General features: G+C 50.9%; 77 protein-coding genes and 2 tRNA genes. 29 read left to right on the top strand and 50 right to left on the bottom strand.

Going from position 1 to position 90,899, the window contains the following annotated elements; translation table 11 throughout:
* Positions 1-340 precede the first annotated feature (340 nt).
* Both ACYQ8U_RS17020 and ACYQ8U_RS17025 read left to right on the top strand, forming a co-directional pair.
* Positions 341-592, top strand: a complete 252-nt coding sequence (locus ACYQ8U_RS17020; RefSeq protein WP_459946759.1) for an AbrB/MazE/SpoVT family DNA-binding domain-containing protein — start codon at positions 341-343, stop codon at positions 590-592.
* Positions 589-990, top strand: coding sequence for a type II toxin-antitoxin system VapC family toxin (locus ACYQ8U_RS17025; protein WP_459946760.1), 402 nt, complete (start codon positions 589-591; stop codon positions 988-990). The genes ACYQ8U_RS17020 and ACYQ8U_RS17025 overlap by 4 nt, the downstream gene beginning before the upstream one ends.
* A 31-nt stretch (positions 991-1,021) precedes the next feature.
* Here ACYQ8U_RS17025 and ACYQ8U_RS17030 read toward each other — a convergent pair whose 3' ends face one another.
* The 9 genes from ACYQ8U_RS17030 to ACYQ8U_RS17070 form a co-directional block, all read right to left on the bottom strand.
* Positions 1,022-4,345: a type I restriction endonuclease subunit R gene (locus ACYQ8U_RS17030; RefSeq protein ID WP_459946761.1), complete on the bottom strand. Its 3,324-nt coding sequence runs from the start codon at positions 4,343-4,345 to the stop codon at positions 1,022-1,024.
* Between the two features lie 19 nt (positions 4,346-4,364).
* Entirely contained in the window at positions 4,365-5,588 is a 1,224-nt protein-coding gene (locus tag ACYQ8U_RS17035; RefSeq protein ID WP_459946762.1) for a restriction endonuclease subunit S, read from the bottom strand.
* On the bottom strand, positions 5,585-7,726 hold the full coding sequence (locus tag ACYQ8U_RS17040; protein ID WP_459946763.1) for a type I restriction-modification system subunit M: 2,142 nt from the start codon (positions 7,724-7,726) through the stop codon (positions 5,585-5,587). Before ACYQ8U_RS17040 ends, ACYQ8U_RS17035 begins: the two co-directional genes overlap by 4 nt.
* Before the next feature lie 248 nt (positions 7,727-7,974).
* A complete protein-coding gene (locus ACYQ8U_RS17045) occupies positions 7,975-8,805 on the bottom strand; it encodes a nitroreductase family protein (RefSeq protein ID WP_459946764.1) in 831 nt (276 codons plus the stop codon).
* Positions 8,806-8,841: 36 nt separating this feature from the next.
* On the bottom strand, positions 8,842-9,657 hold the full coding sequence (locus ACYQ8U_RS17050) for an enoyl-ACP reductase FabI (RefSeq protein WP_459946765.1): 816 nt from the start codon (positions 9,655-9,657) through the stop codon (positions 8,842-8,844).
* A 66-nt stretch (positions 9,658-9,723) separates the two neighbouring features.
* The gene (locus tag ACYQ8U_RS17055; protein WP_459946766.1) at positions 9,724-10,614 is read right to left on the bottom strand and encodes a 1,4-dihydroxy-2-naphthoate polyprenyltransferase; all 891 of its coding nucleotides are present in this window, start codon (positions 10,612-10,614) and stop codon (positions 9,724-9,726) included.
* Between the two features lie 81 nt (positions 10,615-10,695).
* A complete protein-coding gene (locus ACYQ8U_RS17060) occupies positions 10,696-11,448 on the bottom strand; it encodes an ABC transporter permease (RefSeq protein WP_459946767.1) in 753 nt (250 codons plus the stop codon).
* Between the two features lie 17 nt (positions 11,449-11,465).
* Positions 11,466-12,257 (bottom strand): ABC transporter ATP-binding protein, encoded by a 792-nt coding sequence (locus ACYQ8U_RS17065; RefSeq protein WP_459946768.1) that lies wholly within the window; start codon positions 12,255-12,257, stop codon positions 11,466-11,468.
* A gap of 13 nt (positions 12,258-12,270) precedes the next feature.
* Positions 12,271-13,227, bottom strand: a complete 957-nt coding sequence (locus ACYQ8U_RS17070) for an ABC transporter substrate-binding protein (protein ID WP_459946769.1) — start codon at positions 13,225-13,227, stop codon at positions 12,271-12,273.
* Between the two features lie 215 nt (positions 13,228-13,442).
* Between ACYQ8U_RS17070 and ACYQ8U_RS17075 the strand changes: the two genes are divergently transcribed.
* Genes ACYQ8U_RS17075 through ACYQ8U_RS17085 form a run of 3 tightly spaced genes read left to right on the top strand, consistent with a single transcriptional unit; the run spans position 13,443 to position 16,835 of the window.
* A complete protein-coding gene (locus ACYQ8U_RS17075; protein WP_459946770.1) occupies positions 13,443-15,104 on the top strand; it encodes a hydantoinase/oxoprolinase N-terminal domain-containing protein in 1,662 nt (553 codons plus the stop codon).
* Positions 15,105-15,145: 41 nt separating this feature from the next.
* Positions 15,146-15,739, top strand: coding sequence for a metallophosphoesterase family protein (locus ACYQ8U_RS17080; protein WP_459946771.1), 594 nt, complete (start codon positions 15,146-15,148; stop codon positions 15,737-15,739).
* Complete coding sequence (locus ACYQ8U_RS17085) at positions 15,714-16,835, top strand: Lrp/AsnC ligand binding domain-containing protein (RefSeq protein WP_459946772.1); 1,122 nt, start codon at positions 15,714-15,716, stop codon at positions 16,833-16,835. Before ACYQ8U_RS17080 ends, ACYQ8U_RS17085 begins: the two co-directional genes overlap by 26 nt.
* Before the next feature lie 14 nt (positions 16,836-16,849).
* On the opposite strand, the gene ACYQ8U_RS17090 is transcribed toward ACYQ8U_RS17085, so the two are convergent.
* Positions 16,850-18,775 (bottom strand): CehA/McbA family metallohydrolase domain-containing protein, encoded by a 1,926-nt coding sequence (locus ACYQ8U_RS17090; RefSeq protein ID WP_459946773.1) that lies wholly within the window; start codon positions 18,773-18,775, stop codon positions 16,850-16,852.
* A gap of 264 nt (positions 18,776-19,039) precedes the next feature.
* Between ACYQ8U_RS17090 and ACYQ8U_RS17095 the strand changes: the two genes are divergently transcribed.
* Positions 19,040-20,815 (top strand): SLC13 family permease, encoded by a 1,776-nt coding sequence (locus tag ACYQ8U_RS17095; RefSeq protein ID WP_459946774.1) that lies wholly within the window; start codon positions 19,040-19,042, stop codon positions 20,813-20,815.
* 32 nt (positions 20,816-20,847) lie between these two features.
* Here the strand turns inward: ACYQ8U_RS17095 and ACYQ8U_RS17100 are convergent, their stop codons facing one another.
* A complete protein-coding gene (locus ACYQ8U_RS17100; RefSeq protein ID WP_459946775.1) occupies positions 20,848-21,510 on the bottom strand; it encodes a DUF2959 domain-containing protein in 663 nt (220 codons plus the stop codon).
* 161 nt (positions 21,511-21,671) lie between these two features.
* Here ACYQ8U_RS17100 and ybaK point away from each other — a divergent pair, with 161 nt between their 5' ends.
* Positions 21,672-22,139, top strand: a complete 468-nt coding sequence (gene ybaK, locus ACYQ8U_RS17105) for a Cys-tRNA(Pro) deacylase (protein ID WP_459946776.1) — start codon at positions 21,672-21,674, stop codon at positions 22,137-22,139.
* Positions 22,140-22,330: 191 nt separating this feature from the next.
* Here ybaK and ACYQ8U_RS17110 read toward each other — a convergent pair whose 3' ends face one another.
* The 18 genes from ACYQ8U_RS17110 to ACYQ8U_RS17195 form a co-directional block, all read right to left on the bottom strand.
* Positions 22,331-24,364, bottom strand: coding sequence for a hypothetical protein (locus ACYQ8U_RS17110; RefSeq protein ID WP_459946777.1), 2,034 nt, complete (start codon positions 24,362-24,364; stop codon positions 22,331-22,333).
* Positions 24,365-24,933: 569 nt separating this feature from the next.
* Positions 24,934-26,706, bottom strand: a complete 1,773-nt coding sequence (locus ACYQ8U_RS17115; protein ID WP_459946778.1) for a S8 family serine peptidase — start codon at positions 26,704-26,706, stop codon at positions 24,934-24,936.
* A 29-nt stretch (positions 26,707-26,735) separates the two neighbouring features.
* Positions 26,736-27,236 (bottom strand): hypothetical protein, encoded by a 501-nt coding sequence (locus tag ACYQ8U_RS17120; RefSeq protein WP_459946779.1) that lies wholly within the window; start codon positions 27,234-27,236, stop codon positions 26,736-26,738.
* 80 nt (positions 27,237-27,316) lie between these two features.
* Positions 27,317-29,152 (bottom strand): cadherin-like domain-containing protein, encoded by a 1,836-nt coding sequence (locus tag ACYQ8U_RS17125; RefSeq protein ID WP_459946780.1) that lies wholly within the window; start codon positions 29,150-29,152, stop codon positions 27,317-27,319.
* A gap of 18 nt (positions 29,153-29,170) precedes the next feature.
* Entirely contained in the window at positions 29,171-30,517 is a 1,347-nt protein-coding gene (locus ACYQ8U_RS17130) for a multicopper oxidase domain-containing protein (protein ID WP_459946781.1), read from the bottom strand.
* 21 nt (positions 30,518-30,538) lie between these two features.
* Positions 30,539-31,768, bottom strand: a complete 1,230-nt coding sequence (locus ACYQ8U_RS17135; RefSeq protein ID WP_459946782.1) for a multicopper oxidase domain-containing protein — start codon at positions 31,766-31,768, stop codon at positions 30,539-30,541.
* Positions 31,769-31,839: 71 nt separating this feature from the next.
* Complete coding sequence (locus ACYQ8U_RS17140; RefSeq protein WP_459946783.1) at positions 31,840-37,077, bottom strand: right-handed parallel beta-helix repeat-containing protein; 5,238 nt, start codon at positions 37,075-37,077, stop codon at positions 31,840-31,842.
* The gene (locus tag ACYQ8U_RS17145; RefSeq protein WP_459946784.1) at positions 37,074-37,241 is read right to left on the bottom strand and encodes a hypothetical protein; all 168 of its coding nucleotides are present in this window, start codon (positions 37,239-37,241) and stop codon (positions 37,074-37,076) included. The genes ACYQ8U_RS17140 and ACYQ8U_RS17145 overlap by 4 nt, the downstream gene beginning before the upstream one ends.
* A gap of 35 nt (positions 37,242-37,276) precedes the next feature.
* Entirely contained in the window at positions 37,277-37,642 is a 366-nt protein-coding gene (locus ACYQ8U_RS17150) for a putative quinol monooxygenase (RefSeq protein WP_459946785.1), read from the bottom strand.
* 286 nt (positions 37,643-37,928) lie between these two features.
* Positions 37,929-39,791 carry a sigma 54-interacting transcriptional regulator gene (locus ACYQ8U_RS17155; RefSeq protein WP_459946786.1) on the bottom strand — a complete coding sequence of 621 codons (1,863 nt, stop codon included), beginning with the start codon at positions 39,789-39,791 and terminating at the stop codon, positions 37,929-37,931.
* A gap of 40 nt (positions 39,792-39,831) precedes the next feature.
* Positions 39,832-40,836 (bottom strand): hypothetical protein, encoded by a 1,005-nt coding sequence (locus ACYQ8U_RS17160; RefSeq protein WP_459946787.1) that lies wholly within the window; start codon positions 40,834-40,836, stop codon positions 39,832-39,834.
* Positions 40,833-41,522: an ABC transporter ATP-binding protein gene (locus ACYQ8U_RS17165; RefSeq protein ID WP_459946788.1), complete on the bottom strand. Its 690-nt coding sequence runs from the start codon at positions 41,520-41,522 to the stop codon at positions 40,833-40,835. Before ACYQ8U_RS17165 ends, ACYQ8U_RS17160 begins: the two co-directional genes overlap by 4 nt.
* 4 nt (positions 41,523-41,526) lie before the next feature.
* Positions 41,527-42,684, bottom strand: coding sequence for an ABC transporter permease (locus ACYQ8U_RS17170; protein ID WP_459946789.1), 1,158 nt, complete (start codon positions 42,682-42,684; stop codon positions 41,527-41,529).
* Positions 42,681-42,986: a hypothetical protein gene (locus tag ACYQ8U_RS17175; RefSeq protein ID WP_459946790.1), complete on the bottom strand. Its 306-nt coding sequence runs from the start codon at positions 42,984-42,986 to the stop codon at positions 42,681-42,683. Before ACYQ8U_RS17175 ends, ACYQ8U_RS17170 begins: the two co-directional genes overlap by 4 nt.
* Positions 42,986-44,707 (bottom strand): ABC transporter substrate-binding protein, encoded by a 1,722-nt coding sequence (locus ACYQ8U_RS17180; protein WP_459946791.1) that lies wholly within the window; start codon positions 44,705-44,707, stop codon positions 42,986-42,988. Before ACYQ8U_RS17180 ends, ACYQ8U_RS17175 begins: the two co-directional genes overlap by 1 nt.
* A 68-nt stretch (positions 44,708-44,775) precedes the next feature.
* On the bottom strand, positions 44,776-45,360 hold the full coding sequence (locus ACYQ8U_RS17185) for an SCO family protein (protein ID WP_459946792.1): 585 nt from the start codon (positions 45,358-45,360) through the stop codon (positions 44,776-44,778).
* Positions 45,361-45,514: 154 nt separating this feature from the next.
* Entirely contained in the window at positions 45,515-46,867 is a 1,353-nt protein-coding gene (locus ACYQ8U_RS17190) for a nitrous oxide reductase accessory protein NosL (RefSeq protein WP_459946793.1), read from the bottom strand.
* A 187-nt stretch (positions 46,868-47,054) separates the two neighbouring features.
* Positions 47,055-48,263, bottom strand: coding sequence for a lytic murein transglycosylase (locus tag ACYQ8U_RS17195; RefSeq protein WP_459946794.1), 1,209 nt, complete (start codon positions 48,261-48,263; stop codon positions 47,055-47,057).
* Here ACYQ8U_RS17195 and ACYQ8U_RS17200 point away from each other — a divergent pair.
* Both ACYQ8U_RS17200 and ACYQ8U_RS17205 read left to right on the top strand, forming a co-directional pair.
* Positions 48,181-48,846 carry a YqaA family protein gene (locus ACYQ8U_RS17200; RefSeq protein WP_459946795.1) on the top strand — a complete coding sequence of 222 codons (666 nt, stop codon included), beginning with the start codon at positions 48,181-48,183 and terminating at the stop codon, positions 48,844-48,846. The two genes, ACYQ8U_RS17195 and ACYQ8U_RS17200, sit on opposite strands and share 83 nt — an antisense overlap.
* Positions 48,847-48,852: 6 nt before the next feature.
* Positions 48,853-49,566, top strand: a complete 714-nt coding sequence (locus tag ACYQ8U_RS17205) for a YkgJ family cysteine cluster protein (RefSeq protein WP_459946796.1) — start codon at positions 48,853-48,855, stop codon at positions 49,564-49,566.
* Between the two features lie 27 nt (positions 49,567-49,593).
* Here ACYQ8U_RS17205 and msrB read toward each other — a convergent pair whose 3' ends face one another.
* Positions 49,594-50,646, bottom strand: a complete 1,053-nt coding sequence (gene msrB, locus ACYQ8U_RS17210) for a peptide-methionine (R)-S-oxide reductase MsrB (RefSeq protein ID WP_459946797.1) — start codon at positions 50,644-50,646, stop codon at positions 49,594-49,596.
* 211 nt (positions 50,647-50,857) lie between these two features.
* On the opposite strand from msrB, the gene pyrG reads away from it, so the two are divergent.
* From pyrG to lptC, 4 genes are read left to right on the top strand one after another with little or no spacing between them, the layout of a single operon-like run.
* On the top strand, positions 50,858-52,531 hold the full coding sequence (gene pyrG / locus ACYQ8U_RS17215) for a CTP synthase (RefSeq protein ID WP_459946798.1): 1,674 nt from the start codon (positions 50,858-50,860) through the stop codon (positions 52,529-52,531).
* Positions 52,524-53,360 (top strand): 3-deoxy-8-phosphooctulonate synthase, encoded by an 837-nt coding sequence (kdsA, locus tag ACYQ8U_RS17220; protein WP_459946799.1) that lies wholly within the window; start codon positions 52,524-52,526, stop codon positions 53,358-53,360. Before pyrG ends, kdsA begins: the two co-directional genes overlap by 8 nt.
* A 2-nt stretch (positions 53,361-53,362) precedes the next feature.
* On the top strand, positions 53,363-54,001 hold the full coding sequence (locus ACYQ8U_RS17225) for a KdsC family phosphatase (protein ID WP_459946800.1): 639 nt from the start codon (positions 53,363-53,365) through the stop codon (positions 53,999-54,001).
* The gene (gene lptC / locus ACYQ8U_RS17230; RefSeq protein ID WP_459946801.1) at positions 53,998-54,576 is read left to right on the top strand and encodes an LPS export ABC transporter periplasmic protein LptC; all 579 of its coding nucleotides are present in this window, start codon (positions 53,998-54,000) and stop codon (positions 54,574-54,576) included. The genes ACYQ8U_RS17225 and lptC overlap by 4 nt, the downstream gene beginning before the upstream one ends.
* Here the strand turns inward: lptC and tsaA are convergent.
* Positions 54,566-55,282, bottom strand: coding sequence for a tRNA (N6-threonylcarbamoyladenosine(37)-N6)-methyltransferase TrmO (gene tsaA, locus ACYQ8U_RS17235; protein WP_459946802.1), 717 nt, complete (start codon positions 55,280-55,282; stop codon positions 54,566-54,568). The genes lptC and tsaA overlap by 11 nt on opposite strands.
* Before the next feature lie 178 nt (positions 55,283-55,460).
* Between tsaA and ychF the strand changes: the two genes are divergently transcribed.
* On the top strand, positions 55,461-56,531 hold the full coding sequence (gene ychF / locus ACYQ8U_RS17240) for a redox-regulated ATPase YchF (protein ID WP_459946803.1): 1,071 nt from the start codon (positions 55,461-55,463) through the stop codon (positions 56,529-56,531).
* A 58-nt stretch (positions 56,532-56,589) separates the two neighbouring features.
* On the opposite strand, the gene ACYQ8U_RS17245 is transcribed toward ychF, so the two are convergent.
* From ACYQ8U_RS17245 to rlmKL, 6 genes are all read right to left on the bottom strand, one after another.
* Entirely contained in the window at positions 56,590-57,096 is a 507-nt protein-coding gene (locus tag ACYQ8U_RS17245) for a PaaI family thioesterase (RefSeq protein WP_459946804.1), read from the bottom strand.
* A gap of 32 nt (positions 57,097-57,128) precedes the next feature.
* On the bottom strand, positions 57,129-57,773 hold the full coding sequence (locus tag ACYQ8U_RS17250; protein ID WP_459946805.1) for a hypothetical protein: 645 nt from the start codon (positions 57,771-57,773) through the stop codon (positions 57,129-57,131).
* Positions 57,770-58,339 (bottom strand): AmmeMemoRadiSam system protein A, encoded by a 570-nt coding sequence (gene amrA, locus ACYQ8U_RS17255; protein WP_459946806.1) that lies wholly within the window; start codon positions 58,337-58,339, stop codon positions 57,770-57,772. Before amrA ends, ACYQ8U_RS17250 begins: the two co-directional genes overlap by 4 nt.
* Positions 58,340-58,341: 2 nt before the next feature.
* Positions 58,342-59,379 carry a 3-oxoacyl-ACP synthase III gene (locus ACYQ8U_RS17260; protein ID WP_459946807.1) on the bottom strand — a complete coding sequence of 346 codons (1,038 nt, stop codon included), beginning with the start codon at positions 59,377-59,379 and terminating at the stop codon, positions 58,342-58,344.
* 99 nt (positions 59,380-59,478) lie between these two features.
* The gene (locus ACYQ8U_RS17265) at positions 59,479-61,179 is read right to left on the bottom strand and encodes a response regulator (protein ID WP_459946808.1); all 1,701 of its coding nucleotides are present in this window, start codon (positions 61,177-61,179) and stop codon (positions 59,479-59,481) included.
* Between the two features lie 138 nt (positions 61,180-61,317).
* Positions 61,318-63,492 carry a bifunctional 23S rRNA (guanine(2069)-N(7))-methyltransferase RlmK/23S rRNA (guanine(2445)-N(2))-methyltransferase RlmL gene (rlmKL, locus tag ACYQ8U_RS17270; protein WP_459946809.1) on the bottom strand — a complete coding sequence of 725 codons (2,175 nt, stop codon included), beginning with the start codon at positions 63,490-63,492 and terminating at the stop codon, positions 61,318-61,320.
* A gap of 299 nt (positions 63,493-63,791) precedes the next feature.
* On the opposite strand from rlmKL, the gene ACYQ8U_RS17275 reads away from it, so the two are divergent.
* Positions 63,792-64,403, top strand: coding sequence for an OmpA family protein (locus ACYQ8U_RS17275; protein ID WP_459946810.1), 612 nt, complete (start codon positions 63,792-63,794; stop codon positions 64,401-64,403).
* A 45-nt stretch (positions 64,404-64,448) separates the two neighbouring features.
* Here the strand turns inward: ACYQ8U_RS17275 and cmk are convergent, their stop codons facing one another.
* From cmk to ACYQ8U_RS17305, 6 genes are all read right to left on the bottom strand, one after another.
* Positions 64,449-65,144: a (d)CMP kinase gene (cmk, locus tag ACYQ8U_RS17280; protein ID WP_459946811.1), complete on the bottom strand. Its 696-nt coding sequence runs from the start codon at positions 65,142-65,144 to the stop codon at positions 64,449-64,451.
* Positions 65,137-66,249: a histidinol-phosphate transaminase gene (gene hisC, locus ACYQ8U_RS17285; protein WP_459946812.1), complete on the bottom strand. Its 1,113-nt coding sequence runs from the start codon at positions 66,247-66,249 to the stop codon at positions 65,137-65,139. The genes cmk and hisC overlap by 8 nt, the downstream gene beginning before the upstream one ends.
* Positions 66,250-66,301: 52 nt before the next feature.
* The gene (gene gatA / locus ACYQ8U_RS17290; protein WP_459946813.1) at positions 66,302-67,759 is read right to left on the bottom strand and encodes an Asp-tRNA(Asn)/Glu-tRNA(Gln) amidotransferase subunit GatA; all 1,458 of its coding nucleotides are present in this window, start codon (positions 67,757-67,759) and stop codon (positions 66,302-66,304) included.
* A 12-nt stretch (positions 67,760-67,771) separates the two neighbouring features.
* Positions 67,772-68,056 carry an Asp-tRNA(Asn)/Glu-tRNA(Gln) amidotransferase subunit GatC gene (gene gatC / locus ACYQ8U_RS17295; protein WP_459946814.1) on the bottom strand — a complete coding sequence of 95 codons (285 nt, stop codon included), beginning with the start codon at positions 68,054-68,056 and terminating at the stop codon, positions 67,772-67,774.
* A 25-nt stretch (positions 68,057-68,081) separates the two neighbouring features.
* Positions 68,082-69,203 carry an HD domain-containing phosphohydrolase gene (locus ACYQ8U_RS17300; RefSeq protein ID WP_459946815.1) on the bottom strand — a complete coding sequence of 374 codons (1,122 nt, stop codon included), beginning with the start codon at positions 69,201-69,203 and terminating at the stop codon, positions 68,082-68,084.
* A 325-nt stretch (positions 69,204-69,528) separates the two neighbouring features.
* Positions 69,529-70,773, bottom strand: coding sequence for a YeeE/YedE thiosulfate transporter family protein (locus tag ACYQ8U_RS17305; RefSeq protein ID WP_459946816.1), 1,245 nt, complete (start codon positions 70,771-70,773; stop codon positions 69,529-69,531).
* Positions 70,774-71,078: 305 nt separating this feature from the next.
* Here ACYQ8U_RS17305 and ACYQ8U_RS17310 point away from each other — a divergent pair, with 305 nt between their 5' ends.
* The 4 genes from ACYQ8U_RS17310 to ACYQ8U_RS17325 all read left to right on the top strand — a co-directional run bounded on the left by ACYQ8U_RS17310 (position 71,079) and on the right by ACYQ8U_RS17325 (position 72,317).
* A complete protein-coding gene (locus ACYQ8U_RS17310) occupies positions 71,079-71,336 on the top strand; it encodes a sulfurtransferase TusA family protein (protein WP_459946817.1) in 258 nt (85 codons plus the stop codon).
* 157 nt (positions 71,337-71,493) lie between these two features.
* Positions 71,494-71,808 carry a peroxiredoxin gene (locus ACYQ8U_RS17315; protein ID WP_459946818.1) on the top strand — a complete coding sequence of 105 codons (315 nt, stop codon included), beginning with the start codon at positions 71,494-71,496 and terminating at the stop codon, positions 71,806-71,808.
* A gap of 12 nt (positions 71,809-71,820) precedes the next feature.
* Positions 71,821-72,123 (top strand): hypothetical protein, encoded by a 303-nt coding sequence (locus ACYQ8U_RS17320; protein ID WP_459946819.1) that lies wholly within the window; start codon positions 71,821-71,823, stop codon positions 72,121-72,123.
* 20 nt (positions 72,124-72,143) lie between these two features.
* Positions 72,144-72,317: a hypothetical protein gene (locus ACYQ8U_RS17325; protein WP_459946820.1), complete on the top strand. Its 174-nt coding sequence runs from the start codon at positions 72,144-72,146 to the stop codon at positions 72,315-72,317.
* Positions 72,318-72,366: 49 nt separating this feature from the next.
* Here the strand turns inward: ACYQ8U_RS17325 and ACYQ8U_RS17330 are convergent, their stop codons facing one another.
* Positions 72,367-73,488: a serine hydrolase domain-containing protein gene (locus ACYQ8U_RS17330; protein ID WP_459946821.1), complete on the bottom strand. Its 1,122-nt coding sequence runs from the start codon at positions 73,486-73,488 to the stop codon at positions 72,367-72,369.
* 361 nt (positions 73,489-73,849) lie between these two features.
* Between ACYQ8U_RS17330 and dnaN the strand changes: the two genes are divergently transcribed.
* From dnaN to ACYQ8U_RS17350, 4 genes are all read left to right on the top strand, one after another.
* On the top strand, positions 73,850-74,980 hold the full coding sequence (gene dnaN / locus ACYQ8U_RS17335; protein ID WP_459946822.1) for a DNA polymerase III subunit beta: 1,131 nt from the start codon (positions 73,850-73,852) through the stop codon (positions 74,978-74,980).
* Between the two features lie 39 nt (positions 74,981-75,019).
* Positions 75,020-77,434: a DNA topoisomerase (ATP-hydrolyzing) subunit B gene (gene gyrB, locus ACYQ8U_RS17340; RefSeq protein WP_459946823.1), complete on the top strand. Its 2,415-nt coding sequence runs from the start codon at positions 75,020-75,022 to the stop codon at positions 77,432-77,434.
* 63 nt (positions 77,435-77,497) lie between these two features.
* Positions 77,498-80,041: a DNA gyrase subunit A gene (gyrA, locus tag ACYQ8U_RS17345; protein ID WP_459946824.1), complete on the top strand. Its 2,544-nt coding sequence runs from the start codon at positions 77,498-77,500 to the stop codon at positions 80,039-80,041.
* On the top strand, positions 80,031-81,050 hold the full coding sequence (locus ACYQ8U_RS17350) for an NAD(P)H-dependent glycerol-3-phosphate dehydrogenase (protein ID WP_459946825.1): 1,020 nt from the start codon (positions 80,031-80,033) through the stop codon (positions 81,048-81,050). The genes gyrA and ACYQ8U_RS17350 overlap by 11 nt, the downstream gene beginning before the upstream one ends.
* A gap of 22 nt (positions 81,051-81,072) precedes the next feature.
* Here the strand turns inward: ACYQ8U_RS17350 and ACYQ8U_RS17355 are convergent, their stop codons facing one another.
* From ACYQ8U_RS17355 to ACYQ8U_RS17365, 3 genes are read right to left on the bottom strand one after another with little or no spacing between them, the layout of a single operon-like run.
* A complete protein-coding gene (locus ACYQ8U_RS17355; RefSeq protein WP_459946826.1) occupies positions 81,073-81,750 on the bottom strand; it encodes an XTP/dITP diphosphatase in 678 nt (225 codons plus the stop codon).
* Positions 81,751-81,780: 30 nt separating this feature from the next.
* Positions 81,781-82,323: an epoxyqueuosine reductase QueH gene (locus ACYQ8U_RS17360; RefSeq protein ID WP_459946827.1), complete on the bottom strand. Its 543-nt coding sequence runs from the start codon at positions 82,321-82,323 to the stop codon at positions 81,781-81,783.
* 5 nt (positions 82,324-82,328) lie between these two features.
* Entirely contained in the window at positions 82,329-83,882 is a 1,554-nt protein-coding gene (locus tag ACYQ8U_RS17365) for a sigma 54-interacting transcriptional regulator (RefSeq protein WP_459946833.1), read from the bottom strand.
* Positions 83,883-84,059: 177 nt separating this feature from the next.
* On the opposite strand from ACYQ8U_RS17365, the gene ACYQ8U_RS17370 reads away from it, so the two are divergent.
* Together ACYQ8U_RS17370 and ACYQ8U_RS17375 are read left to right on the top strand one after the other, a co-directional pair.
* A tRNA-Ser gene (locus ACYQ8U_RS17370) sits at positions 84,060-84,145 on the top strand.
* Between the two features lie 18 nt (positions 84,146-84,163).
* Positions 84,164-84,255: transfer RNA gene (locus ACYQ8U_RS17375), tRNA-Ser, on the top strand.
* A 121-nt stretch (positions 84,256-84,376) separates the two neighbouring features.
* On the opposite strand, the gene ACYQ8U_RS17380 is transcribed toward ACYQ8U_RS17375, so the two are convergent.
* The gene (locus ACYQ8U_RS17380) at positions 84,377-85,240 is read right to left on the bottom strand and encodes a ParB/RepB/Spo0J family partition protein (RefSeq protein WP_459946828.1); all 864 of its coding nucleotides are present in this window, start codon (positions 85,238-85,240) and stop codon (positions 84,377-84,379) included.
* A 4-nt stretch (positions 85,241-85,244) separates the two neighbouring features.
* Positions 85,245-86,021: a ParA family protein gene (locus ACYQ8U_RS17385; protein WP_459946829.1), complete on the bottom strand. Its 777-nt coding sequence runs from the start codon at positions 86,019-86,021 to the stop codon at positions 85,245-85,247.
* 210 nt (positions 86,022-86,231) lie between these two features.
* Here ACYQ8U_RS17385 and nadB point away from each other — a divergent pair, with 210 nt between their 5' ends.
* A complete protein-coding gene (gene nadB / locus ACYQ8U_RS17390; protein WP_459946830.1) occupies positions 86,232-87,797 on the top strand; it encodes an L-aspartate oxidase in 1,566 nt (521 codons plus the stop codon).
* 500 nt (positions 87,798-88,297) lie between these two features.
* Positions 88,298-88,555, top strand: a complete 258-nt coding sequence (locus ACYQ8U_RS17395) for an ATP-binding protein (RefSeq protein ID WP_459946834.1) — start codon at positions 88,298-88,300, stop codon at positions 88,553-88,555.
* Between the two features lie 308 nt (positions 88,556-88,863).
* Here ACYQ8U_RS17395 and ACYQ8U_RS17400 read toward each other — a convergent pair whose 3' ends face one another.
* Complete coding sequence (locus tag ACYQ8U_RS17400; protein ID WP_459946831.1) at positions 88,864-89,187, bottom strand: hypothetical protein; 324 nt, start codon at positions 89,185-89,187, stop codon at positions 88,864-88,866.
* A 647-nt stretch (positions 89,188-89,834) separates the two neighbouring features.
* On the opposite strand from ACYQ8U_RS17400, the gene ACYQ8U_RS17405 reads away from it, so the two are divergent.
* Entirely contained in the window at positions 89,835-90,140 is a 306-nt protein-coding gene (locus tag ACYQ8U_RS17405) for a DUF4258 domain-containing protein (protein ID WP_459946835.1), read from the top strand.
* Positions 90,141-90,153: 13 nt separating this feature from the next.
* Positions 90,154-90,693, top strand: coding sequence for a type II TA system antitoxin MqsA family protein (locus ACYQ8U_RS17410; RefSeq protein WP_459946832.1), 540 nt, complete (start codon positions 90,154-90,156; stop codon positions 90,691-90,693).
* Positions 90,694-90,899: the final 206 nt, after the last annotated feature.

Genomic DNA, 90,899 nt, shown 5'->3' on the forward strand with positions numbered 1-90,899 from the left:
TGCCAATGTTTCCGGGGTTATCGGCTCAGCCGTCGCCGCCGGTGTGCTTCTCGCGCTGCTGAAATAACAACATATCTTCTGTAAGAAAAAGGGGCGAGCCACTGGTGTGGTTCGCCCCTTTTTTTATTTTATGCTGCCGGACAAGCTCCTGATATGGCAATCCAATGCGCGGCGCGCATTGACGATAATGTAAATATGCATTACGTTAAACAATACTTTAAGACTTGAAGATTTCGCCCAAATGCAAGGCGCGGGGGAAATTTCACAGCGCAGCAGTTGGGGCAAAATCCGCATTTAAAGAGGCGAACCTTCATCTTCGCCAGATCACGAGGACATTATCATGACCACATTGACAGTGACCGCACGGGGTCAAGTGACATTCCGAAAAGAGGTACTGCAACATCTCGGCATCAAGCCGGGTGACAAGATCGAACTCGATTTACTGCCCGACGGGCGGGGGCTGCTCAAAGCCGCCAAGCCTCCTGACTCGATTGACGGTTTTGTCGGATTGCTTGCCGGTCGAACCCGTAAAGTCGCCACCCTTGAAGAAATCAACGAGGCCAGTGCACAAGCCTGGTCGGGGAAGAAATGAAAATCACTGTTGACACCAATGTTCTTGTGCGCGCTGTTGTTCAAGACGATCCCGTACAAGCAAGCGTCGCCGCCAAGGTCTTGATCGATGCTGATTTGATCGCCGTCGCGACGCCTACTCTGTGTGAGTTTGTATGGGTTTTGCTCAGGGTTTACGGTTTCCATGCCGGCGATGCCGCGGCCGCGATACGCGCGCTGCTTGCCGCTGCAAATGTGCAAGTGAATAGACCGGCGGTAGAGGCGGGCCTGTTGGTCCTCGAGGCGGGCGGCGATTTTGCCGACGGCATCATTGCTTTCGAGGGCAATTGGCTCGGCGGGGAAACTTTTGTTTCCTTTGATAAAAAGGCGGTGACACTTCTGGCCAAGCAAGGTCTGCGCACACGGCTTTTGCATCAATAATCCGGAAGAAATACTCAATGTGTCGCGCCTCTCAAGCTTGCGCGCCCACCCCTCGCTCTGCTTGATTATAGAGATGTTGGAAAATAATATTTATCTTCTCGTCAAACAGATCCTGATCATATGACTCAGGCAGAGTGTTGCTGAGAACAACCTGAATTTCTCGTCTTACCCGCGCCTGACTTTGCAGTTCCTTATACCATTTCTCTATTAAAACAGTGTCTTTTGCATTTTTCAATTTCTTAAGCAGAGATTGCGCGGCAAGCTTTACCTGTTTTTTTTCCTTCTTTGTAAGGGTATCTTTTTTAAGCAGATCGAAGATCTCAAGTTCCTCTTCCGTCATGCCATTTCTGGCAGCACGCCGTTCCTCTTCACTCAAGTTCTCCGCCTGCTCGGTGAGGTCCTCATAGGCTTCTTCTATAGAAATACTCCCCGAATTGTATTCTTCGATGATTTTCTCAAAGCGCGCAAACAAGCTGCCCCTGGTCTTGTTCTCTTTCGTCATTTGCCGCAACTTAATCTGCAAATATTGGCTGAGATCTTCAAACTCGATATTTTTATGTTTTTTCTCTTTAAACTCCTGACGTAACTGCTCAAAATTTAGCCGGCCCAAATCAATCAGACTGCCATTGCTCAAGGTGTATTTTCTATAATTTGGCGATTTCTCCGTGGTTTTCAGCAAATCCCCCTTGCCAAGCACGGAACTGTCCAAAAGCGCATCCAATTGTTCTTTTGCGCGCTCTACCTGCTCATCCTGATCGCCACTGCGGTCTACTATTTTTCGTAAATATTCGAAGACATCACGAGCTTTTTTGATTTCTGGATTTTCATATATTTCCGGTTTTGCCGAGTCATACAAAGAGGAGATGGTGTTCACATACAAGCCCAGCTGATTTTTGTATTCCTTCCTTTCTAAAAGAGTGTTGGCATAATCTTCAAAGAGTTCAATCTCTTTGAATCCTTTTTCACCAATCCCCAAAATAGTGTCAATATCAGCACCCAGCTCCCGACAGAACGCCTTGGCCTCCACTATTGCCTCTTCCAGTAGCTTCAACAATACGGCAAACTCTTTCACCGGGAACTCATCCAGCCCCTCACCGTCTTTTTGCTTCCCTTTGGAGCCTTCGGCATAGGCCGACAAGGCTTTCTTCAGGTTCCGGAAGACACCGAAATAATCAATAACGATGCCATTTTTCTTACCCTCAAAAACCCGGTTTGCCCTGGCAATAGTCTGCATCAGGGTATGGTTCTGCATTGGTTTATCCAGATACAGGGTTGAAACCGTCGGGGCATCAAAGCCGGTAAGCCACATCGCCGTGACAAAGACAATTCTATATAAATTGTTCGGGTCTTTGAAATAATCTTCAATGTTACGCCCATCCTCATCGGGATACTCCATCAACTTTCGATGCGGCGCAATATCAATTCCCTGCCGGGCAAATTTCTTCTTTTCCTGTTTTTCACTGCCTTCCAGACTGATAACTACTGCCATTTTGGTTTCTTCCATAAAGGCAATGGCTCGCAAATACCTCTTCTTCTGCTCGGCATCCGATTCTTTGGCAACCAGACGACGCAGTTCTTTGATCTCTTCTTTCAAATGATACTGCGTCTTCTCATACATTTTGACAGCAGTAAACTTATCGATGGAGATGACCATCGCCTTCATCGGCTTTCTCTTACCTTCATCATCGTCAACATCCAGCCGATATGGAAAATGCTGCACAATATGTTTGGCGATCTCTTCCAGCCGATCATCACGGCGAACGACCTGCAGCAGGGTGGAATACTCCCGATCAAGTTTTTCCTGTTGCTCTTCACTTAAATTTTCATTTTCCAGAATCTGTGCGGCATCGCCAAGCAGATTCTCATTTACCTGCTCCACCCTCGGCACACTCTTTTTATAGAAAAGCGGCACAGTGGCCCCATCCTCGATACTCTGGGCAAAATTATATTCCGAGACATAGGCGCCGAACCAATCCCTGGTCAATTCACTGCTCAGGAGGGGCGTGCCGGTAAAGGCTATATACTGGGCATTCGGCAGGGCGATGCGCATGTTCTCTCCCAACGCCTTATATTGACTGCGGTGCGCTTCATCGACAATAACGACCCAGTTATCCCGGGCACTTATCTGGCAATAGGTCAAACCTTTCTTAATGCCGAAATTAAAGATGGTGGAAAAATAGTAGGACTTGTTGGCTTGCAGCGCATCCTGAAGCTGTTTGCGACTCCTGTTCCCCTTGGCGCGAAACGGGTTTTTATCGATCTTCTCACCCTTTTGCAGACTCAGGGTTTCCGTCTCCAGAAAATTGCGAAATATCTGATCATCCAGATCATTGCGATCGGTGACAATCAGAAATGACCAGTCCCCGGCTATTTTCCTATTCACCTTGCGGGTGAAAAAAATCATCGAATAGGATTTACCGGACCCCTGCGTATGCCAGAAGATACCAAGTTTTCCCTGGTTGCCTTCACGCTCTTCCAGAGCCTTAACCGCGTTGTTTGCGCCAAGAAACTGATGGTTCTTGGCAATAATTTTTACCTTGTTCAGGTGGTACAAAACAAAATTTTCAAAATAGTCGAGCAAATTTATTTTATTACAAAGACCTTCACAAAAGAGCTGCAGGCTCAAACGATTGCCGTTTTTTCGACTGGTTGATTCTATGGCGGGTAATCCTGGCTGCTCCGCATTGACACTGCTGTCTTCAAGCTTTACCCAGGAAAAGAAATGTTCCCATGGCGCGTTATAACTGCCGACACGGGTCTGAATACCGTTGGAGATGGCGACGAAGAGGTTATAGCAAAAGAGTTGCGGGATATTTTCCTTATAGCTTTGCAGGTTATCATCATAACCGCTCTTGACCTTTTCCGTGGCGTTTTTCAGCTCGACCATGACCAAGGGCAAACCGTTGACATAGAGCAGCACATCAGGTCGGCGGGTAATGCCGGTTATATCTTGATATTCAATGGAGAGCTGGGAGACCACCAGAAAGTCATTTTTTTCAGGATATTGAAAGTCAATGATCCGCACATAGTCGCTTACTTCCCTCATTTCCTCATCACCATAGGTGACGGGAACCCCGCCCCGGATAAGCTCGTATACCTGTTTATTGGCCATCAAAGGAGACATGCCGGCCCTGCTGCGGGACAGTTCAAGGACCGCATGTTCCAGACACATGGGTGGGAGGTCTGGATTGAGTTTTTCCAGAACATTATAAAGGCGATCTTTCAGGACAACATCTTGTAACGACTCTCTGCCGAGCAGCTTTTTCTGCCAGCCATCAAGATATTCATATTTCAGGGAGGAGGTAAAAAAGGCAATATCTGCTTCTTCGATATGTGATTCGTTCAGAAATGCCATAAGAGGTATCGCCTTTCTTTTATTGGTCGTCGAGTAAATGCTCGACACTCAGTTTGCCGCTGATCAGTCTTGGGAGCAGGAGGTCACGGGTTTGTTTGAGAATTTTATTTTTCTTTCTTAACAAGAGAATCTCGTCAAAAAATGGCCCCACAATTCTTTCAAATTCCTCAATAATTATCTCGTCAGGCGTACATAAAAAAACTCTATCGAGTTCCGATCTTTTTATATGTTGCATAGTTGCCCCATTTGATAAGCTTCTAAATGATGGCATATTCGAACGTAAAGAGAGAAACAAAAAATGTTTGAAACTCTCTTTTTTGGGAACAACTTTAAACAAATGCTGGTTGAGCAATGCATGACCTTCGGCCCAGAGATAGGTGTTTAAGTCGGCAGACCAGGAAAAAAGTATATCCCCATCATTAATGTGTAATTTCTTTGGAATGGATGCGCCGTCATTTCTTGGAGTTTTCTCGGACACACCATTCTTCAATTCCGCTATTTTTACAATAGGATAGCCTTCAGTTTCCCAATCTTCGGGTTTGAATGCATAGCCGTTTATATAGTCAGCTACATCCGCAAATGATTTTTTTTTCCATCCATCGGGCATATCAATAGAAATTCGAGATTTTTCATAACGTTGAAAACGTAATCGAACAAACCACTCTTTGTAAATTTCCTCGGCCATCTGCTCCAGCAAGTTAACACGCTGATTATTGTTATCTATAAGATTTTCGTAAGCCGAAATTATATTTGCAATTTTGCATTGAATATCAAGGCTCAAAGGCAGCTTAACCTTGACCTTATAGACACGCTCTGGAGATGTGTGTCTGACCTTTGCTCCATTTGCATTTGCAACAACCTGATTTCTAACAATATTTGTGTTTAACAGGTAGTAAAGAAATTGTTTATCGACTTGACTGGAATTAATATTTTTGATAAGCCCTATTCGCTGGTTGTGTAGATAATAATTGTCGACAGGAATAGAAGCTGTGCTACCCAATAATCCTTCACCTTGTTCTGTTAGAGCCATAACTAGGGAACCGGCGTCTAAAATAAAATCCTTCTTAACCTCACCGACATAGTATTTTTCTTTCCCTTGCCTGTCTCTAAAACCACCTTCTTCATGAAAATGCCCTGGGGTGGTAACGACATAATCACCAGTATCAGAAAAATATTCCCCTTTCAGTGCATATCCATGTTTTAGTGTGAATAATTCTCCAAGAGACTTATTATTCCACTTCATAATAGCCTACGAATGTTTTTTTCAATTACGTCCTCAATTTCTCTCGCCTCTACAGAAAATCTGTTAAATTTTTCATGCAATTTTCTCAAGTTTGCTTCAAATTCCTTATAGCTAATAACATCATCGTCATTTTTAATTCCAACATAGCGCCCAGCATTTAAAGAATAATCCTGCTCGTCAACATATTCGTCGCGCTCTGCCACCTTACATAGCCCAACCACATCAGCAAAAACAGCATCGGGAAAACGACTCTGCAACCAGTGCATTGTCTCATACCAATAGATAGGCCAATGCAGGACACCACGAACCTCTTTCACCTCATCCTCAAAAACAATCTTGGCAAAATTGCTCTCCAGGACCTTGTCCACACCAACAAGCTCCAGTTGCCCCCATTGTTTATCCTGCTTAACACGCAGAAGTTTACCTGCCTGCTTGTAGATCTCCAGCAACTCGGCATGCTCCTTTTTCAAGGTTTCTGCAATCTGCCGGTAGCCATCGACTACTTTATTCAGACCAGCAGCAAACTCAAGCTGAGCCGTATTGGCATGACGTTTCACATCAAAGCCAAGCAGAATAGCCGTATCCGGAAGATCTATCTGGTCCTTTATGACAAGTTTCTCCAGACGCTCAAGCAGGCCGGAGGCGACAAGATTTTTCTTCTCGGCCGGTTTGTGTTTGTCCTTACTTTCCTTGACATATGATTGGAGATTTGTAACCAGCTGATTGTACTGCAGCCGGTATACTTCAATACGCTCCGGCACCTTTTTAAGAGCAGCAACCGCATTTTCAATATATCTGGCTATAAGCTCCAGGTACCGCGCTGTTTCCCCACGATACATGCGCACAATAGCCGCCAGGTTCTGGATCTGCTCTTCGGTCCAATCCCGATGTGCCCTATCAATTTGCCGAAAAGTGTTTCTCGCATCAATAAAAAGAATCTTCTTTTCGCGATCCGTGCCACGCTTTCCTTTATCAAAGAACCAGAGGGTTGCCGGCAGGGTCACGGTATAAAACATGTTTGACGGTATCGTCACCATGCAGTCAACAATGCCGCTATCGACTATCTTTTTGCGAATCTCATATTCTGCATTTCGGGCATCGGAAGCTGAGTTGGCCATAACAAAACCCGCCCGCCCTTTATCATTCAAGGAGGTGGCAAAAAGCGAAATCCACAGATAATTGGCATCGGTGATTTTGTCCTCTTTCTTCCCCTTGGGCTTGGGCAAACCGTAGGTCGTAAACCGTTTATCGTTTTTAACGGTAGTTTCCTGAATGCCTTTGACATTAAAAGGGGGATTGGCCATGACATAGTCATATTTACCCAGGCTGCCGAACTGATCGGTTTCGTAGGAATTGACCTCGGCAATTTCCCCACGCAGGTTATTGACCATCAGATTCATCTTCGCCAGGCGAACCGTCTCTCCCATGAACTCCTGGCCTTCGACATAGATCTTGGAGCGGTCCTGCTGTACTTCACTCAAAAAATTGGCCGACTGGACAAACATTCCCCCCGAGCCACAGGCGGGATCAAAAATATTTCCCTGAAAAGGCTCAATGGTTTCAACGATAAACCGAACGACGGAGGTGGGCGTAAAGAATTCGCCGCCTTTCTGACCTTCACTCAAGGCAAACTTGCCAAGGAAGTATTCGTAAATCTTGCCGAAAACATCACCGGAAGCGTCTTTAGGGATGTCTGAAAAAGCCTTTAACAGCTGAGGCAGGATGTCCTCTTTTTTCTTCTCAATCTCAAAGTAAGGGTCTTTGGGCAGAACTCCTTTGAAGCCTGGGTTCTGATACTTTTCAATGGCTTCCATTGCCTCTTTTATCGCCTGGCCGGTTTTAATTGCACCTGGCAGATTAAGCAGGTATTCATACCTGGCTTCCGGCGGAAGATAGAATCCACACTTTTCTATCGCTATATTCTCTATTGCCCTTTCCAGCCTTGTACCTTTATCATTCTCAAACTCTTTAATGATCTCAGATTCAACCTGAGAATACTTATTTTCAGCAAAACGAAGGAAAATCAGACCAAGAACCGGTACTGCATAATCAGAGGCTTTGATGCCGCCATAGGCTCTCAGGGAGTTTGCGGCATCCCAGAGATCATCTTCAAGTTTTTTTAATTCACCGTTATTCACTCTATCTCTATCATATTGTATTGAAGTTAGTGTCGTAAACTACTCTCGCTCAAGCTGTAATATCCAGCCGGATTGGCCTCTTTTTCCAGTCGCCTGGAAATCCCATCGCTGTGCTGTTTATTTCCGGATGAATGGTAAAAGCATTGCCGGCTTCCCCCAAAAAAGTAACCTCCCTGGGTGCGCAGATCTGACGAGATGCGTGGGAGGTGTTGTTCAACTTTCCAATGCACGGCAAGCAGGCAATTTTTTTATGAACTGACCCTATTCACCAACGGTTTTCCTCTGTTGATCGTCCTCTCATAGCGTATCGCCGGATAGCCAAAGCCCATGACATAGCCGATGCGGTGGTCATCGGGGATGCCCAGCCTCTTTTGCAGCGACGGGACCAGCTCGGTGATGGTCAGGGTCGCCAGACCGTTCCACAGGGTGCCGATGCCCCGGCTGGCGGCGTAGAGTTCAAAGGTGGATAAAGCGATGATGCAGTCGTGCAGCGGCGAGGCGCTCTCCTTATGGGCGGAAACGATGAGAAGATGCGGGGCACCGCGAAAGAGGATATCCCTGCCGGAACTCTTCCACGCCTTGATAACATCCTCGAACATCTCCATTCCTTCCGGGAGCTTTTTCTCTTTGATCAACTGCTCCAGCCCGGCAAGAGCCTCTTCCCGCAGATCATAAAGAGTGCCCTTGTCATCAACCAGCGTATAAAGCAGTTCCCGGTCATTATGGCCGCTGGGGGCATGGCCGGCGACCTCGAGGAGTTTGTCGATAACGGCCGCATCGATATTTTTGTCCTGATAGTTTCTGATCGACCGGCGGCCTTTGATGAGCATTTCCACCTGCTCGGCTTGCGGCATTTTTTCGGCAGAGAAGGCTCTGCCCTCCTCGGGACCATAGCCAAGCAGAGAGACCGACCCCTCACTGCAGACAGCGACACAATGCAGGCAGCGGATACAAAATGATTCGAGATCCTCGGCAATAGTCGGCAGACCAGTCTCCATGCCGATAATCATTGCCGGACAGTCGGAGGCGCATTGTCCGCAACCAATACAGGTTTCCACATCAATGGTAAAATCTAGCATAGGGTTCCTTGTAAGAGTTTTATGCAACTGAAATTTTTACGCAACGGTTCTGGTGACAATTTCTTTATCAAAATAATTGACCGACATGCCGGCATCGACCACGATGGTCTGACAGTTGATGCCGGAACTTCTCTCGGAAAGCAGGAAGGCCGCCGTATCGGCAACCTCCCGGGTGGCCAGGGCGCTTTTCCTGAGAGTCGCTTTTTCGGCAAAGAGATAACTGTCGATATAGCCGGGAATGCCGGCGGAGGCGGAGGTCTTCAACAAGCCTGGTGCCACTGCGTTAAAGCGCACCCTGGAAAACTCCGAAAAACTCTTGGCCAGAAAGCAGAGCGATGAGTCAAGGGCCGCCTTGATCGGCGCCATATAGCCATAGTTTTCCGCAGCCATACGGGTGGTGGAAATGGATATTGTCACCACCGAACCATGCTCTGCCAGCAGCTGCTTAAAATGGTTGGCAATGCTGATAAAGGAAAAACAGGAGACGTTCATTGCCTGCAGGAAATCCTCTTTCCTGGTCTCGTGAAAGGGTTTCATGCCGTCCGAGTAGTTGGCAAAGGCGATGGAATGGACGATACCGTCTATTTTTTTGCCGCCTGGTGCGGCAAGGAGTGTTTCCTCGATCTCCTGCCGCACCCGGATGATGTTTCTTTCGTCTTCCACGTCACAGATAAAAACCGGCGATTCCGGAAAAAGCTTTCGGGCATTTTCCGCCCGCTCCGGTGATCTGACGACATGCATGACCAGGGCGCCCGCGGCAACAAGAGTCCGGCCGATCGCGCAGGCCACCGATTTTTTATTGGCCAGGCCAAAAATTACAAAGGTCTTTTTTTCAACTCCAAGAAAACTCATAGGCTGTCTAACTCTGTCATTGTTAAATTATATATGTATCGGATACTGCGCTGCCCCGCCGCATGGTTACAGCGCCAGGCCGACGGCAAAGAGCAGGCTGTAGAGCAGGGACAACTTGGCTGTCACGGCAAGCAAATCATTGAGCGAGGCGCCTTTCTCGTCGCTTATTCTTTTTGTCGACACCCAGGCCAGCGGCAGGGTGAGCAGCGGCAATACAATCATTATTGTCGCCATGCCGGCAGATATCATGGCCAAGGGCACAAGATAACTGAGGATAAGGAGCAGCTTATACTCGGCAATGGTCCGGCTGCGGCCGAGGATGACCGCCAGGGTCTTTTTACCTGCCTTACGGTCCGTATCGATATCCCGTAGATTATTGACGACCATGATGGAGGTAATGAGCAGGCCGGGCGGTACGGCGGCGAGCATCACCATCCAGGTCAACTGTCCAGCCTGAACGAGATAGGTCCCGCCCACCGCGACCAGGCCAAAAAAAATAAACACAAAAAGCTCGCCCAGTCCATGGGAAGCAAGAGGATAGGGTCCGCCGCTGTAGGCAAGGGCCCCAAGCACCGAGGCAGCACCGATAAGCACGATCGGCCAGCCGCCGACCAGGGCCAGATAGAGAAAAACCATTGCCGCCAGCACCAGGCAAACAATCATGCCCCTTTTCACTGCACATGGCGAAATCAAACCGCTCTGGGTGACACGTACCGGGCCCAGCCGCTCTTTAGAGTCAATGTTATTTTTATAATCAAAATAGTCATTGGCCAGATTGACGCCGATCTGCAGGAGCACCGCACCAAGCAGGCAGCAAAAGGCCGGCAGAAGGCTGAATTTCCCATCGGCAAAGGCCACTGCCGAACCGACAGCCACCGGCCCGACGGCGGCCGGAAGAGTCTTGGGACGAATGGCCAGCAGCCACAGGCCGATTTTTGAAGAAACAGTTTCCTGCATGATATTTATTTCTCTACTTTTCTCGAATTCTCATCAGCAACGATGAAAATTTTCACGTTTGCCGATCATTACCGGACGGACTTATGTAACAAACAGATGTTTACTCACCTTCAGCTCGATGGCATAGATGGCAAAATACAGCAGCACGCCCAGCAGTCCCATGCCCATGATACCGGTATACATTTCCGCATAGAGCAGGACCTGATAGGTCTCAATCACGATATAATAGCCCAGACCATAACTGGTCAAGGATTGTTCGGCAATAAAGAGCACCGCCACGGCGGTGCCCACCGATACCCGCAGAGCGGTCAGTACCGCCGGCAGGGATGCCGGCAGATAGACATAACGAAACAGTGCCCTCCGTCCGGCGCCAAGGGATTTCACCGAGAGAATCAGTTCTTTTTTCAAACCGGCGGCCTCATCGCGGACCACCACGAGAATCTGGAAAAAGATAATTATGGCAATCAGGGTGATTTTAGAGACATCGCTGATACCCATCAGCACATAGATGACCGGCAAAAAAATGATCTTCGGAATCGGATAGATGATGGCGATCAACGGACTGATCACCCGATCCAGTTTCGGCATCTGCCCCAGCGCCAGACCCAGAGGCGCGGCAAAGAGGGTGGCCAGAAAAACCGCCGCCAGCACCCGCCCGGCGGAGGCCAGGAAATGGAGACCCAGCTCACCGGTGATATTATGACAAAAGAGCGGCACCACCTCGATCGGTCCGGGCAGGATCGGACGGTTGATGAGCAAGGCCGCCAGCTGCCACAGGCAGAAAAACATCACCACGCCGACGAGGGTGCTGAGAAAGGTCGCTTTTTTCTTCATTGTCTTGGCCAGCTCCCTCAGCTTTCTCGAGTATTTCCGGCCGCCAGAAGATCACGTAATTCAGCGCAGCGCCGCAGAAACCCGGCACCGCCCCTGCCAGCGGTCTCGCCGAACACATCATTGTCAATGACCCGGGGGATACGGTTGCAGCTGTTGCCGAGAACGAGTATTTTTTCGCCGAGCACCACCGCCTCTTCGATATCATGGGTGACGGTAAGCGAGGTCAGGCCGGACTCCGCATGAAAATTGTTCATCACCTTCTGCAGCTCTTCCCTGATCGGCGCGTCAAGGGCCGAAAAGGGTTCATCCATCAGCAGCAGATCCGGTTCAAGCACCAGGGTTCTGGCGATTGCCGCCCGCTGGCGCTGGCCTCTGGACAACTGGGCCGGATACATATCCCGCAGCTGATCAATCCCCAGCCAGTTCAGCCAGTACTGTACTCGACGTTCATCTTTTTCGCTGTCGACCTGGACATCGGCCGGGCTGTGTTTTCCATCCGGACCGTAGAATTTTCGGATCTTCAAACCGAGGCGACTGTTCTCCAGTATGGTCGCCCAGGGCAGCAGGCCATGGTCCTGAAGCACCAGACCGGTAGATGGCCTGGCCCGGACAATTTTCTCCCCATTGATGCTGATTTCCCCGCCATGGGGGGTGTGCAGGCCGGCGATAAGGTAGAGAAGCGTTGTCTTACCGCAGCCGGAGGGGCCGATGACCGTCCACGACTCACCGCGCTGGATGGTTAAGCTAAAATCGTCAAAGAGAACGATGCCGCCGCCATAGCCAAACCGCAGCTTTTTCACCTCTATCATGGTCGACAGCCTTTCATTTTGCCAAAAACTCCGAGGTGACCGAGTCCGCATAGGCCAGCGGCTTGACGAGAAGCTTTTTCTCCACCATCCAGGCCATGACATCATCCCACTGGGCCTTGGTCGGTACCTCTTTTCGCGGCATGGGCGGTACCCGGAACTCCTCCTGGACGTTTTTCGGCACGCGTATTTTTTTCAGCATCAGTTGCTGAAAAGCGGCAGGGTCCTCGTTCAGGTCGGCGCAGGCCCTATCCCAGGCGACCATAAATTTTTTCACCGCCTCCTCTTTGTCCGTCAGGGCGTCGACAGTAAAGGTGACCACACTGGCGCTGACACTTCTCAGCGCCGTATCATTGACGATTTCGATGGCGCCGCCCTTTATGGCGCTTGCCCCGAGGGGATCGGGCAGCACCACCGCCGCCAGTTGCCCGGCAAGGAGCAGCTGCAGCCGCTCCGGCAGTACCGGCACCGACTGATAGCGAATCGCCTCAGAGGGCACGCCGCCTGCTTCGAGCAGCCTGGTGGTTATATACTCAATAACCGTATTCTTTGAAATGCCGATGGGAATATCGGCCAGATCGGCCACCGTCTTCAACGTGCTGCCGGGTGCAACCAGGAGTCTGAACAGCGGCGCCTGCCCTATCGGTGCGCGGGCAATGGCGACAATTTTCGCCCGATTCTCTTCCCGGTTGAAAATGGCCGCACCGGATATCTCATTGATCATGCCGTCCACTCGTCCGGCCTGCATCAGCTGATCCCGCTCCACCGCGCTGCCTACCGGCAGAGACTCCACCGAGATATCCAGCTCCGTAAAATAGCCTTTTTCCAGGGCAACATAGACCGGCAGCACATCGGGAACCGGCAAAAGCGCCAGCCGGAGAGTGCTGTTCTCCTCCCCGGCAAACAACAGTTGCGGCAGCAGCAGGCTCAACAGCAGGAGAGTTTGACAAAACACTGAAAATTTTCTCTTCATAGGACCCATTTCCACTCATTGGTATGAAACTTCCGGCGGAGAAGTACCGCCTTCTGTGCTATAATATCCGTCCACTCGTTTGACCATGGTATTTCCATTCTGTTTGCGCTAAGGTCAATGCACTGTAGTCACAAAAACCGATATCCATTCATAATGGGAAACAGAACAGTCTTGCAACTATAAAAAACATTCAGAACATGCAGAACATGCACAACATGCAAAAATATATAATAGGCATCGATACCGGCGGGACATATACCGACGCGGTACTCCTTGACAAGGAATCCGGAAAAGTTGTCGCGACCGCCAAAAAGCCGACCAGCCACTATCAGCTGGCGACGGGAACCGGAGAGGCGCTGGCCGAGCTTTTCGCCAAGTTCAATATCGGCACTATCGACACCCCCGGCACGCTTTCCGCCGAACAGATCGACGCGGTGGCCGTATCGTCAACCCTTGCCACCAACAGCGTTGTGGAAAACAAAGGTGCCCGGGTGGCCATTATCGTCATCGGCTATGTCAAACACTTCAAACTGCCGGTCAAGGCGGTGGTCTTTGTCAAAGGCGGCCATACCATTCAGGGCGACGAAGAGGAACCGCTGGAACTCGACTATCTGGTGCAGCTGATCAGCGGCTTAAAAAATGAAGTCGATGCCTATGGTATCTGTTCGGCGATGTCCATGAAAAACCCGACCCACGAGCTGGTAACGGAAAAGGCTATCGCGCTGCTCGACCCGAAGCCGGTCTTTTGTTCGCATCGCATCAGCAACCTGGTGGGCATGGAAGAAAGAGCCGCCACCGCCGGACTGCACGCCAAACTGATGCCGGTCATGGAGGAATTTGTCGAAGGGGTGCAAAAGGCCATGGCTGTCCACCGGCTGGACTGCCCGTTAATGGTCGTCAGCGGCAACGGCCAGGCCATGGCGGCCGGCAAGGCCGTCAACGAAGCGGGACTGACCGTGGCCAGCGGCCCAGCCTGCACCGCCTCTTTCGGCGCTTGCCAAAGCGACAAGGACTGCCTGGTTATCGATGTCGGCGGAACAACCACCGATATCGCCATGATCGAAAACGGTCACCCGTGTCTGACCTCCGATGGCTGCCGGATAGGTCGCTGGAAAACCCATGTCGAGGCAATCGATATGCATACGGCCGGCATCGGCGGTGACAGTCATGTGTATGTTGACAGGAAGGGACGGCTGACCATCGGACCGGCTCGAGTCACCCCCCTGGCCATGGCCAGGGAGATGGTGCCGGTGGACGAGTGGCTGGGCGCGGAAGACCAGGCCAAGCTGATCGTCCTGCGCCCCGAGGCACGGGATGATGTGGCCGATAACGAACTGACCAGGCTGCTGCTGAAAGAGGGGCAACTGACGCCGGCCACCATTCGCGCGCATACCGGCCTCGGCGGTATTCCGCTGAATGTACAGCTGGAACACCTGACGAGAAAACAGCAGATCTTTGAGTGCGGCTTCACCCCGACCGACGCCCTGCATGTTCTTGGCCAAATCGACATCGGTGATACAAAGAGCGCTGCGGCCGGGGCGGAACTGCTCGGCAGGGCCATGAACCTGAGCGGAGAGGCCTTTGCCCGGCTGGTTGTGACCAACACCGAGGAGCTTATTGAAAACCTCATTATTGACTATATCGTGCAGCGCTACTGGCCGAATTCACTGACCAACTTCATTGCCAGCCGCAAAGATAACCCGGTCCTGGGGGTTGATTTTTCCATTAAACTGCCGCTGATCGGCATCGGGGCGGCAGCGCACTATTTTCTTCCCGGGGTAGCAGAAAAGCTGCGCACCACCGTCAGTTTTCCACAACATTGCGAGGTCGGCAATGCCATTGGCGCGGCACTCATCGGCCTGTCCAGCACGCGCTAACCGCCGATGCGCACCGTACCGTCAGTGCCTCCGCTAAGCGTATGAAAATCCTCAGTGTCGCGGATACGGTCAGCAAAGACCTGCTGGAGACGGTGGACGGCGGTCCGGCCATCAACAACATCGAGCTGATCCTTGCCTGCGGCGACCTTCCTCCTGAGTATCTTTCCGCCCTTCGACATCGCTATGATACGCCGCTCCTCTACGTCCTCGGCAACCATGACCTGCGCTATGCGGAATCTCCCCCGATGGGCTGCCTGAATATCCATCGGCGCATTGTCAGATTCGCCAGTCTCAGGATAGCCGGTTTTTCCGGTTCAAGATGGTATAACGGCAATATCAATCAGTATACCGAAAAACAGATGGCCAGGTTTATCCGGAACATGCGCTTTGCCCTGTGGCGCAGCCGGGGCGTCGATGTCATTATCACCCATGCCCCGCCGAGATTTATCCATGATGCGGAAGACCCCTGCCATCGGGGTTTCCGGGTTTTTGTCGAATTCATCGAAAAATATCAGCCCGGTTATTTTATTCATGGTCATATCCACACCCTTTTTGCCAACGAGGCAGATAGAGTAACCAGGGTCAAATCAACTGCGGTAATAAATAGTTATGGCTACCATGTTCTCGAAACTTAATCCCTTTAAAGCACGGAAAAAAACCCTTGTCGCCCAGGACAGTCAGAGAGCGGACGATAACCCGAGCAACTTCAATATCCGCCAGGAGAAAGAAGAGGCCTACGAGGCGATCGAACGGGGAACCCTGATGGTCCCTCTGACAAAAATTATCGGCAGCGTCGGCAGATACCACGACTTCGACAATCAATTCAAGACCCACTCGCCGAAGGTCGATGAGCGGTTGAAGGGCATTATGGCTGCCATGCGCGAGGGCAAGAACATGCCGCCCATTGCCCTGTATCAGATCAAGGAGGACTTTTTTATTCTCGATGGCCACCACCGCTTCCGGGCCGCCGTGGAATTGGGCAGGACCGATATCCGCTCACGCATCGTCGAACTTCTGCCATCGAAGAACACCCTGGAAAATAACCTCTATATCGAAAAGATACACTTTCGCGACAAGGCCGGCTTACCAGACGGCATCGACCTGACCGAACCCGGCCAGCTCGACCATCTGGAGTGGCAGGTCAGAGAGCACCGCAAGTTTCTCTCGGCCCAGAAAAATCAGGCTGTCTCTTTCAAGCAGGCTGCCGCCGACTGGTACCGCACCATTTACCGGCCGCTGACGACCCTCATCGCGAACAGCAAACTGGTTACATCTTTTCCGGGACGAACTGTTGACGACCTGTATCTGTATATCTCCGTCCATCAGTGGGAAATAGGCAGTAAACGGACCTACGGCATCGGCGTCGACAAACTCATTCCGACAGACATGGAGGCCTTTCGGCAGAAAATGGCAGAACACAAGGAACAGGAATATCCGGAGATGAAACGGGAAATTACCGTCTTCATCCTCCTCAATGTAGAGGGGAAATACGAGCAGCAGATTTTCGACAAGCTGCTGGCCCTCGACGAAGTGCGTGAAGTGCACAGCGTGCACGGCTCCATCGACATGATTGCCAAAATCACCCTGATGCGCGACCTGCTCTCCTCCGATGCGGAAATCCTCTCCCATTTTATCCAGTTCACCATCAGGCAATGGAAAGGAGTGGTGTCCACGCAAACCCTGATTCCCGGCATGTCGCGGACTAAGGACCAGGATCGGTGTCATATCTGATGGATAGGTAAAAATTATTTCTTTGCAACCTTCCCTGGTAACTTCGGATCTTTTCCTTCCTCTACCACTTCGATAAAGATGGGGTTGCTGTAAAACCACAGGTCGGCATAGGCCTCGGCGACCTCATCGAGCTTGCTGTTGCTGCTGACGGCGACATCATCAAACAGCATCTCTTCCAGTTCCATGGCATCCATGGGGGCATAGATGTTGTCACTGGCCAGAGAATCGGCAAGTGGATTGCCGGCCGCATCGGTTTCAAAGGGAACTCCGGCCGGAAGATTGGTGCCGCGGAGACGAAAATACATCGATTTTTCCGCCGTGAAGTTCGTCACATAGGTCATGTAACCGTCTTTATCCACTGCCCCTTGGCGCGTAAAAGTCGCTGCAACGGCGGCATTGGTACCATAGTCGGTGGCAACCACGTCACCTGCGTTGGTCGTCGGCACATTGCCGGTAATATCGGCGGCGATCAGGTCGATATGGTCAAGTACCGGCATGTTCAGCAGTTGAGCGATACCGATTTGTTCCAGGGAAGGATTATACATATCCAGCGGGCAGAAATTGGCCTCGACCGGATCATGGACCTTGATTTTTATCTTGATCTGCTCGCCGGCCCGTACCTTCAGGGTCTGACCCATCATCGCCGAATGGTTTTTGCTCGACGCGGTGAATTCCAGTTCGTCGATCAGGTCTCCCTGCACGTTCCAGGAGTTTCCAGAGCGGACGCCATCGAAAACCGCCTGGATCTCATGCCCACCGCGCTTATCGATGTAAGTGTAATTTTTTTGGTATTCGCCGGGCCAGAAATCACTGCCGCCCACCGACCAATGGTTGTGGAAATCGGAACTGGCCAAATTAAACAACCGGCGACCTTCGGCGAGCATACCATCCCATAAACCACCTACGGTCGCTACATAGAGACCGGTACCGCCATAGGTTCCCCCGCCCAGTGAGCCTCGGCTGAAGCCCCGGTCTCCCGAGGTCTGATGACCGGGGGCGCCTTCAAAACCGATCGCCACGTCCGGGCCGGCATCCATCCAGTTACGGAAATCCTCGATATAATACCTCTTGCCACGCTCGACATGGGCCGGAACCATCCAGGCATCACCGATTCCCTGATCCTTTAAGGCCTGCATCCACCGCACCGCGAGGATGGCATCCTCTTTGGTGACATTGGTTTTTGACAGAGGACCAAAGCCGTCAAGAAGGCTGGTTTGACCATTCCGGCTGGTGTCTTTATCCAATTTATCAAAGCGGTATTCAAATTCGCTCAGAGCGGTTGCCGTGTTATCGTACTGATAAATGGCGGTGGAACTGTGCTCGTGTCCGGGCACATTCTGTTCCAGGCCGCTGATAACCATCTTATCCGGGTAGTTTGCCCGGGTGGACTGGATGTCAGGATAGACAAAGTCGCGCAGGCTCTGCCAGCGCCACATGGCCTGATGGCCGCCTGAAGACGCTGCATCACCCAGGATCGGAGTAACCGGATACACCGTCGTGTCGTCCCAAAATTTACCATTACCATTCCTGTTTCTTGAACCGCCATGCTCACTGTTGGCCCACCAGCCAAGGCCGTAATTGGCATTGTTCCCCATGACCTGCATGAAAGGAAAACTGCCGTCGGTATAGAGGGAATGTTGATGAAAATCCCCGGGGAGATATTCCCCTTTCGCAAAAGTGGTGCCGGTTCCGGCAAGGACCAGACAGCTTGATAGCAATGATATAATTGCTTTTTTCTGCGAATATTTTTTTAGTGCATAATTCATTTTTCTGTCCCCGTAGATGTAGATATTGTGCAACGATTGAAATTTTTTGAAAAACAGCTCCAAAAGCGTCCCCTTCTCCCATGTGGTGTACATGCTCCGATTTATATAACGATCCCCCCCTTGATATGATTGATGCAGAATAATCACCTTGGCCACATATGCATCAAGCTGCATGTTTATCAGCTGTACAAAAGCTACTCGGCAAATATCAGGAAAAGGTTATTATTCGGCTAATCTGCTATGAGATTGGTGGTAGTTGTACAGAAATAAGCTGGGTGATGGCGAACCGTTCAGGAGAGGGTACAGCAAAATTGACGTGGACAGCGCGGCTCACTGGACAAAACGACCAATGACCACTAAGATGGGAGAAAGTCTTTTTTGGTATTTCTGACAATCCACCCGGACAGAGAGATTCCCAGAGCAAGGCCCTGCATAAAAATGGATATCTGGATAATTTCCGCGATACTTTTTCTTACTCTCTATCTGCTGATCACCGAGAAAATCTCCGTTGATCTTACGGCCATCGGCATCATAGTCCTGCTCGTCGTCAGTCGCATCCTCACTCCCAAAGAGGCGATCGGTGGTTTTGCCAACCCGGCGGTGATCACCGTCGGGGCCCTGTTCGTTGTGTCAAAGGGGATGATGCGTACCGGCGGCGTCGAATTCCTCGGAAGAAAAATCCTTAAGGTGGCCAATGGTAATTATAAACTGGCCCTGATCATCATTTTGCTTACCGTGGGCATTACCTCGGCCTTTATCAATAACACCCCAATGGTCATCCTGTTCATTCCGGTGGTTATGACCATGTGCTGCGAATTCGGCCTCAGTCCGTCAAAATTTCTCATCCCGGTGTCCTATGCCTCGATTCTCGCCGGAACATGCACCCTCATCGGCACCTCAACGAACATCATCATCAGTGATCTCAGTGTCAGCTTCGGCTACAACGGCCTGACCATGTTCGAACTCAGCACCCTTGGCGTACCGCTTGCCGTCGCGGGAATTGTCTTCCTCTTTTTTGCCGCGCCGAAAATACTCCCCGACCAGACCAGTCCGATCTGCCGGCTGCAGGACAGTGCCCATCGCCAATATCTGGCCGAATTGAAAATTCCGGCAAAAAGCAGCTTGATCGGCAAGAGTCCGGACCAAATCTTCGGTGAAAATTACCCCAGTATCAATATTATTGAATTGATAAAAAAATCCTTTATCTATCATCCAGGCCGGGTGAAAATGACCATCGCCGAGGAAGATATCCTGCTCGTCAAGGGTTCTCTCAATGACCTGGTGGCCATTCTGCACAATGAGGAGCTTGAACTGCCGACAACGGAAACAAATCTGTTCCTCGGGGCGCAAAAAAATGCGCCTATTGTGGTCGAATTGATCATCTCGCCACATTCAGGCGTACGCGGCCAGCAACTGCAGCATACCAGCCTGGCCAGGGACCCCGAGGTGAACATTATCGCCGTCAAACGAACCAACCTGCATCTGACGGAGAGGCAGATCCATGATGTCCGTCTGCAGACCGGGGATATTCTGCTTATCTGGTGCCTTGAAAGCAAGCTGGAAGAGATCCGTTCCAGCACGGAATATATCGTCATAGAAGATGTCTATGAAGAACTGGTTCATAAGCGCAAGGCCTGGTGGGCGATCATCAACTTTATCTGCATGATCACCACCGCCGCTCTGGGGCTCGCCGACATTATGACCTGCGCCCTGACGGCGGCCTTTCTCATGATCGTCACCGGCTGCCTGCAGATGCGCGATGCCTACCGGTCGCTGCAGGGCGACGTGCTGCTGCTCATTGCCGGAACCATCGCTCTTGGCACGGCCATGCAGAAAACAGGGGCCAGCCAGCTCTATGCCGAAACCTTTCTCAGCTACTTTGCCGGTTTTTCGCCGACCATCATTCTCGGCGCCATGATTCTCCTCACCAGCATCTGCACCCAGCTGCTCAGCAACAACGCAACAGCGGTTCTGCTGCTGCCCATCGCCATCTCGACGGCACTGGGCATAGGAGTCGACCCCAAACCCTTTATCATCGGTATCTGTTTCGGTGCCAGTGCCTGTTTTGCCACGCCGATGGGCTACCAGACCAACCTCATGGTCTATGGCCCCGGGGGATACAGCTTTGTCGATTATATGAAGCTGGGTATCCCCCTGAATATTTTCGTGGTCGTGGCAGCAACTCTGTGCATTCCGCACATCTGGCCTTTTTAAAAACCTGTCTGGACTTGAGCCACAGAGAAGCCTCACTTAATATCGGCGATAAAGGCATTGGACGATCGGATGGCAACATTCATCTCGCGAATAAGGACATCGATTTCACCCTTGAGATCGGCAAATTCGGACTGCAGAGAGCCGATCGCCTGGGCATTGAGATTATGTTTTAAGAACAAGACATTATCGCGGAAAATTTTCAGCACCGGCGCCATGGTCGCCTCGGCCCGATGCATACTGGCGAGCATTTCCTTATATCTCTTCTGCGTCACTTTCAGTTTTTCCGCACTGGACCGGCGAAGCTCTTTATTCTGGTACTCTTTAAGCTCCTGCTGCCATTCGTCAAAGAGGTCTTCGGCAACCGACTCAACACTATCGATACGGCTGGAAACCTTTCCGGCCGCTTGCTTGCTTTTTTCATATTCGTCATTGAGCTTGTCGTAGGCCTTTTTCAGGTCCGTCTCCCGCAATTTTACCACCGAATCAAATTGTTCGAGTGCCGATTTAAACTGCTCCTGGGCCTCTGCCTGGGAATCCCGGGCATCTTCAACCCGATCGACCATGATGTCCCGCTTATGTATTCCGACCTTTTCCATGGCATTGTAATAGGTTGAAGAACAGCCGCTGAAAAAGAGCAGGACAAAAACCAGCATCAGTATGCCGAGATATTTTTCTTCTGGTCTTCTTTTTACCATTGTGTCTTCCCTCCTGTTTTTTTAGTAACATGATTTATCATTGAAATAACTTTTGTGTTCTGTATCATACCCGTATCATACTCATAAGGGTCTCTTCCTGCAAAACTCTTGTTCCCTTTTCACACTTCCGTTACAAATGATGACCGAAAAAGAGCAACACCATGACTCCAGCCATCAACGCCGCCAAAAAAAAGAAAATCGCCTACAAGGTCCACCAATACAGTCATGATCCGACCCACGAATCCTATGGCAGAGAGGCGGCGGAAAAACTTGGTGTTGCCGCGGAAAGGGTCTATAAAACCCTGGTAGTCCAGCTCGATGACGGCAAGCTGGCCGTAGCCGTCCTCCCGGTATCATCGATGCTCGGCATGAAACATATCGCCAAGGCGGTAGGTGCGAAAAAAGCGGCAATGGCCGATAGGGATGTGGTTGAAAGGACGACCGGCTACGTTCTCGGCGGCGTCAGCCCGCTGGGGCAGAAAAAAAGGTTACTGACGGTGATTGACAGCTCGGCCAAGGAATTCCCGACTATCTTTGTCAGCGCCGGACGCCGCGGACTGGATATAGAGCTCAGTCCAGCCGATCTTGCCGCACTGACGGCGGCAACGTTTGCCGAAATCCGCCAGTAGCCGCCAGACCAAACAGCTATCGGCGGCAGCATACCATAACTGGAAAAGGAGATAAGCTGCGGCTGGCGGCTTAATGCATCGGATAGACAGGAGGATCCAGCAAAACCTCTCGTTTCCGGCAGTCCCTAGCGGGCAAAAAAAAAGGTGCACCCGTCAGGGTGCACCTTTTTTTCCTTCAGCACATCAAAATGTTACGAAAAGGTATGGCAACTGATACAGTCATAGCCTTTTTCTTTGACATGCTTCGTATGTCCTTCAGAATACCAGGACTTGTTCTCATGACAGCTGCTGCAAACACCCTGTTTCACGCCGGTGGGCTCCGGAGTATGACAACTGCTGCAGCTTACGTCCTGGCGATGCTTATTGTGCATGGCCTCAAACTGCAGACTCTTCTTGTCATGGCAGAGATCACATGCTTTTACAGACGCTGGTACCTGGTGATAGCCCAGGGCATCAAAGGGAAGCATACCGGACCCATCAGGGGTCGAGCCGGAGTTATCATGACACTCTGTACAGGAAGGGGCATTTTCCTTTGGTTCAACCCCGTGCGTAATCAGCATTTCGGCATCAGCCTGAACCATCGAATACGACCCGCTCATGCCCTGCTCCTCCATGCCTTTTTGCACCGCCACATCAAAATCGCCGGTCATAAACATCCACATGATGACAGGCGGGATGACCTTGCCGGTTCCCTCTTGCCAGGGCATGGATGAATAATGTCTTTTGATCGGCACGAGGACCGATCTACCGTCAAAAGGTCGGCCGTTCGCCTTGGCCATATGCAGAACACCTGTCTCGTCGGGAGTAATCGTTTCCCCGATATTGTAGACATAGGAGGTTCCGTCAAACCAGACATATTCCGGTTTGACGTTGGCGGCCTTCACTTCCTCGCCGACGAAGCCACCCTGACCGGAACAGAACGCCGGGTTCCAGGTGGGCTTATCCCAGTCTCTGGACATTTCCGTCGCCCCGCCCTTGGCATATTCGCGGATATGACACACCTGGCAGCTGACCTGCCCCTGGGCATGTCTGTTCAAGGTAGCATTGGAATGCGGGGCTTCATTATGACAGGACTGACAGGTCGGTGGTGCTGCTTCGGTCTGACGCAGGTCGATACCGCGTCCGCCGATCTTGTGATTGAGGGCCGAGTGACAGTCGACACAGGAAAGATTGGCGCCGTCTTTGGCCAGATGGACGTCCTGGGCAACGGTGGCATTGGCGGAATTGAGACCTATGTCCCCCCGCTTGACCCAATCGCCGCCGCCGGCCGTGGCATGACAACGCAGACAGGAAGCATTGGTCGGCATATGCACCGTCCTGGCTATACTGACCATATTGGTACCGGCAGGCATTTTCGCAAAATCTGGCTCGGTGGTGTAATTGCCCTGTGCATCTTCCTTGCCGAAAACATAGCTTTTCTCTTCTCCGAGATAGTCAGTTACGGTGACGGGGTTAGCCTCATCAGCAACAAATTTTCGCTGATAGGTGTCATTATGACACATCAAACAATCAACATCCTCCGGTTGCGGAGAATCCGGCGCATTGCCGTCAGCCCGAACATGGCAGGAAAAGCAGGCCCCTTTTGAGGACATGGCGTAGGTGCAGAAGGTGTTGATGCCATCGACACCTTTTCCCAGCGCCTCACCATTGGTGTTGGTTAAATCAGGCGTCGGACCGGACCATTGCATATGCAGGCTGTCAAGCATCTCAGACGCCTCCTCCTGATGGCAGGCGATGCAGGTTGCCGGACCATTGTATTCGGTTATGGTATTGTGGGCAGCAATGGGGCCGTCGATTGGTGGATCAGTGGCCGGCGGTGGCTCGACCGGTGGGTCAACCGGTGGCTCGACCGGCTCAGTTGATGATGCGGCGACAACAAAGTCAGCAGTCTGCCCGGTTCGAAATTTTTGATCCTGCAGTTCACATTTGAACTTCCAGTTTCCACCTTGGGCAGTCAGAGGAATGACATAATCGTAGCTGGCGGTGACTCCGTCAATCGCCATGTTATTTTTGGAAACTACTGTCATTCCCAGTGAATTTTTTATCTCTATCTTGGCTGAACGTAACGCACCAGGCCACGCCCCGCCTTCAGTACACTGGAAACGCACACTTTCGCCGACGACCCCCTGTTCAGGGCTTGTCGACATCTGGATATACCGATCAGCAGCATAACAACTGCTGCTCATCAAGATACCTAAACCTATTGCAATGACAATCTTTTTCATACAACTCTCCTGGGTTTTTTGTTAGTGAAGCCCAAACTTCCTCAGCAACAGGGCTCCCCTTGGACGCACACCACTCTGTGGTAATTAGCAAGCAAAACAGATGCCACATTGTATTTGTTTAGCTATTTAGTATATTCTTTGATTCTTACCTATCACAGCGTCACCGCCCAGACAAACCCGAAGGAGTTTTCAGTTCCCTTTATAGCCAGCAACTTAAGACCCACAACGTATCACATCACCAAACACATGCCAGATAAAGATCTGCATGCGGTGCTGGTCACGAAATGGACATGTTGAAAAAAGCAACGAAAGTTGCCGTGCGCAAAATTTGCACACGGCCGTTTAGCTGTCAGACAGATTTTACCCACCATTCTTTTTGATGGGTGAGCGACGAATTGATGGGAAAGAGCGAGAAGGAATCAAGTGTGAGGGAGGGTCTTGCATCTGAAGAAGGGTACGGCAGCCTCAATCCCCGGCGCAGGGTCCGTTGGCAAAGTCGGCGAGCGGGTAAAACTCACCGCAACAGACGTTGCGGTGAGAAAAATAAACAGTTTTATTTCCCTGGCTTGTTACTTTTTCTTGCCCTTACCGCCGCCGGTGCTCCCGCCGGAAACGACACTGGTCGCCGCCGACTCCTCACCTTCCAGGCCAAGAACCGTCACGGTTCCAGGATCCTGGGCAACGCCGCCAACAGAAATCTGCCACTTGGATTTCTTCCTATCCCACTGCATTGCTCCGTACCCGTCGAGTTGAAGTCCGGCATCCCGCCCCAGGCTGCTGGTGGCCTCCACGGTGAGAATCTGCTCGTTGACACTGTAGCCTGCCAAAATAATTTCGATGGTCAGGTCAAAGCCGTTGCAGTCCTGATCGACTCCGTCCCTGTTGATTTCCGGGGCGCCGGGATAAACAGATGCCAGCGTGTCATTACAGTCCAGTATACTTTGATCGACTGCATCGGCACAGAAACCATCCCCGTCATTGTCGATACATTGGGGTTGATTCGCACTCAGCCAGTTGTATGCCGCCATGACATCGAGCAGACCATGGCCGTTATCGTTATCAGGACCAAGCACCCCCAGATCCTGGGCCGATTCTTTCAAAGCCGACTCAACATCACCAATGCTCCGGGACGGATCGGCACTTAACAACAGGCCCATCGCCCCAGTCACATGGGGCGCGGCAAAGGATGTGCCTTGAACAGAGGTATAATAACCACCTTTATCCGCCGTGTATATACTCTCGCCGGGTGCCATCACCTCCGGATAGATACCGCCGTCACAGGTGGAGGGACCGCGGGCACTGAAATTCGAGACAACCAGCGTCTGGCCGACTGCCCCCGTGGCAATGCTTTCCGAATAGTTGGCTGGGCTTTCACTGCTGGCGTCATAGGGACCGCTGTTACCGCCGGAAAACACCACTCCGATCTGCGCTGCTTTGAGCGCTTGAATATCTAAGAGAAACTCGCCGAAACAACTATTTACAAGCTGATTATATCCCCAGGAATTATTGACTACGTCCGGCGCATCATTGGTTGTCGGATTATCGTCGGGATCCATCAGCCACTGGAAACCAGAGTGAATGACACTGTAGCTTGCCTGTCCGACATCATTAAATATCTTCACTGCTATCCACTGCGCCCCCGAGGCCACGCCAATGGTTGAGCCGCCAGCGGATCCACCAACCATTATGCCCATGACCTGGGTACCATGACCGGTGCGGTCATAGGGGGTCGAATGTTCCCCGTTTGGATCATACCAGCTGTTCGAACCGCCGCGCCACCGGGCGCTCAGGTCCGGGTGATTGCCGTCCACACCGGTATCCATATTCGCCAGTACCGTTCCCGCGCCGGTATGGCCGAGGGACCACATTTGCGGGGCATTTATGGCCTCAACATTCCATTTGGGCAGGATCACGCTATCGGCAACCGGCGCGCTCATGCTCAGCACAGTATCCAGGCTGATCATCTCTATTCCATCCATGCCGGCCAGTTGTTCGATGATGCCGGCCGGTACTGTTACCGCCAGGCCATTGAAAACCCAGAATAATGTGATTTTTTTGATCTTGTTCTGCTGCAAAAAATCTTTAACTGGCTTTTGCGTTTTCTCTGCCTTATCCTTGAGGGCCTTGATTATTTTGCTCCTTAGCAGCGCTTTATCCTTGTCCTTTATTTTCTTCAGATCAACTTGGTCGGCAAGAGTGACAATAACCGCTATCTCTTCGTCAGGGTCGACATTGGCCAGGAGTTCTTCAAGGTCTGGAGTTATGTTCCCGGCCATGGAGAAAACCGGGGCCAGAAAAAGCACCAGTATTCCATATATCAGGTACGACTGTAATCTTTTCATAAAAACCCCCTTTTGTTACCGCGCGACAGTTACTGCACGACAATATTTTCCGCCCGGAAGTCGCCGATAACCACGGTCACCAGTGCGCCTGGTTTGACCAGGCCCTGATTGCCGAAAAGCACGAAATAAACCCGGTCCTGCTTGGGCTTGCCGTTCCGAACGGTGGCTCGCATGGGACCGACCTTAGCTGTGGTCGGTACGGACAGCACCTTGCCGCTTGCCTGATCAATCAGATAGGGTTTATTTCTGCGGTCGACAAGGGGCATAGCCTTGTCCGGGTTCTTGATTCGATAGCGGAAATCGAGCATATGGCCGTTGGCCGAAGTCCTCAGACTTTCAACCTTGACGCCCCATTGCTCTTCCATGGTTATTTTTTTCTGCTCACTTCCGGCAGGTATATTTTCCACCTTTGTCGCCCAGCTGGTTGACAGAAAAAAAACCACAGCAAGACCGACAGCGAGGGCAAGCCTGAAGCCTGGGTGGAAGATTGTTGGCAAGCGCTGTATGCAGCTCTTTATTAGTTGAGTCATTGGTTTTCTTCCTCTATCTTATATTTACGGCAGGGTATCCCTTATCCATTGGGTATCCCCTGCCGGATTTAATGCTGCAGTTACCTGGTCACGTTGATCCGGACAGTGGCCACATTGGAGGTCGCTCCATCATCGTCGTCCACGGTATACTGCAAGGTATCCGTACCGCGGAAGCCGGGGTTCGGCGGACTATAGGTAATGGTGCCGTTACCGTTGTTGACCACGGTGCCGCCTCGCTGAGTGGTTCCGCCGGTGGTTATCACTACCGAGGCAGGGTCAATAGTTCCATCGGCATCCGTATCATTGGCGACGATGTCATAATCAACCAATGGAGTATTGCGTGGAGTCGACGCTGTGTCATCGTTGGCCACCGGCGGTTCATTTGCTACCGCCCCGGTCACGGTAATGGTCACCGTAACGACATTGCTGGCAATGCTGCCATCGTTGGCCACATAGTCAAAAGTCTCGGTCGAACCGACTGCACCGGCAGGTGTATAGGCAAAGGAGCCGTCAGTATTCAAAGTTAGTCCTGCTGGTGGTGTTCCAGAGGCTACTGCTGTCAGTGGATCTCCATCGACATCGCTATCATTTGCCAGCACGCCTGGAGCCGCAACGCTAAGTGTGGTTCCGGCAACCGCATCATAACCATCGGCTACAGCCACCGGCGCATCATTTACCGGTGTTACCGTAATGGTCACGGTAGCGGCAACGGAGTTCGGGCCACCCGCTCCATCATTGGCCGCATAGGTGAACGAATCGCTGCCATTGAAATCGGCATAGGGGCTGTAACTAAATGAGCCATCTGCTGCCAGACCAAGAACCCCATTGGAGGCTCCGCTCATCAGCACAGCCTGTGCCGCATCGGTGTCATTGTCGAGCACACCAGGGAACGTGCCATCACCTGCTGTCGCCGTCAGCACACCATCCTCAGCCACCGAGTATGCATCATTCACCGCTTCAGGTGCTCCTGCAACTGCTCCAGCGCTGATATTGACAACCAGCCCCCCGTTGGTCAAATGGCCCGCCCGGTCGTACAGCGGGTAGGTACCGGGAGAACCGACATTGACAATCGCATCAAAGGTCTTGCCGGCAGTCAGCTCGATGCCGTACTGGGTCAACGGATAGGGAGAGAGATTGCCGTCCTCGGCGATCACATCCATGTAGAGCCCGCCGCCGAAGGTGGGAGCAAAGGTCTGCAGCCCCGCGTTGACAAAGCGCAGTAACACATCTTCGCTGACGTTGATGTTGATCGGCAGATTCGCCGGAGCATAGGACTGGCCGTTGATCAGGAAATATTGCGGACTCCAGCTACTCACCCGGGCTCCACCAAAACCGGCGGGGTCGGCATTGAGGGCCGGGTCGATCTCGCTGAACAGCAGCACCTCCTCCTGGGCCACCACCGGATAGGTCGGACCGCTGACCACCAGGGCGCCGTAAAGGCCCATGGGTATCTGGGTACGAATATCGGTGCCGCTCTGGTAGAGATGCGTACCCTCTTTTGCGGTCCAGCTGTAACTGCCGCTTGCACCGGAGGCCACGGTCACATCAAAGGAGGTGAGTCGCTCACGCCCCTGTCCGTCGGCAACGAGCTGTGGCGACAAAAGCTTCGCCATACCGGGTATGAAGATCGATACCGGCACGCTCAGGGCATTAGTCAGGTTGATGGTCAAGGTTTCACCCACAACATCAGTTAATACCGGCCCAGGCAGGGTCGCAAGACCAGTCGTGCAGGATCCGCTTGCGGTTATATCGGCATACCCCCAGATCGGAACAATAGTGCCGTCCGGCATGGTAACAGTACCATCCGAGGCGCACAGATCATAGGTCGCGGCCAGGGAGGGGCCGGCCGTCAAGGTGACGGCTAGCAGCGCCAGCAAAGCGCCCTTCACTACTTTTTTTCCATTGTTATATTTCATAGCATTTCCCTCCTCTCCTTAATCAATAGGCGTGCCCGGAGGCTCCACCACCATCATCGTCATCATGCCGCCGGGAAAGATGTCCCAGTTGGTGAGCTCCTTCTCCGTATGCGAGTGCCACATGAAGAAGTAGCCGCCATGAGGATTAAGACCACCCTCGCCAGGAGGCAAGGGTTCACCGCCGCCCATGTAGGGACTGCCGGACCACCAGCCGCCAAAGGCTAGGCTCTGGGTCTCGGGCAGGACGACCGGGAACTTCTTGTTGTGATCGGCGCACCATTCCATGGGGTAGTCAGAGCCGGCGTCCGCATAGCCGTCGAGATCCACGTCAATGCAGTTGTGCTCAGGCATTCCGTCCAGCGTGGAACCGTAGATATCCCAGCCCAGCTTTTCGCCGGTCCAGGAAAAAAGTGCGTCGACGGTCTGGCCGGGGACAGACAGGGTGGTAAACTTGCCACGTTGCAGGTCCGGTGCAAGTCCATTCGAACTGAGCAGTCTGCCGTAACGGGCGATTTCCCAGTAATGATTACCGTGCAGGTGAAGCGGGTGCTGGTCCAGATCCCCGCCGATAATCCGCACGAGGATTTTCTGGCCGGGGGTGATGCGCGGCGTGCAGTTATAGGGTTGGTGCGGCAGATAGGGAACAAAAGGATCGACCAGGACGTCCGGGGCGGCGCGGCCGTTGATCATCCAGTACACCGCTGTGCGCTCCGCCATATTGATCTCAGCAAAACGATTCTGTTCAGCCAGCTGATGGATCAGCGGGTCAATCGAGGTGAGCAGGAACAGCACCTCATGGTCGAAAGAGGTATCCGCGCTGTTATATGCCTGAGTGGCAGTAGCCGGCCGGACAATAATGGCGCCCAGCAGCCCCATCTCAATCTGCAGCCCCTGGTTGGTACCGCTGTAGTACATATAGGTACCCGGTTCGGAGGCGGTGAAACTATAGATTACCGGAGCCGCATCGCCCGGACAGGCCTCCTGCGTCAGCATCCCGGGGTTGCCGCCACTGGCCATGACCGTATGGCCGGGAAAGACCATCGAGGTACACTGCCCGAAGGGCAGGCTGCTGGTCAGATTAATAGTAACGACATCGCCCTGGTCCAGGATCAGGGTCGGTCCGGGATATTGGGGCAGGTCAACACCTTCATTGTTGTCGAGATCCTGATAGCCCCAGAAATGGACGGAGCCGCCATCGGCGATACTCAACTCGCCGGATCCGGCGGTAAAATTAAAACTGGTCGGCCCGCTGATGCCGTCGATCCAGGCCCTGGCCCCGGCGCTTCCGGCTGCAAACAGCAATGCCGCCATAACCGTGACCGTGAGGACCCAGGGACTGCGGGGTTTTATATGCAATATCTTCATAATGATTCTCCTCATAGCTTATCATTGAATCACGATTTTGGTCATCATGCCGCCGGTGGGCGCATTCTCGTCGTAATTGGCCAAATAGTGCAGGTTGGCGGCATACAGGTAGTATTCGCCGGGAGCAACCCCCGCGGTATCGAGTATGACGTCAGCCGACATGCCACCGCCCATGGTCACCGAGTTGGTGGTGTAGTGCAAATTCTCACCGCTGGTACTGCGCAGCTGCTTGGCATCGATGCCCACCACCTCCATTGGAATGGACGGACTCATAAGGGTATGCACAGCAGTGATATTGAGATTGGACAGCCGCAGCAAGACCTTCTGGCCGGCGGTGGCGGTGATCAGGGAGGATTCCACCTGTGACTGGATGCCGGGGTTTTCCGGCGGCGCCGGTAACGCACCAGGGTTCACGGTGTCAGGATATCCCCGACCATTGATCATCGGATAACGATCCCACATCAGGGCAAAAGGCAGGGGCTGGACTTCCCAGCTGGCATCATGGAAGTCGGGATCGAAACCGCCGAGCTGCAGCGGATACTCCACATCATATCCGGTTGAGCCATCACCGTCGTTGTAGGCGAACTTGCCGGACGGGTAGAGGCTCGTGTCATTCTGCGCGGCCCGAACATAGAGGTTGCCAAGCATACCCATCTGCATATGCTCGGTAGCCTCCACATGGCAGTGGTACATAAAGGTTCCCGGCTCTTCCAGGTGATAAAAATAGGTCAGGGTCGCTCCCATCATAATAGAGATTCCCGACTCGGGCAGGCCGTCAAACACCGTCGAGGACTGGGGAAAGCCATGGAAATGCACGGTGTGTGGATCAAAAAGGTCCGGACGGATAACCATGCCGACGTTGGTCAGGCTGAGATAGAAATCCTTGCCCTGATCAACCACTATCGCCGGCGCCGGCCAGGCGGCGGCCAGCATGCCCTGCTGCATGACCTCTGCTTCCGGAGTTCCAGTGACGTCAGCAAAGCCGAATATATATTGCGGATAGCCGTCGGCCATAGTGGCAAACCCGTCACCGCCGGTGAGATGCATGCACTGGACATTCATGGCAGCCGCATCCTCTACCTCGTTGTATCTATTTGCCTGTGGCCCGGTGCTGACGATATCCAGGCAATCCCCGTCACCGTTACGGTCACACGGACACTGAATATCGACAACCGCTCCGGATGTCGCGGCAAAACCAAACAGCAGCGAAGCCACCAGGAACGGGACAGAATATCTTTTTTGTATCTTCATAATCGTACTCCTTTCATATTCTTTACCTCCGGGCAGGCGATTCACCTGCCCGGAAGGGTTATTACCTCCTGTTACAGCTCGTCTGCGCCGCTATCCGAGGCTCCCGTTGTTGGTCGAGGATCGCCATCAAAATCAGGGCTTATCCCGTTAATTCCCAAATTCAGTGCCGGCGACCCGGACTGGATATGGTAATCACCGAACAGGGTACCCGGATCGCCATCAGCTACAACCGGATCGTCATACAACGACAGTGGTCCAAAGCCCGGACGGATAAAGTTACCGCCCTCGTCAAAGGCCGCCGGCGTCTGGATGCCGGTATTTATCTCGGTTTGGAGGACAGCCGAGCGAGCGCCGTTGAGGTATTCCCGCACAAATGAGGGATCGGTACCGACAAGATTGGTCCCATCAGCTGTCAGTCCGGCGAGATCATCGTACACCACGGTGTTTCCACCAGGGCAAGTCAAACCTCCACTGACATCCGGACAGATCCCGTATGTCGAGGTGCAGCCCGAGTCACCGGGGGTACATCCTGAGGCATCATCCACCCAGAAGAAGAACTGCCGATTGTGCCAGATGATGTTATTGGCAAAACTCGTCGGTGCAGCCCCCTGAACAGCGACACCAGCGCCGGGCTGCGGCGTGGACTGGTTGGGGCTTCCGGGTGCGAACGCCTCGCCCGCCGTCGCCAGGCTATCGTTATTGGCAATGGTGTTGTTCTTAATCGATACATTCGAGCCATTCTGCACAGAGATACCGCCCGCGGCAAGCCCTGCCACGTTGTTGGCGATCATGTTATTAAAAAGTTCGACCTGTGACGACGCACCGACACTCGCCAGGGATACGCCGCCACCATTACCGGCACCGGCCGAGTTGCCCTGAATCAGGTTACGAAGCGCTTGGACACTGCCTGCTCCCGGACTCAATGCTCCAGGGGTCAGTGGAGGTGCTCCGCCAATAAACAGGCCGCCGCCCGAGACGGTCTGGCCCTGGAAAAAGCTCTCGTTGAAGATGATCTTATTATCGGCGATGAGCGGAATGTTGCCACCAGGATTACTGCCCTGGCCCGGAACACTGGTACTCAGGCCGATATGGCCTATACCACCACCGCCGGCGGTGGAGAAGTTGCCGCATACCCAGTTCTCGGTGACTGCGTAGGAGTCGGAGCCGGTACACATGGAGATACCGCCACCGGCGCCGCCGAGCCCGCCGTTAAAGACCAGCTGGTTATGATGAATAGAGACGAAATCGTTGTCGCCATCGATATAGAACAGGTTGTCCGGATCGGTGAGCAGCGGATGGCCGACACGGATACCGCCGCCGTAGAAACCGCTGTTATTGGCGATACGGTTGTTGGAGATCTGCAGGTAATCGGTATAGCCGTTGGCGATGATGCCGCCGCCGGTATCGGCGCTCCTTATAGTAAAGCCGTCGATTCTGGCTCCCTGGTTTCTACCTTGATCGAACCTGCTGTTACCGCTTGCCTTGGCGAGCACCAGGACACCGGCACCCTCCTCGGTAAAGAGCTGGGTCGGTTCAGGTGCTGCCAGGCCCACTTCCTGACCGGGAAGCAGATCAATATCACCTCTGGTTATGAGACTATCGACCAGCAGTCGCCAGTCCTCCAGCTTATCGGCCGGAGCCTTGATGGCATTGATGGTTGTCGAGCCTTCACCCCAGCCCTGGAGCTGAACCGGCTTCCACATAACGACTATCTCGTTATACTGGCCGGGTGCTACCAGAATCAGGTCGTTGGCATTTGCCGCATTTATGGCTGCCTGAATTGATCCACCCGCGGCCACGTTACGAACCGCACTGCCTTGTCGCAGGCCCACCTGAACGGTGACACCGGCGACGGTTTCCTGACCATTGTCCCGGGTAACGGTCAGCTGGCGACCGCCCATGGAGCCAAGCGGGCCTAAAAGCGGGCCTACAAGGGTGCCGGCATCAACGGTGCAAGTGATTGGCTCACCCCAGGTGCAGTTAAGCGCCCCGAGGTCTCCCAGGGTAACCGTTCCAGCAGTCGCTCCGAAACCGAAATCACGGGTGACGAACTTATTGACGGTATCTGAACCTGCAGGACACACGCCCGCAGCAGGGTTGCAGTACTCTGGATTCTGGACCTGCTCTTGGCCCATAGAAGTAATGGTTATGGTCTGATCGCCGCTGATAAATACACCGCGGCCTGCCTGTGGACCGCTGGTGACGGAATAGGTTGGCATATACGGTCCACCACCGTTAACCGAGACGCTGTAAATCCTCGGCGTACCGTCCGGATACTCGCAGTCAAGCGGGAACTGGTCAGGGCCGGTAAAGGCAGCGACCGGTACCACCGGGGTATCGAGATAGGTGGTTACACCCGGCATATACTGGAAAGTATAACAGAAGGTGCTGTAGAGCTGATTCCAGTTGGAGTCGGGATTATTGGGGTCATCGCCCGGATCGTTCATGCAGGTGGTCAGCATATTGGGCGACATGCCGCTTGGCTGCGGCAGGTTGGCCGTAATCGTCGAGGGCGCCAGGAAATTATACAGCCCGTATTGATCGGACAGTGTTTTGCCGATCATCCGGCCGGTAAAATCACGAATGGTGACCGGGACGAACGGAGGTGCATATTTCTCACCAAAGTTCGGTGAATTGGGGTCGAATTCATTCTGGGTATCATCGAGGATAAAACCGAGAGCATGGGCTGCCACCGGAACCTCGGTAAAGAGCGAGAAATCGGCTGCAGCATTGGCGCCCGCGCTTAAGTTGACCAGTTTTTGATCGCAGAGCGGTCGAAAATTAGCTGGTTGATCACCCACGTACACGCCGTTCTGCCATACGAAAGGTGATTCAATCTGCTGGTCCGGAAAGAGCGTCAAGTAAGGTGGAACCATGGTCGGAGTGCCGACACAGGGAGGTGGCAGCAATTCCGGTACCGGATTGTACTCATCACCGAAATCGACGTTTTTGTCCTCGGGCTTGATGATCTCATAGCCAGGAGGCGGTATCACCTGGACAACATACTCGCCGACCGTCATAGGACCTACCGGGGCAACGCCGCCATCCGAACAGAGCACATTTCCATCCACATCAGTGAAGGGGTTTCCATCCGGGTCGAGCGCCATGCCATCTGCACAAACTGCATCGAACGCATAACCACCGTCAAATACCGCCGGTCTTGCCTGATTAAACATGCGCAGACCATCCCAACAGTCCTGCGGGAAGGGTCCGATACCGCCAACACCGTCAGGGTCAAACATATAAGGCGCACCGCTGTCGCCGTACTTGCAACCGGTGGGAATCGAAGCATCCCAGCTGTCGGTGGTGGTTGTGTTGAGCAGGATACTACCAGTTGCGTCGTAGAGGTTAACGGTCACACCGGGGATACCCGGCTCCCAAACCTCGGCAACGGCATAGGTGGGGTCGTTCTCGGCACGGGTCACCGCATAGAAAACAATACCGGAGATACCGCCGTTCTCGCCGTCGGGATAATGTTGCTTGCCCCACAAGAAAGCATTTGTCTGGCCGATAAAGCCTTGAAAACCTTGGGTCAGGACCGGGCCACGTTCGATGCGGTATTTGTCGGTCTCTAAGCATATCGTCGGATTAGCAGCACAGAAAGGGTCAACCGGATTAAGCTGATCCTGCGGATTAATTGTCCGGCCAAAGGTCCAGTCAAGGCCATCTAACGGCGGTTCCTCACCACCTGTCCCGTCAATCGGTCCACCGTTGTCAACGACCACGGTCAGACCTGTTGCCTTATTGCGGACGAAGTCAACTTCGGCGACCAGCCAGGAAAAAAACGGGAAGACCTGGTCAAAAGCATAGGCACCCGCACCATCTGAAACATTACCCTGGTAAATTGTACCGTCACGCCAGCGCAGGTTGAAACCGGTCTCCAGCGCGGCAGGACCTTCATCAGGATCCCAGAAACCGTCGCCGTTATTATCATTGAACGCCCGATGCTCCTGGCGATGGAACCACTGGAAGACCGGCAGTTCGCCGATATTGCAGGAGCCGGTGGGCGTGCTGCAGACCCCGTCGACAATGCTCACTCCATGGAAACCGAAGATAAGGTCGAGGGCTGAATCCCAGACCACTACCTGATAGTTGCCATCCGGAACGCTGGGAATTGAAAAGCTACAGTCCGGCCCGGTCGCTGCTGCGTATATCCCTGTGCCGATACCGACCGCCATATCATTAAGGCCTATCCATGGTGTGGTATGGCCGAAGCAGGCGCCGTTATAGAAAGCGTAATCAGGAGGCCGCGACATATGCTGGTTGACCACCGTACCGCTGATCGTGGCACCGCCACCGCCGGGGATATTGTTAAACGGCTGGACAAAACCGATAAAAACGTGGTAGCCCGGAGGGCCGAACTCGGCAAAGAACGGCGGTTCACCGGCCTTCACCCAGGCATCGATGACCTTGGTACCCTCGATGGTCGCAGTCTGCTGCCAGTTCTGACCGGCAGGCGGTACCGCCTGGATGCCGTACTTGCCGGGGGCCAGGTTCTTGATAGTCAGGCGACCGTCGGGACCGGTGATCAGCGGACTAAAGCCGGCAATAGTGCCGTCTGGGTTATAGGTGGTGCCCAGCGGGTTGCCGAAGGCATCCTGACTCTGCACGCCAGCCGAGGCGCCGTAGCGGCCGCCGGCATCTTCAACGAGAATTTGAAAACCGCTCATATCGGTCTGCCCGGGACCGGTGCCAGGTTCTTCCGTCGGCAGGTCAGGGGCGTTGTTAATCGGAGCGTTGTCGTGAAATATCAGGATGGTGATTTGCGCGGTCTCGATCGGATACTGGTTGACGAAAACAGTGGTTGGCGGGATATTGCCCGAGTTGTCGGTCTTAAATGACGCTCCGCCGATAGAGGCACCGGAACGGGGAACGACCGAAACATAGTAATGGGTGTTCGGTTGCAATGTTGTAATCCCCACTTCATTGCAGACGAAATCTGGCGCAATCAAATCATCAAAGCCGACACAGCCCTTGCCGACTACCGGCATATAGCTCTGATGGAAGCCGACCGCCAAGGTCTCGCCGCCGGGGTGGCCGTCATTGCCCTGGTCCCAATTGGGATCAAAGGCTGTTGGGATCGCGGCTCCGCTGCCATCGGTCTGGACATGGTAGGTCTTGTCCTGCTCGACCAGCCAGCGGTATGCCGGTACGGATGATTCAGTGCCATCCGGGGCCACGCCTGTAACACTCAAGCCCGGCAGATTCGCAGCCTGCCCCCGTACCGTAAAGGCCATAATCATTATGAATACCAGCAGCAGACTGGTGCTGAACGGTATTCCACGGTTATTAATTACTTTTTCTTTCATACCCTCACCTCCACGAAGCTTGTTGATTGGTGATTTTTATGAGCGAACCTCATCGACTGCAGTGATCGTGTACCGTTATCACTGCACAGCACAGGATTCGGGCTAATACGGCTGAATCCATACATTTTTTCAATCGTTGTCGCCTGTTGTTTTTGTATTGCCATGTTCCCCTCCTCTGTGTTCTTTTGGTTGCCGAACATTAACCCTGTGCACTGGTTTGGTGCCGGGCACCGGAAACGCTGTTTGATGTACTCTGTGGTTCTTCTTCCTGTCTCTCTTTTGATCGGAATCTCACCGAATACTTGATCTCCAACTCTTCCACCAGCAGGCTCTCCAGTCCAAGTATGACGGCCAGGGATCTCGATTTTTTGTACTTATCCAGATCCTTTCTCGTTTGCCACTCCTCCATAAAATAGAGCCTGTCCTTGTTATCGATGTCCTGGTAGATCTCTGCCTTGAGGCAACCCTCTTCCTCTGCCAACTGGTTGGCCAGCTCACGGAGAGTCTGTATTATCTCTTTCCGTTTCTCGGCCCGACCATGCAGTTTGATTGTGGTGAGAATCATCCCCACCTCCCAGAAAATAATAATTGGCTTGTCATAAACCTGGTTTTAATAATTACTATCAAACACTATGCCACAACTACCACATAGTGGTTAAAAGATAGAGCGTACTGGTTTTATAGGGAATAATTACGAGGTACAGGAGGATAACTAGAGATGTTGCTGGGGAAACTGGTGGCCAAATATCGCCTTTGGGCTACATTTGGCCACCAGTACGGCAAGGTCGAAACTTCGATTCGACGGGAAAATCAAGGGCGAGAGAAAATATTTATTTTTGGGATAAAACCCACTACAGCCTGCGGATACCGTGTTTTTCCATCCTGGCCCGCAAAGTACTTCTCTTTAGTCCGAGGATTTCCGCGGCACTGTTTTGGCCACTGACCTTCCAGTTGGTTTTTTCAAGGACCATGGTTATATACTCACGTTCCATATCTTCCAGGCTTTTGAGTTGCGTTGTCCGTGCTCCATTCGGCTGTTTCAACTCGTCGGCCAGATGCAGTGTGCTGCCGGAGGTATTGATCACCGCCCGTTCAATAACATTTTCCAGCTCGCGGATATTTCCCGGCCATGGGTATTTTTCCAGCTGATTCATTACCGAAAGCGGTACCAAGTCGATATTCTTACGGAGTTTACGGGCAAAGATATCGACGAAGTACCGGACCAGCTGGGGAATATCATCGACCCGATCCCTGAGCGGGGGGGCGGTGATCGGAAAGACATTGAGCCGGTACCAGAGATCCTTGCGAAACAGCCCATTGCAGACATCCGCTTCGAGGTCACGGTTGGTGGCGGCGATCACCCGAACATCAACCTTAATAGTCCGCGAACCGCCAAGTCGCTCGAACTCTCCCTCCTGCAGCACCCGCAGCAGTTTGGCCTGCAGCTCAAGAGGCAGTTCGCCAATCTCATCGAGGAAAATTGTCGCCTTGTCGGCAAGCTCAAAACGACCAGTCTGCCTGAGGTGCGCGCCGGTAAACGCACCTTTTTCGTGCCCAAACAACTCACTTTCAATGAGATTAGCCGGCAGGGTGGCACAGTTTATTTTAATGAGTGGTCGATCCTTACGCCCGCTGTTTTTATGAATCGCCCGGGCAAACAGCTCCTTGCCGGTGCCGGTTTCACCGAGCAGCAGAACCGAGGTATCGGTGGCGGCAATCTGTTCAATTTTGAATAAAACATACTGCAGGGCATTGCTGCTGCCGATGATATTGTCATGGTTGCACGACAGTTTCATCTCCCTTCGCAGATAGGCGCTCTCCGCCTCAAGCTGCTCCTTGTAATGTTGGATCTCTAGGAGTGCCTGGCGCAGCTGCTCTTCGTTATTTTTTCGTGTGGTTATGTCACGGTTGCTCGAGCGAAACCCCCGCAGTTCATTATTATCTCCTTTTACCCGCTGGCAGGCATGTTCAATCCAGCGGATCTCTCCATCGCGTCGGATAATGCGGAACTGCACTTCTCGACGGTCTATATTCAAGTTACTGGAATCACGGTGATGTTCCTCCCAGACGTCTCTATCTTCGGGAAAAATTATCTGCCGAAAAAGCGACGGGTTTTCCATGAATTCATCTGCGGAATACCCGGTTATCCGTGCACATGCAGGCGACACATAGAGAAAGGTGCCGTCCAGGAGTCCCCAGCACTCCCAGTCATAGGCAAATTCAGCCACCGTCCGAAATTTCTGTTCCAGCCGCCGCAGGTTGATCTCCACTTTCCTGCGCCCGGAAATATCCCTTATCAATTTGATAAAGAAGATCTCTTCGCCGTCCTCGCCTTTCACGACAGTGTGCATGATTTCCACGGGACAGAATGTGCCGTCTTTTTTCCGGTAAGTTGTTTCAAACAAATTTTTCGCTGTTTTTCCGTCCAGGCGACACTGACACTGTATTTTTCCCTGATATTCATAATCTTTCCGGTCACTGTAGAGAAAATCAATCCGACGACCAAGCAGTTCCTCCGCAGTGTAGCCGAGAATAGCTTCGATAGCCGGATTTACCATGAGGATTCGTCGCTTGCTGTCGGTACAGACCACTCCGTCGGGCATTGCCGCAAAGATTTTCGATAAACTGATATCCATCTGCCGAGGCTCTGCTGATGCATTGTTGAATTCTTCTCTTTCTTCGAACACAGTATCGTTATTTACCTTCTTGTCCATAGACTCCACCTTACGATTCGGATACACCTGCCTCTCACCATCAATCGAAATAGGTGAGATTGCTGAAACATACTACCGAGGTCACCAATGCAACAAAAAGCGTAACATTTACCAAACTCCACCACAGCCATTTTTTCTCTGCCAGAACAATCGGTTCCCGCAGGCAGGGAATTTTTTTCAGCGGTTGAAAAAGGCCGGGAAGCATCCCGAAATAGACCCCGACCAGGAGGGTCAGGTAGACCGGGTACCCGATAAAATTATATTCCCGCTGCAATATATCAAAGGGACAGTGGTGTGTGGGCAGTTCATAGATATATATGGAGACAAAAGAGATAATCGACAGAATGGACAGAACGAGAAAGGCCGCGGAAGTCATCGTCAGGAGATAGCGCAGGAGGGCTATCGCCAGAAAAAAGGTCAGGCAGGCAAGCCCGGTAAAGACCACAAAAAAACCATAGAAAGCGGTCATTGCCGGCAAAACCGGCAGCGCGGAGAGACTGCTGATGGCGCTCTCACCGCCGCTGCCGAAAAGAGAACCGCAACACGAGGTAATGATATCCGGTTGAAGACCAAGAAAATAGCTCATCTGGAGCAGAAAATCGACGCCGATGCAGGGCAGCAGCAGCGCAAGCAGCAGATATTTCAGTTTAACCAGCGGATACTCTTCCGCTCTCTGGTCAATTGTGTTCAGGGCTATCCAGAAACCGGCCAGAAAAAAAACGGTAATCTTTGACAGCAGTGCATACCAGCCCACCGGATTGGCATTGAAAGAACCGGTGGCACACATGGCCCCGACAAACAGCCGATGAATATCATCCATGGTGTAAATAAAGAGAATGAGCGAGGCAACCTGAAAACCCAGGGCATAATTGACCAGGGTGGAGATCAGATAGGTCTTGCGCTCCAGCAGCAACTGCGAGGCGGAGCTGCTGCGGTAGTCCCAGCGAAAGAAAATAACCGTGCCGGTGACGGTCGCATACAGCAGCAGCAACAGGGTGATTGCCGAACCGACGATAAGGGCGATGACACCAGGATGAAGAATCACTTCGTTTCAATCCTCTCCAGCCGTCCGTCCCGCATGGCAATAATCTTGCCGACGAGCGGATACTCTTGAATAAAAGGGTCGTGGGTCGCAATAACGATGGTCTTCCCCTCCTCGTTGAAGCGCGTCAGGGTGTCCATAAATTCCTGGGCAAGCTTCCTGTCCAGATGGGCGGTTGGTTCATCGGCAATAATCACCTGGGGGTCGTTGATAAGTGCCCTGGCGATGGCAACCCGCTGCTGCTCTCCCCCGGAGAGCTTTTTTACCTTGAGATGCTTTTTCGTCTCCATTTTCAGCCTGTGCAGGAGCGGCAGGGCCGTCTCGTGCATTTTCCGGACGCTGATATCCAGTGGCAACAGTGGCAGGAGTACATTCTCCAGCACCGTCAATTCCCTGATCAGATGAAACTGCTGAAAAATAAAACCAAATTTCTGCCGCCTTATATCGGTGAGGAACCGTTCCGGGAGCTTAACGACATCCTTGCCGTCCACAAAAATCCTCCCCTCTGTCGGACGTGCCATACAGCCGATGAGGCTGAGCAGCGACGTCTTCCCCGAACCGCTTGGCCCGGTCAAAACTGCGACCTCCCCGCGGTCAATGGTCAGCGACACCCCATCGAGGGCGGTCAGCTCATCGGCCATCGCCGGATTATAGACCTTGGAGACTTTTTCGACCTCGACAAGTGCCAAACCACTACCCCCTCATTACTGAATCCGGATCAGTAATCGCTGTTTTCCAGGTTGGTATCACCGTGCTGGCGATATAAGGGACAATGGTGAGAAAACCCATGACCAGCAGATGAAAAAGGTTGATACTCGGTGTCAAATGAAAGGTGGGAAAAAGTACCGACCATCCCTTGAGCACTGCGGCGAGAATAAAGCCATTCAGGAAAAAGACGTGGACATAGGAAAGTATCACTCCAGTGAGAAATGAGGTCAGGGAGATAACCAGCCCCTCCCAGAATTTCAGGGCGAGGATATCGGGAGTATCCCAGCCTATGGCTTTCAGAATACCGATCTCCTGCTTTTCTTCGGCACTGATCCCGGTTGCCTTATCCCAGGCCATGATGCACAGTGCGATTATTGCCGCACAGAAGACCGTCAGCATCATCCCGCTCCGCCAGTTAAAGACCATGTCGTAGGTCCTGATCAACTCCCGTTTGGTGATTGGCCTGGTGTCGGGAAACATCTGCTTTATCTTTGCCGCCACGGTCTGGATCTCACTGCTGTTTGGCACGGAAACAGCAAGGTCGGTAGCCCTGTCCGGCGGAAAACCGAAAAAATCGATAACGGCCGCATCGGTGAGAACCACCAGGTCATTGGTCAACAGGCTCGATTCGGTGCGAAAAATCCCCGTCACGTCAAAAAGAACGCCGATATTTTTACTGTTAACAAGAATCAGCTCGTCGGAATAACCAGACCCTCGCAGAACCGCAACCCCGGCGCCAACAGCACATTCATCCGGCTTGACCGGCAGGCTGCCCTGAAGCATTTCCAGCGCCACGGCCTCCCCGCCGGTACCGAGCAGGGTATAGTTGGCCTCGGTGAGTCCATCATAGTAATACCCCCAGTAGCGGGGAGTAATTTTGCCGACACCGAGGATCTTGCCGATTTCCTCCGCGTACCTGACAGGAATGAGTTCGTGGCGGCCGCCCATGGTCCGCTGGACAATCAAATCAGGAACACCCTGCAGGACAAAGGAAGTTTCCGTCCTGAGGGCATGGGTCAAAAACAGCACTGACGCCAGGGTTGCCACGGTGATGCTGTAGGCAACCAGAATGGCTATCGATTTGAACCTGCGTCTGAGCAGTGACGATATGGCATAGTCGATAATTTTCAGGTGTTTTGTCACTCCGTTCCTCCCGAAAAAATCTGCTGGACGGGTGCGATAAGAGAGCCGGCCGGAAAATGATCCGGAGAGCCGGGAAAATCCTGAAATGCGGTAAAAAAATCAGTTTGGGAAGGATGTCTGGTATATCTGGCCTCGGTCCAGATTGCCGGATCGGTCAGACCAAGACGGCTGACCAGGGCGCGCTTGGCCTGCAGCTCAAGCGTGCGACCGGATAGCCGGCCGACACTGCCGTGCAGACAGAGCACCAGCAGTGCAACGCATTCAAAAACGATGAACGCTGCAAACAGTTTACCTCTTCTCATCAGTAGGTTACCCAGTCGCTTGTCGGGACCAATTCAGGGTTTTCTCCCTTGGTCAGTTTGACGATATAGCAGCCCTTTGATGCATAGCGCTGCCCCGGGCCGAAGGTTAAACGCGGGTAGACGGCTATGGCGTAGTCCTGGTCAATCATCATGTCAAACCCTTCAAGAAATTTATCCCTGAAAAATTCGTGGCGCATGCTCTTGATGGCCCCGGGTAACATCCAGCCGAGAAAATACATCTTGGCCTGGATATCAAAATCAACAACAGGGATTTTCCGGGCCTGGAGCCACCTCTCCACGGCAAAACGACTTCTCTCATCCTCCTGGGGCAAACTATACGGATAGGTTACCAGGAGATTTTCCCGCAATTGATCTGAAATAATTGAAAAATCATGGTGCAGAAGGGATGACGAAGTGAACATCATCGCTGCTCGACCGGCATGGCTGCTCAGGTTCTTGAACGTATCCGTATCACTCTCATCAAGCCAGACGAGCAGAACCACAGGCTTGTCACCGGTAAACAGTTCACTGAAAATCCGGTCCCTGTCAAGGCTGTTCTCCCGCAGCAGCAAATCCTCAAGCCCTGTACCGCCCATCTTCCGCCAGGTTTCGGCAAAACCCCGGGCCAGTGCCGAACCCCGCCCGTCGCCCTGTCGGTACACCTGCACAATTTTCAATTGCTTGTCCAGTCCCATCTCGGCGCGGACATATTTAGCAGTGCTCTCGCCTTCCTGGTAATAGCCCTTGGCAAAGTAGAGCGTGTACCAGTCGGAGTCGGATATGACCGGCAGATCTGTTACAGGAAAAATACATGGCACCTTATATTGCTTGCTGAAAGCATGAATCTTCTCCCAGCTTCCCCCGGTGATCCCGCCAAGAAGCGCAAAAACAGGCTGGCTGGCGTAGTATTTCTCCAACTGCTCAGGCCATGTTGTCTCTGGCCCCGTCAACTCCCAGACGTGGAGTTGCAACTTTCGGTACGCCTGGTGCCTTTCGCTCTTGTAAAACGGACCGGAAGCGGCTCGCCGATCCTCATGTCTTGTCTGGGAGTTATGGGCATCGATGTGGGCCTGGAGCACAGACAGCATAGCTGTCTTCTTTTCCTCGGCAACATCGCTAGCGATGACGGTGGCAAATTGCAGGAATGTCTCGTCGACACCCGGCGACAACTCAACGGAAAGATTTTTCAGGTAATAGACCAAAATGGCCATATTCTTGTTACTCAAACGATACTTCGGCATGATAGGGTCAAGTTTGCGATCAGCAGGATCCTTTCCCACTCGCAATACACGGGCCAGGGTTTTATCGGTATATGCCGGCCGGACATCCTCGATCTGCTGGAAATACTGCGGGAGCTTTCTGCGGAAATTTTTTTTCTCCGCCTCACTGGCAGGTTGCCTGAAGGCGCCTGTACTGCGACGGGGCGAATAGAGCTCCCTGCCGTTAGTCGGCCAGGTGATGACGGTGCCTTCTTTTGACCCCAATCCGCTTCTCTGGTGACAATCGTCACAGGTAAACATCCGTCCGTCAAAAGGGATATCCCCCATGACCATCGCCTGCATGGGTTCTCCGGAGGGGAGGATCCCGTCGCGGTACATTCTCTCACCGAGTCGCAAGGCCTCCTCGGGAGAATATCCCTCTATCAGCTCGGCAGAGTGCGATGAGGAGAGAAAAAAGGGCCAGAAAAAGAGCAAAAAGAGGGGGATATACCTTGCTTTCATTGAGAATTTTCCTTTAAAATTATTGGAGTCTTCTTGTGCAATAAAAAGCTTATTTTTTGTCAACGTTGCTATTTTTTCATCAGTTGTTCGTACTCCTTGCGCAGATCGGATGCACTCAGCAATCCGTAGAGTCTGACCCATTGTTTCTCCCCTGGGGCCCGCAGAATGGTCAGGGGAAAGTGATCCATTTTGTTGGCGACATAGGCATCAAAGGACTTTAACACCTGGATGATATTCTCGCGTTTTCCGGTAAGGGCATCCCAACCCGGCTGGGCGCCGTACTTCTGCAGATGTTCTTTGAGGACTTCCGGAGTGTCGTTGTCAGGATCTATGGAGATCGACACCAGCCGGACCCGGTCAAGATCCTCCCCCAATTTTTTCTGCAGATGAGCAAAGCTCACCGAAAGTACCGGGCAGATAGTCGTGCAGGTGCCAAAGATAAAATCGAGGACAATCAGCTTGTCCGAGTCAAAATACGATTTGAGATGAACCTCCTGCCCTTCTTGGTTGAGTAAGATCAGATCGGGAACTTGATACTCTTCCATGGTTCGTTGATAAATTTTCTTATCTTCGGCCCAGGTGTTGGCAGCTAGAAAAAGCAGGATCAAAAGGAGAGATGTCGTCCGGGCCAGTCGTGGATGTAGTTGATTCATATGACACAACCTGTTGAATTGTATGTTTAAAGGAGACAAAAATCGTTTTTAATGTTCGACTGTGGTCTTTCATCAACAATACCACAAAGGGTATCATTTTCCTTAAATCATCTCAAGAATATAACCAATGAAGTAGTGAGGCGGTTTTACCCAGCTACATCGTGGGAACAAAGCGACGATTGAAGTTCAGCGAGAGACTGCCGAACCAGCCTCCTCCCATCTGTACAGCTTCCCGGCCGCCCATTAGTGTGGTGTGGTTGAGATCCTCATACATCGGAATACCTGCAGTCAGGCGCAGGTTGAAATTTCCCCCCAGGGCGGTGAGAAATCGCCATGAAGCAACACCGGTGAGCATGCTTCTCGTGCCGCCGCTATTGCCCACGTCAGTACCGTTGATCTCATTTCTGTCGTAGTGAACCGCGTCGGCCTCCACCCCGAACATAAAATCGTAGGTCGGCGTGTAATGCAATGCCACGCCAAACCGGGTTTCGTCACCAAACTTGAAATCATCACTATTTTCGAGTTTATGCGTGTAGCCAAGCATGGTATGGAACCAAAAATCATCGTAGCGGTAGGTATACAACAATCCACCACCGAAAGTAAAATCCCCGGTTCCGGTCTGCAACCCCGGCTGCGCCAGATACTCGCGGTCAAAGTCACCGGTGGGCAGGCTTGTTTCCGCAAGCAAAGTCACAAAATGATTGTAATAAACACTTTTGAATACATTATAACGATAGGAGGCGAAAATATCGCTGAATCCATTATTTTCGGTGGTAACGGTCTTTCTCCCTCCCATGGTATACATCTCCATCCGCTTCTCGAGATACGACGCCTGGATGTCTAGTGCCATGGTATCGGTGAGGCCGTAGCTGGCCATAAACATGGTAGCATCGGTTTTCATTTCCTTCGGGCCCATCATCTGGCCAGGACGTTTAACGAAGTTATCCGGATCCACTGAATCAGAGTCGATTTTAACCTTGTCCATTTTCATGGTCATGACCCCGATACTCACCCCTGTCGCGCCTTTTGAGGGGAGCACCGCCGTCTTGATCCGCGCCGGCATGGTCATGGCAGTGGGAGAAATAATCAGCAGAGCCTGAGAAAAAGTAATCAGCTCGCCGCCGTTTTCTTCCTTGAAATGCTCGGCTTCCTCTCGCTCTTTAAAGGCGATGATGCTGGGCAGCATATCCGGAATAATCTTACTGGAAATAACATAGGTTGCCTCCTCTGCCGGTAAAGGTATGCCCAATACCCAGTCCTTGACCCAAAGAGCAGTAAATGCATCCGGTCCCCCGGCATCCTCGACCAGTCGAAGCAAGCAGGCCAGACCGCAGGACTGAACGACTTCGCCTGTCCTGTACTCCAATTTTCCGGCGGTTTTCTGGTATTCGTCAATATACATACCGCAGACCTGGCAAGAATCGCGATCAATCGCTTCAGCAACAGCTGTTGAGATTACCAGTGGCAGGCACAACAAAAAGAGAATAAATCCGCGCGTTCTTCCCATAATTTTACTCCTGCAGGCTGAGGTTTGTTATGTTTTTGAAATGCCATACGTAAAGAAAACCTGACCGAATTTTTTCGGAAATAATGCTCACATTATTGCAGTGTTATAGCTCTCCGTCAACTCTTATTTACACCATGGAGAATACCATCAGGGAACTCGAGAGGTCCACAGAACCCAAGAAAAGACGTTATTTGCGCAAGGCGCGCAGAACCTGCTGCGATGGCACACCATCTTCGGTCAATCCGGCCTGGATCTGAAACTGCCTGATCGCCTGCTTGGTGCCGTCGCCAAGATACCCATCGATTGCCCCGGAGTAGTAGCCCTGCTGCTGCAGTCGTTCCTGCAGTTCAAGCTTGTCTTCGATACCGAGCGACCCGGCCGGTCTCGGCCAGGGCTGGACCAGGCCGTTCCACCCCGCCAGCCGATCGGCCAGAAGGCCGACGGAAAGGGCATACGAATCGGAATTATTATAGCGCTTTATGACGTAGAAATTTTTCATCATCAAAAAGGCCGGGCCTTCCGGTCCGGCAAGGATCTTCAAAACGGCATTATCTTCCGGCCACGGATAACCCTTGCCGCCGACTCTCTTAACACCAAGTTTTTGCCACTCAGCCAGGGTTTTCGTCTGTTCCTGCAACTCTGCGCCGGAGGCGGGAAGAATGACTTCGTATCCCCAGGTTTTGCCGGTTCGCCAGCCGTTTTTATGTAACAGGTTGGCGGCGGTGGCCAGGGCGTCGGGGATGGAATTCCAGATATCGCGCCGGCCATTGCCATCCATATCGACGCCGTAGGCCAGATAACTGGTGGGAATGAACTGCGTATGACCCATGGCCCCGGCCCAGGAGCCGGTCAGCTGCTCTTTTTCGATATCCCCGGCCTGGAGGATTTTCAGGGCGGCAAACAGCTGGGTGCGAGCGAATTTTTGCCTTTTCGGGTCGCCATAGGCAAGGGTGGCCAGAGCGCGGGGAACATAGTGCAGTCGTTCCGGCTTGTCGAAGATGGCGCCGTAATTTGATTCCATCGACCAGATGGCCAGCAGGACCGACCTCTCGACGCCGAATTTTTGTTCAACATCAGCAAGAGTCCGGGCATAAAATCTGCCCATTTTCTCACCCTTGCCAAGAGACAGTGGGTTTACCCGGGCATCGAGATAATCCCAGATCTCGGTGGTGAACTCCGGCTGATAATTGGCTTTTTCAAGGACTGCCGCATCCACCTCGGTCACCCCGGCAAAAGCCGTTTCCCAGGTGGTTCTGCGTATCCCCTCTTGCTTTGCCTCAGGATACAGGCCGTCAATCCACCGGGAAAATTCGGTGTCGGCAGCTGCCATGGCCGCACCACCCATTATTCCGCTGAACATGAATAATGAAAGAAAAACAACCGTAAATCTCGACATAAATTTCGACAAAATCCTCTGCACATCAACCTCTCAGATACTTTCAATTTACCGGTACAAATCCCGGCAACAGCGGCAAAGCCTGCTCTTGCCAAAACGCTTCTTTTCGAATACCCTTTTTCCCATGGAAAACCTGCCCGCCCTCTTTACCAGCCCCAGCCTGCCCCTGCTCTTTCTCCTCAGTTTTCTGGCGGCTACCATTCTGCCAATCGGTTCCGAGTGGTTGCTTATTGTAATGGTTCTGCAAAATTTTTCCATCCAGGATGTTGTTGTCGTCGCCACCATCGGCAACTATCTGGGCGCCTGCACGACCTATCTGCTTGGCATACTGGGTGCCCACTGGTTCATCCGAACCATCCTGCGCATCGAGGAAGGACAGCTGGAGCGAGCCGAGAAAATATATACAACCTACGGCATCTGGTCGCTGCTGCTCAGCTGGCTGCCGGTGATCGGTGATCCGCTCTGCCTGCTGGCTGGTATCTTTCGAATCGGTTTCTTGCGTTTTTCCGTGCTTGTTTTTGTTGGCAAATTTTGTCGATATGCTATTCTTGCCCTTCTCGCAACACAGAGCCCAGGAGGCTAAGCGACCATGAAACAGCAGATTTTACATACCATATACGATATCTTTGACCAGTGGAACAGTGAACCGGGGGTGGCCTGCCGGAAAGGCTGCAGCTATTGCTGCACGCAGAACGTCACTATCACCGCCCTGGAGGGAGAGTCAATTCTCCGTTATATCGTCGCCGAAGGCATGTCTTCCTGGCTGGCGGAAAAACTTTCTTGTCCGCCAGGCCACCAGCCACCGAGGATGACCACCAATGATTTTGCCGAGGCCTGCCTTGAAGGCAGGGAGGTTGATCCCGGTGACCAGCAGAACCTGTCGGTCTGCCCGTTTCTGGAAGACAATCTCTGCCGCATCTATCCGGTCCGGCCTTTCGGCTGCCGCCTGTTCATCTCGACCCGGACCTGTTCCGCCCTGCACCCGGCGAGAATATCCGATGAATATTTTGAAGCCGCCACGGCGGTGAGCCAGCTTCTCGAACATCTGGGGCAAAAAGAGTACTGGGGCAACATGCTCGATGTGCTCCCAGCCCTTCTCGATATCCGTGAATTCGAGGAAATAGCCGGCCAGCTCACTCCAATCTTGAGCAGGCAGGCGCGTCTGCAAACCCTCACCGCCAGACCCTTACCCGGATTTCTTCTCAGCGAGGAACATGCACAGAAGGTTGCCCCCCTGCTGCAGAAAATCTTCGACACGGAAATCAACGGCAGGCGGGTGGAAGATGTCCTCAATGGACAATAATTTTCCACCCTGGTTTGCCGACCGGTCTTACTGAAACAAGGACAGAAATTCGCCGTATCCCTTCGCCTCAAGCTCCTCGACGGGAATAAAGTTCAGCGATGCCGAATTCATACAATAGCGCAATCCGGTCGGGGGCGGACCGTCGTCAAACACATGGCCGAGATGGGAATCCCCGGCGGCACTGCGCACCTCAGTACGGACCATGAAAAATTTCACGTCTTTTTTCTCGACCACATTTTCCGCGACCAGGGGCCGGGTAAAGCTTGGCCAGCCGGTTCCCGAATCGAACTTGTCGAGGGAACTAAACAGTGGTTCCCCGGAGACAATGTCCACATAGATGCCGGCCCGCTTATTACTGTTATATTCATTTTCAAAGGGCGGCTCGGTGCCGTCTTGCTGGGTCACCTGATATTGCATCGGGGTTAACTGTGCGCGTAACTGTTCATCGGAAGGCTTGACGAATTTTTTCTTTTGCGGCTGGTCCTTCCAGGTTCTCTCGAGAAAACCCGCCCTGCCCGAACCGACCTTGTAAGCCTCATAATGAAAGACATTTTTCTTGTAATAGTCCTGATGGTATTCCTCCGCCGGATAAAACGGTTGCGCCGGTCGGAGAGCGGTTGCTATCGGCCTGGTGAAAACGCCTGATGCCTCCAGTTCCGCCCGGGATTGTTCGGCGATCTTTTTTTCCTCGTCGTTGTTGTAAAAAATGGCCGTTTTATAATGATCGCCACGATCGGCAAACTGGCCGCCCGGATCGGTCGGATCGATATACCGCCAGAAGGTGTCGAGCAACTCCTTAAAGGTAATTTTTTCCGGATCATAGACGACCCGGACGGATTCGATATGGCCGGTCCGCCCACTGGATACCTGCTCGTAGGTGGGATTTTCTTCCTCTCCGCCGCTGTATCCGGCCATCACCTCAACCACCCCGTCGAGTTGTTCAAAGGGTGGTTCCATACACCAGAAGCAGCCTCCGCCGAATACGGCGGTTTTGTGCTTCGAGGTTGCCTGTTGGTCATTACTTGCAAAAGCCGTCATCGCCAAAACAAGCAGCACTGCTACGATTATAATATATTGCATACATTCCTCCATTTAATTGCAATTGCTTCATCGGTGCACACACTCATGCAACACCATAGGCATGAGCACCATGACTATCAAGATGCCCTCACTTTCCGCGTCACCCCCCCAATGACACTTTTAAAAATCCACTCCCGTCAGCCCTTGTTTTTTCCTTGGTCGGGGAAGTTTTCTGTTTCAAAAAAAGGGTTGGATTGCTATAGTGGCCACCATGAAAAAGCCAAATAATACCAAACGGACCAAGTTTATTTTTGTTACCGGCGGCGTTCTCTCCTCCCTCGGGAAAGGACTGGCCTCGGCGGCGATCGGGGCACTGCTCGAAAGTCGCGGCTTGACGGTAACCTTCCAGAAGCTCGACCCCTACATCAACGTCGATCCCGGTACGATGAACCCTTTCCAGCACGGCGAAGTGTACGTCACCGACGACGGCGCCGAAACGGATCTGGATATGGGTCACTATGAGCGCTATACCAATGCGGTCATGGCCCAGAAAAACAATTACACCTCGGGGCGTATTTACTATTCCGTCATCACCAAAGAACGGCGTGGGGAATATCTCGGCGGCACGGTCCAGGTTATTCCGCATATTACCGACGAAATCAAGGCCGCGGTGCGCCAGCTGGACGGCAGTGCCGATGTGGCCATTATCGAAATCGGCGGCACCGTCGGCGACATTGAGGGGTTGCCGTTTATCGAGGCCATCCGTCAACTGCGCGGGGATCTGGGCAGAGAGTACACCCTGTTCATCCACTTGACCCTGGTTCCGTATATCAAAACCGCCGGCGAGGTAAAAACCAAACCGACGCAGCATTCGGTGCGCGAACTGCGGGCCGACGGCATCCAGCCGGATATCCTCCTCTGCCGGACCGAAGTGCCCCTGGAAGACAGTCTCAAAGCGAAGATTGCCCTGTTTTGCAATGTTCCCCAGGATGCGGTTATCACCGCCATCGATGTCGACACCATCTATGAACTTCCGCTGCATCTGCACCGGGAAGGACTCGACGCGAAGATTCTCGAGCTGCTGAATATCTGGACCGGGCAGCCGAACATCAAGCCGTGGGAGGACCTGGTGCATAATATCCAGAACCCGCGCAACGAAGTGACCATCGCCATCACCGGCAAGTATGTCGATCTGACGGAGTCATACAAAAGTCTCCACGAAGCGCTGGTGCATGGCGGCCTGGCCAACGGCACCAAGGTCAATCTGGACTATATCAGCGCCGAATGCCTGGAATCAAAAAATGTGGCCAGTCTGCTCGACGGCTGCGACGGCATTCTCGTTCCCGGCGGTTTCGGCAAGCGGGGCGTTGAAGGCAAGATAAAAGCCATCAACTACGCCCGGAAGAACAAGATCCCCTTTTTCGGCATCTGTCTCGGCATGCAGCTGGCGGTGGTGGAGTTTTCTCGAGACGTGCTGGGCTTGTCCATGGCCAATTCCACCGAGCTCGACGAAAACACCCCGGATCCGGTCATTTATCTGATCAAGGAGTGGTTTGATTACCGCACCAACAAAATACAGACACGGGACGAGGAATCAGACCTTGGCGGCACCCTGCGGCTTGGCGCCTATCCCTGTGTTCTCAAAAAAGATACCAATGCCGCCCGGGCCTACGCCCAGGATGAAATATCCGAGCGGCATCGACACCGATTTGAATTCAACAATGCCTACCGGGAACAACTGGAACAAAACGGTCTGGTCATCTCCGGAACCTCGCCGGACAACAACCTGGTGGAAATTGTCGAACTCGCCGATCACCCATGGTTTCTCGGCTGTCAGTTTCATCCGGAATTCAAATCGAAACCGATGAAACCGCATCCGCTGTTCAGGGATTTTATCAGTGCGGCCCTTGCCCACAAGAAAAGAGAGCAGGACAAGGATGTCTGATATTTCCGTTGCCATCGACAGCCCCTCCGGCACGCCCCTTATCATCGGCACCGGCCGGCCGTTACTGCTTATCGGCGGCCCCTGCGCCCTTGAATCCGAGGAGCTGGCCAGAACCGTCGCCGGCAGGATGCAGGAAATCTGTGACCGGCTGGGGATCCTGTACGTTTTCAAGGCCTCTTTTGATAAGGCCAACCGGACCTCGCTGGAGTCTTATCGCGGCCCCGGCCTGGAGGCGGGCCTGGCAACGCTGGCCAAAATCCGCCGGGAAATCGGCGTCCCGGTCATCTCCGATATCCATGATGTCAGCCAGGTTGCCGCCGCCGCCGAAGTACTGGATATTCTCCAGATCCCCGCCTTTCTCTGCCGCCAGACCGACCTGCTTACCGCCGCCGCCAGGACCGGCAAACCGGTCAATGTGAAAAAAGGGCAGTTTGTCTCCCCCTGGGATATGGAAAACGCGGTAAATAAAATGCGCGGTGTCGGCGGCAAAAAAATCATGCTCGTTGAACGCGGCGCCAGCTTTGGCTACAACAACCTGGTCGTTGACATGCGCTCTCTGCCGGTCATGCGCTCCTTCGGCTGCCCGGTGATCTTTGACGCCACCCATTCGGTGCAGCTGCCCGGCGGCGCCGGCGGGTCTTCCAGCGGCCAGCGGGAATTTATTGCCACCCTGAGCAGGGCGGCGATTGCCGCCGGAATTGATGGCCTTTTCATGGAAATACATCCCAACCCGGACCAGGCCCTGTGTGATGGTCCGAACTCTATCGCCCTTGATGAAGTTGAAGAATTACTGGTGCAGCTGATCAGGGTGCGCAATGCAGTTACCTGAACATGGCTGATCAGTGCCCGACATCCCCCACCGCCTACCCCTCCGACTGCGAGGTTCTCGAAGGATATCGCAGTCGGGCCCGGGAGCGGGACAGCCGGGCAAACGACCCGCAGCGAAAACTTGCCCTGGAAAAGGCCCGGGACATACACCTCCTGCTCCTTGATGTCGACGGTGTTCTCACCGACGGCAACCTCCTCTATTCCGGCAATGGCGAAGAGAGCAAGGCCTTCAACACCCAGGACGGCTTTGGCCTGCGGCTTCTCAGGGAAGCGGGCGTTGAGGTGGGAGTTATCACCGCAAGAACATCAGAGGTTGTCGCCAGACGGGCCACCGAGCTGAAAATGCACCACATCTATCAGGGCGTCGGCAATAAAACCGCGGCCTTCAAGGAGATAATGCGGGTTACCGGTCTGAAGCCCTATCAGATTGCCTATATGGGCGACGACTGGCTCGACCTGGTCCTGCTGCAGCAGGTCGGCCTGGCCCTGGTCCCGGCCAATGGTGCACGGGAAGTAAAAGACATCGCCCATTTTATTACCGAGCGCTCCGGCGGTGCCGGAGCTGTTCGTGACGCCTGCGACCTGATTATCGAGGGCAAAAATCTGCTGATGGAATTGCTGCAAAAATACAAGAATCGATGAAATTCCACCGCAACATCATCTGGCTCGTCCCCCTGTGCATCATCGTCAGCTATCCTCTCTGGTCCATACCGGTCGGCAATTTCCTCAGCCCCCGGGGCAGTTTCGATCCGGCACCGAAAAATGAGCAGGCCGAAGGCCATGATTTCAACATGGATAAAGTGAAGATACTGCAGAATCAACAAGGTCAGAAAACGGCAGTCATACGCGCCCAGAGAGCTCGCACCGGCGCGGATCCCAACGTAATTATCATGGAGCTGGTCAGCGCTGATCTCTTTGATGCAGCCGGAAATATCACCACCGTCCTGGCCAACACCGGCCAATACAGTACCACCAGCAAAATACTCACCTTGCGCGGGGATGTGGTTATCAACAAGACCGTCGACAAACAGTTTCTCTACACCGATCTGCTGCTCTACGACAGTGACCAGCGCACCGTCAACTGCCCCGGAAGAACCCGGCTGGAGGCCGAGCAGGCGCAGATCGACGGTGGCAGCCTGCATTACGACATTAAAAGTGGGACCTATGTCATTGATAAAGGCGTCACCTGCATCATCGACGGCTTTATCAAGCCATAACTTCGCTACAGCTCACAACATAAAAACAGTCATCCTTGACCTGCCAGCGGATATTGACATTCCAGAGCAGCATGCCGAAATCACTTCTGTTTTTTTTCTGACTTGCCGGCCGCGGATCCTGGCCGATCATCTCTTCTGCCAGCACCCGGATATTTCTTCCGGTTTTTTGTCGATAATCGGCACAGAAAAGCTCGGCGCTTTCACTGAAAACAACCGCCACCGCAGGGTTTTCTCCGTGCGCGTAGCCGCAGGTCGCCGACGCAATGCAATCACTGTAAGGGATATACGGCTTTATGTCGATCACCGGCGTTTGATCGAGGAAGTCGACCCCGGAGAGTTCGAGGAAAAGCTTACCCTTTTCCCGGACCATCGCCTCGAGCCGGACTGCGGAGAGACCGAGATGATTCGGTCGATGGGGACTGCGGCTGGCAAAAACCCCCACCCTCTTCTGTCCGCCGAGCCAGGGTGGCCGAACGGTCGGTTTCCACCCCTCGGCCACCGTCTGGTGAAAAAGAAAATGCACCCAGAGATGCGAAAACTGCTCCAGGCCGCGGACCATCTCCTCCCGGTTACAGGGCCGCAGCATTTCCAGACGGGCGGTTGCCGAGGCAACCATCCCCGGCTGCCGGGGAATGCCGAATTTTTCGGTAAAGCAGGAGTGGATTATGCCGATCGGCCTCATATGTACATCTTCCTGAAAATTCATCTTTTTATCTCCACCCCTTCTCTTTGTCCGTTCGAGTCTGCCTCTCAGGCACATTGCAGACGATGCCGGTATCGGTTTATATGTATTTCTCCGCATATTCCCTTGCTGATTACCGCTATCCTGTGGTATTTGTCCAGCAATCAGTCTCAACTATCTCACCAAAAGGATACATTTTACCATGAAGGTTGGAATCATAGGCCTGCCGCAAACAGGCAAAAAGACCCTTTTCCAGGTATTGACCGGCAGCGAACTGCGAGAGCAGACCGGTCCGGCAAAACCAATTCCCGGTACCGCGGAAATTCGCGATCCGCGTTTTGATCGCCTGGTGGCCATGTACAGCCCCAATAAAGAGGCGAGGGCGCGGATAGACCTGGTTCTCCTGCCGAAAATGGAACAGGAAAACATCGCCAAAGGGGACATCTTTCAGGAAATTGCCGACGTCGATGCCCTGTGCCATGTCATTCGGGCCTTTGAAGACGATTCGATATACCATGCGGAAGGATCTGTCGATCCCATACGCGATGCGGAAATGGTCAACAATGAGCTGATCATGCACGACCAGATCTTTGTCGAAAAACGTATTGCCCGCATCGAAACCGCCCTGAAAAAGATCAAGGATGAGAAGCAGGCCGTGGAGCTCGAACTGATGCGCAAGCTGCTGACGCATCTTGAAGAGGAGAAACCGCTTCGCCTGCTGGAATTCGGCGAAGAGGAAGATTTGCTCATCCGCAGTTACCCCCTTATTACCCGAAAGGAATTGATCCTCGCCTTCAATGTCTCGGAAGAGCAACTAGGCGATACGACACTGCTTGAGAAAACGGCTGAGCAGTGCAGGCAAAACAAGATTGAGGCGATGCTTGTTTCCGCCCAGGTCGAATCGGAGATTGTCCTCCTCGATTCGGAGGAAGAAAAAGCCGAATTCCTGCAGGATTTAGGCATTGCCGAACCGGCCCTTGGTATCATGACCGGCCTGTGCCTGAAGGCCCTTGGTCTTATTTCCTTTTTTACCGTTGGCAAGGATGAGGTCAGACAATGGCTGGTTCGCCGGGGTTCCCCCGCTCCTGTCGCGGCCGGGGTTATCCATTCCGATCTGCAACGGGGATTTATCCGGGCCGAGGTGATGAAATACGACGAACTTATGGCATACGGCAGTGAGGCGGAATTGAAAAAGGCCGGCAAGATGTACCTGCAGGGCAAAGACTACATCGTCACCGACGGCGATATTTTGAACATTCGCTTTAAGGTGTAAAAAACAGCGTGTTGCCGATGAGAACCGGCAGCCTTTGCGCTATGGTTTCCGGCTCCTTTTACAGTTCGACAAACTCCGGATCGTCCGGCTGGGCAACGACCAACCAATCCTCGCCCTGATGGTCAAAGTCGGCAATTTTGTCAATATCCATCTTGAGATACCGTCCTTTTCCCTCCACCGCAACCTGCCCGTCGGCAAGAAGAATCTCCCCCTCCCCCTGAAAGGAGCGCGTGCCTTCCGAGACAATTCGGGCCAGAACCCGTATCTCCCCGTCGATCGGCACAGGTTTGCGCAGTTTCATGGAAAAATCGACGGTCACTCCCCAGATGTTGTCGGCATGGGTGAGCATAATCGCCCGGCCGATGGTTTCATCCAGGATGGTCGCGGCAATACCGCCGTGCAAACGCCCCGGATACCCCTGGTGCTCGTCCGCCGGCTGGAAAATCGCCAGCAGTTGCCCGTCTTCAAGTTCATAAAAGCTGCTTTTCAACCCGAAACTGTTGTGCATGCCGCAGACAAAACACATCTTCGAATTTGGCTGCTTATGGCGTACCTTGACACGCATTGGACCTTATCTCCTGTTGGGATTGCACCCGGTTATTTCTTCTCCGTAAACGCACTCGTCCTTTTTTCACAATACGATCGGGGGATGGCTGGCGGCCCCTGCACCAGCATCTCGGCGATGGTCATCTTCACCCGGGGCAGGAGGTGGCGTTTATTGTCTAAAAGTTCTTTTTCCAACAAGGCCAGTCTTGTTAAAAGAGGTGTCCTGGCAACGTGAGGGGGCCGTTCACTCAAGCCCTCGACAATTTCCTGACAGCGAAAACAGCCGGGAAAACGCAGGGTTTGGCCGTCCGGCCGGGTCATCGTCGCCGGAACGCCATGGGTACGGCAGACCAGCAGACGATGTTCATAGACAACGCAGAGTCCGTCCTCATTGAGCGGACACATGACCTGTGGGCGGCGACCGGCGGCCATTGCCTCGGTACACTGGGCAAGATAGGTCCTGGCCCGGGCGACGAGCGCCCGCTGTCGCTCGGGGCCAAGCTGCCTGATGCCCCGCCAGAGATGTGCCCATTCGGCGTAGGTATGGTGCAGAAAATAGGAGTCACAGCAGTTATCGGGGCAGCCGCTGCAGGAAAAATCAAGGACTCCAGCCACCCGCGCATATTCCTGCTGGAGCTTTTCGTAGATATCTTCGAGCTCTCGTACCTGTTGCTCTGAAAGAACCACCTCTCTCACTTTCTTTCCTCCTCAAAATCCTGCACCTGGTAGGTGTCAATTTCAAGTCTTCCCCGCCGCCAGGCATCTTGCGGCAGTCCGGCTTTCAGACAGAGTTGGCCGAGAAACTGCTCGGGGGTGGGAAGTTGTTGCCAGACCTGGGGCAAAAACGTGGCACTCCGCGTCCCTTCCCGCAGAATCACCCCGTCAATGCCGGGACGCAGTTTTGCCGTAAGATCTGCAGCATCCTCGTATTCTAGCGGTTTTGGCTGGGACAGGATCGAGATGTCGAGCTGCACCGCCGGCAACTCCTCCGGGGTAAGAGGCGAAAAACGATAATCATAAAAAGCCGCATTGATGGTATTCCGGTAAACGCTGTCCCAGAGCGGATCAACCGCTTCGAGAGTACCGATACAGCCGCGCAGTTTACCGGCTATTTTCAGTGTAACAAAGGTGGCCGCTTTCGCCGAAAAAACAGCGTCGTCCGGTTTATCCGGCAGCGTCCCCTGGTTGAGCTTCTGCTCAAGAATATTTCTTGCCAGCCTGAGCAGTATCTGCCCTTGTCTGTTGGTTACTCTGTCGGCCATAATTACCATGCAACTCCCAGCATCAAACAGTTTATGCCGCTGCCGATTCCCAGCAGCGCGCCCTTTTGCCCCGGTAGAAAAGCCCCCTGCTCCATGGCCATGGCCATGGTTATCGGTGCCGACACGGAACCGACATTGCCAAGGGTTGCCAGGGTCTCGAAATTTTTTTCCGGCTGCAGCTGCAAACGCTCAAAGAGTAGTTTGGCGTGGGCCGAACCTACCTGGTGGCAGAAAAAACGGTCAATGTCGTCAGCCTGCCAGCCGGATTTTGCCGAAAACCTGTTCCAGGTCATCTGGGCGGTGTCGACGCCCCGGTGCAATAATTCCTCCGAGTTGGTCGCCATAAGGATTGCGTTTGCCCCTTTGCGGCCGCCATGACAGAGGTCGGAATGTTCCGTGTTCGCCTGCCAGGCCCCATGGACCAGCCGTGGCCGGTCTTCGTTCTTTTTCACTCTTCGCATATACAGTGCGATCGAACCGGAGCCGATGGTCAGCGAGGCAAAAGCCGGTTTTATGCTCTTTCGGCTTAGCGTCGTGTCCTCGAGCAGGGCAAGCAGGGTCGACTCCAGCAACTCCTCCGCCGTCTCTCCGGAGACGATCAGCCCGTTTTCAACCTGCCCCAGCTCGATCATGTTGGCCAGCATCACCATCCCGTCGAGAAAGCCGAGGCAGGCATTGGAGATATCAAAAATCAGCGCGGAAGACGAGAGGCCAAGTTTGTCATGGACAAACGAGGCGGTCGCCGGTTCCATCATATCCCGCGACACGGAGGTAAAAATAAGACAGTCAATAGCTTTTGCATCGACGCCTGCCGTGTCAAGTACCCTTTTTCCGGCCAGGCTGCCGGCCTCGCTTGGCCTTGTCCCGTGGGGCCAGAGGCGCCGCTGCCGGATGCCGCTCATCAACTCCAGTCTGCCGGGCGGAAGCCGCAGTCGTTCATAAACAGGGGAGAGACGGGTTTCAATATCCGCGGAGGAGAGCACCCGTGGCGGCAGTTCGTAGCCAAAGGTGTCAAGACAGACATGGGAAAAATGTATCATAAAGCCGTGTTATAAATTTTAATTGACAGACAGAGGTGTGGAATAAAACACGCTCTGCCGGAAATTGACTTCTTCCCGGCAGAGCCGGGGTGTCTCGTTCTATCCGACCGATGCAAAAATCTCCAGCTGTTGCAGGATACCGTCCCTGGTCACCGGCCTTGGTATACACCCATCAAAGCCCAATCCCTGCAGTTCGTCATGGTCGAGCTCCCGGCCTATGCCAAAGATCTGCGTCCGTTGTCCGGAGTACTCCTCGAGCTGGCGGATTACCCTTACCCCCTCGACTCCCTCGAGCTGCGGGGTCGAGAGGTCAAAAACAATCAGGTCAAAATGAGAAAGGGATGCCTCGTACATCGCCGCGCGTCGGGTTTCAGCGATGGTCACCTGCCAGCCCGCCTCAACCAGGGTGCGCACAAAAAGACCCTGACTCACCGGATCCCCGTCCACGACCAGGGCCCGGCGTGTCAAAAATCGTGCGAGAACACTGATCAAGGCGTTTCTCTGCACCGGCTTGGGCAGGTAGTCATTCATGCCAACCTGCAGACATTTTTCCCTATCGCCGGACATAGCCAGGGCGGTAAGTGCGATAATGCTCATATGACCACCCTGTTTGCGCTCATGTTTTCTGATACGCCTGGTCGCCTCCAGTCCATCGACATCATCCATCTGGACGTCCATCAGAACCAGCTGATATGCCCCGCTGCACGCCTCCGCTACCGCATCCCGGCCATTGGTGACCGAGGTTACCTCCACCCCAAGCTGTTTGAGAATCGCCTCGATGAGCACCCTGTTGATGTATTCATCCTCGGCGAGAAGGACCTTGGCGCCCCGCAGGGCATAGGCGAATTCCTCTTCAATGCCCTCCAGAGTGACATGGGCTTTTTCTTCGAGACCGGCAAGATCGGCGACCTCCTTAAACGGAAGGGTAAATTGGAACGTTGTCCCCTCGGAACTGCTTTCCACGTCGATTTCTCCGCCCATAAGCCTCACCAGCTGGGAGCTGACGGTCAAACCCAATCCTGTTGTCCCGACGGAAAGCGGCAGAGCAAGCTGTGTTGTGGCTTTTTGCTTGAAATAATGTTTGATGAGTTCGATTTTTTCCGGGGCGATGCCGCAGCCGGTGTCACGAATGGTGCATCGAAGGAGGATATGATTGCTCGTATCGTAGCCAACATTGTCGATGTTGATGAAAACCCCGCCGTGCATAGTGAACTTGATTGCATTATCGACCAGATTGGTGACAATCTGCACCATCCGGGTCGAATCTCCGTGCACATTCGCCGGAACATCCGGAGCAATGGTGCAGACCAGCTGGAGATCTTTATTTTCAGCGGCTTGGCGCAAGACATAAAGGTCGTGATCAAGACTCTCCTTGAGGTTAAAATCCTCCGGATCAAGCTCCAGTTCCCCTGTCTCTATCCTGGAAAAATCCAGGATTTCATTGACGACGACCAGCAGACGGTCAACGGAGGAGCCGACCATTTCCAGATACTGCCGCTGTTCGGCGGTCAGTTCCGTCTCCAGAACGAGCTCGGTCATTCCGACAATGCCGTTCATCGACGAACGGATTTCGTGGCTGACATTTTCCAGAAAGACACTTTTGGCGCGACTGGAAAGCTCTGCTCGAACAAGATCAACCTCGCAGACGCTCTGTTCCGCCTGCCCAAGGCCAGCTCCATTGCTGCCGAGAATCGCCTGCAGAGCCCTTTTTTTCAGCAGTTTGTTGGTCTGTTTTTCTTTTGCCAGTTGCGTTGTAAGGTCATCTATCTGTTTTTGCAGTCTTTCAATTTCCGCCACCATTCCCTCTCTGGTTGGTGTTTTTTAAATTGCCGCACATCAGTAACGGCACAGGCGCCGGTCGGTTGATCTTTGCGGTATTGTACAGGCAATCGGCGATATTTGCACTACTGTGATGATGGTCGTGTTGACGGAAGCCCCCTATCGCCACGGGCCCCCTTCCGGCCATTTATTCACCGGCTTGATCTGCACGGTTTTTCTCATTTCCCAGCAACTGTGGATCTTTTCATTCCTGGAAAAATCAAAGGGAACCGATTCGGCGGAAATATCATGGACAGCATAGCGCGTCGCCAGGCTCTCCTCCAGTTTAAACCGTCGGAAGTTCGTTGAGAAAAGCAACAGTCCATCCGGTTCCAGATGGGCCATGGCCAGGTCAATCAGCCGGACATGATCTTTCTGGATATCAAAGACCCGCTGATCTTTTTTCGTGTTGGAAAAGGTCGGGGGATCGATAAAGATCAGATCAAAGACAGTGTCGCATTTTTCGAGCCACTGCAAACAATCAGCTTTTTCAAACGTGTTACGAAACTCCGTCAGTCCGTTGAGGGCAAGATTCATTTGTGCCCAGTGCAGATAGGTCGCCGAAAGATCAACCGTGGTCGTACCCGCCGCCCCCCCCATCGCCGCATGGACCGTTGCCGTTCCGGTATAGCCATACAGGTTTAAAAATCTTTTTCCCCTGGCTTCCCGGTATATTTTCTGGCGGATCGGTCGATGGTCGAGAAAAAGCCCGGTATCGAGATAATCGGTAAAATTGACCAGAAAAGAACACTCGCCTTCTCGCACCTCATACATTTTGCCGGTATTGCCCTTTTTTTCATACTGCTTTCGGCCTTTCTGACGCTCCCTGGATTTTATGAAAACTCGATTCGAGCGAACCCCAAGGATATCTTTGACATTTTTCACCGCGGCGGCCATCCTTGAGGCGGCCAGCTGCGGATCAATGGTCTTCGGCGGGGCATATTCATGCATGTGCACCCATTTGCCAAACAGATCGATGCTGAGGTTGAAGTCCGGCAAATCCCGATCATAAATTCTGAAACAGGAGACATCTTCTCGTTCCGCCCATTTCAGCATTTTTTTGAGATTTTTTCGCAGCCTGTTGCCGAACTCTCCCTCTGCTTCTTCGCTGCTTCGCACGACCGGGGTCCACTTGAAAACACTCTCTACCTCGCTGACCGATCCGGTAAGCAGTCTGCAGGGGATTGAACCGTTATATAATTTATGCTTATCATCCCAGGTAAGGGTAAAGCTGTCGGTCAAGGTCGGGTTGGAGATAAACACCGCGACTTGCCAGCCAAAGAACCTCTCTTTTGCGATACGGCCAAAGGCCCTGTACAGCCGGCCCACCTGCTCCGTCTCGGAAAGCCTTTCCCCATACGGCAGATTCGACAACAGCATCCCTTTTTTATCCGGAGAACGAAGGGTGGCCAGCTCGGCCTGTTTTACCTGAATCTGCTCGGTAAGACCGGCCTTGTCGATGTTTTTTCGGGCGGCACTTACCGCGACAGGATCACAGTCGTAGCCGATTATCAGCGGCCAGCTCTTTTCCAGACCCCTCTCCTCTCGCCCCAGGGCCTCTTCGACCAGACCGTTCCAGAGCGTCACGTCATGGCCCGCCCAGCCGAAAAATCCAAAATGACGGCGAGACAGCCCCGGCGCAGAGTCGCCAAACATCAAAGCGGCCTCGATCAACAGGGTGCCGGTACCGCACATGGGATCGATCAATGTCGGGGTATCGGTCAACCAGCCGCTCAAGGCAACGATGGCGGCACCGAGGGTTTCCTTAAGCGGCGCCTTGACCGCCGCCGCCCTGTACCCCCGTCGATGCAGGCTTTCCCCCGATAAATCAAGAGACAGAGTAGCGTTTTTTCCATCCACATGCAGGTGAACCTGTACATCAGGCCTGGTTGTTTCAACCGATGGACGTCTGCCGATCCGATTTCTAAAACTGTCAACCAGACCATCCTTTACCTTCAGGGCGGCATAGCGACTGTGGGTGATCGGCGACTCTCCGGAAAGTGTGCAGCTGACTGCAAAACTTGTCTCGGCAGAGAGATGGTCCTGCCAGTTCAACTCCAGACACCGCTGGTACACCGTCTCTTCATCGACAATGGAAAACCGGGCCAGCTGCAAAAAGACACGCGAGGCGAAACGGGACCAAAGACAGCAGCGATACCCGGACTCCAGCGAACCTTTCCAGGTAACCACCCCATTGCCACAGACAACATCCTGCCCGCCAAACGACACCACCTCTTCTTCTACCAAGCTCTCCAGCCCACCGGCACAGCTGGCTATCTGTTCATACATATCCATTCTTGCTCATCCATCCCCTGTATCCCGAAAACAACCGGGTTGCCTGATCATTTTTTGCATCTTTACCAAAAAAGAGAAAAAGGTCGCCCTGTTCCTTCTTAATCGATTACCATTATAGTTTCTGCCGGGCAACAGGAAACGAATACTGTTTACCTGACAATTTGTTCTTGACCTCTCTTGCAATACGGCTAAAGTAGTGAGTTATTTCGGTGGATTTGTTCTTCACCTCAAACATGCATACGATTCATAGAAAGTATATAACCCGTATAACGGGACTATCTTCACCACAGGAGTATTTCATGAAGAAACGACTCAGCAGAACTCTTGCTTTTTCGGCTGTTATCGGGTCATTGGTTCTTTTTGGCGCCGGCTGCGGCAAAAAAACCGTCATACCGCCGGACGGTTCAGTAGAATCTGATATCCCCGGAGGCAAAGACATCAACTACCCCATGGCGGAAGGCGGCTACTCAGAAGACAGTCTGCCCAGTGAAGGGAGCCTGGATGATTCAGCAGGCGGGGGATTGATGTCTGCGGCTGACCAACAGTCGGATGAATACAAGAGAATACACGGAAGATGCTCGGAGAATCTCTCCCCCATCTACTTTGATTTCGATCAGGCCGGCGTGAGTCCCGCGATGACGGACGTACTCATCACTAATGCCGAGTACCTCAAGACCATTCCGGATACAATGGTCACCATTGAGGGTAATTCGGATGAAAGGGGGACCAACGAGTACAACCTGGCGCTCGGCGAGAGAAGAGCAATCAACACCCGGCAATATCTCATCAATCTGGGTATAGCTGCGGACAGGATGCGGACCCTGTCGTATGGCGAAGAACGGCCGTTGTTTTTAGGTCAGGATGAAGATGCCTACAGCATGAACAGAAGGGTTGATTTTATTGCAAATTAAAGATGAAAAGAAGCCGTACCGCCTTTCTGTCGGTGCGGCTTCTTTTCATCTCCCCTGCTTTTTTTTGCCCTCGATTATCCGGAGAATATCATCGACCACCTGCGGAATGGTTCTCTTGGTCGTATCTATCAGTACGGCGTCTTCTGCCCTCTTTAAAGGAGCAATCGTGCGCCGGCTATCGTTTTGATCACGTTCAAGCGTCATCGCCAGGATCTCGTTAAAATCCGCCGCAACACCTCTTGCCTGCAACTGCAATACACGCCTTTTCGCCCTCTCTTCGGGCCGGGCATCAAGAAAAAACTTATACGCGGCCCTTGGAAAAACGACGGTGCCGGTGTCTCGGCCTTCAGCGACAATACCGCCTTTCTCACCGTAACCTCTCTGTATTTCAGTCAATACCCGTCGAACGACCGGAAGGGCAGACACCCGGGAAGCCACCATGGCCATCTCAGCGGTGCGGATGGCCTCGGTGACATCTTCGCCGTTGAGGAAAACCCCGACATCACTCTCTTCATCTGCTGCCGGGAGCAATTTCAGTTCGAGATCGGCCAGTTTTTCACCAATGACCTCGGTCTCCTCCGGCTCAATCCCCTGCTGCAGCAAATACCAGCCAACCGCACGGTACATAGCCCCGGTATCGAGGTAGGTGAAACCGGTGGCCGCGGCAACCTTCCTGCTCACCGAGGATTTGCCAACCCCGGCGGGACCATCGATGGTGATGATGTTCTGCGTCTCAGACATAGCCGAGTTCGCCGAGGCAGTCGGCCAAACTTTTGACAAAGCGTTGGTTTTCCTCCTCCGTGCCGAAGGTTACCCGAATGAAATTGGTAAAGCCGTAGGCGCTCATCGAGCGCACGATCACCCCCTGGTACAGCATGGCCTGATACAGCTTATCCGCATTGCCCCGAACATCAATAAGAAAAAAATTGGTCTCGGTTGGGTAGCTTCTGCAACCGAGTTTATCGACCTCCCGGCGCAGATAATCTCGAGCCTCTGCTGTTCGATCAAGGGTAAGCTGATAGTATTCCTCATCCTCCAGCGCCGCCAAAGCGCCCACCTGGGCCATCTGGTTGATATTGAACGGCTGACGCACCTTGTGCAGACATTCGGCAATTTCCCTGGCCATCATGCCATAGCCAACCCGCAGGCCGGACAGGCCATATGCCTTGGAAAATGTGCGTAAAAAAACGACCGGGCAGTGTCCTTCGACGTTTCTGATAAGGGAACAGAAATCCACCTGCAGCTTTTTATCCATGAAGTCGACATACGCTTCATCGAGGACAACAATCACCGACTCCGGGATGTCGCTGAGAAACCGGTAGAGCTCCACCGGAGGGATGGCCGTGCCGGTCGGGTTGTTCGGATTATCGATAAAAATAAGCCGGGTTTTTTCGGACAGCAGTTTTTTGATACCACCGAGATCGTGACGCATGTCCAGCAGCGGCACCACGTGGTTTATGCCGCCTCTCACCTGGACAATTTTCTGGTACATGAGAAAAGACGGATGACTGGTAATAACCTCATCGCCCTCCTGGACAAAGGCCTTGACCAGAAACTCAATAATCTCATTGGATCCATTGCCCATGACAATTTCGCCCGGTGCAATAGCCAGTTTTTCGGCTAGGGCCTGCACCAGATAATAACACGACCCGTCCGGATACCTGTGCAGCTGCGACAGTTCGGCCCGCAGGGCCTGTATCACTTTCGGTGAGGGCCCCCAGGGGTTCTCGTTCGAGGCCAGTTTGATGGAGTTGGTTATGCCGTATTCGCGTTCCAGCTCATCAAGAGGTTTGCCGGGAGGATAGGGGGTTATTGTCTCGATATTCTGAGGAATTTTAATTTTCAAGGGGTCACCGTAAAACGAAATTTTTTTCTACCAGCCCACCATCGGGGTTGTCTCATATATCCAGCTTTCTTTGCTTAAGCCCCAGTCCCTGCTCGAGGTTGAAACCGGTTTTCAACAGTTTTTCTTCCTGAAAGTGCGCCGCCTGCAGTTGCACGCCGACCGGCAAGCCCTCCTCGGTAAAACCACCGGGCACGGACATTCCCGGAATGCCGGCAAGATTGGCCGAGATAGTCAGGATGTCGGACATATAGACGGCAAGCGGATCCTCGGTGTTTTCACCCATTTTCCAGGCGGGGGTCGGGGTTACCGGAGAGATGAGCACGTCACAGGATTGAAACGCCGTTTTGAAATCATTGAGAATCAGGGTCCGCACCTGAGATGCTTTTTTGTAGTAGGCGTCGTAGTAGCCGGAGGACAAGGCATAGGTGCCGATAAGGATGCGCCGCTTCACCTCGGCACCGAACCCTTTCGAGCGTGTCTGTTTGTACATATCAAGAAGGGTGTCGGCCTCCATGTCGCGATAGCCGTACAGGACGCCATCGTACCTGGCCAGATTGGAACTTGCCTCGGATGGGGCAATCAGATAGTAGACTGCAACGCAGTATTCGGTGTGCGGCAGGGAAACATCAATAATACGTGCCCCCTTTTTCCTGAGCACCTCGATACTGTTGCGAACTATATCCTGCACTTCGCCATCAAGACCGTCGGTAAAATACTCCCGGGGAACGCCGATAGTCAAACCCTCGAGTCCCTCGGTAAGAGACGAGGAAAAATCAGGCACGTCTTGTTTCACCGAGGTGGAATCCATCTCGTCATAGCCGCTGATAACATGCATCATCAGGGCGCAATCCTCGACCGTCCGACACAGCGGGCCGACCTGATCAAGAGAAGAAGCGAAAGCAGTCAGGCCGTATCTCGACACCCTGCCGTAGGTCGGTTTCATGCCGACGATGCCGCAGAGCGATGCCGGCTGACGGATCGAGCCGCCGGTGTCCGAACCGAGGGAACCAGGACACTCGCAGGCGGCAACGGAAACAGCCGATCCGCCGGAGGAGCCGCCGGCCACGTACCCCTTTTTCCACGGATTTCTCGGCACCCCAAAGGCACAGCTCTCCGACGTCGATCCCATGGCAAATTCGTCCATGGTTGTCTTGCCGAGAATCACCGCCCCTGCTTCCTTAATTTTTTGTACCACCGTGGCATCGTATGGCGGGATATAGTTGTCGAGTATCTTCGAACCGCAGGTGGTTCTGCATCCCTTGGTCGAGAGGAGATCTTTCACGGAAAGAGGTATACCGCACAACCTGCCTCCCTGTCCGGCCTTTCTCTGCCGGTCGGCGTTTTCCGCCTGGGAGAGAGCCCCTTGCCTATCGACACTGACAAAGGCGATTACTTCCTTGTCCACAGCATCTATCCTGTCCAGACAGCTTTGCGTCAGCTCAACGGCGGAAAGCTCGCCGGTGTCCATTTTTTTCAGCGCCTGACTCATGGTCAATTCGTACGGATTCATTGAAAACCTATATTAAATAATCTTAGGAACCTGGAACATTGCCCCGTTGTGTTGCGGACCATTCTTCAGTGCCTCGGCCTGGGGCAGGGATTCTTTTGCCACATCCTCTCGAAAAGCGTTGCTGACCGAGAAAACATGGGTCGTCGGTGCAACCTGGCTGGTATCGAGCTCGTCAAGTTTTGCCACGTAGGACAAAATATTATCCAGCTGACCGGTCATTTTCTCCAGTTCCTCATCCGTTAAGGTAAGCCTGGCCAGATGGGCGACGTGTTCGACTTCTTTTTTGCTTATTTTCATCGGCATTCAGTGGGGTGGATTGTTGCTATTGGTTTTTCAGATAAACGTTTTGCAGAGAGACTTTTTCCAGATGCTCCTGGGTAAAGACACCCTTGGTCGGAATAAAATTGACAATGCTTCGCGCAAAGAACTCGACCACATCGCCGTCAAACTGCGTCCTGCTGCACCGGTAGAGTTCTTCCACCGCCTCGTTCTGACTCATGTTTTTCCGATAATTTCGTTTGGACGTCATGGCATCATAACTGTCGACGACAATAAGGATTTTGGTCAGATCATCGAGTTGATCCCCGGTCAGCCCATCAGGGTACCCTTTTCCGTCCATTCTCTCGTGGTGGTGTCGAATGATGAACTGTTCCCTTTCCATAAAACCTAACGGCTGGATAATATTCGCCCCGACACTGGGATGTTTGCGAATCAAAACCCATTCTTCCTCGGTGAGCTTCCCGGGTTTCTGAATACAGGAAAGGTCGATGACCAGTTTACCTATATCATGAAACTGGGCGGCTCTTCGCAGCACCAGTATTTCTCCTTCCGACAGACCCATAGCCATCCCAAGCATCAGGGCATATTCCGTCACCCGCATGGTATGACCGACCGTATAGTAGTCCTTTTCCTCCATGGCGTTCTGCAGGCTGGTCATCAGCTGAACGGTGGCTTGTTCCAGGCTGTTGCTGTAGGAGAGTAACAGTTTGTTCTGGTCTTCCAGCTGAATTGCCTTTGATTGAATGTCATCCTCGAGGGCCGCTTTATAGTGCCTTTCCTGCAGGACATACCTTCTCTTTTCGATAGCCCGACGAATTTTGACATTAAAAATATCAAGATTTTCAATGGGTTTGGTGAGAAAATCGTAGGCGCCGAGGTTGATTGCCTTGACTGCATAATCCATCGAGCCGGCTCCGGTGAGAAAAAGGACCGGAATGTTATAGTTACGTTCGTTCAGCTCATCCATGGTTGCAAAACCATCCAAGTCGGGCATATTAATATCAAGAATGATGACATCGTAACTATCGTCGACCATGTCAACAACCTCTTTACCACCGGAGGCGGTAAAAACACGATGTCCGAACATTTCCAGTATCTTCGATACTGTTGTCCGGACCATGGCGTCATCGTCGGCGACGAGTATCTTGGTTGGTCCTTTTCTCAATCTTTTTTCTCCGCATGGCCAAAAAAATCAGGGTAATGATCGAATCTACATTTTCCAGTAATTTTTTGCAACGTCCCTGCACCTGTCAACGGCCTGTTTCAGGCTCCGTTCATCTCCTAACCGCTGGTCGATTGCCTCGTCAAGAAAGGTCGGAAAAGGCGTGTCAATCAGCCTTAAGTATACCTCAGATTTTTCCAGATAAACAAACAGCAAATTTATATAACCGCGATAAACCTAAAAAAACTCATGCCGGTAGGCATTAAAATCAAAAACGCAATTTCATGCACATGAAATTGCGTTTTAAGAGCCGGATAAAAATATTTTATTACATCGGCACTATCAGTTTGTTCGTTTCCTCGTTCCAGGTAACAACCAAATACCAGGCAACCATTATAGCGCCAATAATAACGAGAGTCGGACCATATCCCAAGACATCCGGCATATACACGTAGGAGCCGAGAACCCCGTCGGCCTCAAACTCCTGATCTTGAAACCAGGCGGTCATGATTGATGAAGTTATGGCGAAGAAAGGGACGACCATCATCAGTTTTACCTGCCCTTCGCCAACCCGCCAGAGCGTTCCGGAGCCGCAACCACCGGCAAACATCGCCCCGAGACCAAAGATAAAACCGCCAACCACACCACCCCAGCCAAAGGTTCCGCGAACATAGTGGGCGGTGGCCAGGACCGCCTCCCCTTCCGCCCGAACAGGGACGGCATATTTAAGTACTGCCGCACCGACAGCAACAATAAAGATGGACAACATGACTGATTTTGCCAGCGTGCAATCCCCGGTCATGTGCGGCTCACGAAAGCCCTGCACCATGCACCAGCGTCCCCGTTGCATGCTGTAACCGAGACAGGCGGCGATAAGAATGACCCCGCTGAGCGAAGCGATATAGTCACTGTCCTCGTTACCGGCATAAGAATACGAGGCCATGACTATGCCTAAAATCCCAACAACGCCGAGTCCATAGATAACGGCCGGAGGAAAGGTGACCGTTTTCGAACCACTGTCTCCCCAGGTAATATGTTCCATTTCAAGATAGAGGAGTTTCAACCCGAGGATGACGCCGAAGACAAGTCCGATCATCATGGTGAATCCGTTCGCCGCGAGGTTGCCTATGGCATTATAAAAACCACCGACATTACAGCCTCCAGCCAGCGTGGCCCCTATGCCCATGAGAACACCGGCAATCACCGCCTTGACCATTTCCCGGTAGGGTGGAACCCTTAGGGCAAAATCCTTGCCGAGACAAGCGGATATAAACGCACCAACAACGAATCCTATACCGATTACCGAACCGGAATTTACAAAAATAGAAGCCGGTGCCTCGTCATAATACTGAAAAACACCCATTTCGGCACCGAACAGGCTGGCAACGCCAAACATGATCCAGTCACCCCAGTTGCGGATAGCGCCAACAGCACCCCATGGCCTCCACCAGGCCATCATCATTACCGAAAAAAAGGCGACAATAACCCCGGTTACGTAAGGATTCCATTCCTTTTCACACAACAACCCGTATAGTTCTTTCGCCTTGTTTTTTAAAACAGACTCTTCACTCATTGTATCCTCTCCTCATTAAATATTCTTAAGTTGAAACGCTGAATTCAAAAATTAAATTTCTACACAGCCTGTATTTTTTTGTCAAGATCAACCGCTTATACTGCCTTCACAATGCATACTTTACCGCGTTTTTGTTTTTCTTTTCTTTTCCGTTGGTTATAATGTCAATCTCTTCACTTCTTGACAGAAACTCGATGCTACGGTATAGGACAGTATTGAATTGAATGAAACTTTGACAAAATAGAGTTTATAATTGGCGTCCCTGCGTCAACTAAATGGTTAATTTTATATTGAGGAGAACAACAATGAGTGATTTAAAAGTAGTTGCCGATGACGTTAAGCCCAAAACTGTCCTCGATGCCAAAGGACTAAGTTGCCCCATGCCTCTTCTTCGCACCAAAAAAGAAATGGGCAAACTGGCCGCCGGTGAGATTCTTCAGGTAGACGGTACTGATCCAGGCTCACGAAATGACATTCCCGGCTGGTGTGAACGTTCGGGACATGAATATCTTGGTGAGAAGGAAGGTTCAGGTTTTATCAGCTTTTTCATTAAAAAAGGTTGATTTCCACTTTGTGTTGAATCCCTTTTTATCCAGCGACTGAGCAGCATACGTACCTACTGTAAGTGAGAACAATTATCCTGATTGTCTTCACTTACAGTCTTTTTTGTTCGACTCACATTTTATTAAATAGCCACCATTATTTTTGGAGGAAGTTAACATGGCAAAGAGTTTAGGTATCTTTGTATCTTCACCTGACAGCCTGCAGCACGTCATTGGTATTACCAAGGCTGCTAAGGCCAAAGGGTCAAAAGTTAAGATATTTTTCACATGGAAAGCGACAAATCTGTCAAAAGACCCTGCTTTCCCGGGGCTTTGCGAATTAGCGGATGATGTTTCCATTTGTGTTGACAGTTATCAGAAACAGGGCTTTTCTGTTGATGATGTCCCCGCGGGACTTACTCCTAAAAAAATGGCGACGCAAGCTCAACACGGTATTATTATCGAAGATTATGACTGTTATCTGAGTCTGTAAGGAGATATAGCTATGGAATACAAAAAAGTTTGTTTGATGTACAGACACAAGGATTACGCGATAGATGGCATCCGCTCAGCCCTTGGACTTGCCGTTGAAAATATGTACGCCTACGGCGTTGTTATGGATACCGAAATACCAAAGCTTGATGAATTGACTCAGGAAAGCATCGAGATGCTGCGTGATATGGAAGGAGAAGTCTATTCCACAGTGCCGGCCAATGTGGAAAAAAACGGTTTTGAGCCTCTTACCATCGAAGAACTTGGTGAGAAATTACGCGAAATGACCCATATCATTCCTTACGGTATAAAATAACTTTTCCAGGAGTCTCTTCCATGAAAATATTGAATATATATAAATCCGAGCCGGATGAAACAGTTAAAAAGCTGGTAGAAATAGTCACCCGTGATAGAGAAACCGACACTTTTAATCTTAATACCGAAAATCCGGATTACGATGCACTTGTCGACAAAATTTTTACCGCTGATCAGACTATCTGCTGGTGGTAAACGAAGCGTTATAAATTTCTCATAAAAAAATCCGCATGAACCCGACTGTTCATGCGGATTTTTTTATGAGAAACTGCATAAGAAGATCGTGAAGGAGCGGCCGCAATTTTTTTATCGGTGCAGTCGTTTCACCGCAGGCAACCCTGTTTGTCAGCAGAACAATGCCGATTCCTCTTTGCAGATCGATCCAGAAAGAGGTACCGGTAAATCCCAGATGCCCAATCGTCAACTCTGAAAAATAGTGCCCACTGCTTGATGTACCTGCGGTCGGTGTATCAAAACCGAAAATCCACGAACCTTTTTTTTCACCGAATCGTTTTTTTATCTTTGCATTACAAAACGAAGGATGTTGATATTCCCCCCGAAACTGCAATGCTATAATTTCGCACAAAGACAACAGTGCGTCCGAGTTGCCAAAAAGTCCCGCATGACCAGCCACGCCCCCCAAAGCCCGACAATTATCGTCATGGACCAACCCTGAAAGCCTTTTTTTTGACCATTCACACATACCTGTGCCGGCGTATACCTTCGACGCAGATTTTTGTCCTCCGGGGAAAAATAAGCCTTTTTCAAGGCCAGTTAGCTCAAGCGGCTGCACTATCTTCCTTTGCCAATATGCATCCAGTGACTCTCCCGAGACTTTTTCAATTATTCTACCAAGAAGAATAAAGCCGAGGTCACTGTACAGGTGCGCCGTACCAGGAACAAAGACAAGTTTTTCCGCCAAAATCCAGGCTATGAGCCTCTTCATTCTTTTGTTGTCAGGATATTTGACAAGTTCTTTGTAATACGGCCGGTGCGCCGGTAATCCCGAAGAGTGGGTCAATAGCTGTGAAATGGTTATGCCGCGCTTATCAACGGGCGCCGTGGTGAGAAATTTATCCAAAGTGTCTGCAACACCCAGTTTCTTTTCTTCCATGAGAGCCAGAAGACAAAGAGAGGTAACCAGAGGTTTGGTGAGGGAGGCCAGATCAAAAACCGTCTCCCGGTTCACCGGATTGGAGCCATGAAATCCCTCTGCAAAACCATAATTGAATATATCCCTTACTCTCCCCTTTGCATTATTTATAAAGAAGCCTACGGAACATGCTGTAAAAACTTGGTTTTTTAGAGCTTTTTCGAGCATCTTATCTATATTTTTTTTCAAAAGATCAGAATCCCTGTCTTCCATGCGTTCTTTTTATTATTCTATTGAAATTTTTACCTATTTTTACTAGATTAGAGAGCCGATGAGGGCAAAACATATCTGTGTAATTTCGTTTAAATTTGATGTTCGTACCAGACAGAGAAAATCACTTATAAACACGGTTATCAACATCCGTTACACAGCCTTTTGTTAATAATATATGAACAAGTTGTTCACAACACTGTTCATAACTCTTTATAAACAGAAACAAAGAATTTTCACAACCCTCATTGTTTAAAATAAATACAAAAATATCATCATATTATAACCAATTTACACATATCAACCCGCATAATAGTAATAAAAAAGATAAATATACTAAGGATATGTCAAAAGGAGTTCCTTAATGGCACTAAACTGCACCGTAATAAAAAATGATCTACTTGAAGGTTTGAACAGCCTTCAGAATATAACCAATAAAAAAGGTACGCTGGCTATTTTATCCAACGTATTGATAAACACCGCTCCTGGTGGACTGAATCTCACCGGTACTGATCTGGAAGTAGGACTACGGCTTTTTGTGCCCGCTGAAATTCATGATGAAGGCTCTTTGACGCTGCCGGCAAAGAAAATTTTTGAAATAGTCAGAGAATCAGGTTCAGACAGTATAAGTATTCAAGAAACCGAAAACAGCTGGGTCATCATCAAGGCCGGACTCAGTACCTACAATCTTGCCGGTCTGGCCAGTGATGAGTTTCCTGAATTTCCTGAATACGAAGAAGAAACATTTTTCTCCTTTGAGAGTTATATTTTTCTCGAGCTGATAGAAAAAGTTATTTATTCCATAGCCAATGAGCAGGAAAATATTTATTCACTCACCTGTGTTCTCTTTGAAAAAGAAAAAATTGACGAAACCTACTTTCTGAGAATGGTTTCCTCCGATGGCCACCGTCTTTCCATCATGCAGAAAGAGGTGACCACCGATCTTGATAACCTCCATCTCAACGATGTCACCCTTATCCCTAAAAAGGGCATTCAGGAGTGGAAAAAATTCTGTGAAGGAAGAGATACCGTTGAGGTTTCTTTTGAGGCAAAACAGGTTGTGCTGCGAGATGGCCAGGCGGTTATGGTCATTCGCCTCAAACATGGAGAATTCCCAAAGTACTCCGCCATTATCGATGCTATTTCGCTGACGAACTGCTTAAAAATAAACAGGATCCCTTTTCTGGAATCCCTGAAGAGAATAAATCTGTTCACCGAAGATATTTATCACACTATCCAGCTGAAGATCGATTTCAACAAGATGATTCTCTCGTCGCAAAATGCCGATCTCGGCAATGCCAAAGACGAACAGAGCATATCCTATAGCGGTGAGCCGCTGACTCTCGGCTTTAACTGCCGATATTTTATTGAAACCCTGCAGGTCATGGAATGCGAGACAGTTGAGGCATACATCAACTCGAACAGCAGCCCATGTCTTATGAGGTCGGAAGAAGATAAGGGCTTCATGAGCATCATCATGCCGATGCAGTTATAATAGGCGGGATTCTTTCATTTTTTAACAAAAGGAACAAGCGTGACAGAAACAACAAAGAGTTACGATGCACAACAGATACAGGTCCTCGATGGTCTTGAGGCAGTTAGAAAACGACCATCCATGTATATCGGCAATACTTCTGAAGAAGGTCTGCATCACCTTATCTGGGAAATTGTCGACAACAGCATTGATGAAGCCTTGGCCGGCTATTGCAGCCGTATACGGGTAACCATTCATGAGGATAATTCCGTCTCTGTTGAAGATGACGGTCGCGGTATTCCTGTCGATAAGCATCCAACCGAGGACATGACCGCCCTTGAACTGGTTATGACCACCTTGCATGCCGGTGGAAAATTCGATCATTCAAGCTATAAGGTTTCCGGTGGTCTGCATGGTGTCGGGGTATCGGTGGTGAATGCGCTGTCGGTTGAGACCACCGCCGAAATCAAAAGAAATGGAAAAATCTATAAACAATCCTATAGATACGGCGAAAGAACCGGTGAGTTACAGGTGGTTGGTGAAAGCGAGAAAACCGGCACCAAAATAACCTTTGCCGCCGATCCCTCCATCTTTACCGAAACAACGGTGTACAATTATGAAACCGTCAAAAGCAGATTAAGAGAACTGGGCTTTTTAAACAAAGGCTTGCGCATTTATCTGAAAGACGAACGAAGCGGGGAAGAAGATAAATTTCACGCCTCCGGCGGTATTGTTTCCTATGTCGAATACCTGAACAGAAATCGAACAGTGGTCTTTGACGAACCTATCTTTATCTCTGGCAGCAAGGATAATGTCGAGGTGGAGATAGCCTTGCAGCACTTCGACGGCTATTCGGAGAGGCTGTTTTCCTTTGTCAATAACATTAACACCCGTGAAGGCGGTACCCATGTCGCCGGATTCAGATCGGCATTGACCAAGTGTATAAACCGATATGCAAATGATGACATGATTCCCAAGAATATGCGGGAAAAAATGGGCGGAGACGATGTTCGGGAAGGTCTTACCTGTGTTATCTCCGTCAGGGTGCCTAACCCGCAATTTGAGGGGCAGACCAAAACCAAGCTGGGAAACAGTGATGTTAAATCCATTGTCGAATCTGTCTGTGCCGAAAAATTGACCCTTTTTCTCGAGCAGAACCCGGGAGTGGCCAAAAAGATCCTGTTAAAAGTAGTTGATGCGGCAAGGGCTCGAGAAGCTGCCAAGCGGGCGAGAGACCTGTCTCGCAAGAAAGGTTCAACAAGTCTGATGATGGCAGGAAAACTTGCCGAGTGTCAGGAGAAGGATCCGGCCAAAAGGGAAATATTCATCGTTGAGGGAGACTCGGCCGGAGGCTCGGCGAAACAGGGGAGAGACAGGTCAAATCAGGCTATTCTCCCTTTACGCGGTAAAATTCTCAACGTGGAAAAGGCCAGGTTTGATCGTATTCTCGGCAGTGAGGAAATCAAACATCTGATCAGCGCCCTGGGCTGCGGTATAGGTAAAGACGAATTTGATATAGAAAAACTGCGCTATCACAAAGTCATTATAATGACCGATGCCGATGTCGACGGTGCCCATATCCGCACCCTGTTGCTGACCTTTCTCTACAGGCAGATGCTGCCTCTCGTCGAGGGCGGTTTCATTTATATAGGTCAGCCACCGCTTTTTCGTCTGGGCAGAGGGAAAAAAGAACAATATTTTCTCGATGAAAATAAGCTCAACAGTCATCTCTTTACCCAGGCCAGTGAAAATTTAAAGGTGGAAGTTGTCGGACCGGAAAAGACCATAGTTGAGGGTGGTTTTTTCGTTGAACTTCTTGAAAAACTGTCCGTTTATCAAAGGATAGTTTCTTTTATGAATCGTATGAATATATGGGAGGAGATGCTCTATTTTCTTCTCGACAACGGTATACGATCGGCCGATCAGTTCAAAGATGAAGCTTTTATAAAGAATCTGAGAGATAAGCTCCCCGAAGAAAAACTGGTTATAGGCAATATCCGTTCCTGCAGATGGCGTCCTGATTGTTATGAGTTGGATATCGCTGTTCGGGGCAAGATTCAGATAATGATGACCCTGGGTCCGCAAATACCGCTGATCAATGAATATCGCACGGCCTTGAGTCTCTTTCCCACAATCCATCCGTATATCAAAGCAGGTTTTAACGTCATCTATACCGGGGCAACGAAACAGGATAAACAAATTCACGCCGCGGACTGGAGTGAGATGTTGAAAATTATCCGAGACGAATCGTTCAAAGGAAGTCATCTGCAGCGGTACAAGGGTCTTGGTGAAATGAATCCTGAGCAGCTCTGGGACACCACCATGAACCCGGAGAACAGAACACTCATGCAGGTCACCATAGACGATGCTGAACAGGCTGATGATATTTTCACAACGCTGATGGGCGACAAGGTTGAACCAAGGCGGGAGTTCATTCAGAACCATGCCCTTGAAGTGACCGATCTCGATATTTAATGCTGATAGACGGGAAAAGCGCCCTCTCTTAAACGAAGTTAATTACAAAGCAGATATTCTCTTATGAGCACAGATACTGAAAAAAGCAGTGAGCAGTTTCCGGTCATTTCCATAGAAAAAGAATTACAGAAATCCTATCTCGAATATGCCATGAGTGTCATTGTCGGCCGTGCCTTGCCGGATGTTCGTGATGGATTAAAACCTGTACACAGAAGAGCCCTCTTTGCTATGCGGGAGCTGGGTGTGCATTACAATCGCCCCTACGTTAAATCCGCGCGAATTGTCGGTGATGTTATCGGTAAGTATCACCCGCACGGCGATACCGCTGCGTATGATACCATTGTCCGCATGGCGCAGGATTTTTCCCTGCGTTACCCACTCGTTGACGGTCAGGGCAACTTTGGATCGATGGACGGCGATTCCCCTGCGGCCATGCGCTATACCGAAGCGAGGATGACCAGGATTGACCGGGAAATTGTCAATGATCTGGACAAAGAAACCGTAGACTGGGTACCGAACTACGACAACTCCCTCAACGAGCCATCGGTGATGCCGAGTAAGGTACCAAATTTATTAATAAATGGGTCTTCGGGTATCGCCGTTGGCATGGCGACGAATATTCCACCGCACAATATTACCGAGGTTATCGATGCATTGATAAGCATGATCGAGGATCCAAACCTCACCGTCCATCAGATAATGTCCATCATTACCGGTCCTGATTTTCCGACAGGTGGTCAGATCTGCGGCAGAGCGGGGATCAGAGAGGCCTATGAAACCGGGAGAGGCATTCTTGTTATTCGGGCCTTGACCCATATTGAAAAGATTAAGGAAGGCAAAAGAGAAGCAATAATTATTACGGAAATACCCTATCAGGTCAATAAGGCATCGCTTGTCGAAAAAATAGCCGAACTGGTCAAGGACAAGAAAATCAGCTCTATTTCCGAGGTGAGAGATGAATCCGACCGGCACGGGCTTCGGGTTGTTATCGAACTGAAAAAAGATGAGATTGCTGAAATAGTTATCAACCAGCTCTACTCCATGACCCAGATGCAGAAGTCATTTGGCATTATTTTGCTGGCTATAGTCAACAACAAACCGGAAATACTCAATATTAAACAGATTCTCGAGCATTTTATTTTGCATCGAAAAGTAGTTATTTATCGCAGGACAGCCTTTGAACTGAGAAAAGCGGAAGAAAAAGCCCATATCCTTGAAGGTCTTAAAATAGCACTGGATAATCTTGACGATGTCGTCGCGCTCATCCGCGCCTCTACAACCCCGCAGGAAGCCAAAGACGAGCTGATTCGGCGATATGAACTCAGTGAAATCCAGGCCCAGACCATTCTCGATATGAGATTGCAGCGATTAACCGGGCTGGAAAGAGAGAAAATAGTACGTGATTATGAAGAAATAATGGCGGAAATTGAGAAACTCAAGGCAATCCTCGCTGATGAAAAGCTGGTTATGGAAATCATTAAGGATGAATTCAATGAGCTGAAAGAACAGTACGGCGATGATCGACGAACAGAAATAATAGATGCAACGGATGAAATTCTGCCCGAAGACATGATTGCACCGGAAGATATGGCTGTCACGGTGACGCATTCCGGCTATATAAAAAGGAATCCAGTCTCCCTCTACCGGTCGCAGAACAGAGGGGGCAAAGGCGTCACGGCCGTTAAAAATATTGAAGAAGATTTCGTTTCTGATCTGTATGTCGCTTCGACCCTGGATATTTTCCTGTTTTTTACCAATCAAGGCAAGGTGTTCTGGCGAAAAGTGTATCAACTGCCGCTTGCCGGCAGGACCGCTCGAGGAAAGGCAATCGTCAACCTGCTCAATCTGGCGGCAGACGAAAAAATTGCCGCTATTCTCCCCATTGCCAGTTTTGATGATGAATCAAATAACAAAACCATCCTTATGGTCACCAAATCCGGGCGTATCAAAAAAACCAGTCTGCAGGAGTTCAGCCGGCCTCTACGCAAAGGAAAACGCGCGCTGACCATCAATGAAGGGGATGAAATCATAGCGGCTCATGTCCTCAACGGCGATGATACTATCCTGTTGGTTACCAAAAAAGGCATGTGTATCCATTTTGAAGAGACGGATATACGGACCATGGGCCGGACCGCCGCAGGGGTGAAAGGTATCAGTCTGGGCTCCGATGACGAGGTGGTCAGTGCTATTGTTATTGATTCGAATAATTCAATACTGATTGTCACGGAAAATGGCTTCGGAAAAAGAAGTCCCATCGAGGAATATCGCCTGCAAAAACGAGGGGGTAAGGGAGTTCGAGGTATTAAGAGAAGTTTGAGAAACGGCGATGTTATCGCTGCAAAACAGGTCGATGACGAGGAAGAGGTCATTCTTATTGCCGACTCCGGCAAAATAATTCGAATGGATCTGAGTACCATCAGGGTTATCGGTAGAAGTACTCAAGGGGTAAAACTGATCAATCTCGACGAAAATGAACGGGTGGTCAGCATGGATAGTCTGGCGAAGGACACGAGTGAAGATGACGACGAAGATGCCACCTTTGACGATGAAAACGACCAGATAATTGAACCAATTTCTGATGTTGAACCAGGTGCCGATGAAGAGTAACCCTAAAATAGCCGTAATTGGCGCAGGGTCCTGGGGTACCGCGCTGGCAATACTCCTGGCTGGGAAGGGTTATCCTGTGCACTTGTGGGGTCATCGGCCTGATCATGTCAATAGTCTGATACGTGACCGGGAAAACAAAAAGTATCTGCCCGATTCTTCTTTTCCAGTTGATCTTCAGCCGGTAAATGACCTGAAGGCGGCGGTGCAAGGTGTCCCTTATATCGTTATGGCGGTACCATCACATTCATACCGCCAGGTCTTTATTGAAATGCTGCCTTTTCTTGCCTTTAACTGCAGAATTATTTCCGCAGTTAAAGGCATAGAGAATGCGACACTGAAGACGATGACCCAGGTGATGACCGAAATATTATTCGAACATGGACTGTCTGATAAAAATATTGAATTAGGTGTTATTTCGGGTCCTTCTTTTGCCAAAGAAGTCGCTAAAAAAGTGCCGACCGCTGTCACAATCGGCTTTTCTCGTTTATCTACGGCCAAAGAAGTGCAACAGCTTTTCGGCACTGAATTTTTCCGGGTCTACGCCAGCAGCGATGTCATTGGGCTGGAGATAAGTGCCGCGCTGAAAAATATCATTGCCATTGCCACAGGGGTATGTGATGGACTGGGCTATGGGCTCAATACCCGGGCCGCCTTGATAACCCGTGGGCTGGCCGAGATACAGCGGCTGGGCATCGCGCTGCACGCCGATCCGGCTACCTTTTCCGGCTTAAGCGGCCTTGGCGACCTGATTCTTACCTGTACCGGGGATCTGAGCAGAAACAGAATGGTGGGTTTAAAACTTGGTGCAGGTAAAACCCTTGAGGAGATAAAGAGCGAAATGTCTATGGTGGCCGAAGGGATAAAGACCACCAAATCGGTCTATGATCTTGCCCAGAAGATGAAAATAGACATGCCCATACTTGAGCAGGTCTATAGTATAATTTATCGTGGGAAAAATTGTTCCGAGGCGGTCAGAGATTTACTGAACAGGGAATTAAAGGTCGAGTAACCTTCCGCCTCCCCCTTTTTTGTTATATCTCATCCGACCAGTCTTTGTCGGTAAATGCCCCGTGGTCCGGCTTTGGTGGTTTCTCTTCCAGGAGTCGTTGCTCAAGCCATTTCTTTATCATATTTACTTCCTTCTTTACTTCGGCCAGTGCCTTGCCCCGATGGCTCACCTGCATTTTTTCCTCAATGGACAGCTCGGCAAACGTTTTGCCTAATTCCGTAAAATAAAAGACAGGGTCATAGCCAAAACCGTTTTCACCTCTTTTTTCATCGATAATCACGCCGTCGCATCTTCCTTCATAGGTCAGAGCAGGACCGGATGGCACGGCGATAGAAAGAACACACTGGAAATGGGCGCGCCGGTCATCGACACCCTGCAGAGCTTTGAGGAGTTTATTGCAGTTTTCATCATCTGTGGCCTTTTCGCCGGCATAACGGGCAGAATAGACACCAGGCGCACCGTTCAATGCTTCAACGACCAGACCCGAATCGTCGGCTATGGCCGGCAGACCAAGGACTTTTGCCGTATGCAGAGCCTTCTTGTAGGCGTTTTCATCGAAAGTCGCACCGTCTTCTATTGCCTCGGGGGTTGGGCCAAAATCGTCGAGGGAGCGAACTTCTATATGCAGATCCTTAAATACTTCACGAAATTCGCGCAGCTTGTTTTTGTTTCGTGTTGCTATAACCAGGATAGAAAGCATGTGATATACCTTTACGAAAATTGAGATACATTATTTTTTACGAAGACTTTTGTCATATCGCTCTTGCTCACTGTAGACACAGCCGCAATAGGGCTGGCGATACATCCCCAGTTCTTTTGACACATCAATACCTTGCTGCCACCCTATGCGGAAATCTTCATAATAAAAAGGAATGTCGTGGCTTGTTGACAGTTCCTCGCATAAGCTTATGAGATCAGCATGGCGTTGGTATTTACTGTAGAGCAGTGTTGTTGAGAAAGCGTCAAACGCCATTTCCCTGGCCACCGCAGCCGTCTTTTCCAGGCGAATATGATAGCAGATATCACACCGTTCAGCTTCATGAAATGCCACCTGACGAACAAATTCGGTCAGGCCATAGTGCGGGTCGAGGATGAGAGGCAGATTTGTGTTGTCGGCGTAGTCCTTCAGGGTAGAAAGTCGTTGTTTGAATTCCTTGAACGGGTGAATATTAGGGTTGAAAAAGTGACCGGTCACCTCCAGCCCTTTTTCTCGAAGGGCCGAAAGTGGATAAATTGTACAGGGCCCGCAGCACACGTGTAAAAGTACCTTCATCGGAGTCAGATTTTGTAATTTTTTGGGTCGATATTATATTGGTGAATTTTATAATTGATAATACGAAGACTGGTATCCAGATCTTTTGCCGTCTTTGTCTGGTTACCATTATTTCGTTTCAGTCCTTCAATTATCAGCTCTTTTTCAAAATTTTCAACCGCCACGGATAAGGAACAGGGATTTTCTCTTTTGGAAGATTCGGCAGTCTGCAGCGTCGGCGGCAGGTGAATTCCTTGTATGGTATCTCCGTCACAGATAATCACCGCCCGCTCTATACAGTTCTGCAACTCACGAACATTACCGGGCCAGTGATACTGAATGAGCATATCAATAGCTGAGGTAGAGATTCTTCTGATGTTTTTATTGTTTTCCCGGGCGTACTTTTCCAGAAAAAATTCAGCTATAAGTAGAATATCCGTTCGTCGCTCACGAAGTGGCGGCATATAGACCGGAAAAACATTGAGACGATAGTAGAGGTCTTCGCGAAAGTTTTTCTCGGACACCGCCGTTTCCAGGTCTCGGTTGGTCGCGGCAACAAGACGGACATCACAGGTAAGCTGTCTGGTCGATCCCAGGCGCTGAAATGTTCTTTCCTGGACAACGTTGAGGAGTTTGACCTGCACTGAATTGCTGATTTCACCTATTTCGTCGAGAAAAAGAGTCCCCCCCTCCGCCTGTTCGAAACGGCCAATTTTTCTGTCTGTTGCGCCGGTAAAGGCTCCTTTTTCATGACCAAAAAGCTCAGACTCAAGCAAGGTTTCGGGAAGAGCCGAACAATTGACGACAACAAAAGGTTTGGCTTTTCTTTTTCCGTTATAATGCAATGCCTTGGCAACCAGCGTTTTTCCCGTCCCCGATTCACCTCGAAGAAGTACCGTTGCATTCGAATCAACAACCCGGTGGATCATTTCATACACGTCCTGCATTCTGCTGGAATTACCGATTATGTCATTAATTTTGTTTTTTTCAGAAAGCTCTCTTTTCAGTTTTAAATTTTCCGTATAGAGCTCTTCCGTCTCTTTGTTCACCTTCTGAATACGCACCACGGTCTGGGCAATTATGCTTGACAGTACAGTCAAGTATTGCAGGTCGGTGTTGGCCTGCTCCCCTATCCCATTTTCATACAACCTGTCTATGCTCAGGGTTCCGATAACATTTTGGCCGTCCTTTATAGGGACGCATAAAAACGATCGTTTTTGCTCGGTTAAGTTGCCTCTGGCCCTGGTTCGGTTGAGAAAGAGAGGTTCTTCAGAAATTTGCGGCACGATGATAGGTTCCCCGGTAGATACAACTCGACCGGTGATTCCCTCGCCAATCTTGTATTTTCCTCTCTTTCTTCCTTCGGCCGTCATACCATGGGCGACCTCGATTTCGAGTTTACCGGTACTTGGATTGACAATGGTGACCGTTCCGTTCTCCATGTGTCGCATCTCCGAGAGAATATGCATGGTTTTCTCAAGACAATCACGCAACTCAAGGGAAGAGGCAAGTTGTTTGGTTATTTCGTAAAGAGCAGTCAGGTCCTCTAACTGTTTGGAAATGTCATTTTTAGCAGGCATATCAATAGGAAAAATGTTTAAAGAAGAGTGTTTTTTCAACAGATTTCCCTTACTGTAACAAAACTTGGCGGCTTTATCGAATGTTTATTACAAAAATGTGAAATATTATATTGAATAAAATAAATTCGAGTGCATCCTGTTGACATAATTTTGTTCAAATGGTACATAATGCTCCACGGAGGAATGGCCGAGTGGTTTAAGGCGGCGGTCTTGAAAACCGTTGTACGAAAGTACCGTGGGTTCGAATCCTACTTCCTCCGCCAAAAAACAAAATGTTGCGCGGAGAGGTGACCGAGAGGCCGATGGTGCTCGCCTGCTAAGCGAGTGTGGGGGTAAGACTCCACCGAGGGTTCGAATCCCTCCCTCTCCGCCAAAATGTAAAAAAAGGGGACCTGCTGCATTACACCAGGTCCCTTTTTCCGTTATAGCTGTATTGGCATTTCTTTTCAGTATCCCTGGGGGGGATCCTAAAAAACTAACAGCGTGTCGATTAATTAATTTTCATTTAACAACAGTTCAGTGACACGATCAAGATCATCAAGGGAATAATATTCGATTTCAATCTTACCCCTCCCACCATTTTCCGTGATGTAAACCTTTGAGTTTAAACGATTTGTCAACTGGGTCAACAGAGAATTTTTATAAGAAGGGGGGATCGCTTCAGGCGCCGGCTTACCCGTTCTTTTTGTCGGAGACTTGGTGAAAGATGTCTTCTTGACAATCTTTTCTGTTTGTCTGACGGAAAGGCCATTTTTAATAATGAGATTTCTGATTTCCTGTAATTTTAATGGATCGTCAACCAACTTGACCAAAGCACGGCCATGCCCTTCAGATAGTAAACCGTTGGTTATATCACCTCGTACCATATCGGGAAGTTTTAGTAATCTCAACATGTTAGTAACTGTGGAACGTTGCTTCCCTACCCTCTTTGCCGTCTCTTCCTGAGTGTAACCGAACTTTTCAATAAGTTTTTTATAGGCTTCAGCTTCTTCAATGGGGTTAAGATCTGTTCGCTGAACGTTCTCGATGAGCGCGAGTTCCAGCAAACTGTCTTCATTTTCCACATCGAGAAGGATAACCGGTACCTGTGTTAGCCCGGCAAGTTTCGACGCTCTAAGCCTTCTCTCGCCTGCGATAAGTTCATAATTATCGTCCGGACCAGAAGTGACGATAAGCGGCTGTATGACGCCTCTTTCACGGATTGAGTCGGATAACTCCTGAAGGTCGTCGGCATTAAAGTTGGTTCGCGGTTGGTATTTGTTGGCGATAATCCGGTTAATATTACACTCAAAGAAGGTTTCTCGTTCTTCTCCAAAAAGTAACCCTACTCCTTGGCCTAGGCCTGTTTTTTTGCTCATGTTGTTATTTCCTCTGCTTGGTCAGGAACTCTTTTGCAAGATTCATGTAAGCGACAGCTCCGGTTGATTGCTTGTCATAATCAATAATCGTTTGACCATGACTTGGACATTCACTGAGTCTGACGTTTCGAGGGATGACCGTTTTAAAGAGTTGTTCTTTAAAGTGGTTCTCGATTTCTGCAGCGACCTGATGGGTGAGCCTGTTTCTCTTATCAAACATAGTTAAGATCAACCCCTCAATGTACAACGATTTGTTATACGCTTTCTTTACCGAACGAATAGTGTTGACCAGTTGGGCGAGGCCTTCCATGGCGAAATACTCACATTGCATGGGGATCAGCACGGAGTTCGCCGAGGTTAAGGCGTTTACAGTTAAAAGACCAAGTGACGGCGGACAGTCTATTATTATATAGTCGTACGACTGTAGCAAGGGTTCCAGCAGGGTTTTTAGTTTGGTTTCTCTACTGGTCACATTTATCATTTCGATTTCTGCGGCAACCAGGTCAATACTTGACGGCAGTATATCGAGATTGGTTACCCCACTGTTGCGAAGAACCTCCGCCCCGGAATACTCTCCAGAATATGCGTGGTAAAGGTGCATACGCACTTTTTTCATATTAACCCCGACACCACTCGATGCGTTCCCCTGTGGGTCTGAGTCGACGAGAAGTACTTTTTTTCTTTTCTGTGCAAGGGCAGCGGAGAGATTGATCGAGGTAGTGGTTTTTCCAACACCACCCTTCTGGTTTGCAACGGCAATTATTTTAGCAGATAGTTCCATCTTGTTCCTTCAAAGAAAAATTTTAATACGCACAAACTAAACGTTTCAGGCAAATATATCTCGATAAATTTTCATTTTCTAGAGAAATATGTTCTTTTTTGTTTAATTCACATAAGTTACTTGCATTTTTATGTAAAAAGAATTTAGGTTTTTCTGGGGTTTGATAATTTTTAGTGTTTCACGTGAAACATTCTTTTCGGGAGATGGGTGATGGAATCAGACTTTTTGGTTGTTGGGAGTGGTATTGCGGGTTTGTCGTTTGCCCTGAAGGCTTCGAGGTTGGGATCGGTGAATGTTGTCACGAAAAAAGAAGAAGTTGATACCGCCACAAATCTTGCTCAGGGCGGCATAGCCGCAGTTCTTGGTTCCGAAGATAGTTTTGCGGAGCATATACAGGATACCCTGCAGGCAGGAGCCGGTCTGTGTGATGAAGGCGTAGTTCGCATGGTGGTCGAAAATGGACCGGCAAGAGTTCGTGAGCTTGTCGACATGGGTGTTGCTTTCGTCAAAGAAAAAGATGGGCGACTGAGCTTAGGCAGAGAGGGTGGACATTCAAAAAGAAGAGTTGCCCATGCGTATGACTTGACAGGAAAGGAGATTGAGAGGGCCTTGATTGAGAATGTTGGTAAGGTGAAGTCAATAAACCTCTATGAAAATCACATGTGCGTAGATTTGATCACTGTGGATGTTACAGGGAGAGAAGGCGATGGTGGTCAAAAAAAATGTATCGGGGCATATGTTATCGATGAGGATGGCGAAGTAAAGTCGTTTCTCGCCAAGGTGGTGGTGCTATGCACGGGAGGTGCCGGAAAAGTGTATCTTTATACAAGTAATCCGGATATTGCTACCGGTGATGGCATTGCTGTCGCATGTCGTGCGGGGGCCAAAACAGATAATATGGAATTTGTCCAATTCCATCCTACATGTTTGTATCATCACCAGGCGAAAAATTTCCTTATTTCCGAAGCAGTACGTGGAGAAGGCGCCCTGCTCTTGAATAAAGAGAACCAAAGATTTATGGAAAAATACGAGCCTGAAAAAATGGAGTTGGCCACTCGAGATAAAGTTGCCAGGGCGATCGATACTGAAATGAAAAAAACAGGTTGTGATTGTGTGTATCTCGACATAAGCCACAAAAAAAGGGAGTTTCTACAACAAAGATTTCCGACTATTTTTGAAAAGTGTTTGTCTCTCGGTATCGATATATCTCAACAGCCTATTCCCGTCGTTCCTGCAGCACATTATTTGTGTGGGGGGGTAACTACCGATATCCACGGTCGAACAACCATTGAAAATCTTTTCGCCTTGGGAGAGACGTCCTGCACCGGACTACATGGAGCAAATAGACTGGCGAGCAATAGTCTGCTTGAGGCCGTTGTCTTTGCAGAGAATGTTTTCAGATATTGCGAGAAAAAATGGGATTCCTTGAAAAAAGAACCGACCGCACAGGTAGTTGACTATCCGAAAAACGAGAAAGAACAGATTGACGAGGAAATATTGATCAATCACAATTGGGATATAATTAGAAGGGTAATGTGGAATTATGTCGGAATTGTCAGAAAAGAATCTCGTTTACTGGTCGCCAAGCAGAGAATAGCTGAGGTCAGGAAAGAGATTGATGAAATCCTCGGCAGATATAGAGTAACACCTAACATGCTGGAGCTGAGAAATATTTCTCTCGTTGCGTCTCTTATTATTGATGCCTCCCTAAAGAGAAAAGAATCGAAAGGATTACATTACATTATTGATTACCCGGCAGTTGCTGATAATGAGTAACGTTAATCCAGAAAAAAAAGTAACCAAAAGCTGTGCGCTTTTGCCGTTTCAGGTGCACAGTGTTTTATATGTTTTTGATGATGACTAGATATCCTTAAAACAACAACATTGAATATTATAAATCACGGAACAAGAACACCACTTAATGGAAATATTTTAGGCAGCGATCTCCTAGGGAAATAAATGGCCTCCCTGAAAGGGCTAAGGCATATTTAGCTTTGGTGCTCCATTCAGGGGTAAAGATTCAAGACCTGGTGGGAAAGATAACCAGATATTTATCCGTTAAAAATGGCCTAGAAAAAAATTGTCTCCCAAGCCTTTTTTTTAGTAATTAATAGTATAATCAAAGATTTGGCTTTCTATGATATCCACGGGGTAATGGTAAACTGTGATTGTGATGATACAATAGAGTTTGTGGCGGACTGGAACGTTCTGAAGGAATCGTTTGTCTATATTATTAATAATGCTTACAAAAACTCATATGAAAAGGTTTTCTAACGATCAAATGCTGGAAAGATGCATCTGATGTTTATATTCACGAAACTAATCAGGGACCCGGTATTGAACCGTCCCTGTCCGGAAGAGTGTTTGATGGACTGTGTATCCCCGACCTTCTCCACCACAGACAAGGAACAGGATTAAGCCTGGCAATAGCAAAAGAAATTATTGAAGATCATGGTGGACGAAAATCATGCAGTAATTTAGACCACCGAGGCACGCTCTATGAAATAGCCTTGAAAGAAGTAGTTAAGCAGTAGTTTAAATAGATTGGTGTGGGTAAAACAACCACACCAATCAACGGTCCCCTGAAAGAAAAAAGACCAACTTAATTTTTTTTATTTTTTGTACGCCAAAAACCTGTCAAGCTTTTTTTTGTGATTTTTCTTGTTTTTTTAGGGGGGAGTGTAGTTACCAAAATTTTTTAATTAAAAATTCTTTTCTCAGACACTTAGACACTGTTTTTCTACTTGGGCTTAAGATTAGTTATCCTATTCGATGAAATAGGTTGAGCTTGCCTCTACAAGTCTTGAGAATTTTCTTTATTACCTCTATTAATACAGAATATTCACTCTTCTACTTGTAAATCGAGGATTTCCTTTTGCAGAGATTCATGGGTACTCAGAAGACGAAAGAGGTGCATTTCGAGATCATATTGACTGCCAAGCAATACTGCAGCAAACTTCTCCAGTTGCCGCAATCCGGAACCGTTCGCTTGCACTTTGATGCTGCTGCAATTGTAGTTGAGGCAAAACATAGGCTTAAAATTAAAAATGCAGCCAGTTGCCGCACCAAGATAGCAGCATTCTGCAGGGCTATAATTGACCTGGGCGACATCAACTCCCGCCATCATGTTTATGAGTATTTGTAGACTATCTGTCTCACCAGCCATGTACCTGCTGCAGCAACCTCCACTGTCGGAGGCAGCACAGGAAGAACAAACTTTGCCGAGCATGAGAGACTGCATATGAGCGGCTAAGTCACTTTCCTGAGTTCGCATACGAGCAAGGGCTACTGAAACACTAGTAAGCTCGGCAAAGGGTTTGCCAATTTTTTTGAAAAGCAAGAGGCCAAAGGCCAATCGCGATTCGATGGAACCGCCGTAAATTTTTTTCTGGAGTATTGTTTGGTTCACCATTTCTCCTTGCTATAAAAGGCCTGTACACAGTTGATCTTTTCAGGAAGCTTAACTTACAGTCTTGCTCGAACGGTTGATATTGCCTTCTGTAATCTCTATGCAGGGAAAACAAATCGATTACAAGGTGCTCTGGCCATGTCTTCTTCCCCTGAAGGCCTTAGTAAATTAGAGGTTCTACGTTTTTGCCTGTCGCAAGCCGGTTTGAAACATTGAATGTTTATTTCACTTTGTGTGGCAAAGTTTTGAGATAATATATCACCATTTCCTCCGATGGCACAGGTACAAAACAAACTATCTTCAATCAACGGAATTCGAAAAATGTTGAACACGGCCTGACGTTGGGGTAGACTGCATGAAGCAAAAATCTTGATCATATCTCAACTACGTGCTTATAATTGAATATGCCCCAATTCGATTCCACAATAGAGCTGTCGGCCCCTGACGCTTTGGTACTGATCAGAGACATTCTTGAATATGGGCACGTAATATTCACCTCACATGCACGGGAGGAAATGCGTAATGGCAACTTTACGGCTGCCGATGTGATCCACATTCTTGAATATGGTGAAGTTGAGGAAAAGCAATTCGATCAAGTCAGAGGCAACTGGAAGTACCGAATCAAAGGCGATGACATAGAAGGTCAGTCTGGCCGTGTCGTTACAGCAATTGTGAGCCGAGACACGCAAATAATTGTGACAGCTTTCTGAAAGAGGCCTGATTATGAAATGTTATCAATGCAATACGGCGATGGAAGTTATAAAGGATCAGCCATACAAGTACGACACTTGCGGCTTGGATAACGTTGTCATCTTCGGTATTCCACAGTACAAATGCCATCAGTGCGGCGAAGTATATGTGTCGATCCCCAAGATCAAACAACTGCACCAGGTCATCGGTATAAGCCTCTGCTGCCAGAAGGAGCGATTGTCTGGAAAAGAGATTCGGTTCCTGCGAAAAGAAATGAGGCTGAAAGCTTCTGAGTTCGCTACGGTCCTGTCGATAGATCCATCAACACTCTCAAGGTTTGAGAACGGGCATGAAACGGCAAGTGAACCCTTGGAGAAATTCATCCGGTCAACCTACATCACCATGGTCAATAGTACACAGGAAGAGCCGGTTTGTACTGACTGGGTCGAGATTCTCAAGCATATTGCCAAAGTGCCAACAAACCCAGACAAAAGCATTCAGATCAACCCCGGGGAATGGCTTGACAAAGTGACGCCGCAAAAATGCCTGGGTATGATCGAATGCGTTGCATAGGGAAATCGGCGCAACACCTTAAACTTTGAATGTGCTTCAAGCTCAAGGCTTGCCAAGAGAAAGCATCGAGGTAGGACGGCCAGTTACCCGACCGCCCCCTCAGAGATCCCTGCGTGCGGTTTTCCCGCACAAGGCTCTTCAGTATTGTTCGCTTCGTACAAAAGCGTTTCAGCTCCAATATCCAATTATCCGGGGACGCGGTATCT

This window comes from Desulfocastanea catecholica (genome assembly GCF_054657295.1).

Excerpts from the sequence above, each read along its gene's own strand:
- ACYQ8U_RS17060 (WP_459946767.1), bottom strand. The coding sequence starts at position 11,448 with ATGAAGAAAAAAGCGACCTTTCTCAGCACCCTCGTCGGCGTGGTGATG.
- ACYQ8U_RS17125 (WP_459946780.1), bottom strand. The coding sequence starts at position 29,152 with ATGAAATATAACAATGGAAAAAAAGTAGTGAAGGGCGCTTTGCTGGCG.
- cmk (WP_459946811.1), bottom strand. The coding sequence starts at position 65,144 with ATGTCTGAGACGCAGAACATCATCACCATCGATGGTCCCGCCGGGGTT.
- tsaA (WP_459946802.1), bottom strand. The coding sequence starts at position 55,282 with ATGAATTTTCAGGAAGATGTACATATGAGGCCGATCGGCATAATCCAC.
- ACYQ8U_RS17100 (WP_459946775.1), bottom strand. The coding sequence starts at position 21,510 with ATGGTAAAAAGAAGACCAGAAGAAAAATATCTCGGCATACTGATGCTG.
- ACYQ8U_RS17095 (WP_459946774.1), top strand. The coding sequence starts at position 19,040 with ATGGATATCTGGATAATTTCCGCGATACTTTTTCTTACTCTCTATCTG.
- ACYQ8U_RS17275 (WP_459946810.1), top strand. The coding sequence starts at position 63,792 with ATGAAGAAACGACTCAGCAGAACTCTTGCTTTTTCGGCTGTTATCGGG.
- ychF (WP_459946803.1), top strand. The coding sequence starts at position 55,461 with ATGAAGGTTGGAATCATAGGCCTGCCGCAAACAGGCAAAAAGACCCTT.
- ACYQ8U_RS17115 (WP_459946778.1), bottom strand. The coding sequence starts at position 26,706 with ATGAAAAGATTACAGTCGTACCTGATATATGGAATACTGGTGCTTTTT.
- rlmKL (WP_459946809.1), bottom strand. The coding sequence starts at position 63,492 with ATGGATATGTATGAACAGATAGCCAGCTGTGCCGGTGGGCTGGAGAGC.
- ACYQ8U_RS17260 (WP_459946807.1), bottom strand. The coding sequence starts at position 59,379 with ATGATACATTTTTCCCATGTCTGTCTTGACACCTTTGGCTACGAACTG.
- ACYQ8U_RS17310 (WP_459946817.1), top strand. The coding sequence starts at position 71,079 with ATGAGTGATTTAAAAGTAGTTGCCGATGACGTTAAGCCCAAAACTGTC.
- ACYQ8U_RS17175 (WP_459946790.1), bottom strand. The coding sequence starts at position 42,986 with ATGAGAAGAGGTAAACTGTTTGCAGCGTTCATCGTTTTTGAATGCGTT.
- ACYQ8U_RS17405 (WP_459946835.1), top strand. The coding sequence starts at position 89,835 with ATGCCCCAATTCGATTCCACAATAGAGCTGTCGGCCCCTGACGCTTTG.
- ACYQ8U_RS17135 (WP_459946782.1), bottom strand. The coding sequence starts at position 31,768 with ATGAAGATACAAAAAAGATATTCTGTCCCGTTCCTGGTGGCTTCGCTG.
- ACYQ8U_RS17350 (WP_459946825.1), top strand. The coding sequence starts at position 80,031 with ATGAAGAGTAACCCTAAAATAGCCGTAATTGGCGCAGGGTCCTGGGGT.
- ACYQ8U_RS17315 (WP_459946818.1), top strand. The coding sequence starts at position 71,494 with ATGGCAAAGAGTTTAGGTATCTTTGTATCTTCACCTGACAGCCTGCAG.
- ACYQ8U_RS17055 (WP_459946766.1), bottom strand. The coding sequence starts at position 10,614 with ATGCAGGAAACTGTTTCTTCAAAAATCGGCCTGTGGCTGCTGGCCATT.
- ybaK (WP_459946776.1), top strand. The coding sequence starts at position 21,672 with ATGACTCCAGCCATCAACGCCGCCAAAAAAAAGAAAATCGCCTACAAG.
- amrA (WP_459946806.1), bottom strand. The coding sequence starts at position 58,339 with ATGGCCGACAGAGTAACCAACAGACAAGGGCAGATACTGCTCAGGCTG.
- gyrA (WP_459946824.1), top strand. The coding sequence starts at position 77,498 with ATGAGCACAGATACTGAAAAAAGCAGTGAGCAGTTTCCGGTCATTTCC.
- gatA (WP_459946813.1), bottom strand. The coding sequence starts at position 67,759 with ATGAATCCGTACGAATTGACCATGAGTCAGGCGCTGAAAAAAATGGAC.
- ACYQ8U_RS17110 (WP_459946777.1), bottom strand. The coding sequence starts at position 24,364 with ATGAAAAAGATTGTCATTGCAATAGGTTTAGGTATCTTGATGAGCAGC.
- ACYQ8U_RS17245 (WP_459946804.1), bottom strand. The coding sequence starts at position 57,096 with ATGCGTGTCAAGGTACGCCATAAGCAGCCAAATTCGAAGATGTGTTTT.
- ACYQ8U_RS17205 (WP_459946796.1), top strand. The coding sequence starts at position 48,853 with ATGAAACAGCAGATTTTACATACCATATACGATATCTTTGACCAGTGG.
- ACYQ8U_RS17180 (WP_459946791.1), bottom strand. The coding sequence starts at position 44,707 with ATGAAAGCAAGGTATATCCCCCTCTTTTTGCTCTTTTTCTGGCCCTTT.
- ACYQ8U_RS17320 (WP_459946819.1), top strand. The coding sequence starts at position 71,821 with ATGGAATACAAAAAAGTTTGTTTGATGTACAGACACAAGGATTACGCG.
- ACYQ8U_RS17150 (WP_459946785.1), bottom strand. The coding sequence starts at position 37,642 with ATGATTCTCACCACAATCAAACTGCATGGTCGGGCCGAGAAACGGAAA.
- ACYQ8U_RS17070 (WP_459946769.1), bottom strand. The coding sequence starts at position 13,227 with ATGAAGAGAAAATTTTCAGTGTTTTGTCAAACTCTCCTGCTGTTGAGC.
- ACYQ8U_RS17065 (WP_459946768.1), bottom strand. The coding sequence starts at position 12,257 with ATGATAGAGGTGAAAAAGCTGCGGTTTGGCTATGGCGGCGGCATCGTT.
- ACYQ8U_RS17325 (WP_459946820.1), top strand. The coding sequence starts at position 72,144 with ATGAAAATATTGAATATATATAAATCCGAGCCGGATGAAACAGTTAAA.
- ACYQ8U_RS17305 (WP_459946816.1), bottom strand. The coding sequence starts at position 70,773 with ATGAGTGAAGAGTCTGTTTTAAAAAACAAGGCGAAAGAACTATACGGG.
- ACYQ8U_RS17265 (WP_459946808.1), bottom strand. The coding sequence starts at position 61,179 with ATGGTGGCGGAAATTGAAAGACTGCAAAAACAGATAGATGACCTTACA.
- ACYQ8U_RS17075 (WP_459946770.1), top strand. The coding sequence starts at position 13,443 with ATGCAAAAATATATAATAGGCATCGATACCGGCGGGACATATACCGAC.
- ACYQ8U_RS17380 (WP_459946828.1), bottom strand. The coding sequence starts at position 85,240 with ATGAGCAAAAAAACAGGCCTAGGCCAAGGAGTAGGGTTACTTTTTGGA.
- ACYQ8U_RS17035 (WP_459946762.1), bottom strand. The coding sequence starts at position 5,588 with ATGAAGTGGAATAATAAGTCTCTTGGAGAATTATTCACACTAAAACAT.
- ACYQ8U_RS17085 (WP_459946772.1), top strand. The coding sequence starts at position 15,714 with ATGGCTACCATGTTCTCGAAACTTAATCCCTTTAAAGCACGGAAAAAA.
- pyrG (WP_459946798.1), top strand. The coding sequence starts at position 50,858 with ATGAAAAAGCCAAATAATACCAAACGGACCAAGTTTATTTTTGTTACC.
- ACYQ8U_RS17120 (WP_459946779.1), bottom strand. The coding sequence starts at position 27,236 with ATGACTCAACTAATAAAGAGCTGCATACAGCGCTTGCCAACAATCTTC.
- ACYQ8U_RS17360 (WP_459946827.1), bottom strand. The coding sequence starts at position 82,323 with ATGAAGGTACTTTTACACGTGTGCTGCGGGCCCTGTACAATTTATCCA.
- ACYQ8U_RS17355 (WP_459946826.1), bottom strand. The coding sequence starts at position 81,750 with ATGCTTTCTATCCTGGTTATAGCAACACGAAACAAAAACAAGCTGCGC.
- lptC (WP_459946801.1), top strand. The coding sequence starts at position 53,998 with ATGAAATTCCACCGCAACATCATCTGGCTCGTCCCCCTGTGCATCATC.
- ACYQ8U_RS17145 (WP_459946784.1), bottom strand. The coding sequence starts at position 37,241 with ATGGCAATACAAAAACAACAGGCGACAACGATTGAAAAAATGTATGGA.
- ACYQ8U_RS17330 (WP_459946821.1), bottom strand. The coding sequence starts at position 73,488 with ATGGAAGACAGGGATTCTGATCTTTTGAAAAAAAATATAGATAAGATG.
- ACYQ8U_RS17140 (WP_459946783.1), bottom strand. The coding sequence starts at position 37,077 with ATGAAAGAAAAAGTAATTAATAACCGTGGAATACCGTTCAGCACCAGT.
- ACYQ8U_RS17020 (WP_459946759.1), top strand. The coding sequence starts at position 341 with ATGACCACATTGACAGTGACCGCACGGGGTCAAGTGACATTCCGAAAA.
- ACYQ8U_RS17030 (WP_459946761.1), bottom strand. The coding sequence starts at position 4,345 with ATGGCATTTCTGAACGAATCACATATCGAAGAAGCAGATATTGCCTTT.
- ACYQ8U_RS17080 (WP_459946771.1), top strand. The coding sequence starts at position 15,146 with ATGAAAATCCTCAGTGTCGCGGATACGGTCAGCAAAGACCTGCTGGAG.
- ACYQ8U_RS17155 (WP_459946786.1), bottom strand. The coding sequence starts at position 39,791 with ATGGACAAGAAGGTAAATAACGATACTGTGTTCGAAGAAAGAGAAGAA.
- ACYQ8U_RS17225 (WP_459946800.1), top strand. The coding sequence starts at position 53,363 with ATGGCTGATCAGTGCCCGACATCCCCCACCGCCTACCCCTCCGACTGC.
- dnaN (WP_459946822.1), top strand. The coding sequence starts at position 73,850 with ATGGCACTAAACTGCACCGTAATAAAAAATGATCTACTTGAAGGTTTG.
- ACYQ8U_RS17365 (WP_459946833.1), bottom strand. The coding sequence starts at position 83,882 with ATGCCTGCTAAAAATGACATTTCCAAACAGTTAGAGGACCTGACTGCT.
- ACYQ8U_RS17410 (WP_459946832.1), top strand. The coding sequence starts at position 90,154 with ATGAAATGTTATCAATGCAATACGGCGATGGAAGTTATAAAGGATCAG.
- ACYQ8U_RS17090 (WP_459946773.1), bottom strand. The coding sequence starts at position 18,775 with ATGCAGCTTGATGCATATGTGGCCAAGGTGATTATTCTGCATCAATCA.
- ACYQ8U_RS17385 (WP_459946829.1), bottom strand. The coding sequence starts at position 86,021 with ATGGAACTATCTGCTAAAATAATTGCCGTTGCAAACCAGAAGGGTGGT.
- ACYQ8U_RS17185 (WP_459946792.1), bottom strand. The coding sequence starts at position 45,360 with ATGAATCAACTACATCCACGACTGGCCCGGACGACATCTCTCCTTTTG.
- ACYQ8U_RS17050 (WP_459946765.1), bottom strand. The coding sequence starts at position 9,657 with ATGAGTTTTCTTGGAGTTGAAAAAAAGACCTTTGTAATTTTTGGCCTG.
- kdsA (WP_459946799.1), top strand. The coding sequence starts at position 52,524 with ATGTCTGATATTTCCGTTGCCATCGACAGCCCCTCCGGCACGCCCCTT.
- gatC (WP_459946814.1), bottom strand. The coding sequence starts at position 68,056 with ATGAAAATAAGCAAAAAAGAAGTCGAACACGTCGCCCATCTGGCCAGG.
- nadB (WP_459946830.1), top strand. The coding sequence starts at position 86,232 with ATGGAATCAGACTTTTTGGTTGTTGGGAGTGGTATTGCGGGTTTGTCG.
- ACYQ8U_RS17045 (WP_459946764.1), bottom strand. The coding sequence starts at position 8,805 with ATGCTAGATTTTACCATTGATGTGGAAACCTGTATTGGTTGCGGACAA.
- ACYQ8U_RS17195 (WP_459946794.1), bottom strand. The coding sequence starts at position 48,263 with ATGTCGAGATTTACGGTTGTTTTTCTTTCATTATTCATGTTCAGCGGA.
- ACYQ8U_RS17190 (WP_459946793.1), bottom strand. The coding sequence starts at position 46,867 with ATGGGAAGAACGCGCGGATTTATTCTCTTTTTGTTGTGCCTGCCACTG.
- ACYQ8U_RS17130 (WP_459946781.1), bottom strand. The coding sequence starts at position 30,517 with ATGAAGATATTGCATATAAAACCCCGCAGTCCCTGGGTCCTCACGGTC.
- ACYQ8U_RS17025 (WP_459946760.1), top strand. The coding sequence starts at position 589 with ATGAAAATCACTGTTGACACCAATGTTCTTGTGCGCGCTGTTGTTCAA.
- ACYQ8U_RS17400 (WP_459946831.1), bottom strand. The coding sequence starts at position 89,187 with ATGGCTGGTGAGACAGATAGTCTACAAATACTCATAAACATGATGGCG.
- msrB (WP_459946797.1), bottom strand. The coding sequence starts at position 50,646 with ATGCAATATATTATAATCGTAGCAGTGCTGCTTGTTTTGGCGATGACG.